Source organism: Mycobacteroides sp. H003 (genome assembly GCF_001440135.1).
GTDB classification, from domain to species: domain Bacteria; phylum Actinomycetota; class Actinomycetes; order Mycobacteriales; family Mycobacteriaceae; genus Mycobacterium; species Mycobacterium gwanakae.
The window spans coordinates 1-113,255 of the sequence record NZ_LJYL01000019.1 but is presented as its reverse complement, the minus strand read 5'-3'; the positions used below and the strand labels follow the sequence as shown (position 1 = coordinate 113,255).

Annotated in this window: 118 protein-coding genes and 4 pseudogenes (1 of these 122 running past the window's edge); 35 read left to right on the top strand and 87 right to left on the bottom strand. The window is 64.3% G+C overall.

What is annotated here, in order from left to right:
* Both AOT87_RS13180 and AOT87_RS13175 read left to right on the top strand, forming a co-directional pair.
* Positions 1-494, top strand: the 3' portion of a protein-coding gene (locus tag AOT87_RS13180; protein WP_109398763.1) for an acyl-CoA dehydrogenase family protein. The gene continues 619 nt to the left of window position 1, outside the view; the window shows 494 of its 1,113 coding nt (coding positions 620-1,113); the start codon falls outside the window, past its left edge; its stop codon occupies positions 492-494.
* Positions 491-1,249 (top strand): enoyl-CoA hydratase, encoded by a 759-nt coding sequence (locus tag AOT87_RS13175; RefSeq protein WP_057968894.1) that lies wholly within the window; start codon positions 491-493, stop codon positions 1,247-1,249. Before AOT87_RS13180 ends, AOT87_RS13175 begins: the two co-directional genes overlap by 4 nt.
* Here AOT87_RS13175 and AOT87_RS13170 read toward each other — a convergent pair.
* Positions 1,246-1,851: a GNAT family N-acetyltransferase gene (locus AOT87_RS13170; protein ID WP_057968895.1), complete on the bottom strand. Its 606-nt coding sequence runs from the start codon at positions 1,849-1,851 to the stop codon at positions 1,246-1,248. The two genes, AOT87_RS13175 and AOT87_RS13170, sit on opposite strands and share 4 nt — an antisense overlap.
* An 87-nt stretch (positions 1,852-1,938) precedes the next feature.
* A complete protein-coding gene (locus AOT87_RS13165; RefSeq protein ID WP_030093939.1) occupies positions 1,939-2,160 on the bottom strand; it encodes a membrane protein in 222 nt (73 codons plus the stop codon).
* A 121-nt stretch (positions 2,161-2,281) separates the two neighbouring features.
* Between AOT87_RS13165 and AOT87_RS13160 the strand changes: the two genes are divergently transcribed.
* Positions 2,282-2,635 carry a hypothetical protein gene (locus AOT87_RS13160; RefSeq protein ID WP_057966153.1) on the top strand — a complete coding sequence of 118 codons (354 nt, stop codon included), beginning with the start codon at positions 2,282-2,284 and terminating at the stop codon, positions 2,633-2,635.
* Here AOT87_RS13160 and AOT87_RS13155 read toward each other — a convergent pair whose 3' ends face one another.
* From AOT87_RS13155 to rimP, 10 genes are all read right to left on the bottom strand, one after another.
* Positions 2,636-3,961 (bottom strand): MATE family efflux transporter, encoded by a 1,326-nt coding sequence (locus tag AOT87_RS13155; protein ID WP_057968896.1) that lies wholly within the window; start codon positions 3,959-3,961, stop codon positions 2,636-2,638.
* Positions 3,954-4,949 (bottom strand): bifunctional oligoribonuclease/PAP phosphatase NrnA, encoded by a 996-nt coding sequence (locus AOT87_RS13150; RefSeq protein ID WP_030093942.1) that lies wholly within the window; start codon positions 4,947-4,949, stop codon positions 3,954-3,956. Before AOT87_RS13150 ends, AOT87_RS13155 begins: the two co-directional genes overlap by 8 nt.
* Positions 4,930-5,406, bottom strand: a complete 477-nt coding sequence (gene rbfA, locus AOT87_RS13145; RefSeq protein ID WP_030093943.1) for a 30S ribosome-binding factor RbfA — start codon at positions 5,404-5,406, stop codon at positions 4,930-4,932. The genes AOT87_RS13150 and rbfA overlap by 20 nt, the downstream gene beginning before the upstream one ends.
* 1 nt (position 5,407) lies before the next feature.
* The gene (gene infB / locus AOT87_RS13140; protein ID WP_057968897.1) at positions 5,408-8,164 is read right to left on the bottom strand and encodes a translation initiation factor IF-2; all 2,757 of its coding nucleotides are present in this window, start codon (positions 8,162-8,164) and stop codon (positions 5,408-5,410) included.
* A gap of 88 nt (positions 8,165-8,252) precedes the next feature.
* Positions 8,253-8,570 (bottom strand): YlxR family protein, encoded by a 318-nt coding sequence (locus tag AOT87_RS27860; protein WP_075908667.1) that lies wholly within the window; start codon positions 8,568-8,570, stop codon positions 8,253-8,255.
* Between the two features lie 73 nt (positions 8,571-8,643).
* A complete protein-coding gene (locus AOT87_RS13130; RefSeq protein WP_030093945.1) occupies positions 8,644-9,078 on the bottom strand; it encodes a hypothetical protein in 435 nt (144 codons plus the stop codon).
* Positions 9,075-10,265, bottom strand: coding sequence for a globin domain-containing protein (locus AOT87_RS13125; RefSeq protein ID WP_057968898.1), 1,191 nt, complete (start codon positions 10,263-10,265; stop codon positions 9,075-9,077). The genes AOT87_RS13130 and AOT87_RS13125 overlap by 4 nt, the downstream gene beginning before the upstream one ends.
* A gap of 4 nt (positions 10,266-10,269) precedes the next feature.
* Positions 10,270-10,683, bottom strand: a complete 414-nt coding sequence (locus AOT87_RS13120; RefSeq protein WP_030093947.1) for an Rrf2 family transcriptional regulator — start codon at positions 10,681-10,683, stop codon at positions 10,270-10,272.
* Between the two features lie 79 nt (positions 10,684-10,762).
* Positions 10,763-11,758, bottom strand: a complete 996-nt coding sequence (nusA, locus tag AOT87_RS13115) for a transcription termination factor NusA (protein ID WP_030093948.1) — start codon at positions 11,756-11,758, stop codon at positions 10,763-10,765.
* Entirely contained in the window at positions 11,755-12,282 is a 528-nt protein-coding gene (gene rimP / locus AOT87_RS13110) for a ribosome maturation factor RimP (RefSeq protein ID WP_030093949.1), read from the bottom strand. Before rimP ends, nusA begins: the two co-directional genes overlap by 4 nt.
* 140 nt (positions 12,283-12,422) lie before the next feature.
* On the opposite strand from rimP, the gene AOT87_RS13105 reads away from it, so the two are divergent.
* Complete coding sequence (locus tag AOT87_RS13105) at positions 12,423-12,890, top strand: hypothetical protein (RefSeq protein WP_057968899.1); 468 nt, start codon at positions 12,423-12,425, stop codon at positions 12,888-12,890.
* Positions 12,887-13,357: a ferritin-like domain-containing protein gene (locus tag AOT87_RS13100; RefSeq protein ID WP_030093951.1), complete on the top strand. Its 471-nt coding sequence runs from the start codon at positions 12,887-12,889 to the stop codon at positions 13,355-13,357. Before AOT87_RS13105 ends, AOT87_RS13100 begins: the two co-directional genes overlap by 4 nt.
* On the opposite strand, the gene AOT87_RS13095 is transcribed toward AOT87_RS13100, so the two are convergent.
* Entirely contained in the window at positions 13,354-13,842 is a 489-nt protein-coding gene (locus AOT87_RS13095; RefSeq protein WP_057968905.1) for an SRPBCC family protein, read from the bottom strand. The two genes, AOT87_RS13100 and AOT87_RS13095, sit on opposite strands and share 4 nt — an antisense overlap.
* Before the next feature lie 11 nt (positions 13,843-13,853).
* Positions 13,854-15,596, bottom strand: coding sequence for a proline--tRNA ligase (locus AOT87_RS13090; RefSeq protein WP_057968900.1), 1,743 nt, complete (start codon positions 15,594-15,596; stop codon positions 13,854-13,856).
* 117 nt (positions 15,597-15,713) lie between these two features.
* On the opposite strand from AOT87_RS13090, the gene AOT87_RS13085 reads away from it, so the two are divergent.
* Positions 15,714-16,073, top strand: coding sequence for a hypothetical protein (locus AOT87_RS13085; RefSeq protein ID WP_057968901.1), 360 nt, complete (start codon positions 15,714-15,716; stop codon positions 16,071-16,073).
* Here AOT87_RS13085 and AOT87_RS13080 read toward each other — a convergent pair.
* Both AOT87_RS13080 and cobA read right to left on the bottom strand, forming a co-directional pair.
* Positions 16,070-17,587, bottom strand: a complete 1,518-nt coding sequence (locus AOT87_RS13080) for an MFS transporter (RefSeq protein ID WP_030093955.1) — start codon at positions 17,585-17,587, stop codon at positions 16,070-16,072. The genes AOT87_RS13085 and AOT87_RS13080 overlap by 4 nt on opposite strands.
* A 37-nt stretch (positions 17,588-17,624) precedes the next feature.
* Positions 17,625-18,824, bottom strand: a complete 1,200-nt coding sequence (cobA, locus tag AOT87_RS13075; protein WP_030093956.1) for a uroporphyrinogen-III C-methyltransferase — start codon at positions 18,822-18,824, stop codon at positions 17,625-17,627.
* Between the two features lie 76 nt (positions 18,825-18,900).
* On the opposite strand from cobA, the gene AOT87_RS13070 reads away from it, so the two are divergent.
* The 3 genes from AOT87_RS13070 to AOT87_RS13060 all read left to right on the top strand — a co-directional run bounded on the left by AOT87_RS13070 (position 18,901) and on the right by AOT87_RS13060 (position 23,036).
* The gene (locus AOT87_RS13070; protein ID WP_057968902.1) at positions 18,901-20,868 is read left to right on the top strand and encodes an ATP-binding cassette domain-containing protein; all 1,968 of its coding nucleotides are present in this window, start codon (positions 18,901-18,903) and stop codon (positions 20,866-20,868) included.
* Complete coding sequence (locus AOT87_RS13065; RefSeq protein ID WP_057968903.1) at positions 20,865-21,641, top strand: energy-coupling factor transporter transmembrane protein EcfT; 777 nt, start codon at positions 20,865-20,867, stop codon at positions 21,639-21,641. Before AOT87_RS13070 ends, AOT87_RS13065 begins: the two co-directional genes overlap by 4 nt.
* Positions 21,642-21,788: 147 nt before the next feature.
* Complete coding sequence (locus AOT87_RS13060; RefSeq protein WP_234795856.1) at positions 21,789-23,036, top strand: HNH endonuclease signature motif containing protein; 1,248 nt, start codon at positions 21,789-21,791, stop codon at positions 23,034-23,036.
* Here the strand turns inward: AOT87_RS13060 and AOT87_RS13055 are convergent.
* From AOT87_RS13055 to pks2, 3 genes are read right to left on the bottom strand one after another with little or no spacing between them, the layout of a single operon-like run.
* Positions 23,002-23,688 carry a GAP family protein gene (locus tag AOT87_RS13055; RefSeq protein ID WP_030093960.1) on the bottom strand — a complete coding sequence of 229 codons (687 nt, stop codon included), beginning with the start codon at positions 23,686-23,688 and terminating at the stop codon, positions 23,002-23,004. The two genes, AOT87_RS13060 and AOT87_RS13055, sit on opposite strands and share 35 nt — an antisense overlap.
* A 2-nt stretch (positions 23,689-23,690) precedes the next feature.
* Positions 23,691-25,106, bottom strand: a complete 1,416-nt coding sequence (locus AOT87_RS13050; protein WP_057966775.1) for a condensation domain-containing protein — start codon at positions 25,104-25,106, stop codon at positions 23,691-23,693.
* A 10-nt stretch (positions 25,107-25,116) separates the two neighbouring features.
* Positions 25,117-31,389, bottom strand: coding sequence for a type I polyketide synthase (gene pks2, locus AOT87_RS13045; protein ID WP_057966776.1), 6,273 nt, complete (start codon positions 31,387-31,389; stop codon positions 25,117-25,119).
* A 779-nt stretch (positions 31,390-32,168) separates the two neighbouring features.
* Between pks2 and AOT87_RS13040 the strand changes: the two genes are divergently transcribed.
* Genes AOT87_RS13040 through AOT87_RS13030 form a run of 3 tightly spaced genes read left to right on the top strand, consistent with a single transcriptional unit; the run spans position 32,169 to position 36,054 of the window.
* Positions 32,169-32,600, top strand: a complete 432-nt coding sequence (locus AOT87_RS13040; RefSeq protein ID WP_057966777.1) for an MmpS family protein — start codon at positions 32,169-32,171, stop codon at positions 32,598-32,600.
* Positions 32,597-35,425: an RND family transporter gene (locus AOT87_RS13035; RefSeq protein WP_109398762.1), complete on the top strand. Its 2,829-nt coding sequence runs from the start codon at positions 32,597-32,599 to the stop codon at positions 35,423-35,425. Before AOT87_RS13040 ends, AOT87_RS13035 begins: the two co-directional genes overlap by 4 nt.
* Positions 35,422-36,054 (top strand): TetR/AcrR family transcriptional regulator, encoded by a 633-nt coding sequence (locus AOT87_RS13030; RefSeq protein WP_057966778.1) that lies wholly within the window; start codon positions 35,422-35,424, stop codon positions 36,052-36,054. Before AOT87_RS13035 ends, AOT87_RS13030 begins: the two co-directional genes overlap by 4 nt.
* Before the next feature lie 41 nt (positions 36,055-36,095).
* Here AOT87_RS13030 and AOT87_RS13025 read toward each other — a convergent pair whose 3' ends face one another.
* The 11 genes from AOT87_RS13025 to mqo form a co-directional block, all read right to left on the bottom strand.
* Entirely contained in the window at positions 36,096-38,294 is a 2,199-nt protein-coding gene (locus tag AOT87_RS13025; RefSeq protein WP_057966779.1) for a cation-translocating P-type ATPase, read from the bottom strand.
* A 7-nt stretch (positions 38,295-38,301) separates the two neighbouring features.
* Positions 38,302-38,586, bottom strand: coding sequence for a DUF1490 family protein (locus AOT87_RS13020; RefSeq protein ID WP_030093967.1), 285 nt, complete (start codon positions 38,584-38,586; stop codon positions 38,302-38,304).
* Positions 38,587-38,853: 267 nt separating this feature from the next.
* Entirely contained in the window at positions 38,854-39,147 is a 294-nt protein-coding gene (locus AOT87_RS29075) for a hypothetical protein (protein ID WP_081343339.1), read from the bottom strand.
* A complete protein-coding gene (locus tag AOT87_RS27850) occupies positions 39,144-39,410 on the bottom strand; it encodes a hypothetical protein (RefSeq protein ID WP_109398775.1) in 267 nt (88 codons plus the stop codon). The genes AOT87_RS29075 and AOT87_RS27850 overlap by 4 nt, the downstream gene beginning before the upstream one ends.
* 42 nt (positions 39,411-39,452) lie before the next feature.
* A complete protein-coding gene (locus AOT87_RS13015; RefSeq protein ID WP_057966793.1) occupies positions 39,453-40,091 on the bottom strand; it encodes an MspA family porin in 639 nt (212 codons plus the stop codon).
* A gap of 186 nt (positions 40,092-40,277) precedes the next feature.
* Positions 40,278-40,565 (bottom strand): hypothetical protein, encoded by a 288-nt coding sequence (locus tag AOT87_RS29605; RefSeq protein ID WP_081343342.1) that lies wholly within the window; start codon positions 40,563-40,565, stop codon positions 40,278-40,280.
* A 416-nt stretch (positions 40,566-40,981) separates the two neighbouring features.
* On the bottom strand, positions 40,982-42,313 hold the full coding sequence (locus AOT87_RS13010; protein ID WP_057966794.1) for a cobyrinate a,c-diamide synthase: 1,332 nt from the start codon (positions 42,311-42,313) through the stop codon (positions 40,982-40,984).
* A gap of 27 nt (positions 42,314-42,340) precedes the next feature.
* Positions 42,341-42,955, bottom strand: coding sequence for a cob(I)yrinic acid a,c-diamide adenosyltransferase (gene cobO, locus AOT87_RS13005; RefSeq protein WP_057966780.1), 615 nt, complete (start codon positions 42,953-42,955; stop codon positions 42,341-42,343).
* A gap of 17 nt (positions 42,956-42,972) precedes the next feature.
* A complete protein-coding gene (locus AOT87_RS13000; RefSeq protein ID WP_057966781.1) occupies positions 42,973-44,850 on the bottom strand; it encodes a VWA domain-containing protein in 1,878 nt (625 codons plus the stop codon).
* Complete coding sequence (locus tag AOT87_RS12995) at positions 44,843-45,289, bottom strand: GNAT family N-acetyltransferase (protein ID WP_081343340.1); 447 nt, start codon at positions 45,287-45,289, stop codon at positions 44,843-44,845. Before AOT87_RS12995 ends, AOT87_RS13000 begins: the two co-directional genes overlap by 8 nt.
* Positions 45,286-46,770, bottom strand: a complete 1,485-nt coding sequence (gene mqo, locus AOT87_RS12990) for a malate dehydrogenase (quinone) (RefSeq protein WP_057966795.1) — start codon at positions 46,768-46,770, stop codon at positions 45,286-45,288. The genes AOT87_RS12995 and mqo overlap by 4 nt, the downstream gene beginning before the upstream one ends.
* 107 nt (positions 46,771-46,877) lie before the next feature.
* On the opposite strand from mqo, the gene AOT87_RS12985 reads away from it, so the two are divergent.
* Positions 46,878-47,855, top strand: coding sequence for an alpha/beta hydrolase (locus AOT87_RS12985; RefSeq protein ID WP_057966783.1), 978 nt, complete (start codon positions 46,878-46,880; stop codon positions 47,853-47,855).
* Position 47,856: 1 nt separating this feature from the next.
* Here the strand turns inward: AOT87_RS12985 and AOT87_RS12980 are convergent, their stop codons facing one another.
* The 5 genes from AOT87_RS12980 to AOT87_RS12960 all read right to left on the bottom strand — a co-directional run bounded on the left by AOT87_RS12980 (position 47,857) and on the right by AOT87_RS12960 (position 52,446).
* A complete protein-coding gene (locus AOT87_RS12980) occupies positions 47,857-48,483 on the bottom strand; it encodes an alpha/beta hydrolase (protein WP_078285373.1) in 627 nt (208 codons plus the stop codon).
* A gap of 109 nt (positions 48,484-48,592) precedes the next feature.
* On the bottom strand, positions 48,593-49,213 hold the full coding sequence (locus AOT87_RS12975) for a hypothetical protein (RefSeq protein ID WP_057966784.1): 621 nt from the start codon (positions 49,211-49,213) through the stop codon (positions 48,593-48,595).
* A gap of 83 nt (positions 49,214-49,296) precedes the next feature.
* The gene (locus AOT87_RS12970; RefSeq protein ID WP_057966785.1) at positions 49,297-50,817 is read right to left on the bottom strand and encodes a cobyric acid synthase; all 1,521 of its coding nucleotides are present in this window, start codon (positions 50,815-50,817) and stop codon (positions 49,297-49,299) included.
* Positions 50,814-51,674 (bottom strand): type I methionyl aminopeptidase, encoded by an 861-nt coding sequence (gene map, locus AOT87_RS12965; protein WP_044103988.1) that lies wholly within the window; start codon positions 51,672-51,674, stop codon positions 50,814-50,816. Before map ends, AOT87_RS12970 begins: the two co-directional genes overlap by 4 nt.
* Positions 51,675-51,705: 31 nt before the next feature.
* A complete protein-coding gene (locus AOT87_RS12960) occupies positions 51,706-52,446 on the bottom strand; it encodes a L,D-transpeptidase (protein WP_057966796.1) in 741 nt (246 codons plus the stop codon).
* A gap of 116 nt (positions 52,447-52,562) precedes the next feature.
* Here AOT87_RS12960 and AOT87_RS12955 point away from each other — a divergent pair, with 116 nt between their 5' ends.
* Complete coding sequence (locus AOT87_RS12955) at positions 52,563-52,928, top strand: VOC family protein (RefSeq protein WP_057966786.1); 366 nt, start codon at positions 52,563-52,565, stop codon at positions 52,926-52,928.
* Here AOT87_RS12955 and AOT87_RS12950 read toward each other — a convergent pair.
* The 7 genes and pseudogenes from AOT87_RS12950 to AOT87_RS12920 form a co-directional block, all read right to left on the bottom strand.
* On the bottom strand, positions 52,925-54,742 hold the full coding sequence (locus tag AOT87_RS12950; protein WP_057966787.1) for a penicillin-binding transpeptidase domain-containing protein: 1,818 nt from the start codon (positions 54,740-54,742) through the stop codon (positions 52,925-52,927). The two genes, AOT87_RS12955 and AOT87_RS12950, sit on opposite strands and share 4 nt — an antisense overlap.
* Positions 54,743-54,816: 74 nt before the next feature.
* Positions 54,817-55,605, bottom strand: a pseudogene (locus AOT87_RS12945) (GNAT family N-acetyltransferase); the annotation flags it as partial.
* A gap of 124 nt (positions 55,606-55,729) precedes the next feature.
* Positions 55,730-56,893 (bottom strand): flavodoxin-dependent (E)-4-hydroxy-3-methylbut-2-enyl-diphosphate synthase, encoded by a 1,164-nt coding sequence (gene ispG / locus AOT87_RS12940; RefSeq protein ID WP_057966789.1) that lies wholly within the window; start codon positions 56,891-56,893, stop codon positions 55,730-55,732.
* A 20-nt stretch (positions 56,894-56,913) separates the two neighbouring features.
* Positions 56,914-58,149 (bottom strand): M50 family metallopeptidase, encoded by a 1,236-nt coding sequence (locus tag AOT87_RS12935; protein ID WP_057966790.1) that lies wholly within the window; start codon positions 58,147-58,149, stop codon positions 56,914-56,916.
* Positions 58,149-59,324: a 1-deoxy-D-xylulose-5-phosphate reductoisomerase gene (gene dxr, locus AOT87_RS12930; protein WP_057966791.1), complete on the bottom strand. Its 1,176-nt coding sequence runs from the start codon at positions 59,322-59,324 to the stop codon at positions 58,149-58,151. The genes AOT87_RS12935 and dxr overlap by 1 nt, the downstream gene beginning before the upstream one ends.
* Before the next feature lie 21 nt (positions 59,325-59,345).
* Positions 59,346-60,098: a DUF4097 family beta strand repeat-containing protein gene (locus AOT87_RS12925; RefSeq protein WP_057969605.1), complete on the bottom strand. Its 753-nt coding sequence runs from the start codon at positions 60,096-60,098 to the stop codon at positions 59,346-59,348.
* 18 nt (positions 60,099-60,116) lie between these two features.
* Positions 60,117-60,587, bottom strand: coding sequence for a toxin-antitoxin system HicB family antitoxin (locus AOT87_RS12920; protein WP_057969604.1), 471 nt, complete (start codon positions 60,585-60,587; stop codon positions 60,117-60,119).
* 150 nt (positions 60,588-60,737) lie between these two features.
* Between AOT87_RS12920 and AOT87_RS12915 the strand changes: the two genes are divergently transcribed.
* Positions 60,738-60,998, top strand: coding sequence for a DUF2631 domain-containing protein (locus AOT87_RS12915; RefSeq protein ID WP_030093989.1), 261 nt, complete (start codon positions 60,738-60,740; stop codon positions 60,996-60,998).
* Here the strand turns inward: AOT87_RS12915 and rlmN are convergent, their stop codons facing one another.
* The gene (gene rlmN, locus AOT87_RS12910; RefSeq protein ID WP_057969304.1) at positions 60,999-62,120 is read right to left on the bottom strand and encodes a 23S rRNA (adenine(2503)-C(2))-methyltransferase RlmN; all 1,122 of its coding nucleotides are present in this window, start codon (positions 62,118-62,120) and stop codon (positions 60,999-61,001) included.
* Positions 62,121-62,146: 26 nt separating this feature from the next.
* Positions 62,147-62,752 carry a helix-turn-helix domain-containing protein gene (locus AOT87_RS12905; RefSeq protein ID WP_030093991.1) on the bottom strand — a complete coding sequence of 202 codons (606 nt, stop codon included), beginning with the start codon at positions 62,750-62,752 and terminating at the stop codon, positions 62,147-62,149.
* 70 nt (positions 62,753-62,822) lie between these two features.
* Here AOT87_RS12905 and AOT87_RS12900 point away from each other — a divergent pair, with 70 nt between their 5' ends.
* Both AOT87_RS12900 and AOT87_RS12895 read left to right on the top strand, forming a co-directional pair.
* Complete coding sequence (locus tag AOT87_RS12900) at positions 62,823-63,773, top strand: NAD(P)/FAD-dependent oxidoreductase (RefSeq protein WP_057969310.1); 951 nt, start codon at positions 62,823-62,825, stop codon at positions 63,771-63,773.
* A complete protein-coding gene (locus AOT87_RS12895; protein WP_030093993.1) occupies positions 63,766-64,419 on the top strand; it encodes a class I SAM-dependent methyltransferase in 654 nt (217 codons plus the stop codon). The genes AOT87_RS12900 and AOT87_RS12895 overlap by 8 nt, the downstream gene beginning before the upstream one ends.
* On the opposite strand, the gene AOT87_RS12890 is transcribed toward AOT87_RS12895, so the two are convergent.
* A complete protein-coding gene (locus AOT87_RS12890; protein WP_030093994.1) occupies positions 64,416-65,282 on the bottom strand; it encodes a LysR family transcriptional regulator in 867 nt (288 codons plus the stop codon). The genes AOT87_RS12895 and AOT87_RS12890 overlap by 4 nt on opposite strands.
* Positions 65,283-65,438: 156 nt before the next feature.
* Between AOT87_RS12890 and AOT87_RS12885 the strand changes: the two genes are divergently transcribed.
* Entirely contained in the window at positions 65,439-66,383 is a 945-nt protein-coding gene (locus tag AOT87_RS12885) for a DMT family transporter (RefSeq protein ID WP_109398759.1), read from the top strand.
* Between the two features lie 9 nt (positions 66,384-66,392).
* A complete protein-coding gene (locus tag AOT87_RS12880) occupies positions 66,393-67,097 on the top strand; it encodes a hypothetical protein (RefSeq protein WP_057969306.1) in 705 nt (234 codons plus the stop codon).
* On the opposite strand, the gene AOT87_RS12875 is transcribed toward AOT87_RS12880, so the two are convergent.
* Entirely contained in the window at positions 67,094-67,708 is a 615-nt protein-coding gene (locus AOT87_RS12875) for a hypothetical protein (protein ID WP_057969307.1), read from the bottom strand. The genes AOT87_RS12880 and AOT87_RS12875 overlap by 4 nt on opposite strands.
* On the bottom strand, positions 67,708-68,445 hold the full coding sequence (locus tag AOT87_RS12870; protein ID WP_057969308.1) for a dienelactone hydrolase family protein: 738 nt from the start codon (positions 68,443-68,445) through the stop codon (positions 67,708-67,710). The genes AOT87_RS12875 and AOT87_RS12870 overlap by 1 nt, the downstream gene beginning before the upstream one ends.
* Before the next feature lie 88 nt (positions 68,446-68,533).
* Here AOT87_RS12870 and AOT87_RS12865 point away from each other — a divergent pair, with 88 nt between their 5' ends.
* Positions 68,534-69,352, top strand: a complete 819-nt coding sequence (locus AOT87_RS12865; RefSeq protein ID WP_057969309.1) for a DUF6159 family protein — start codon at positions 68,534-68,536, stop codon at positions 69,350-69,352.
* A 2-nt stretch (positions 69,353-69,354) separates the two neighbouring features.
* A complete protein-coding gene (locus tag AOT87_RS12860) occupies positions 69,355-69,876 on the top strand; it encodes a hypothetical protein (RefSeq protein ID WP_078322192.1) in 522 nt (173 codons plus the stop codon).
* On the opposite strand, the gene AOT87_RS12855 is transcribed toward AOT87_RS12860, so the two are convergent.
* The 5 genes from AOT87_RS12855 to pnuC all read right to left on the bottom strand — a co-directional run bounded on the left by AOT87_RS12855 (position 69,873) and on the right by pnuC (position 75,168).
* Complete coding sequence (locus tag AOT87_RS12855) at positions 69,873-70,751, bottom strand: phosphatidate cytidylyltransferase (protein WP_078322223.1); 879 nt, start codon at positions 70,749-70,751, stop codon at positions 69,873-69,875. The two genes, AOT87_RS12860 and AOT87_RS12855, sit on opposite strands and share 4 nt — an antisense overlap.
* Positions 70,752-70,771: 20 nt before the next feature.
* Positions 70,772-71,329, bottom strand: coding sequence for a ribosome recycling factor (frr, locus tag AOT87_RS12850; RefSeq protein WP_030094002.1), 558 nt, complete (start codon positions 71,327-71,329; stop codon positions 70,772-70,774).
* Positions 71,330-71,374: 45 nt separating this feature from the next.
* Complete coding sequence (pyrH, locus tag AOT87_RS12845; protein ID WP_030094003.1) at positions 71,375-72,100, bottom strand: UMP kinase; 726 nt, start codon at positions 72,098-72,100, stop codon at positions 71,375-71,377.
* Between the two features lie 121 nt (positions 72,101-72,221).
* Positions 72,222-74,498, bottom strand: coding sequence for an RNA polymerase recycling motor ATPase HelR (helR, locus tag AOT87_RS12840; RefSeq protein ID WP_057969249.1), 2,277 nt, complete (start codon positions 74,496-74,498; stop codon positions 72,222-72,224).
* A gap of 91 nt (positions 74,499-74,589) precedes the next feature.
* Positions 74,590-75,168, bottom strand: a complete 579-nt coding sequence (pnuC, locus tag AOT87_RS12835) for a nicotinamide riboside transporter PnuC (RefSeq protein ID WP_057969248.1) — start codon at positions 75,166-75,168, stop codon at positions 74,590-74,592.
* 36 nt (positions 75,169-75,204) lie between these two features.
* On the opposite strand from pnuC, the gene AOT87_RS28835 reads away from it, so the two are divergent.
* Positions 75,205-75,822, top strand: coding sequence for a hypothetical protein (locus AOT87_RS28835; RefSeq protein ID WP_057969247.1), 618 nt, complete (start codon positions 75,205-75,207; stop codon positions 75,820-75,822).
* Here AOT87_RS28835 and AOT87_RS12825 read toward each other — a convergent pair.
* From AOT87_RS12825 to rpsB, 4 genes are all read right to left on the bottom strand, one after another.
* Entirely contained in the window at positions 75,819-77,201 is a 1,383-nt protein-coding gene (locus AOT87_RS12825) for a family 1 glycosylhydrolase (protein WP_057969246.1), read from the bottom strand. The two genes, AOT87_RS28835 and AOT87_RS12825, sit on opposite strands and share 4 nt — an antisense overlap.
* 26 nt (positions 77,202-77,227) lie before the next feature.
* Positions 77,228-77,821: a TetR/AcrR family transcriptional regulator gene (locus tag AOT87_RS12820; RefSeq protein ID WP_057969245.1), complete on the bottom strand. Its 594-nt coding sequence runs from the start codon at positions 77,819-77,821 to the stop codon at positions 77,228-77,230.
* 76 nt (positions 77,822-77,897) lie between these two features.
* A complete protein-coding gene (gene tsf, locus AOT87_RS12815) occupies positions 77,898-78,716 on the bottom strand; it encodes a translation elongation factor Ts (protein ID WP_046254186.1) in 819 nt (272 codons plus the stop codon).
* Positions 78,717-79,550: a 30S ribosomal protein S2 gene (gene rpsB, locus AOT87_RS12810; RefSeq protein ID WP_030094010.1), complete on the bottom strand. Its 834-nt coding sequence runs from the start codon at positions 79,548-79,550 to the stop codon at positions 78,717-78,719.
* Positions 79,551-79,922: 372 nt separating this feature from the next.
* Here rpsB and AOT87_RS12805 point away from each other — a divergent pair, with 372 nt between their 5' ends.
* Positions 79,923-80,381, top strand: coding sequence for a M23 family metallopeptidase (locus tag AOT87_RS12805; RefSeq protein WP_057969618.1), 459 nt, complete (start codon positions 79,923-79,925; stop codon positions 80,379-80,381).
* Here AOT87_RS12805 and AOT87_RS12800 read toward each other — a convergent pair.
* A complete protein-coding gene (locus AOT87_RS12800) occupies positions 80,369-80,614 on the bottom strand; it encodes a hypothetical protein (protein ID WP_057969244.1) in 246 nt (81 codons plus the stop codon). The two genes, AOT87_RS12805 and AOT87_RS12800, sit on opposite strands and share 13 nt — an antisense overlap.
* Before the next feature lie 14 nt (positions 80,615-80,628).
* On the bottom strand, positions 80,629-81,594 hold the full coding sequence (locus AOT87_RS12795; RefSeq protein WP_057969243.1) for a TetR family transcriptional regulator: 966 nt from the start codon (positions 81,592-81,594) through the stop codon (positions 80,629-80,631).
* A 157-nt stretch (positions 81,595-81,751) separates the two neighbouring features.
* On the opposite strand from AOT87_RS12795, the gene AOT87_RS12790 reads away from it, so the two are divergent.
* From AOT87_RS12790 to AOT87_RS12775, 4 genes and pseudogenes are all read left to right on the top strand, one after another.
* Positions 81,752-82,159: an MmpS family transport accessory protein gene (locus tag AOT87_RS12790; RefSeq protein ID WP_030094014.1), complete on the top strand. Its 408-nt coding sequence runs from the start codon at positions 81,752-81,754 to the stop codon at positions 82,157-82,159.
* A pseudogene (locus AOT87_RS12785) lies at positions 82,156-85,096 on the top strand (RND family transporter). Before AOT87_RS12790 ends, AOT87_RS12785 begins: the two are co-directional and overlap by 4 nt.
* Before the next feature lie 105 nt (positions 85,097-85,201).
* A complete protein-coding gene (locus AOT87_RS12780; protein ID WP_131727642.1) occupies positions 85,202-85,642 on the top strand; it encodes a hypothetical protein in 441 nt (146 codons plus the stop codon).
* A gap of 348 nt (positions 85,643-85,990) precedes the next feature.
* Complete coding sequence (locus AOT87_RS12775) at positions 85,991-86,209, top strand: hypothetical protein (protein WP_057969601.1); 219 nt, start codon at positions 85,991-85,993, stop codon at positions 86,207-86,209.
* A 5-nt stretch (positions 86,210-86,214) separates the two neighbouring features.
* On the opposite strand, the gene AOT87_RS12770 is transcribed toward AOT87_RS12775, so the two are convergent.
* The 3 genes and pseudogenes from AOT87_RS12770 to AOT87_RS12760 all read right to left on the bottom strand — a co-directional run bounded on the left by AOT87_RS12770 (position 86,215) and on the right by AOT87_RS12760 (position 88,618).
* Complete coding sequence (locus AOT87_RS12770; RefSeq protein ID WP_109398757.1) at positions 86,215-87,129, bottom strand: tyrosine recombinase XerC; 915 nt, start codon at positions 87,127-87,129, stop codon at positions 86,215-86,217.
* Positions 87,126-87,955 (bottom strand): annotated as a pseudogene (locus AOT87_RS12765) (siderophore-interacting protein). Before AOT87_RS12765 ends, AOT87_RS12770 begins: the two are co-directional and overlap by 4 nt.
* A gap of 75 nt (positions 87,956-88,030) precedes the next feature.
* Positions 88,031-88,618 (bottom strand): TetR/AcrR family transcriptional regulator, encoded by a 588-nt coding sequence (locus tag AOT87_RS12760; RefSeq protein WP_057966672.1) that lies wholly within the window; start codon positions 88,616-88,618, stop codon positions 88,031-88,033.
* Between the two features lie 197 nt (positions 88,619-88,815).
* Here AOT87_RS12760 and AOT87_RS12755 point away from each other — a divergent pair, with 197 nt between their 5' ends.
* A complete protein-coding gene (locus AOT87_RS12755) occupies positions 88,816-89,199 on the top strand; it encodes a DoxX family protein (RefSeq protein WP_057966671.1) in 384 nt (127 codons plus the stop codon).
* On the opposite strand, the gene AOT87_RS12750 is transcribed toward AOT87_RS12755, so the two are convergent.
* The 9 genes from AOT87_RS12750 to AOT87_RS12715 form a co-directional block, all read right to left on the bottom strand.
* Positions 89,200-90,099 carry a LysR family transcriptional regulator gene (locus AOT87_RS12750; protein WP_057966670.1) on the bottom strand — a complete coding sequence of 300 codons (900 nt, stop codon included), beginning with the start codon at positions 90,097-90,099 and terminating at the stop codon, positions 89,200-89,202.
* Positions 90,100-90,150: 51 nt separating this feature from the next.
* Positions 90,151-90,306 carry a hypothetical protein gene (locus AOT87_RS28375; RefSeq protein ID WP_044103995.1) on the bottom strand — a complete coding sequence of 52 codons (156 nt, stop codon included), beginning with the start codon at positions 90,304-90,306 and terminating at the stop codon, positions 90,151-90,153.
* 83 nt (positions 90,307-90,389) lie between these two features.
* A complete protein-coding gene (locus AOT87_RS12745) occupies positions 90,390-91,211 on the bottom strand; it encodes a YoaK family protein (RefSeq protein ID WP_057966669.1) in 822 nt (273 codons plus the stop codon).
* 10 nt (positions 91,212-91,221) lie between these two features.
* Positions 91,222-91,839 (bottom strand): carbonic anhydrase, encoded by a 618-nt coding sequence (locus AOT87_RS12740; RefSeq protein WP_057969131.1) that lies wholly within the window; start codon positions 91,837-91,839, stop codon positions 91,222-91,224.
* Positions 91,840-92,531: 692 nt separating this feature from the next.
* Positions 92,532-93,668 (bottom strand): DNA-processing protein DprA, encoded by a 1,137-nt coding sequence (gene dprA / locus AOT87_RS12735; protein ID WP_057969132.1) that lies wholly within the window; start codon positions 93,666-93,668, stop codon positions 92,532-92,534.
* Positions 93,665-95,164 carry a YifB family Mg chelatase-like AAA ATPase gene (locus AOT87_RS12730; protein ID WP_057969133.1) on the bottom strand — a complete coding sequence of 500 codons (1,500 nt, stop codon included), beginning with the start codon at positions 95,162-95,164 and terminating at the stop codon, positions 93,665-93,667. The genes dprA and AOT87_RS12730 overlap by 4 nt, the downstream gene beginning before the upstream one ends.
* A gap of 1 nt (position 95,165) precedes the next feature.
* Positions 95,166-95,525, bottom strand: a complete 360-nt coding sequence (locus AOT87_RS12725; RefSeq protein WP_057969134.1) for a YraN family protein — start codon at positions 95,523-95,525, stop codon at positions 95,166-95,168.
* 204 nt (positions 95,526-95,729) lie between these two features.
* A complete protein-coding gene (locus AOT87_RS12720; RefSeq protein ID WP_234795854.1) occupies positions 95,730-95,984 on the bottom strand; it encodes a hypothetical protein in 255 nt (84 codons plus the stop codon).
* 130 nt (positions 95,985-96,114) lie between these two features.
* Positions 96,115-96,825, bottom strand: a complete 711-nt coding sequence (locus AOT87_RS12715) for a TetR/AcrR family transcriptional regulator C-terminal domain-containing protein (RefSeq protein WP_044104081.1) — start codon at positions 96,823-96,825, stop codon at positions 96,115-96,117.
* Between the two features lie 231 nt (positions 96,826-97,056).
* Here AOT87_RS12715 and AOT87_RS12710 point away from each other — a divergent pair, with 231 nt between their 5' ends.
* The 4 genes from AOT87_RS12710 to AOT87_RS12695 are packed head-to-tail and all read left to right on the top strand — an operon-like array spanning position 97,057 to position 98,414.
* Complete coding sequence (locus tag AOT87_RS12710) at positions 97,057-97,299, top strand: CsbD family protein (RefSeq protein WP_046255897.1); 243 nt, start codon at positions 97,057-97,059, stop codon at positions 97,297-97,299.
* Positions 97,300-97,352: 53 nt separating this feature from the next.
* Complete coding sequence (locus AOT87_RS12705) at positions 97,353-97,658, top strand: GlsB/YeaQ/YmgE family stress response membrane protein (protein ID WP_030094029.1); 306 nt, start codon at positions 97,353-97,355, stop codon at positions 97,656-97,658.
* Positions 97,659-97,699: 41 nt separating this feature from the next.
* Positions 97,700-97,987, top strand: a complete 288-nt coding sequence (locus tag AOT87_RS12700; RefSeq protein WP_057969144.1) for a hypothetical protein — start codon at positions 97,700-97,702, stop codon at positions 97,985-97,987.
* A gap of 13 nt (positions 97,988-98,000) precedes the next feature.
* Positions 98,001-98,414: a hypothetical protein gene (locus AOT87_RS12695; RefSeq protein WP_057969135.1), complete on the top strand. Its 414-nt coding sequence runs from the start codon at positions 98,001-98,003 to the stop codon at positions 98,412-98,414.
* A gap of 38 nt (positions 98,415-98,452) precedes the next feature.
* Here AOT87_RS12695 and AOT87_RS12690 read toward each other — a convergent pair whose 3' ends face one another.
* The 4 genes from AOT87_RS12690 to rplS are packed head-to-tail and all read right to left on the bottom strand — an operon-like array spanning position 98,453 to position 100,687.
* Entirely contained in the window at positions 98,453-98,758 is a 306-nt protein-coding gene (locus AOT87_RS12690; RefSeq protein WP_005056986.1) for a DUF2469 domain-containing protein, read from the bottom strand.
* Positions 98,759-98,768: 10 nt separating this feature from the next.
* Entirely contained in the window at positions 98,769-99,440 is a 672-nt protein-coding gene (locus AOT87_RS12685; protein WP_057966451.1) for a ribonuclease HII, read from the bottom strand.
* Positions 99,441-99,450: 10 nt separating this feature from the next.
* The gene (lepB, locus tag AOT87_RS12680; RefSeq protein WP_057969136.1) at positions 99,451-100,329 is read right to left on the bottom strand and encodes a signal peptidase I; all 879 of its coding nucleotides are present in this window, start codon (positions 100,327-100,329) and stop codon (positions 99,451-99,453) included.
* A gap of 16 nt (positions 100,330-100,345) precedes the next feature.
* Positions 100,346-100,687, bottom strand: a complete 342-nt coding sequence (gene rplS / locus AOT87_RS12675) for a 50S ribosomal protein L19 (protein WP_030094034.1) — start codon at positions 100,685-100,687, stop codon at positions 100,346-100,348.
* A gap of 281 nt (positions 100,688-100,968) precedes the next feature.
* Between rplS and AOT87_RS12670 the strand changes: the two genes are divergently transcribed.
* The gene (locus AOT87_RS12670) at positions 100,969-101,874 is read left to right on the top strand and encodes a hypothetical protein (protein WP_030094035.1); all 906 of its coding nucleotides are present in this window, start codon (positions 100,969-100,971) and stop codon (positions 101,872-101,874) included.
* Here the strand turns inward: AOT87_RS12670 and trmD are convergent.
* The 5 genes from trmD to AOT87_RS12645 form a co-directional block, all read right to left on the bottom strand.
* Positions 101,821-102,540: a tRNA (guanosine(37)-N1)-methyltransferase TrmD gene (trmD, locus tag AOT87_RS12665; RefSeq protein WP_057969137.1), complete on the bottom strand. Its 720-nt coding sequence runs from the start codon at positions 102,538-102,540 to the stop codon at positions 101,821-101,823. The two genes, AOT87_RS12670 and trmD, sit on opposite strands and share 54 nt — an antisense overlap.
* A 10-nt stretch (positions 102,541-102,550) precedes the next feature.
* Positions 102,551-103,081, bottom strand: a complete 531-nt coding sequence (gene rimM / locus AOT87_RS12660; RefSeq protein WP_057969138.1) for a ribosome maturation factor RimM — start codon at positions 103,079-103,081, stop codon at positions 102,551-102,553.
* 5 nt (positions 103,082-103,086) lie between these two features.
* A complete protein-coding gene (locus AOT87_RS12655) occupies positions 103,087-103,329 on the bottom strand; it encodes an RNA-binding protein (RefSeq protein ID WP_005081564.1) in 243 nt (80 codons plus the stop codon).
* 8 nt (positions 103,330-103,337) lie between these two features.
* Positions 103,338-103,817 (bottom strand): 30S ribosomal protein S16, encoded by a 480-nt coding sequence (rpsP, locus tag AOT87_RS12650; RefSeq protein WP_030094038.1) that lies wholly within the window; start codon positions 103,815-103,817, stop codon positions 103,338-103,340.
* Between the two features lie 170 nt (positions 103,818-103,987).
* Positions 103,988-104,425: a nuclear transport factor 2 family protein gene (locus AOT87_RS12645; RefSeq protein ID WP_030094039.1), complete on the bottom strand. Its 438-nt coding sequence runs from the start codon at positions 104,423-104,425 to the stop codon at positions 103,988-103,990.
* An 11-nt stretch (positions 104,426-104,436) separates the two neighbouring features.
* Here AOT87_RS12645 and AOT87_RS12640 point away from each other — a divergent pair, with 11 nt between their 5' ends.
* Complete coding sequence (locus AOT87_RS12640; protein ID WP_030094040.1) at positions 104,437-104,844, top strand: PaaI family thioesterase; 408 nt, start codon at positions 104,437-104,439, stop codon at positions 104,842-104,844.
* On the opposite strand, the gene AOT87_RS12635 is transcribed toward AOT87_RS12640, so the two are convergent.
* Entirely contained in the window at positions 104,841-105,860 is a 1,020-nt protein-coding gene (locus tag AOT87_RS12635; RefSeq protein WP_030094041.1) for an LLM class flavin-dependent oxidoreductase, read from the bottom strand. The genes AOT87_RS12640 and AOT87_RS12635 overlap by 4 nt on opposite strands.
* A 64-nt stretch (positions 105,861-105,924) precedes the next feature.
* Here AOT87_RS12635 and AOT87_RS12630 point away from each other — a divergent pair, with 64 nt between their 5' ends.
* Positions 105,925-106,800 carry a D-alanyl-D-alanine carboxypeptidase family protein gene (locus AOT87_RS12630; RefSeq protein ID WP_109398772.1) on the top strand — a complete coding sequence of 292 codons (876 nt, stop codon included), beginning with the start codon at positions 105,925-105,927 and terminating at the stop codon, positions 106,798-106,800.
* Here AOT87_RS12630 and AOT87_RS12625 read toward each other — a convergent pair.
* The 7 genes and pseudogenes from AOT87_RS12625 to AOT87_RS28370 form a co-directional block, all read right to left on the bottom strand.
* Complete coding sequence (locus tag AOT87_RS12625) at positions 106,797-107,066, bottom strand: hypothetical protein (RefSeq protein WP_057969139.1); 270 nt, start codon at positions 107,064-107,066, stop codon at positions 106,797-106,799. The two genes, AOT87_RS12630 and AOT87_RS12625, sit on opposite strands and share 4 nt — an antisense overlap.
* Before the next feature lie 9 nt (positions 107,067-107,075).
* Positions 107,076-108,143, bottom strand: coding sequence for an amidohydrolase family protein (locus AOT87_RS12620; protein WP_057969140.1), 1,068 nt, complete (start codon positions 108,141-108,143; stop codon positions 107,076-107,078).
* A gap of 5 nt (positions 108,144-108,148) precedes the next feature.
* Complete coding sequence (ffh, locus tag AOT87_RS12615; protein ID WP_057969141.1) at positions 108,149-109,720, bottom strand: signal recognition particle protein; 1,572 nt, start codon at positions 109,718-109,720, stop codon at positions 108,149-108,151.
* An 86-nt stretch (positions 109,721-109,806) separates the two neighbouring features.
* Positions 109,807-110,280 carry a limonene-1,2-epoxide hydrolase family protein gene (locus tag AOT87_RS12610; protein ID WP_057969142.1) on the bottom strand — a complete coding sequence of 158 codons (474 nt, stop codon included), beginning with the start codon at positions 110,278-110,280 and terminating at the stop codon, positions 109,807-109,809.
* A gap of 76 nt (positions 110,281-110,356) precedes the next feature.
* On the bottom strand, positions 110,357-112,735 hold the full coding sequence (locus AOT87_RS12605; protein WP_057969143.1) for a [protein-PII] uridylyltransferase: 2,379 nt from the start codon (positions 112,733-112,735) through the stop codon (positions 110,357-110,359).
* Between the two features lie 19 nt (positions 112,736-112,754).
* Entirely contained in the window at positions 112,755-113,093 is a 339-nt protein-coding gene (locus tag AOT87_RS12600) for a P-II family nitrogen regulator (RefSeq protein ID WP_005056967.1), read from the bottom strand.
* 5 nt (positions 113,094-113,098) lie between these two features.
* A pseudogene (locus tag AOT87_RS28370) lies at positions 113,099-113,255 on the bottom strand (ammonium transporter); the annotation flags it as partial.

Sequence of the window (113,255 nt, the reverse complement as noted above, 5' to 3'; positions counted from 1 at the left end):
CGACTCCCGCACGGGTGATCGGCGAAGCCGGAAACGGCGCCTCGGCCGTATCGCATGCGCTGGACGTTGCCGCCACCGCGCTGGCGGCCGAACAGGCCGGTATCGCTGCCCACATGCTGGACGTGACAACCGAATACGCCAAGTCCCGAATTCAGTTCGGACGGATCATCGGGTCGTTCCAGGCCGTCAAGCACCGCCTTGCCGACATGGCCGCGGCCGCCGGGAATGTGCGTGGCGCCGCCTATCATGCGGCATGGTCACATGACGACCCAAGCCTTGACGACCCTGCGCTGGCCACGAGCATCGCCCAGCAGGTAGCGTCCGCGGGAGCGGTAGAGGTAACCGCCAAGGCCATTCAGAGCCATGGCGGCATCGGATTTACCTGGGAACACCCGGCCCACCTGTATTACAAACGGGCAGTCAGCAATTCGGCACTCTTCGGAGGCCGCGCCGTCCACGCCGAACGTATCGCCAAGGAGGTTATCGACGCATGACCGAACGAATTCTCTTGACGCAGACCGAAGACCGGATCTGCACCATCACGCTCAACCGTCCGCAGGCCCGCAATGCGCTGAGCAAGGCGCTCGGCGACGAGATCGTCAAGGCCGTCACCGCTGCCGACGCTGACGATAACGTCGACGTGATGATCCTGACCGCCGCCGACCCGGTGTTCTGTGCAGGCGTCGACCTCAAGGAGTTGGGCAGCGGCGATCGGGCCGACACCCTGGACCCGTGGTGGCCGGAGCTGTCCAAGCCGGTCATCGGTGCCATCAACGGCGCCGCCGTCACCGGCGGCCTGGAGCTGGCGTTGGCCTGCGACATCCTGATCGCCTCCGAAAAGGCTCGTTTCGCCGATACCCATGCGCGCGTTGGCATCCTGCCCACCTGGGGACTGACCACGCTGCTGCCGCTGTCGGTCGGACGTGGCCTGGCGCGGCGCATGAGCCTCACCGGCGACTACCTCTCGGCCGAGGACGCGTTACGAGCCGGCCTGGTCACCGAGGTGGTTGCCCACGAGGACCTGCTGCCGGCGGCCAAGCGGCTCGCCGCGACCATCGCCGGGAACAACCAGCCCGCGGTACGTGAGCTCCTGGCCTCCTACCGGCGCATCGAGTCCGAGCTTGTCGGCAACGGCCTGCAGGTGGCCCTGGACGACGCGCATCGGTGGATCGAGCAGAATTCCATCGCCGAGGGTGTCGAGGAACGCCGCGCCGCGATCATGGCGCGCGGGCGTAGCCAGAACTCCTAGCGGTCGAACCGGTACAGGGCAATCCGGCGGTCCGGCCGAACATCGAACTCACCCATCGCGGTCCAACCGAGGCGGGCGAGCACCTTCAGGATCGACGGATTGTCGACCGCTGGATCACCCATCATCCGGCGACATGCAGGGTCGGCCTCGAACACGGCGAACGGGAGTAACCGGATCCACTCGGAAATGACCCCCCGGCCCAGATGCTCGGTGGCAGCAGTCGCTATGTGAAACCCCGTGTCGTGCGGATGAACGTCGTAGATCCGGGCGATCTCATCCCGGGCAGATCGATACATCTCCACATAGCCTGCCTCGACGCCATCTACCGAGAGGATGCAAGGCAGCGAGTAATGCCCGGCCAGTCGATACGAGGAATCTTCGCGCCATCGCACGGCCGACCAGGGCTGCTCCCACGTCTCGAGCAGATGTGGACGAGCAAACCACTCACTGAGCATGTCCGGGTCCGCACTTTCCGGATCCACCGGCCGCAGTCCGTAGCGGGTGCCCTCAAATAAGGGCAATGGCGGAGGACCCGCATCGACGACCTCAGCAGCCACGTCGGTGATCTCTCGCCCGATTCGATAACCGGTGGAACTGTTCATCGGCGCGAGTGGCTCCGTTCGATCGATGGACCTAACTTAGGTAAGGCTACATTCTAGGAGCATCTATCGAGCCGATCTTTCAAACCCCTACATCAGGTGCGGCGTTTCCTTGTGGACTTTGTGGTCGTGGTGCACCGTGCCGCCGACTACCGCGAATCCGAGCCCTGCGGTGACCAGTAACGCAATGGCCGCGACCATTCCCCAGCCGTGATGCCCGGAGGCCAACGCCGCCAGCCCCAGCGCGGTGATCGTGACTGACACCAGCCCGAGGAAGTAGCCGGTCCACACGGCAAATCGATCAAGGTTCATTTCGAAACACCTCCTCATCCAGCGTTTCCCAGGATACTCCGCAAGTGACCTGGATCACATAGGTGCAGCCTGGCAAACCCCCGATATCATCAAGTGAGCTACACGATCAGGGGGAGAGTTCATGTCGTACCCGCAGCACTATCCGACAGCAGCACCCAGGTACTTCCAGGTGCGGCTCACCAAACACACCGGGATGCTGATCATGTTCAGCACCCGGTCCTACACGATCACCGGCACACTTGAGCAGTGCGAGGCCGCCTACCGCGACGCACAGACCCACAATCTGGCAGCCGGGTGGTGGAGCTTTCTGTCCATCCTGGTCATGAACTGGATCGCGATCTTCGGAAACATGGGGCAGATCAGGCAGATTCGGCATTTGGCCGCACAGCCACCGGTCTACCAGAGCTACCCGCCGTCGGGATACCCACCGCCACCGGCCGGATATCCGTATCCGCAGTACCCACCTGCGCAGTGATCACGAGCCGGACCCCGGCACCGCCCAGCGTCCGGACAACGCGCGCCAACCAACCAACATCAGCCGCAGCACCAGGAAAAGGGTAAGGCCGGACCAGATTCCGGCCAGTCCCCATCCGTACGCCAGCGATAACCACACCAGCGGCAGGAATCCACACAATGCGCTGATCATGGTGGCGTTGCGCATGAACCGGGCGTCGGCGGCACCCAGCAGCACTCCGTCCAGCGCGAACACCACACCCGAAATCGGCAACTGGCACACCAGGAACCACCACGGCACCCGCATCTGATGCAGCACCGCGACATCGGAGGTGAACAGCCCAGGCAACACCGGCGCACCGAGCGCCAGAAGCGCCGCCAACACCACCGCGAAGCCCAGTGAGAACACCGTCACCCTTCGCGCCACAGACTTGGCCTGCGGCACCCGGCCGGCTCCCAGCGCGGCGCCGACAAGGGTTTGCGCCGCGATGGCAAGCGAATCAAGAACCAGCGCAAGAAAACTCCACATCTGCAGGACCACCTGGTGCGCCGCCAGTGCTGCCGCCCCGAACCGCGCGGCCACCGCCGCGGCACTGATGAAGCAGGCCTGAAACGCCAGACTGCGCACCAGCAGATCACGCGCCAGCACCAGCTGCGCACGCAACACCGGCGGATCCATCCGAAGTCGAACCTGCTCGGCGTGCAGGGCCCGTAAGAAGAGGATCGCGGCCAGCCACTGCCCCACCAGATTGGCGATGGCGGACCCCGCCAAACCCATCCGGGGCGCACTCAGCAACCCGTAGATCAGTACCGGACACAGCACTGCCGAAACCGCAAAGCCGACAATCACATACCGCAACGGCCTGACTGTGTTCTGCACTCCCCGCATCCACCCATTGCCTGCGAGTGAGATCAGGATCGCGGGCGCCGCGAAGATCGCGATACGCACCCACGTGAGGCCTTGAGCGGCTACATCGGGCGATGCAGCGATAACCCGCACCACCGGCGAGGCCACCACATTAACCACGAGCACCACGGCGGCCCCGATGATGAGCGCCAGCCAGGTCGCCTGCACTCCCTCATGAACCGCCCCAGGACGATCACCGGAGCCGAAACGCCGTGCGGCACGGGCCGTGGTGCCGTACGACAGGAAAGTCAGTTGCGTCCCGACAAGCGAAAGCACCAGTCCCCCGACGGCCAAGCCCGCCAGCGGCACCGCGCCCAGCCGACCCACCATGGCGATATCGAACAGCAGATACAGCGGTTCGGCCGCCAGCACTCCCAGCGCGGGCACCGCCAAAGCGATGATCCGGCGGGCCAGCCCGGACAGGCCGGTGGCGTCAGTCAAGGGCGCGGACCAGCGCCGCCACCACCTCGTCGACCGGGCCGGTCGCCGAGAACCCGGCGGCCAGCCGATGTCCACCGCCGCCGAAGGTGCCCGCTACCGCGGAAAGGTCCACCGCAGAGCGGGCCCGCATCGATATCGACCAATGGTCGGGCTCGATCTCCTTGAACACCACCGCAACCTCGGCCTCGGTGGTGGTGCGGACGATATCGACGATCGACTCGACTTCCTCGGTGCGCGCGCAAGACCAGACATCGTGGGTGACAACGGCATACACCAATCCGGCACCCCCGACCGCATCGGGAATCAGCTCCGCGGTGCCCAGCACACGCGACAAGATCGGCAGCCACACAAACGGATGTGAATCCATGAACGTACGGGTGATGTTCACACCGTCGGCACCCAAGTCCAACAACCGCGCGGCCAACCGGTGCCCCTGCGCGGTGGCCCAACGGAACGATCCACTGTCGGTGACCAAACCGGCGTACAGACAATGGGCCATCTCGGGGGTGATGTCCACCCGCCACGCGTCGAGCAGCCGCGCCACCATCATCGTGGTCGAATCAGCTTCGATGTCAACGTAATTCGCCGTACCGAAGAGCTCATTGGACACGTGGTGATCGATCACCAACACCGGTGCGGAACCCTCGACCAGCTCGCCGAGTTGACCAAGCCGCCGCACGCTCGGGCTGTCGACCGTGACCACCAGATCGGGGTCGCGACGCAGCTCATGCGGTGGGACCAGTAGCTCCGCGCCCGGCAGCGTTCCCACCGACTCCGGAGGCGTTGCCGGTGCCCCAAAACTCACCTGAACATCGACGCCCTTGGCCACCAGCACCTGGCCAAGGGCCAACCCGCTGCCCACGGTGTCGGCGTCGGGATGCACATGGCAGATGATCACCACTCTCCTGGCCTTGGCCAGGAGCTCCACCGCACCCTCTACGTCTACGCGTGCCCCCACGGCACCCGTCTCAATCGGGACGGCGCTCATCGTCCTCGTCAGGTGCAGATTCCTCGTCGGGAGACGCCTTGTAGGGATCGGCGTCACCGGCATGGACGGCTCCCTGGCGGACCTCGGCGAGCGCGGCATCGGCCGCGCGCGTCCGGTCCAGCAGTTCCTCCATGTGCCGGGCGGAATCGGCCATCGTGTCGAGCACGAAGGTCAGGGTGGGCGTGAACCTCACTCCGGTCCCGGCACCCACCTTGGTTCGAAGCACACCCTTTGCCTTTTCTAGCGCAGCCGCCGCGCCGGCGAGATCCGGCTCGTCGGACAGAGTCTGCCCCATCACGGTGTAGTACACGGTCGCATCGTGAAGATCGTTGGTCACCCGGGTATCGGTGACCGTGACCATCGTCAGCCTCGGGTCCTTGATTTCGTACTCGATCGCCGAGGCGACGATGGCTCCGATCCTCTTGGCCAGTCGCCGCGCGCGAGCCGGATCGGCCACGTTAGACCCGTTCCTTCTCGCGGAGTTCGTACGCCTCGATGACGTCGCCTTCCTTGATGTCGTTATAGGTCAGCGTCAGACCGCACTCGTAACCGTCGCGGACCTCGACGACGTCATCCTTCTCGCGCCGCAGCGATGAGATGGTGACCGTCTCGGCGACCACGATGTTGTCGCGCAACAGTCGTGCCTTGGCGTTGCGGCGGATGATGCCCGAGGTGACCAGGCAACCGGCGATATTGCCGACCTTGGAAGACCGGAACATCGCACGAATCTCGGCGCGACCCAGCTCGACCTCTTCGTAGACCGGCTTGAGCATGCCCTTGAGCGCGCTCTCGATCTCGTCGATGGCCTGGTAGATCACCGAGTAGTACCGAATGTCGACACCCTCGCGGTTGGCCAGCTCTGTCGCCTTGCCCTCGGCCCGCACATTGAAGCCGATGATGATGGCATCCGAGGCCGACGCCAGGTTGACGTTGGTTTCGGTGACACCACCGACACCGCGGTCGATGACCCGCAGCTGCACCTCGTCGTCGATCGCGATACCGAGCAGCGCCTCTTCCAGGGCTTCGACCGTACCTGCGTTGTCGCCCTTCAGGATCAGGTTCAGCTGGCTGGTTTCCTTCAGCGCGGCATCCAGGTCGTCCAGGCTGATCCGCTTGCGGCTACGAGCAGCCAGCGCGTTGCGCTTGCGCGCACTGCGACGGTCGGCGATCTGCCGGGCGATGCGGTCTTCGTCGACGACAAGCAGGTTGTCGCCGGCCCCGGGCACCGAGGTGAAACCGATGACCTGAACCGGACGTGATGGCAGTGCCTCTTCGACGTCTTCGCCATGCTCGTCCACCATGCGGCGCACACGGCCGTATGCGTCTCCGGCGACGATCGAGTCGCCGACCCGCAGGGTGCCGCGCTGGATGAGCACCGTGGCCACCGGACCGCGACCGCGGTCCAGGTGCGCCTCGATAGCCACACCCTGGGCCTCCATATCGGGGTTGGCCCGCAGGTCCAGCGCTGCGTCGGCGGTCAGCAGGACCGCCTCCAGCAGCGCATCGATGTTGGTGCCCTGCTTGGCGGAGATGTCGACGAACATGGTGTCGCCACCGAAGTCCTCGGCCACCAGGTTGTACTCGGTGAGCTGCGCCCGGATCTTGGCCGGGTCGGCACCTTCCTTGTCGATCTTGTTGACCGCGACCACGATCGGCACGTCGGCTGCCTGGGCGTGGTTGATGGCTTCCACCGTCTGCGGCATGACGCCGTCATCGGCGGCGACCACCAGGATCGCGATATCGGTGGCCTTGGCACCACGCGCACGCATGGCGGTGAACGCCTCGTGACCCGGGGTGTCGATGAAGGTGACCAGTCGCTCGTTGCCGTCCAGCTGAGTGAGGACCTGGTAGGCACCGATGTGCTGGGTGATGCCACCGGCCTCGCCCTCACGGACGTTGGCCTGCCGGATGGTGTCGAGCAGGCGGGTCTTGCCGTGGTCGACGTGACCCATGACGGTGACGACCGGCGGGCGGACCTCCAGATCGTCTTCGCCGCCCTCGTCCTCGCCGTAGGTGAGGTCGAAGGACTGCAGCAGTTCGCGGTCTTCGTCCTCGGGGCTGACGACCTGAACGTTGTAGTTCATCTCGCTGCCCAGCAGCTCGAGGGTCTCGTCACCCACAGACTGGGTGGCGGTCACCATCTCGCCGAGGTTGAACAGCGCCTGCACCAGCGAGGCCGGGTTGGCATCGATCTTCTCCGCGAAGTCGCTCAGCGAAGCACCGCGAGCGAGCCGGATGACCTCACCATTGCCATGCGGCAACCGCACGCCACCGACGACCGGCGCCTGCATGTTCTCGTACTCGGCGCGTTTTGCCCGCTTCGACTTGCGACCGCGCTTCGGGGCACCGCCGGGACGGCCGAAGGCACCGGCCGCGCCACCGCGCTGACCGGGACGGCCACCTCCGCCGCCGCCACCGGGGCGACCGCGGAAACCGCCGGCACCAGCGCCGGGGGGACCACCAGCGGGAGCGCCGCCACCGGCACCGCCGCCGCGGTAGTTACCGCCGCCGCCACCACCGGGACCGCCCGGACGTCCGCCACCGGGACCACCGGGACGTCCGCCACCGGGACGCGGGCCACCGCCGGGACGCGGCGGACGCGGGCCCATGGATCCGGGCGACGGTCGCGGAGGCATATTGCTCGGGGAAGCTCCCCCGGGGCGAGGAGCTCCGGGACGCGGCGCTTGCGGCCGCGGGACAGCGGGACGTTCGACCGGCTGTGCCGACGAGAACGGGTTGTTACCCACGCGCGGTACTCGGGGAGCACCGGGCTTGGGGCCGGGCGTGGCGCCCGGACGGGGTGCCGGCGCGGCAGGCGCGGGTGCGGGTGCTTCCGCAGCGGGCGCCGGCGCAGCGTTCGGCTTGGGAGCCGCGGGCGCAGCGGGTGTGGGTGCGGGCACCGGTGCGGCCGCAGGCTGCGGCGCAGGGGGGGCCTCGACAACTGGCTCAGCAACCTTCTTCGGCGCCGGCTTGGGAGCTCCCGGCTTAGGACCGGCCTTCTTGGGTGGAGCCGCCGCCTCGGCGGGCGCGCCATTGGACGCGGCGGGCTTATCGCCACCGCCGAATGCCTCACGAAGACGCCGCGCGACGGGGGCCTCCACCGTCGAGGACGCGGACTTCACAAATTCGCCCTGATCACTCAGTCGGGCGAGAACTTCTTTACTGGTCACACCGAGCTCTTTAGCTAACTCGTGTACCCGGGCCTTGCCTGCCACTGCTCTCCTGTCTGCGAGGCAGCGGCTTCAGGCGCCGTGCCTCGTGTTAGCTGTGATGGACGATCATCATCGACGCTTCACGGTGTGCTCATTGTTTGTCGTTGCCAATCTCTTGGTATTGCTCAACATGTTCGAAGACCACGGAGGTATCCGGGGTTCCGCCGATCCGGAGCGCTCGAGCGAAAGCCCGCCGCTTCACCGCCAGGTGGTAACACTGCGCCGACCTGTGCAACCACGCACCTCGGCCGGGCAGTCTGCGGCGGGTATCGACAACAACATGCCGATCATCCGCAGCAACCACACGAAGCAGATCTGCAGCCAACTCTCGCCCCCGGCATCCGATGCATGTCCGTACCGGTTCACCGGTCGGGGCATGTGCGAACGCCGAAGTCTCGCGCTGGATCACGGCTTAGTCTACCGTCCGCGACACCTTATTTATGAATCGGGCTACAGCCTCGAATGACACGGGTGTATTCCGGTCACCGAACCCCTGCCACGATGAGCATCACGACACCGATTAACGCCACCGTCTTGATGCACTCGACCGCGACGTATGCCAGGTGCAGGCGACTGCGCCCGGCATATTCGCCCCCGTCGCGAATCGCATTGGTTCGCCTCATCATGGCTGGCCGCACAACCACCAGCTGAACCGCAAGGCAGCCGCATGTCGCAAGGACCGCGGCGACCGCGGCCGAGGAGAGGTCGCCCGCCACCATCAGTAACACCAGGGCCAAGGCCACCACACCCTCCACCGCGTTCAGCGCACCGAACACCAGGCGGCCTATCCCGAGCCCTATCTGAACGGTGACGCCTGGGGCCCGGAATTTCAGTGGCGCCTCGATGAACGAGATCGCCACCACCAAGCCCAACCAGAATGCGGCCAATGCGGCCACCGCGACGTCGATGCGTGTCATGCCATGGCCGACGCCAAGGGCCCAAACAATTCGTGGTTGATCTGCTCCTGCGGAATCCCCAAAGACACCAGGTCTTCGTTGATGGCCGACATGAACGGCCGCGGGCCGCAGACGAACACCGTGGACAGTCGATTGAGTGGCAGTCGGTGCAGGCTCATGCGGCCGACACCGTGCTCGGGGTGCTCCACATGTGCCCGTTCGTACCACGTGTGCAGCTGGCCGGCGGGCAGTCGGCCGACTAGATCCGCCAACTCGTGCCGGTAGGCGTGGGCGGCCGCCGACTGATCGGCGTGCAGGACCACAACCTCTCGCGGCGATTGCGTGGCCACGAGCTCCTGCAGCATCCCCATGATGGGCGTGCAGCCGATACCGGCGGATACCAGGACCAGCGGATCGGCCGAATCGTCCAGGGTGAATTCGCCCATGGGCACCGAGACCCGCAGCTGTTGCCCCTCGAAGATGTTGTCGTAGATGAAGTTCGACACCTCACCCGCAGGGGTGCCACCGGCGCTGATTCGCTTGACGGCAATACGCCAGCCACCCTCATGAGCGCCCCGGGACAAACTGTATTGACGAATCTGCCTGGCCCCGTCCGGCAAGGTAACTTGCACCGATATGTACTGCCCTGGCAGGAAGCTCGGCAGTTCGCCGAATACCGCGCGTAACTCGAATCCAGCCACATCCGCCGATTCCAGCTGGCGGCGTACCACCACAACCTGCCGCCACACATCGCCCGGCGCGACCCCGGCAGCGCCGTACAGGGCCTTCTCCCGCGCGATCAACTCATTGGCCATGAGCCAGTAGAACTCGCTCCAGGCCGCCGCGACCTCTGCGGTCACCGCGTCCCCCAACACTTCGGCTATCGCGGCGAACAGGTGCTCGTAGACGATCGGATACTGCTCGGCGACAATTCCCAGCGAGGCATGCTTGTGCGCGATCCTGTCTAGCACCGAATCATATTGGGCACCATTGCCTTCCAACACCATGCCGGCGAACGACGCGATCGACGCGGCCAGCGCCTTCGGCTGCTCCCCCGCCGCCTGGTTGCCGCGGTTGAACAGATCACGAAGCAGTTCGGGGTGCGCCGCGAACATCTTGGAGTAGAAAAACGGTGTGATCTCGTCAATGGCCCCGGCAACCGCGGGGAGAGTTTGACGGATGACTGCCAGCGACTCTGCTGATAGCACGTGACTACTTCCTTTCCATTGTTGGACGGGCGATTTCGGCCACAGTCCACTGATCGAGCTCGGCGAAGAATGCCTCTTGCGCCGAGCGAAGCGCGTCGCGCAGGCGACAGTTGTGCCGAAGGGGGCAGGGCACCCCTCCCTCGCAGTCGATGACCTCGCCCTCGCGCTCCAACTTCCGGGCCAATGATCCGACTCGACGGTCGAGCCCGCCCTGCGTGATGCAGACTCCCCCATGGCGGCCACGCGTGGACTCGATCGCGCCCATTTCCGAAAGTCGGGCAACAACTTTCGTGGCGTGCGTATAGGACACACAGAGTTGGGCGGCAAGATCATCGGTGCGCAATTGAACGCCCGGCCCTGCATTGGCCAGCCGCATCACGATGCGCAGACCCAGGTCGGTGAACCGCGTTAGTTGCACATAACTTGTATATGAGATGCAAGTTATGTGCCGATAGGGACTTTGGTCAGTACCTACGGGCTACTGAGTACTACTGGCGCTAGTTTTCGGCGTCTGCGTCGCTTCTGATGTCGATACGCCACCCGGTCAGACGCGCAGCGAGCCTTGCGTTCTGCCCTTCTTTACCGATGGCCAGAGAAAGCTGGAAGTCGGGGACGATGACGCGCGCAGCCTTACCCGCCTCATCGATGACCGAGACCGACACCACCTTGGCGGGCGAGAGCGCATTCGCGACGAACCGCGCGGGATCCGGGTCGTAATCGATGATGTCGATCTTCTCGCCGGCAAGCTCGCTCATCACATTGCGCACGCGCTGGCCCATGGGGCCGATGCAGGCCCCCTTAGCGTTGAGCCCGGATACCTTCGAAGCCACCGCGATCTTGGACCGGTGCCCCGCCTCGCGGGCCACCGCGACGATCTCCACGGAACCGTCGCTGATCTCCGGGACCTCGAGCGAGAACAGCTTACGCACCAGATTCGGGTGGGTCCTGGACAAGGTGATCAACGGCTCACGCGCACCGCGAGACACCCCGACGACGTAGCAGCGCAACCGATCTCCGTGGCGGTACTCCTCGCCCGGCACTTGTTCGGCCGCCGGGATCACACCTTCGGAGCCCTTCGTCTCACTGCCCATGCGAACCACGACAAGACCACGCGCGTTGGCCCGGGCGTCGCGCTGGATCACACCGCCGACAATCTCGCCCTCACGCGTGGAGAACTCGCCGAACTTGTGCTCGTTCTCCGCATCGCGCACACCCTGCTGGAACACCTGCCGGGCGGTGGTGGCCGCGATGCGGCCGAATCCTTCTGGCGTGGCATCCCATTCGGTGATGAGATTGCCGTCCTCGTCGGTCTCGCGAGCCAGCACGCGGACCACACCCGTCTTGCGATCGAGTTCGATACGCGCATTGGGTTCGTGGCCGTCGGTATGCCGGTAGGCCGTCAGGAGCGCCGACTTGATGATGTCAATCGCCTCGTCAACCGTGATGCCCTTATCGGCAGCCATCAGGTTTACCGCCGCGGGATCGATATTCATGCGCCACCTCCAGTTTCGGCTGCCCCAGCCAGATTGAGTTCCTGCGGGTTGGGTGTTGTGAACTCCACCTGCACAACCGCGCTCTCGATGTCGGAGAACGCAAGATCACGCACGGTCCAGCCGGTGCCCTTGACGGGCTTACGCAGCACCACCTGTATCCCGTCATCGTTCGCGATGCCGATGCGGCCGAGTAAGTCTTCGCCATCGGTGAGGCGAATCTGCGCCAGCCGACCATGTGCACGCCGAAAATGCGTGGGAGTGGTCAGCGGCCGGTCGACGCCGGGCGTAGTGATCTCCAGGTCGTACGCCTCCCAGCCGGTGTCCGCCTCGTCCAACAATCCCGATGCGGTCCGGCTCAGTGCGGCGACCGCGTCCAAGTCCACGGGAGAATCCGAGTCGACCACCACAGTTATGCGGGCGGGAACCGTGGCTTCGTTGACGACAACGCTCTCGATCTCGACCCCTGACCGGGAGAACTCGGGACCCAGCAGCTCGATCACCTGGTCATCGGATGGCAGCCCCATGGCGATTGTGGCTCCTCATCTTGAGTTGTCGGGCGGTTCAGCTTGCACACACTAGTCGGACTCTCGTCCTGACCAGCACTCCACCTTACGCCCGGCGAGGGCTGTCATGCGCCAACCGCGCGCACTGGCAGGATGGGCGAATGCCCAGAAGCCTGTCGCGCCGCGACCTGTTGATCGGCGGGGCCGCACTCGGCGTCGCCGTCGTGGCCGCCGCGTGCCAGCAGGCACCCGACACCAAACCCGAGGTGGACGACCTGCTCACCCAGATCGACCTTGCGCAGCGTGATGCGGCATCGGCGTCTGCGGCGGCCACCGCCAATCCAGATGCGGCAGCCGCATTGATGGCTGTGGCGACAATCCGCCGCGCGCACGGCGTCGCGCTGACCAAGGAGCTCGCGCGCGTCCCAGGGGCGACCACGAACGCACCGACTTCCAGCACCACCACCGCACCGGTATCACCTCCGCAGGTCGATCAGGTCAAGACCCAACTCAAGGACTCATCGCGATCGGCGATGGACCTGGCCACCAAACACAGCGGATACCGCGCCGGCCTGCTGGCCTCGATCAGCGCGGCATGCGCCTCGGCAGCCGAGGTCGATCTGCCATGACCACGACCGAGCCCACCCCGCAGCCGGCCTCCTCCTCCGACGACACTGCGCTGGCCGACGCCCTGGCCAATGAGCACGCGGCCATCTACGCGTACGGACTGGTGTCCGCGCACTCGGTGCCCGACAACAATTGGCTGGTCACCGAGTGCCTGATCGAGCATCGACAGTGCCGTGAGGAGTGCATCGCCAAATTGCGCGCCCGTTCGGTGGCCGCACCGGTAGCTGCCGCCGGTTACAAGGTGCCGTTCCCGGTGACAAACCCCGCCGATGCCACGAAGCTGGCGCTGCAGCTCGAGGCGGACACCGCGGCGCGCTGGCGGGCCGTCGCCGAGCAGGCCGACAACAGTGACGATCGTGGATTCGCGGTGCGAATGCTCACCGAGAGCGCGATTCGCGCGGCGCGGTGGCGAGTGGCTTCCGACATCACGCCTGCCAGTGTGGCGTTCCCGGGAGGGAACGAAAACTAAGCGAAGTGCTTCTGGGTGTCGCTGATCAGTCCGGACAACCCACGACGGATCACCGGCTTGAGGTAGCGGGTGAACCCGAGCGAGGGCTCGATGAAGAAGCTCCAGGTAAACAACGATCCCGTCGCGGTGCCCACCACCTCATAAAGCTCGCCGAAACGCTTGGTGCCCGGAAAGGTCGCCGTCTCGACCGTGAACGCGTTGCGATATCGCTCGGGGCTCTCCTCCCACACAATGAACCGCTCGTGCACTGCCGCACCGGGAAGCGCGAGCTTGGCGGTGCGGGTGGAACCCACGCCACGCGGCTCCGGTGAAGTCCAGCTGATCTTGTTGATCGCCTTGCACCAATGCAGCGGGCTTTCGCCATTGAGTTCGGCCCACACCGTTGCCGCATCCTTGGGCAGGGGCGTGGAGAACGTGTACACGAAATCGCTTGTGTCGAAATCACTTTCAACCAGCGGGGCGAGCTTGAAGGACGGCATGACTATTACAATATCGCCTACTGAATCGCCGCCGTGACGGACGTCACTGCATCGGCCACCGCAATGGACTGCGCCTCTCCCGTGAATCGGTTGCGCAGCTCGATGGTGCCGTCGGCCCAGCCACGGCCGATCACCACAATCCAGGGCACACCGAGCAGCTCGGCGTCCTTGAATTTCACGCCCGGCGAGGCCGTCCGATCGTCGAGCAGCACCTCGTGACCCAGCCGGTCCAGATCGGCGGCCAGCGCTTCGGCACCGGCTCGCGCGGCCTCGTCCTTGTTCGCGATAACCACGTGCACGTCGAATGGCGATACCGCGGCCGGCCACCGCAGTCCAAGCTCGTCGTGCTGCTGCTCGGCGACGACGGCCACCAGCCGCGAGACACCGATGCCGTAGGAACCCTGGGTGAGCCGCACGGGCTTGCCGTTCTCCCCGAGCACATCCACGGTGAACGCGTCGGTGTACTTGCGGCCCAACTGGAAGATGTGGCCGATTTCGATTCCGCGTGCCGACACCAGCTGACCTGCGCCATCGGGTGACGGATCGCCATCGCGAACCTCGGCGGCCTCGATGGTGCCGTCGGGGGTGAAGTCACGCCCCGCGACGAGGTTGACCACATGTTTTCCGGGTTCGTCGGCGCCGGTGATCCAGCTGGTGCCCTCCACGACCCGTGGATCGACGAGGTAGCGAACACCGTTGGCGATCAACCCCTTCGGCCCGATGTAGCCGCGCACCAGGAACGGGTGTTTGGCGAAGTCCGCATCACCGAGCAGCTCGTATTCGGCAGGCTCCAGCGCGGCACCGAGTCGCTTGTCGTCGACCTCGCGGTCCCCGGGCACTCCGACAGCCAGCAGCTCCCACTCGCCGCCGGGCTGGCGCACCTTCAGCAGAATGTTCTTGAGGGTGTCGGCCGCCGTGACGGTCGCGCCGAGATCAGCCGAATTCGCCCAGTCCACCAGCGTCGCGATGGTCGGGGTATCGCCCGTCTCGTGCACGACGGCCGCAGGGAGTCCGTCCACAGACCGCGCAGGCGGTGCCGGAGTGATGACGGCCTCTACGTTGGCGGCATAACCGGATTCCACGCACCGCACGAAAGTGTCTTCCCCGGTGGGGCTTTCAGCCAGGAACTCCTCGGACGCGCTACCACCCATCGCTCCCGAGGTGGCCGCGACAATCACGTAGTCCAGGCCCAGCCTGCCGAAGATCCGTTGGTAGGCCTCGCGGTGTGCGTGATAGGCCGTCTTGAGGCCGTCGTCGGAGGTATCAAAGGAGTACGAGTCCTTCATGACGAATTCGCGACCGCGCAGAATGCCCGCGCGGGGACGCGCCTCGTCGCGATACTTGGTCTGAACCTGGTAGAGGATGACCGGAAAATCCTTGTAGGAGCTGTACTCCCCCTTCACGGTGAGCGCGAACAACTCCTCGTGGGTAGGGCCGAGCATCATGTCGTTATCGCGGCGGTCCTTGAGCCGGAACAGCGAGTCGCCGTACTCGGTCCACCGGTTGGTGGTCTCGTACGGTGCGCGCGGAAGCAAAGCGGGCAGCAGGATCTCCTGACCACCAATGGCATTCATCTCTTCACGGACGATGTTCTCGATCTTGCGAAGGACCCGAAGACCGAGCGGCAGCCAGCTATAGACACCCGGGGCAATAGGGCGCACATAGCCCGCGCGGATGAGCAGCTTGTGGCTGGGAACCTCGGCGTCCGCCGGGTCGTCGCGCAGGGTGCGTACGAATAGCTCGGAGAGCCGGGTGATCATTGATGAGCCTCTCGGGCGAAGACCATGTTTTTCGTTGAGCCTCTCGGGCGAAGACCGTCAGTTACGGTTGCACAGCATATCGGCGCGCCGTTGCGGCCTCCGGCTAGCATCGAGCGCATGCGTGCGTGGGCGATCATTCCGGCGGTGGCGGTGTTCGGTTTGGGAGTCGCGGCACCGGCCGATGCCGCCCCGGCCACGGTCAAGTACTCGTTGTCGGCGATCGGAATCGGCAATGCCGATTTCACCGTCTCCTATCAAGACGGCAATCAGCTCCGGGAAGAGTCGGGGCACACGTTCGCCGGGTACTACTGGGAACGCACAGTCCAGCTCAACGGGGCACCCCCGGTTCTTCGGGTGACCGCGGCCGGACCTCCGAGCGTCTTCCGCATGTCGTGTCACATCACCGTCAATGACGGCATCCCCATCACCAACGGACTGCTGTTCCGCGCCGGGGACTACACCCCGCAAGACTGCTAAGCCAGCTCTTCTTCGTCCAGACCCTGGTCGTGCGCGGTCTGCGCCTTCTGTGCGTGCGCGACGTCGGCGGCGGTGTAGCTGATGAACAGCGCCGCCACCCCGACCAGCACAGCGGTTCCGGCGATCCACAGCAGCCCGTAAGTGTAACCGTGATCGAGGGCGTGCAGCTGCGCCTGGTTCATGTTCTGCACCGGCCCCTTGGCGCCGCCCAGGTACAGCGTGCGCGAGGTGATGATGGCCTGAATGATCACCAGAACGATTGGGCCGCCGAGGTTTTGCAGCATGAGGGAGATCGCCGATAGCGGCCCGATGCGGTCGGCATCCACCCCGGTGATGGCCGAAAGGATCACCGGCACCACGATGGTGCCGATGCCGAGTCCGCCAACGAAGATGGCCATGGAGAAGTTCGGGAAGTAGGCGATGGTCCGGTCGATCGTTGAGCCGTAGAGCATCGCGGCGAACACCACGACTCCACCGCACAGGATCAGCACCCGGGGCGCCATTCGCGTGACAAGTTGGGACGACAGAGCCAAGCCGATTCCCATGCCGACAACGAATGGAATGGCAGAGATTCCGGTTCGCAGCGGGCTGTATTTCATCAGATCCTGCATGTACAGGCCGATGGTGATGGTCAGCGTGAACAGCACGCCGCCGGCCAGGAAGATCGCCGCGAAGGTGGCGACCCTGTTGCGATCCTTGAACAGGCTGAGCGGCAGCACCGGGTTTTCCGCGGTGCGTTCCACGAGCAGGAAGGCGATCAGGAGCACGGCGGCGACGACCAGCGACACGATCGTGTAGGGCGAGTCCCATCCGCGGTCGGGCCCCTGGGTGAAGCCGAACACCGCAGCGGTACAGCCGACGGTCGCCAACACCGATCCCGTGACGTCCAGCTTCATCGGTTCGCGTTCGGTCTCGGTCAATGACCGCACGGCCAGGTAGATCATCAGCGCACCGGCGGGCACATTGATAAGGAAGGCCAGACGCCAGGACACCTCGGCCAGGGCACCGCCGACAATCAGTCCGGCGATGGAGCCCACCCCGGTCATGGCACCGAATACCGCGACGGCTGCGGTACGCAGCGGCCCCTTGGGGAAGGTGGTGGCCACCAACGCCAGCGCTGTCGGCGAGGCGACAGCCGCGCCGACTCCCTGGATGAGACGGAAAACAGCCAGACCGATGTCCTCTTGCGCAAGGCCCACCCCGATGGAGGCAAGGGTGAACAACGCGATGCCGCCGATGAAGACGCGCTTACGGCCGAAGGTGTCACCGAGGCGTCCACCGAGCAACATCAGTCCACCGAAGGACAGCATGTACGCGGTGATGACCCAGCTGCGGGTGGCATCGTTGAGGTGCAGCTCGGCCTGGATCTTGGGCAGCGTGACCACCGCTATGGTGCCGTCCATGGTGGCCAGAAACTGCATACCGGCGATCGCGATGACGGCATATAGATAGTGCCGGGACGGCAGGAGTTCTCGCGCCTTTTGAGTGAGCTGCTCGACGCTGAGGGCAGGCATGCAGGACACCTTACCGTCCTCTTAACGTGCCCTTAGGTCACGAAGAGGCGCCATAAGCAGCAACGGGGCCGATCACGATGATCGCGGGCGGCCTGATGCCCTGCGAGCGAATGCGCTCGGGCGCAGTAGCAAGGTCGGCGCGCAGCACGCGTTGCTCGTCGGTGGTGCCGTGTTGCACCACCAGCACTGGAGTATCCGCAGGTCGGCCACCCTCGATGAGGACCTTCGCAAACTGCTCGATGCGCTCGACGGCCATCAGCAAGACGATGGTCCCCTTCAAGGCGGCAAGCGCGTCCCAATTCACTAACGATTCCGGATGCCCGGGTGCGACGTGTCCGCTGACGACCACGAACTCATGGTTGACCGCACGATGCGTGACCGGCACCCCGGCCGCCGCAGGAACGGAGATCGCGCTGGTCACACCTGGTACGACGGTCACCTGCACACCTGCTTCGGCGCAGGCCAGGACTTCCTCGTAGCCACGGGCGAAGACGAAGGGGTCACCGCCCTTGAGACGGACGACGAACTTGCCTTCCTGCGCCCGTTCGATGAGCACCCGGTTGATCTCCTGCTGGGCCATCGCGCGGCCATACGGGATCTTGGCGGCATCGATGACCTCGACATGTGGGCCCAGATCGGCCAGAAGCTCGGCGGGCGCGAGCCGGTCGGCGACGACCACATCGGCCTGCGCGAGGAGCCTGCGTCCGCGAACGGTAATGAGATCAGGATCACCCGGTCCCCCGCCGACAAGCGCGACGCCTTCGGGCTTCACCTCCGCGGTCTCGGTGATGAGTCCACGCTGCAGCGCCTCGTGGATGGCCGATCGCAGCGCCGCCGAGCGCTTGTGCTGTCCACCGGTCAGGACACCGACGGCGATGCCGTCGTGATTGAAGGACGCGGGGGTGACCGCGGTGCCCTCCCGGGCGGAATCGGCCCGGACGCAGAAGATGTGACGTCGCTCGGCTTCCGACACCACCGCGGCGTTGACGGCTGGGTCATCGGTGCAGGCGATGGCGTACCAAGCATCTTCGAGGTCGCCGTCCTGGTACGGCCGCAGACTGAGGGTGATCGAGGCCATGCCTTCAACGGCCGGTGTCGCGCTGGGCGCGATCACGTGGACATCGGCACCGCTGGCGATCAGCAGCCCGAGACGCCGCTGCGCGACGGATCCGGCGCCGACGACCACGACCTTGCGTCCGGTGAGGCGGAGGCCGACGAGGTAGGCGTCATGAGTCACCGCGCGAGTTTACGTGGACGTGAATCACGCGGCTGGGTTAGCCGTGCTCTAATCGGTGCCAGTGCAACCGAATCGTATGCAACCAGCGGAGTTGGCCCAGGCCGCGATGACTGCTGCCCTCATGGGGGCGATCGCTGTGGTCTCTATCGTGCTGCCCGGCGCAGTGGTGTTCGCCTGGTTGGGAGCGGTCCCGATGGGAGTGCTGTGTTACCGGCATCGCATCCGGGTGGCGTTGGCCGCCTGTGTCGCCGCCGGCCTCATCAGCTTTCTGATCGCCGGATTCGGGGGGCTGGTCTCGGCGCTCACATGTGCGTACATGGGTGCGATCGCCGGTCAGGTGCGGCGCCGGAATCGCGGCGCGGCAACAATGTTGGCTGTCGCCGCGCTGTGGGGCGTGCTGGTCTCGTCCTTCTGCGTCGGGGTGTTCGCGGCCTTGCGGAGTCTGCGCGAGGTTGTCCTGGGCGCGGTGTCCGCCAACGTCGGCGGGTTCGCGACGCTGTTGAGTGGCGTGCCGCTACTCGGCAGCGCCGCAGCGGGATTGGATCACGCCGTGCAGGGCTGGATCGTGCACTGGCCCTGGTTCTTCGGGGTCTCGGTGTGGCTCATCGTCATCTTCGGGACCTCCTTCGGTTGGCGGGTGCTGACGCCAGTGCTGCGCAGACTGGAGGAAATCACCGACCTGTCCTCGGTGGGGACGCTGCCCGCGGGGCACGACACCACCCCGCCCGGCCCACTGCCAACCGTTCTCACCGGCGCCGGTTACCGGTACGCCGGAGCCGACCGGGATGCCCTGACCGCGGTAACCATGCGCGTCGATGTCGGCGAGCACATCGCGGTGACCGGCGCCAACGGCTCCGGCAAGTCCACCCTCATGCGTCTTCTCGCGGGTGTTCCTCCGACTGCCGGCACCATCGAGCGCCCCGGCGGCGTGGGCCTGGGCCAGGTGGGTGGGACCGCGCTGGTCTTGCAGCATCCGGAAAGCCAGGTGCTGGGTTTGCGTCTGGCCGACGACATCGTGTGGGGGCTGCCGCACGACCGCGAGATCGATATCGACGGTCTGCTCGCCGAAGTGGGTCTGGGTGAGATGAGCGACCGGGACACCGCGGGTCTGTCCGGCGGAGAACTGCAGCGGCTCGCGGTCGCGTCGGCGCTCGCGCGCGAACCCGCGCTGCTCATCGCCGATGAGGTGACCACCATGGTCGACCACGACGGCCGGCAGACGCTCATCAACGTGCTCGACGGACTCACCACCCATCACCGTCTAGGGCTGGTGCACATCACCCACTACCCGCAGGAGGCCGACGCCGCCGATCGTGTGGTGGCGTTGGGCGGTATTGAGGTACGAGAAGATCGGGAAGGCGCCGAACGCCCATCCCCTACCGAATCTCTTGGTGGGGAAACGATTCTCGACGTGCAAGGAGTCTCGTTCGACTATGCGGTCGGCACGCCGTGGTCACAGCCGGTGCTGCGCGATGTGTCACTGCAGGTTCGTTCCGGCGACGGAATACTGCTCTGCGGTGGCAACGGTTCCGGCAAGTCCACCCTGGCGTGGATCATGGCGGGCCTCCTGGAACCGTCAGCGGGCCAATGCCTTCTCGATGGCCGCCCCACCGCCGAACAGGTTGGCGCGGTTGCGTTGTGCTTCCAGGCCGCGCGACTACAGCTGCTGCGGGGGCACGCCGGTGCCGCGGTGGCCGCACTCGCCGGGTACTCGGTCGCCGATACCGAGAGTATTGATCGCGCGCTAACCTCGGTCAGCCTGGACCCGAGTATCGCTGGGGTGCTTATCGATCGGCTCAGTGGCGGGCAGCTGCGGCGAGTCGCCCTGGCCGGACTGCTCGCCCGCTCGCCGCGCCTGCTGATCCTCGATGAGCCGCTGGCGGGTCTGGACGTTGACGCCCAAGCCGACCTCATCGATCTGCTGGTACGCATCCGTGGCGGTGGTCAAGCCGTCGTCGTGATCTCCCACGACACCGACAGCCTCGCTCCGTTGTGTCCCCGCACCATCCGTCTGGAACAGGGTGAGTTGGTGAACGCCGGATGAGTCAACGACGTCCATTGATGCTGATGCGGCCCGTTCCGGGGCCGTCACCCCTCCATGCACTGTGGGCCGGCACCAAACTCCTGGCCGCGCTGGCAATATCGGTGTTGCTGACCGTCATGCCGTCGTGGACTGCGATCGGGCTCGTCGCCCTGCTGATCCTCGTGACCGCGGGTGTTGCCGGCATCTCCCCAAGATGCATCCCGTCCGTCCCGCGGTGGGTGGGGCTGCTTGTGGTGGCGGGCAGCTTGTTCACCATCGTGAACGGTGGCACGCCCGAGTTGACATTCGGACCGGTCACCATCGGCGTCGGCGGCTTCCTGGATTTCCTGCGCGTGACGTCGCTGGGGCTGGTTCTGATCGGGCTCGGCGCGGTGATCTCATGGACGACACAGGTCGCCGATATCGCTCCCGCAGTAGCACTTTTGTGTCGCCCCCTGCGCATCCTGCGGGCGCCCGTCGACGATTGGGCAATCACCATTTCCCTAGCGTTCCGGATGTTTCCCATGCTCTCCGAGGAATTCCGGTTGTTGGCGGCCGCGCGCAGGCTTCAACCGCCGCAACCGGAGAAGCCCTCGCGGCGTGCGGAAGTCGTCGATCTGTGTACAGCCGCGATGGTCGTCTCGCTGCGCCGCGCCACCGAGATGGGTGACGCGATCACCGCACGCGGAGGCGCGGGCCGCATCTCCGCGCATCCCATCTATCCGGGATGGCGTGATGCTCTTGCCGCGGCCGTGCTTGTCGGCGTTGTGGCGCTCGCGCTACTGCTGAGCTGAACCCGGGGCCGAAAACCCTTTTGTCACTTTGGTTTCTAGTGTCACATCATGCGGCTGTTTGTCGGCGAGCGAGGCTAGACTTCGAACATGAGTTCGATCGAGGTGTTGGAGGCGTCCGTCGATGCCTTCTGCGCTGAATCGGTCGAGATGACGGCGTCGGAGGCCGTGACGGTGATGGCGCGGTTGGAGGTGGTGCAGCGCCGGCTGTCATCGCGCGGAACGGGATTGATCCCAATGGTGACATCCCAGGCCTCCCCCGTCGAGTTGGGCGGCACCTCGTATGCGGATGTGTTGTCGCGGCGGCTGCATATCAGCAAGGGTGCGGCCCGGCGGCGCATCGCCGACGCCGAACAACTAGCCCCGCGCCGCGTGCTCACCGGCGAGGAGATGGCGCCGCAGCTACCCAATGTGGCTGCCGCCCTGAGCCGAGGCGATATCGGCGAGGAACATGTGCGGATCATCCGGCAGTTCTTCGACCGGCTCCCGGTGGTCGTGGATGCGCCGACCCGGGAAGCCGCCGAACAGCAGTTGGCCGTGATGGCTTTGCAGCTTCGGCCCGAGCAGCTACGTGTCGGCGCTGAACGCATGATGGCCTTGCTGAACCCCGACGGCCAGTTCTCCGACGCCGATCGGGCCCGGCGCCGCGGTGTGACGATCGGACAACAGGGCTTCGACGGCATGTCACCCGTCTCGGGATTGTTAGATCCGGAGACTCGTGCCTATTTGGATGCAGTGTTCTGCAAACTGGCCGCACCCGGCATGTGCAACCCGAACGACCAAACGCCCATGGTCGACGGGGAACCCACATCTGAAGTCGCCGAACGCGATAACCGCAGCAGCGCCCAACGTAACCACGACGCCCTGCGCGCCGCCCTACGATCAACATTGGCCTCAGGGAAACTGGGCTCCCATCACGGACTGCCGGTGACCGTGGTAGTCACCACCACGCTGCCCGAACTCGAATCCGCTGCCGGTATCGCGATCACCGGCGCCGGTACCCGACTTCCCCTGCGCGATCTGATCCGCATGGCATCCCACGCCCACCACTACCTGACGATTTTCAACGACGATGGCCGACCACTGTACCTGGGACGCGCCAAAAGGATTGCGAGCCCCGATCAGCGGATCGTGTTGCACGCCACAGACCGCGGATGCACCCACCCCGACTGCGAAGTCCCCGGATACCTCTGCGAAGTCCACCACATCAACGAATGGACCCACGACGGCCCCACCAACATCGACAACCTCACCTTCGCCTGCGGACCCCACCACCGCCTCCTAGGCCACGGCTGGACCACCCGAAAACACCAAGACGGCACCACCGAATGGATACCCCCACCACAACGGGAACCCAGCGACATCACGCCCGCAGAATGCCGATCGTTCCCAGACTGAGAATGATCAGGCCGAGGATTGCGACGATCAGCGCGACATCGATCCGCCGGCGGGACCGAACCCAGGTGTGCAAGGCCGACACCATCTCGTACGTCCGCGCCGGCATGGCCGCATAACTCAACAATGGCAGCGCCACCATCGAGAAGGCCACCGCGTTGAAGAAGAGCAGTGCCATGGACTGAATGGGCTGTGTGGCACCCGAGGCGTGGATGAGGGCGATAACCGCAAGGAAGTCCGCCGACGGCAAGGCAATTCCCAGTCCACTGACCCCCGCCACCCACAACGAGTTGTTCTGCATGAACCCTCGCACTCGCCTCGCGACCTTGTCGGCCAAGCCCGCCCGCGGTGCGCGCGGAGCGGCGGCAGGTCGACGGATCGAGGCCGTGATGGCCAGCACCGCCGCTACCAACAGGGCCAGAACGCCAAGCGCGACTTGGATGTAGGGCCCCGAAACATCGGCCTGTCCCATCGGAGACACCCGAAGGACAAACAACAGCGTCAGTCCGAGGCTCAACCCCATGACGAATGCACCGCACAGGAACACGAACAGCTGCAGCAGCGGTCGCGGCCTGTTCAACATCAGGACTGTCAGTCCCAGTCGGGTGGGCTCAACGCTCACACCAAGTGCCATCAATAACACGATGGTCCACATGACTACCGCGCGTGCACAGCGTCATTCTGCTCGCAAACCCCTGCGAACGTGGACTTCACGAGGTCTACGTAGCGGGTGATCGACTCCCGCGCGATGGGGTTGTCCGGGTACGCGATCATCAGCGTCGTCTCCGTCGGGAATCGCGAGATGAAGATCGTCAGCTGGTACACCGACTTGCTTTCGGCATACAGACCGATGGGATTGCTTACCAGCAGCGGGTTGGTGAACAACTGCGAAAGTGGCGGAGCACCACCGTCGAAGAAATTGATCATGGGGTGGTACGGCCGTGGCCAGTTCAGCTCCGGCACCAATTCCAGGACCCGGTAGAAGGGGACATTCACCAGCTGCCTGCCACGGTCAAACGATTCCTGCGCCGCGACGGCTGCCGCACCAAAGGTCCCGTCAACGGGGGCCGTTATCGGCACCAGCCCGGTGAACCATCCCGTCGTGAACATGTCCGCCTCGTCGCGGGCGTCGCTCGGGGTGATGCCGTAATAGGTGTCTGTACCGGTCAATTCACGTTCGGCGAATCCGAGAGCGGCCATCACGCCACCGATGAATCGCGCCCCCGCGTCGATGCAGCGCGACTCGAACTTCAGGGCCTGCTGCTCATCGAGCAGCTGCTCGGTGACGATCGCGGTACCGCAGGGCACACCGTGATCACCCAGCGGCAGCGGGAAATCCGGGAGGCTGCCGCGGTTGTTCTCGGCGAACTGAGTCCACTCGCGCACCGGTTCGGAATCAGGGGTCAGCCCGGAAAGAAACTCATGCTGCCTGATGCAGTAGTCGCCGTAGCTGCCCGCGGGCGGAAGCTCGATCGGGGCGCCGCCCTGAACCAGCGCCTTGTATCCCATGAGGATCTCCATGATCAGCAAGCGCGCAAAAGTCGCATCCAGGTGCAGATGGTCCACACTGAAGTAGAAGGTGAAATGCCCCGAGCTCTGGATGATTCCGAATCGGAAGCAGTCCCATCGGAAGGGGTCCGGGGTCTCCGAGACCACCATCTCCCGCACCTCGTCGGAGGTCATCTCGCCCAACTTGACCTGGACGAACTCCACGTCGGCGGGGTCGGCGATGGTGCGCCGAACGATGTTCTGATCATCGTCGAGCGAGAACCAGCTCCGATACGTGTCGTGTCTCCGCAGGTGGGCATTGATCACATGACCCATGGCCCGCTTGTCGCACCGCCCCGGCATATCCAAGGTGAAGACGAGCACGCGCGAGAAGTCCAGACCCTTGGCGGCCTGTCGCAGATATGTGCGGAGATGCTGCACCTGCATGAAGCTCGGGGGAATCTCACTCACCGGCGCTTCAAGGGCCTTCGCGTACGAGGCCGGTGAAGGCTGCCAGGTGATCACCGATCCCGCAGACGGCTCCCACTTGTCGGTCAACGACACCGTTACTGGTCCACCACGCATTTCAATCCCCTTAAGACGAAGCGACTTCGGATTCCTGATCGGCCAGCTTGTCGTACAGATGCGACGCCAAAGACCGCACTGTCGATACATCAGCCGGACCGATACGGACGCCGGTGTCCGCTTGGATACGGGTACGAATTTCGAGGTTGCCCAATGAGTCCAGGCCATAATCCGGGAGGGATCGGTCGGGATCGATCGATCGCCGGAGCACCAGGCCCACCTGCTCGGCGACCAGTTTCCGGAGTCGGGTCGGCCACTCCTCACGCGGCAGCGCGTTGAGCTCATCGAGGAACTTGTTTGTCTCCGTTTGAGATTGACCCGCATCACGGAATGCCTGGGCAAACGGACTGCGCTCGACGAAGTCGGCCAGCCACGATATGCCTGCCATCGGCGCATAGGCGGTGTACGCCCGGTTGTGCCGAAGCACGGTGTCGAAGGCGTAGGCACCCTCGTCCGGGAGGATTGCAGCGTCCGCGTTCGCCAGATGCGTGCCCTGCCCGATCTCCGACCAGGCACCCCAGGCGATGACAGTTGCCGGTAAGCCCTGGGCACGTCGCCAGTGCGTGAATCCGTCCAGCCAGCTGTTGGCCGCCGCGTAGGCACCCTGTCCCGGAGAGCCCACCAGCGCCGCAATCGAGGAGAACGAGCAGAACCAGTCCAGCGGTTGCTCCGCGGTGGCCTCGTGCAGATTCCAGGCGCCATGTACCTTGGGCCGCCAGTCTCCACGGTCGATCAGTTCGTCGGTGATGTTGGCGAGCGTGGCATCGTGCACCAGGGCGGCGGCATGCAGCACGCCGCGCACAGGCTTCCCGGTCTCCGTGGCTGCCGCCACCAGACGTTGTGACGTCTCCGGTTCGGCGATATCGCCAAGCACCACATCGACTTCGATGCCGGCGTGCCGGATCTGCTCAATAGCCTCTACGGCCTCGGGCTTCGGAGCGCTGCGACCGTTGAGGATGATCCGGCCGACCCCGGCAGCCGCCAGCTTCTTCGCCAGGAACAAGCCCAGCCCGCCGAGGCCACCGGTGATCACGTACGCACCCTCTCGGCGGAACGCTGGCGCATGCGACGCCGGGATCACCGCGTCGACCTCGCCCGCCTTAGGCAGGTCCAGAACGAGCTTTCCGGTATGCCCCGCAGCACCCATCACACGGATCGACTCCGCCGCCTCTTGCAATGGAGAGGACGAGATCTCCGGCAACGGCAGCACGCCCTCTGCCATCTGCCCGTACAGCGCTGTCAGGGTGCGGTAGATCGCTTGTGGCCGTGTCTTCGATACCAGGACAAGGTCGACGGCGTGGAACGACAGGTTCCGCCGGAAGGGAAACAGCCCCAGCCGGGTGTCGCCGTAGATGTCACGCTTGCCGATTTCGATGAAGCGGCCACCGAAGGTCAGCAGTTCCACCCCGGCCCGTTGCGCGGCACCGGTGAGCGAGTTGAGCACGATGTCCACGCCGTAGCCGTCGGTGTCACGACGGATCAGGTCTGCGAATTCTGTGCTGCGCGAGTCGTATACGTGCTTGATACCCCAGCTGCGCAACAATTCTCGCCGCTCTTCGCTGCCCGCGGTGGCGTAAATCTCGGCCCCCGCGGCACGGGCGATGGCAATCGCTGCCTGTCCCACACCACCGGTACCGGAATGGATCAACACCTTGTCCTCCGCGGAGATCCTGGCGAGTTCATGGAGCCCGTACCAGGCGGTGACATGAGCGCCCGGGACGGCTGCTGCCTCTCTATCGGGCACCTCGGCCGGGAGCGTCGCGGCAAGGTTGGCATCGACCACGACGAAGCTTCTCCAGGCGCCGGTCGGCGTCATGCCGCCCACGCGGTCACCCACCTGATGCTGGGTGACGCCCTCACCGACGGCCGTCACCACGCCCGCGAAGTCGACGCCGAGCTCCTGCCGGCCTTCGAAACTCGAGTACCGGCCGTACACGTTCAGCACGTCGGCGAAGTTGATGCTGGTGGCCGTGACCGAGACTTCGATCTGTCCCGGCCCGGGGGCCACCCGATCAAACGCGACGAACCCGAGTGACTGCAGGTCGCCCGGCGTGCGGACCTCGAACCGAACTCCCTCATTGTCCGGTGTCGCAACGGTACTGCGCCAGTCGTCGGGGCCGAGCGGACCCAGGTTCAGGCGTGCCCGGTACCAGTGGTCGTCACGCCATGCGGTCTCGTCCTCTTCCGACCCGGAAGCCAACTCGCCCGCCACGTTCTGGGCGGCGGTGTGGCCGTCGACATCGATGTGCGTGACACGCAGGTGCGGATATTCGGCGCCGATAACGCGCACCAGCCCCCGCAATCCGGCCTGTTCCAGATTGGTGATGTCGCCGTCGACAACCGTCTGAGCGTTGCGAGTCACCACGTACAGCCGCGGCGGCTCGCCCGGCAGGTCCACCAATTCGCGGGTGATCCGCACCAGATGCCGAACCTGATCGGCCCCCTGCAGGGCCACCCTGTCCGCACCTGCGGCGGCCCCGGGGGCGGTGACGACGAGCACACCGTCAAATCCGCCGGCCTCCAGCTGGTCGTACAGAAGCTTCAGTGCCGCAACACGATCGGTGTCTGGCCGCCACTGAATCAGCGCCACCTCACTGTTGCGCAGTTTCAGCGCATCGATCAGCTCCGATGCCCACGGGTCCACGGTCTCACCCGTGCTGACCAGCAGCCACCGGCGCGGCCCGCCCGATACCTCCTCGGGCAACCGCTGCTGCTGCCATTCGATGGCAAGCAGGCGGTTGTTGAGCAGCTGATCGCGCTGCTCGTCGTCCGAGGCGCCGGTACCGAATCGGAAGCCCCGCACCGCAACCAACACGGCGCCTTTCTCGTCCAGCAGATCGATATCGGCTTCCACCTCGTTACCAATCACCTTGGTCACCCGGGTGTAGCAGTACTGCGTGGAACGTGCGGATTCGTAGGCGTGCAGGCTGCGCACACCCTTGGGAAGCGGTAGCGCGTTCTTGCTGGCCGCCTGAACATCCGGCAGCGCGATGACGGACTGGAAGCAAGCGTCCAGGAGCGCGGGGTGGACGATGTAACTGCCCTGCTGCGCCCGAACATCCCGAGGCAGTGCCACTTCCGCAAGCACCGACCTGACAGACTCGTCGCCGTGGTACGCGGAGACCAAGCCCTGGAAGGCCGGGCCGTACTGCACTCCCCGCTCGTCGAACGACTCTCGTAGCTCGTCGCCCGTCGCGCTGTGCGGGTGCTCCGCCCGTAGCGCGGCTAGGTCGTAGGCCACGGGAACATCGGCCTCGTCACCACTACCCAAGACCGCTGTGGCGCGCTTGACTGTCTCACCTTCGTCGTGGGTATCCACCACGAACTCGAGTACATCCGCAGACTTCGCCGTGGCCGTAGCCGATATCGGCGTCGCCTCACCCAAGGTCAGCAGCTGTTCGAACGAAATGTCCTGTACCACTGAGCCTTCACCGAATACGGCGGCAGAGGCCGACAGCGCCATCTCACAGTATGCGGCACCCGGGTACACCGCCACATGACGAACCTGATGGTCCGCGATCCAGGGCTGTGCCTCGGTGCCGACATCGGCCTGCCAGATGTGGCGCACAGGCTCCTCGGTCAGTCGCACATATGCGCCGAGCAGCGGGTGGACGGCAACGGTATGGCTGCTCTGGCCCTGCGCCTGCGCGGACAGATCCAACAGGTACGACTGGCGGGTCCAGCTCGGCAACGGCACATCCACAAGGGCGCCCGCTGGGTAGAGCACCGAGAAGTCCACCGCACCACCGGCTGTATAGACGTCTCCCACAAAATCGCGAAGCCCATGCGGCAGCTCCTGCTCGCGGCGCATACCGGCGAGGGCCACCATGGGAATGTCGAGGCTGCGTGCGGTCTGTTCGGCGGGGTACACCAGCAACGGGTGTGGTGCCAGCTCACCGAAAACGCGGTACCCGTCGTCCAGCGCCGCTTGCACTGCCGCCGCGAACCGTACCGTGTGACGCAGGTTGTCCACCCAGTAATCGGCATCCATCACGGGCTTCTCGCGCGGATCGAACGAGACCGAAGAGTACAGCGGCACAACCGGTGTCCGCGGTGACAGATCTTCGAGGGCATCGGCAAGATCGTCCAGAATCGGGTCCACCTGCGGTGAATGCGACGCAACGTCGACGGCCACCTCACGGGCCATCAATCCGCGGTCCGACCACTCCGCGATGAGCTGCCGCACTGTCTCGGTGGCACCACCGACAACCGTCGACTGCGGCGACGCGACCACCGCCAGGACCACATCGTCGATCTCCCGATCGGCCAGTTCCGCGACCACCTGCTGAGCCGGCAGGTCGACGGAAGCCATGGCGCCAGCTCCCGAGATGCGCAGCATCAACTTCGAACGGCGGCAGATCACCTTGACGCCGTCTTCCAACGACAGGGCCTCGGAGACAACCGCGGCTGCCGCCTCGCCCATCGAATGCCCGATGACCGCTCCGGGCTTCACTCCGTACGAAGCCATGGCGGCAGCCAATGACACCTGCATGGCGAACAACGTCGGCTGAACCCGGTCGATACCCGTGACCGTCTCCGGCGCCGAGATCGCCTCGCTCACCGAGAATCCGGACTCCGCCTGGATCAGTGGCTCGAGGCGGGCGATGGTCGCGGCGAATACCGGTTCCTTAGCAAGCAATTCGGCACCCATGGCCGCCCATTGCGAACCTTGACCGGAGAAGAGCCAGACCGGGCCGCGGTCATCCTCGGCAACCGCCGCCTGATATGGGGCCTCGTCACCGGCAACCTCGCGGAGCCCGGCCACTAGTTCGTTGACATCGTTGGCCACCACGGTGGTGCGCACCGGCCGGTGCGCCCTGCGACGTGCCAGGGTGTATCCCACGTCCCCGACCGGGACATCGGCACCTTCAGAGAGCCAGTCGGCCAATCTGCCCGCAGTCCGGCGCAACTCGTCGGCAGACGTCGAAGACACCGGGAAAATCAGCTGCGATCCCAGGGGCGATTCCACGCTGGTTTCCGCAGACACGGCGGGCGGAGCCTGTTCCACCACAGCGTGGACGTTGGAACCTGACATTCCATATGCCGATACCCCGGCGCGCCGCGGGCCCTCGATGTTCTCGGGCCATGGGATAACCGATTGCGGCACAAAAAGGTTCGTTGTGACGCCGGCAAGCTTGTCGGGAATCCCGGTGAAATGCAGGTTTGGCGGAATCACGCCATGCTCCACCGCGAGAATGATCTTCATCAGTCCCAGCGCACCGGCCGCTGACATGGTGTGCCCAAAGTTGGTCTTCACCGACCCCACGGCGCAGGGTCCCTCGACTCCATAGACCTGCGCCAGACCCGTGTACTCGATGGGATCACCCACGGGTGTGCCCGTACCGTGCGCCTCGATGAGTCCGACGGTGCTGGCGTCCACACCGGCAGCCGCCAGTGCAGTACGGCATGCGGCCGCCTGCGCGTCCGAGGACGGAGTTGACTGATTCACTGTGCGCCCATCCTGATTCGACGCCGTGCCCCGCACGATCGCCAGAATCCGGTCCCCGTCTCGCACCGCATCGTCCAGCCGCTTCAGCAGAATCATGACGCAGCCCTCAGACATCACGAAACCGTCTGCCTCGCCGGTGAATGTGTGGCAGCGCCCGGTCGGAGAGAGCATGCGCTGCTGCGAGGCACCGACATACCTGCGGGGTTCCAAGACCAGGTTGACACCGCCTGCGAGCACGAGATCACTTTCGCCTGCCGCCAGGCTCTGACATCCCATATGCACAGTCGCCAACCCCGCTGCACACCCGGCGTCGACCGTCAATGACGGCCCATGCACACCCAGGGCGTAAGAGATGCGCCCCGACGCCATGCAGAAGTTTGTACCCGCGAATCCGTAGGGACCCCCGAGATCCGCCGCATCCGCGGCCACCAACTGATAGTCGTTGTGGGTCACTCCCACGAACACTCCGGTCTGCGAGCCAGCAAGGGTCCGCGGATTGAGGCCCGCATGTTCCACTGCCTGCCAAGATGTTTCGAGCAAAACACGATGCTGAGGATCGATCGAGACGGCCTCACGCTCGTTGATGCTGAAAAAGTCCGCATCGAAGCCGCCAACGTCATCCAGGAAGGCCCCCCACTTGGAAGGCGACTTGCCGGGCACGCCGGACTCGGGGTCGTAGTACTCACTCAAGTCCCAGCGCGCAGGGGGCACCTCAGTAACGAAGTCCTCACCGCGCAGCAGCGCCTCCCAGAACTGTTCGGGCGACTCGATCCCACCTGGAAGCCGGCACCCCAACCCGATAACTGCAACTGGGGTCACAGACGCGTTTTTCATCTTGCTACGTCCTCCTCGCGCACGACAATCTGCCTGTTGGTAGAACCGGAGACAACTAGCAGTAGAACCCGACAAGGCTAAAGATAGGGTGCGTGAAAGGAATTCGCGACTCGGGAGATCAGGATCACAACGCCTCGGCTGAAACTGTGAGAAGGCATCGCACATTGACTACTTTTAGACCCCTACCCCGTTCCCCATTAACAGCGCATTGATAGCCGGGAAACAAGAAATTCACAAATATTTTCATGCTCATAATTGTTTGCCATTGAAGGCGGTGAACACTCCATCACGCTGCTTAAATGTCACAACATAGAGGCTATCAAGTGTTGCCATACGCCAGCATTTCGAGAACATTTAACCCGACCTTCTCTATGAAATATTTATGCAATTTACTCACCGTGAGCCTAAATTCATCGCTTCCCCTATCAATCAAGATCCAGGCGGGCTTTGGGCGGAAATCGGTGCATACTTGCCATTAGTTTTGTGACTGGTGAGGTGGCCGGGCATCCACCGGCATCGGGCAGAAACGCTCGTGACAAGGCGCGACCCGGTCGCGACGCGAGGTCCGGGCGGGCAACGGCAAATCACGGCACCCCAAAGGTCCTCATAGTTAGCTCACTCGTGTCGCGCGCCGAACGGAACTGCGGTACCGTCCCGACCATCATGCGGAACTCCAGTTCCGTGTAGGGCAAAGATGCCCGTCCCGACCAACTGCGGCAGTTCCATAACATAAGCCCGCCAGTCATCTGCTAATTCCATTGAACACAAAGGGGTTTGGGATGCTTCGCGTCATAAGACGGGTGTGGATGCCACTGCTCATCGCCGCGGTACTCGCGATCGGCGGATTCGCAGTGTTACGGGTACGCGGGATTTTCGGTGCGGATTCCTTCGCCTCCTCTGCCGACAACAACGCCAAAGATGCCGTCCCCTACAACCCAAAGACACTCGTATACGAAGTATTTGGAGAACCCGGGGCCATGGCAGATGTGAACTACTTCAACGAGGATGCGCAGCCGACGCGCGTCGACGCCGTGCAGCTGCCATGGTCGTTCAAGATCGTCTCGATCTTGCCGTCGTTGAGTGGGAACATCGTGGCCCAAGGCAACGGCGACACAATCGGTTGCCGGATCATCGTCAATGGCGAAGTCAAGGTGGAGCGAGTTTCCAACGAACACAACGCCTACATCTACTGCCTGGTGAAGTCCGCATGAGGCACGGTAGCGGCGACCACGCGGCGCGGCCCCCACGGATCGCACGGATCATCCGGGTTCTGTCGATCCCGATCATCCTCTTCTGGCTGGGTATCGCCATCATCCTCAATGTCGTCACGCCCTCCCTTGATGAAGTGGGCAAGGCACATTCGGTGTCGATGTCCCCCAAAGACGCTCCCTCGATGATCGCGATGATGCACACCGGAAAAGTCTTCGGGGAGTTCGACTCCGACAGCTCCGTCATGATCGTGTTGGAGGGGAAGCAAGAACTGGCCGACCAGGCGCACCACTTCTACGACGAGATCATCAAGAAACTCGAGGCCGATCCGACCCACGTCCAACACATCTCCGACTACTGGGGAGATCCGCTTACCGCATCGGGCGCTCAGAGCGCCGATGGGAAAGCCGCCTATGTCCAGGTGAACCTGGCCGGGGACCAGGGAACCACCTTGGCGAATGAATCCGTAGATGCCGTTCGCAAGATCATCGCCGAGACACCCGGCCCCGACGGTGTGCAGGCCTACGTCACCGGAGGAACCGCCGCCAGCGCGGACACCGGAACGGCCGGCAACAAGAGCATGCAGAAGACGACTCTGATAGCGGTGGGCGTCGTCGTCGTGATGCTGCTCTTCGTGTACCGATCCGTGATCACCATGTTCGTGGCGCTGGTGATCGTCGGCGTCGAGCTGATGGCGGGCCAGGGCGTTGTCGCAACATTGGGCAATCTCAATGTCATTGGCCTCTCAACCTATGCCGTAAGCATGGTCACGATGCTGGGCATCGCCGCGGGTACCGACTATGTAATCTTCCTGCTGGGTCGTTATCACGAAGCGCGGCAATCCGGCCAGGATCGAGAGGCCGCCTTCTATACCGCGTATTCCGGTGTGTCACATGTCATCTTGGGATCTGGGCTGACCATTGTCGGCGCTACCTTGTGCCTCAGCCTGACACGTCTGCCGCTGTTTCGTTCCATGGGTGTGCCCTGCGCACTGGTCATTCTCGTCATCGTCGCCGCAGCCCTCTCCCTGGCTCCCGCGGTACTGGCGTTGGGCAGCCGCTTCGGGCTGTTCGAGCCCAAACGCAAACACGATGAACGCGGCTGGCGGCGCATCGGAGCAGCGGTGGTGCGCTGGCCGGGACCGATTCTCATTGTGACACTGGGGATTGCACTCATCGGTCTACTTACCCTGCCCGGATACACCCCCGGATATGACGACCGTCAGTACATGCCCGATAACGTGCCTTCGAAAGTTGGTTACGCAGCAGCGGAACGACATTTCTCGCCAGCCCGGATGAACCCCGAAATGCTCATGATCGAGGCCGACCATGACATGCGAAATCCCTCGGACATGCTGGTCATCGATCGAATTGCCAAGACGGCGTTTCATGCCCGTGGCGTCGGACGAGTGCAGGCGATCACCCGGCCGCTGGGCACACCCATCGAGCACAGTTCGATACCGTTCCAGATCGGCCTCCAGGGCGCCGGCCAGATCCAGAACATGAAGTACATGAAGGACCGCATGGCGGACATGCTGACCATGGCCGATCAAATGGGGACCTTGATCGGCACCATGGAACGCGTCTACGACATGATGCGCGAGCTCACCGGCATCATGCACGACATGACCGGCCAGATGAAGGTCATGCAAGGCCGGATGCACGACATGCGGGACCTGATGGCAACTTTCGACGACTTTTTCAGGCCGATTCGCAACTACTTCTACTGGGAGAAGCACTGCGCCGACATTCCGATCTGCTGGGCCAGCCGGACGGTGTTCGATGCTCTCGACGGCGTCGATGCGATGGTCGAGGACATGGACGGCATGCTGGTGAACATGGACAAAGTCGATGTCCTGATGCCCCGCATGCTCGCCGAGTTCCCACCCATGATCGCCATCATGAAGTCCATGCACGGCACATTGCTGACCATGCACAGCACCATGTCCGGGATCATGAACCAGATGGATGAGAGCACCAAAAACTCCACCCTGATGGGCAAGTACTTCGACGAAGCCAAGAACGACGACTCGTTCTACCTGCCGCCCGAGGTGTTCGACAATCCAGATTTCAAGCGCGGCCTGAAGATGTTCCTCTCCCCCGACGGGAAGGCCGTCCGGATGACCGTCTCCCATCAAGGCAATCCCGCCTCGGTGGAAGGGATCGCGACCGTCGGCAATATCAAAGAGGCGGTGGCTGATTCGATCAAGGGCACCCCGCTCGAGAACGCCAAGGTCTACCTGGGCGGGACCGCCGCGGCGAACAAGGACCTGCAGGAAGGAGCCAAGTATGACCTCATTCTCGCGGGCATCGCATCACTGTGCTTGATCTTCATCATCATGCTGTTGGTGACCGGCAGTGTGGTCGCGGCCCTGGTCATCGTCGGCACGGTAGCGATCTCACTCGGCGCATCGATCGGGGTCTCGGTCCTGATTTGGCAGGACCTGCTGGGTATGGATCTGCACTGGTTCGTGGTCCCGTTGTCGGTCATCATTCTGTTGGCCGTGGGATCGGACTACAACCTGCTGCTCATCGCACGATTCAAGGAAGAGCTCCACGGCGGACTCAAGACAGGTTTCATCCGGGCCATGGGCGGCAGTGGCAAGGTGGTGACGAATGCGGGCCTGGTGTTCGCATTCACCATGTGCGCCATGGTTGTTAGCGACCTGCGTATCGTCGGGCAGCTCGGAACGACAATCGGCCTCGGGTTGTTGTTCGACACCCTGATCGTGCGGTCCTTCATGACCCCGGCCATCGCCGCACTCCTGGGCCGTTGGTTTTGGTGGCCGCTCAACCTCCGCGAATACACTCCAGCGCGGACCCGATGACGAAAAACACTGCCATCCAGCGGCAAAGAACATCCGGACGCCTGAACAGGTCCTTGGACCTCGCGATCCTGGAGGCAGCATTCATCGTGCTCGCCGAACACGGTTACGACGCGATGAGCATGGACGAGATCGCCGCGCGCGCCGGGGTCGGCAAGGCTGCCATCTACCGGCGATGGTCTTCCAAGGCGGCCCTCACCGCCGATGCAATCCTGCACGGACGGCCTTCACTGGGGAAACTCGATGACGTACCGGACACCGGGAGCTTGCACGGGGATTTGCATGCTCTATACGAGGCACGGGATTACAGCGACCTGGAAGAAAGCAGTATCCTCACCGGCAACTTGCTGGCGGGGATCATCGCCGAAGCCGTCAACGACTCCACGTTGGCGGAGGCATTGGATAATCTGCTGGCATCGCAGACTCAGAAGCGAATGGAGATCGTGTTCGCCCGAGCCGTGGAGCGCGGTGAGATTGCGCGGGATCGTGATCTATCACTCGTCTACGACATCCCGCTGGGGCTCAGCCTGACGGCGGCTCTCAAGCGAACCGTCATCGATGAGACGTACATGCGCCGCATGGTTGACGACGTGATTCTTCCCCTTGTGCAAGCTCCCGCAGATCGGTCCTGATTCCCGGAATTTCTTCTGACACAGCCTCTTCTGCTGGAAGGTCACGTCTCCACTGCGGACAGGGCTGACGGCGCGGGCCGATGTTGCACCGACGCGAGTGCGGGGCGATTGTCGAGTTCATAGCCGATAAGACGCGAACTATTGGTGACCACCGCGACCGAGGACGCGTTGTGCAGAATTGCGGCCAGAACCGGCGAGAGCGCGCCCCCGGCACCGATCGCCAGCCCGATCGCGTTGACGGCAATAGACATGGCGTAGTTCTGCCGGATGACGGTCACGGCCCGGCTGCCCAGACCCCGTACATCGAGCAGCTTGCGCAGATCGTCATTGGACAGGGCAACATCAGCGGTTTCCACCGCCACATCGGTTCCGTTGAGTCCCATCGCGATTCCGATATCAGCCGCCGCCAGCGCCGGTGCGTCGTTGACCCCGTCACCGACCATCGCGACAAAATGCCCGTCGCTGCGGAGCCGACTCACAGCCTGGAGTTTGTCCTCGGGCAGCACCTCGGCCTGCCACTCCGCGATACCCAGCTCCTCGGCCACCGCACGCGCCGTTTCAGCGTGATCACCGGTCAGCATGACCACCCGTTTGACACCCAAGGACCGTAGCGCCTGCAGCACCTCGGCGGCCTCGGGACGGATCTCGTCGCGCAGGCTGATCAGACCGACGAGTACACCGTCGACCGCCAACAGAAGCGGAGTCTCGGCGCGGCGGCGGAGCTTGGCCACCCACTCGTCGGCTTCCGGAGTCACCCGGACGCTCTCCTTGGTCAGCAGTGCGGGGCTGCCCAGCAGCAGGGTCCGCCCATCGGCTCTGGTGCGCATCCCCAGGCCAACGAGCACTTCGCACTCTTCGTGTGGCGGGATTGCGATGTGGCGTTCCTCGGTCGAGCGAATAACCGCCTCTCCCAAAGGGTGCCGCGCGTGAATCTCCGAGCTTGCCGCGTACGCGAGCACCTGCTCGGGTTCCCAGCCGTCTTCGAAGGCAACGATGTTCGTCACCACCGGACGTCCGATGGTGAGCGTTCCGGTCTTGTCGAACACGAACGCGTCTACTCTGCCGGCCAGTTCCAGATGTGACCCGCCCTTGACCAGGATTCCCCTGCGCGCCCCGTTGCCGATGGCGGCACTAATCGCGGTTGGGGTAGACAGGCCCACCGCACACGGGCAGGCCACCAAGAGCATCGTCATGGCCCGCCGCACATCCCTGGTCACCACCAGGGTGCCCAGGGACAGCAGGAACGAGGCCGGCACGAATCGCCGCGAAAAGTTTTCGCCGACAGTCTGAATCGGGGCCCGATCGCGTTGCGCCTGCTCCACCCGGGTGATGATCCGGCCGATGATCGTCTGCCCTCCCACCGCCGCGGCACGCACAACGATGCGACCGCGCATGACAACCGATCCGGCATGCACGCGTCCCCCTGCGGCGACGCTGACTGGCAGGGTTTCGCCGGTGATGGCCGACTGGTCGACGATCGCGTCACCCTCCACGACCTCCCCGTCCACCGGAATGGCCACCTGCTCGTGCACCACCACCTCGTCGCCGACCGCCAGTGAATCGGTAGAGACCTGGACCTCGGTGCCATCCCTGAGACGGACCCACGAGGTGTCCTGACTGCCCGACAGCAGATCCGCGATGGCGCGACGGGTGCGCCGGAGCGTCAGATCCTGCAGATACTCGCCAATGTTGAGCAGCCACAACACCGTCAGTGCGACCACGTTCTCGCGCAGCACCAGGCTGGCCACGGTGGCCGCGGATACCAGCAGATCCGTACCTGCCGATCTGCCGCTGCGCAATGCGGCAAGCGCCCCCCGCAGGAACGGATATCCGCTGAAAATCGTGACCGCCGTTGCCAACAGGCGACTGGTCGGTCCCAGCAGCGGCGGCCGCCGCAGCGGATATCGACGAAGTCCGAGCACTACCAGGGCCGCCCCGCCCACGCCCATGCGCACCACGTCGGCATTGCGCACATCGGACGAATGTGGTTCTCTGGTCAGCGTTTCCGGCACCGGAGCTTCGAGGGCGCGTGCCAGCGCGTCGAGGACGTCCTCGGCCGAACCACTTGCCTTTGAGTACCACACCACCACCGCGGCCGTGCGCGGATACGCGTGTACGGCACGAACTCCCTGTACATGCAGCAGCGTGTCCTCGATCAGCACCGCGCGCCGCACATCACCGCTCAACTCAGTCGCGATGGCACGCAGACGTCCGGCCGCGTCAGATACGACAGTGACCATGTGCGGCTCAGTGCTCGTGGTCGTGACCGGATTCTCCTACCACGGGCGGCGGGGCCTCTTCCCCGATGCGCTCGCGAGCCTCCGCGACAACATCACCGATCGCCAGTCGTGCACGTTCGGCGCCTTCCTCGGCCTTACGCACACCGCGCAGCCCCCAGGAGGCAACGGTGACACTGGCGTCACGGACGGGAACCTTGGCGGCGGCCTTGCGCGCAACCTCGTAAGCGGCGACTCCCACCGCACCGGTTACCACCGTCGATGCGGCCTTCGCTAGTACTGCGTGCCATACCATCAGCCAATCGCCCTTTCGCTCAAAGTATTTGAGTCACGCTTCATCACGCACCGTGGCTTCTTAACGAAACCTACTCTCGATCAGCCCTTGAGGTGGCCCGTTGCGTCATGATGATAACGGTTTTCATTATCGCCAAGTATTGCAGACACGCGGCCGACTGGCACGCCGGGATGAGCACCGAAGCCAGCGGACTGTTATCGACGAGACCTACAGGTCCCGCATCGTCGACGAGGAGGTTCTGCCTCTGGACCAGGCCCCATCACCGTGTCATGGGACTGCGGCGGAGCTCCCCAGGCTCCCGCCCCCGAATCCAGCACTCGCCTTGACACCACCGGATACTCCGGTCCCATCCATCCCACCGGATATCCGCGGCCGATGCGCCCCGGACATCGAAGACGGCAACCGAGTCCCACGCGTCACGTTCAACGCAGGCAACTGACCTGGCGCGATCACCGGACCATGAGGAGCCGGATTAGGCGGTAACAGTTCCGCCGCCGCAGGTGCGGCAAGGCCGACGGTAAAGAACATGACAATCACTGCGACACAAAGTAATCGAATCACCGAGTAGTTCCCTCGCTAATCCCCCACGGGTCTTCCAACCGCCCGCCCGTCATCCCACCACTGATGCGAGCCGAGTGCCCCGCTTCGAACCCGGCCGAAACCTGAGTGCCTGGCCCGGGGAGGGGTAATAATCCAAACGCCGGCTGCGACGGGGTCGCCGCATGATTGTTCGGAGCACTGCCCGGTACCGTCACCGGAACAGCGGGCATCGGGTTAATCGGCGGAGGTTCGGCCACCGCCTCGGTCGCCGGAGCTTGCCACATCAGGAGGCCCAAGAGCATTGCCGCGCAAAATAATCGCATTGTTCAGATCTTGATCGGGTCGCCGTAGATGGCGAACTCGGTGTGACCGAATCCGGTGGACACACGCAGTGAGGCAAAGGACCGAATAGTGACATCCCCTCCGCAGGCATCGGCCTTCACGTGCACGTTGTCCAGATCCAACGCCCCTGTATTGCCCGACGACAACACCATGTTGCCCAGCGGCAGATTGACAATGACGCCTGGTTGCAACACGGTTTGCACAAAGCCGCTGACTCCGGCACTGCCACCAACGCCCACTGTTTGCAGCGGAAGCACGCCAACGTTCACTGACGGCGCGACGCCAGCAGATCCGCCGATCTGCAATCCGGATGACACGTCGGACTGGCAACCGAGCTGATAGCCAATGAGGAAGAGGCTATCGGTAATCGGGTTGGCACCACCGGTCGCGGTCGCGGTGCCCGAGAGCGTAATGAAGGCCTCGCGTGAGTTGGCGGCCCCGGCCAGGTTGGGCACCGAATTGACACGTTCGTTGTCCAGCCGGATCTCAAGATGCCATCCATCGCGCGTGGTCTTCGAATATAGCTGCGGTGCCATATCTTTTGGCTCCGCGACGGCCGTGGCCGCCTCGGTTAGCCCCGCCGCGGCCAGGAAGAAGCCTGTGCATATAAGGCGCGCAATCATGAGATCCACCATTCAACGCGCAAGCTCACAATCAACGAAATTCCATACAAAGAGGCAGAAGTCGCCACGAGAAAACAGTCCAATCATCGGAAATGGAGCCGCCCAGGCGTACGGAAAAGACGCGTTGCACGGCTGGTGAAGGTTCGGTTCGCACAAGACGGGTAGTCATCACCGCCTCGGCAGCACTCAGCGCCGACTGATCCCTAGATACAGAAGTCGTTGCCACCCAGCATTATCCGGGGTATGTGAAAGTACCGCACTGCGACGTGACGTCAACAGAACCAACAGTGCCGCGGCACCAAGCGAAAAGACCCACACGGCGAGCGGCAGACCGACCGGCTGCACAATCAACCCATGCCGGATACGGGTGACGGCCATGCCGTGCTGCACGGGTTCCCAATGATGAACCTCGGCAGTGTCATACAACGAGGCCGAGGTCGCCGCATTTGCTAAAAGCGAACTCTCACTGGGCAACAGGCAAGCGCTTCCGAAGAATAAGCACAAAATTGCCAGTACGACCGCAGAGCGCAGCTGGTACTTAGATACCCCGCGGCCCGGCATGTCAACGATGGTACCAGGCAAATTTCGCTGCTCTAGTACTAAGCCTTGTAGCCCCTAAATATTCTCTGTCACAGCTGTTTTCGTTCTACAGCGTCAGCGATTTCGTGATTGGGCGTATTACTTCGCATACATGAGTTCGATCGGCACGCATGTGGGCTTTCAAAAGCCTGAGACTGATGCCAGTGGCTGGGCCTACATATCAGCTGACGTCTTCGGGGGGGCGGGCGGTGTCGTAGATCGAGAATTTTTAGGTGGTTCATGTCACGAATCACGCATACTATGCGGATTTGCCACTATCGCCCTCTGCTCAGAGCCTGCGGTCTATGCCGCTAGGTGGCGGCGCGTGACACGAACCGGACCACCGCCCTGGGGTTCGCCGCCGGATGCGTGTGTAGATACGAGGCGTGAATGCGCCCCTCTCCCGCCACCACGCCCTCGCGGCGGATGCCGCCGACAGCGCCCCAGGCCCAGGCGGGCTGTCGGGTGTCGTCGCGGTAGTCGACCGTGGTGCGATGAAACTCATGCCCGCTCAACCGTTCTCCCTCATCAAAGAGGGTGGAGCCGGTGATCGAGACCGCCTCGCGGTATCCGAGGGTAAGTGAGTCGGTGAAGCGGGCTTGCGCGTCGATCACGCCACACATCGGAGCCCCGTCGAGGTCGTTGCACAGGTAGGTGAGGCCGGCGCATTCGGCGTGTATCGGCCCGGACATGTCACGGACCTGTTGACGCAGTGGCTCATTGGACGACAGATCGGTGGCGAACTGTTCCGGGAATCCCCCCGGCAGCACCAGAGCTGAGGTCTCGTCGGGCAGGGCATCACGGCGCGGGTCGAACTCGGCTACCACCGCACCCGCCGCGGCCAACAGCTCACGATGCTCGGCATATCCGAACGTGAACGCATGACCCGCCGCCAACGCGACCACCGGCTCGCCGGCCACCGGGGCGCCGACAACGTCCACCGGATCCCACGCAACCGTCGCCACGTCGCTACGCGCGGCAGCGACGATCGCGGGCAGGTCCACATGTTCGGCGACCAAGTGGGTCATCGCGTCCACCGCGTCGAGGGCAGCCTGGCCATGTTCGATAGCCGTCACCAGCCCCAGGTGGCGCGAAGGAACCGACAACTTCTCGGTACGCGGCAGCGCACCCAGTACCGATAGTCCGGCACGATCGGCCGCCGCCGTGAGGATCGCCCGATGCCGTGCCGACCCAACCCGGTTGAGGATCACGCCAGCGATCCTGATGCCCGCCTCCGCGGCGTACACCACGAATCCGTGCAACAGTGCCGCCAGGCTCTGGCTGTGCCCCTTCACATCCACGACCAACACCACCGGCGCGTTCAGGAGGCCCGCGATCTCGGCCGTAGAGCCCTTTTCATCGGTGATACGCCCATCGAAGAGACCCATGACCCCTTCCACCACAGCGATATCCGCGCCGTGCGCGCCGTGGCGGAACAACGGGCCGATCAACTCCGAACCCACCAGCACGCTGTCGAGGTTGCGGCCCGGCTTACCGGTCGCCAGGCTGTGATATCCGGGATCGATGTAATCCGGCCCCACCTTGAACGGGGCCACCGCGTGCCCGGCCCGTCGCAACGCGCCCATCAAACCCGTGGCCACCGTGGTCTTCCCGCTTCCCGAGGCGGGAGCGGCAATCACGATCGCGGGAACGCTAGCGGACCCCACGCTCTACCATTCGATACCGCGTTGGCCCTTACGGCCCTGGTCCATCGGATGCTTGATCTTCGTCATCTCGGTCACCAGGTCGGCCGCATCCAGAAGCTGTTGTGGCGCGTCGCGTCCGGTGATGACCACATGCTGTGTGCCGGGGCGGGAACGAAGTACTTCGACAACTTCATCCACATCCACCCACCCCCACTTGAGCGGGTAGGTGAACTCGTCGAGCACGTAAAAGCCGTGTTCCTCCGCGGCCAGCCGCCGCGCGATCTCGGCCCATCCGGCGGCCGCATCGGCGGCGTGGTCGGTCTCGGTACCCGACTTACGCGACCAGGACCACCCTGAACCCATCTTGTGCCATTGCACCGAGCCGCCGATCCCGTGCTCGTCGTGCAGCTTGCCGAGCTCGCCGAAGACCGACTCCTCACCGACGCGCCACTTCGCACTCTTGACGAACTGGAACACAGCGACGTCGGCACCGTGATGCCAAGCCCGCAACGCCATACCAAAAGCGGCTGTGGACTTACCTTTTCCGACACCCGTGTGCACAGCCAGTATCGGTGCGTTCCTCCGCGCCTTGGTGGTGAGCCCGTCCTCTGGCACCACCAACGGTTGTCCCTGTGGCATTGAACCCCTCCGCTATCTCACGCGGCGGCAGTGGCGCCGCGCACCACGCCGGCAAGCCGGTCGGCGTTCAGATGATCCAACTGCATCACCGGCGCATCAAGCTGCTGGGCCAGTGTGACTGCCAGATCCATTCTCACGAAAGAGGTCTCGCAATCGATCACCACACACGCAACCTGCTCGGCGCGCAACATCCCTGCGGCTCGACGTGTACGGCCCAACGGATCCGGCCCGCCGGTAGCCCGGCCATCGGTGAGCACCACCACGAGCGCGCGGCGATGCGGATCGCGGCCTCGCTCACGGGCCACCAAATCCCGAGCCGCCAAAAGTCCTTGTGCCAGCGGTGTTTTGCCGCCAGTATCGAACTGCTGCAGCTTGCGCCCCGCGATATGCGTCGAGCTCGTCGGCGCCAGCAGTGTGGCCGCCTGCTGACCGCGGAAGGTGATGACCGCAACCTTGTCGCGTCGCTGATACGCATCACGCAGCAGCGACAAGGTGGCACCACTGACCGCCGACATCTTCTGACGTGCCGCCATCGACCCGGACGCATCGACTACGAAAATCACCAGATTGCCTTCGCGGCCTTCCCTGATCGCCCACTGCAGATCAGACAGCACCGGTTTGGGCAGCCTGCCGGGTTCGGTCACCCGGCCAGCCGCGGACATCAGCGTGCCGATTACGTGTACCCCGAATCCCTCATCGGAGCTCGGGGCGATGACCTTGCCGGTGCGGTTGCGTGCGGCCGAGCGTCGTCCCGGGGCCCCCATACCGACGCCGGGCACCCGAAATGTCTTCGCACGAAAGGTCGCAGAAGGCGCCGGGCTCTGCCGCGGCGGCGGCGCCGATGACGAATCCTGCTGTGAATCATCGTTTTTGGGCGGGTTCGCGGAAGGTTCCGGCGTGCCGCCACCGGGGCCGTCCGGATCGGGATCCGGATCGTCGTTGCCGGGGCCGTGATCCTGCGGCGGCGCGCTATCGCGCATCGCCTGGTCGAGCTGTTCGGGATCCAGGCCGGGTTCGTCGAACGGGTCCCGGCGCCTCCTGTGAGGCAGTGCCAACTCGGCGGCCACCCGGATATCGGGCTCGCCGACCACCTCGGCACCACGCCATGCCGCATGCGCGACGGCGGCACGCGCCACCACCAGATCGGCACGCATCCCATCCACATCGAAGGCCGCGCACAACGCCGCGACACGCTGTAGCTCAGCGTCAGGCAGGACGACTCGCGGCAGCAGGCGCCGGGCGTCGGCAATCCGCGCCGCCAGCTCGGCCTCCTCGGATGCGTAGCGCGTCACGAACCCCGCCGGGTCAGCCTCGTACGCAAGGCGCCTGCGGATGACCTCGGCGCGCACCGCCACATCGCGTGAGGCATGTACATCGACCGCGAATCCGAAACGGTCGAGCAGCTGCGGGCGCAGCTCCCCCTCTTCGGGATTCATGGTGCCGATCAGTACGAATCGCGCATCGTAGGAATGAGATACGCCATCACGCTCGACATGCACCCGGCCCATCGCCGCCGCATCGAGGATCACGTCAACGAGATGGTCATGCAGCAGGTTGACCTCGTCCACGTAGAGCACGCCGCCGTCGGCACGCGCCAGAAGCCCTGGGGAGAAAGCGTGTTCGCCATCGCGCAAGACCTTTTGCAGGTCGAGGGATCCGACCACCCGATCCTCGGTCGCACCGATCGGTAGCTCGACCAGACGCGCACCATCGACCGTTCGCAGCACTGACGTCAACGCACGAACCGCCGTCGACTTGGCAGTGCCCTTCTCTCCACGAATGAGCACTCCACCGATATCGGGGCGCACCGCAGAAAGCACGAGTGCCAGCCGCAACTGGTCGTGCCCGACTATCGCACTGAGTGGATAGCCCGGAACGTCTGTGGTGCTAGCCATTTCCGGCCTTCCAGGTCATGGGCACGTGCGGAATCTCGTCCTCGAGGAATTCATCACCGGAGACCACGAATCCCAGCTTGCCATACATGTCCTTCAGGTGTGCCTGCGCATTCAAACGACAGCGTGCGCCGTCGATCTCTGTCAGTACCGCACGTACCAGGTGCGCCGCATGCCCGCGGCCACGCTCGTGCTCCGCCGTACACACCCGCCCGATCCAGAAACCCGATCCGCCAGGATCCGCGAGCACGCGTAGGCCGCTGACGACATCGCCGTTCTCGTTCTTGATCCAGAAGTGCCGGGTCTCTGGTTCGAGATCACGACCATCGAGATCCTGATAGGCGCAGTTCTGGCCGACAATGAATGCTTCGGCACGCAACCGCAGCAGTCCGTAGAGTGTCGCGGCGTCCAGGTCAGCGGACCAGGACCACCCCGTACTCACTGCTCCAGGCCGAGAACCTGTGTCCCCCAGTCCCATACCTCACCGAACAGTGACGGCTCGTCCGACAGGCTGATGCCGAGCGACGGAATCATTTCCTTGAGCTTGGGCATCCAGTTCGCGAACCGGTCGGGGAAGCAACGCTGCATGACGTCGAGCATGGCGGGCACCGCGGTGGAGGCACCCGGCGACGCCCCGAGCAGGCCGGCGATGCTGCCGTCGGCCGAATTGAGCACCATGGTCCCGAATTCGAGCGCACCACCCTTGCCCTTGGCCGGCCGAATAACCTGTACGCGCTGCCCGGCGGTGATCAGCTCCCAATCGGAACGCTGTGCCTTGGGCGCGAATTCACGCAGCATGTCGATTCGATCGTCCGGTGTCAGACGCAACTGGCTCAGCAGGAAGTTCACCAGACCGAACTCCGTCAGACCCACACCGATCATCGACGCCAGGTTATTGGGCTTCACCGTCGAGGGCAGATCGGTGATCTTGCCCATCTTCAGGAACTTGGGCGACCACCCGGCGAACGGTCCGAAAAGCAGCCATTCCTTGCCGTTGATCACGCGAGTGTCCAGATGCGGCGCGGACATAGGCGGGGCACCGAGCGGCGGGAAGCCGTACACCTTGGCCTTGTGCCCCTCGGTGAGATCTGTGTTGTTGGTGCGCAAGAAGGCACCACTCACCGGGAACCCGCCGAAGCCCTTGGCTTCGGGGATTCCGGCCTTCTGCAGCAGACCCAGAGCCCCACCGCCGGCGCCGACGAATACGAACTTGGCCTTGAGCTTGCGCTTCTCGCCCGTACGACCGTTGACCAGCTTGAGAAGCCATCCACCGTCGCTCTCACGGCTGATGTTGCGGACCTCGACACCGAAAATCGCGTTGGTACCGGTACGGACTCCGAAGCCCACCAGCTGCTTTGACAGCTCACCGAAGTCGACATCGGTCCCGTCCTGGCTCCAGTTCAATCCCACCGGTTCGGAGAAATCACGTCCGGCGGCCATGAGCGGCAGTCGGCGCGCGAACTCGTCGTCGTCGTTGATGAACTCCATCTTCGCGAACAGCGGGTTGCCGACCAACGCATCGTGGCGCTTACGAAGGAACTCGACCTTGTCGGCTCCGTGCACGTAGCTCACATGCGGGATGGGGTTGAGGAATCCGCGGACGTCGGGCAGTACACCGTTCTCAACGGCGTAGGCCCAGAACTGGCGCGACACCTGGAACTGCTCGTTGACGGTGATGGCCTTGGTGATGTCGATCGAGCCATCTGCCTTCTGCGGCGTGTAGTTGAGCTCGCAGAGCGCCGAGTGCCCGGTACCCGCGTTGTTCCACGGGTCGCTGCTTTCGCTGGCGGCCGCATCAAGGCGCTCGATCAAGGTGATCGACAGGTCCGGTTCGACCAATCGCAGCAAGGCGCTGAGCGTCGCGCTCATGATCCCTGACCCAATCAGGGCAACGTCTGTCTGCTCCACCTGCGCTTTTGACACCGGTTCACTGTCCTTTTCGAATCTGATGGAGTGGCAACGCTTCGCCACTACCGGGGAGTACACACAGGTTATCGCGCGGGTAATTCAGTCATTCCTTCAACTAGGCTATGCCCGTGACATGGGAATCCGATGTCCTCGATGGCTACCTTCGAAAAACCATTGAACTGGGCATTGACCCTGACGGCGAAGGTGTAATTACCGCCACACTGGTGCGGCCGGAAATTCAGCCGGATACCGGGCGCGCGGTGCTGATGGTGCACGGATATACCGACTACTTCTTCCACACCGAGCTTGCCGAGCATTTCTCGGCCCGCGGCTATCGCTTCTTCGCGCTCGACTTGCGTAAATGCGGGCGTTCCCGGCGCGCTCACCAAACCCCGCACTACATCAGCGACCTATCGCTCTACGACGCCGAGCTCAACGCCGCGGTGAACATCATCACCGGACACAGCGCAGGTGCACCGCTGCTCGTGTACGGGCACTCCGCCGGCGGTCTGATCGTCTCGCTGTGGCTCAACCGTCTACGGGTGTCCACCGGCCTGGGCGATGTTTCGGGTCTCATCCTCAACAGCCCCTGGCTGGATCTTCAGGGCCGTCCTCTCCTCCGCAGCGGCGGCACCACTGCGGCCGTCAAGGCGATTTCGAGGTTCCGCGCCAAACAAGCGATTCCGCTTCCGCACGAAGGCGCATACGGAGCGAGCCTGCACAAGGATTTCCACGGAGAGTTCGACTACAACCTGGAATGGAAGCCGGTCGGCGGATTTCCGGTGCGGTTCGGGTGGATCAGTGCGATCCGGCGTGGGCACGCCGAACTACATCGCGGCCTGGACGTCGGGGTGCCCAACCTGATCCTGCGCTCGGACCGCAGCCTCCCGGGCGACGTCAGCGCGGCGGCGGCACTGCACGGTGATGCGGTGCTGGATGTTCAGCAAATCGCGCGCTGGGCGGGATGCATCGGCAACCATCAACGGGTCATCCCGATCCCCGATGCCAAACACGATGTGTTCTTGTCGGTCGCGGAACCACGCACACGGGCCTACGGGGAGTTGAACTCCTGGCTGGACTGGTACGAGGCGGGCAGCTAGCTCACCAGGAGCTGCTGCGCAGGACCACCTCGGCCGCCAGTTCCGGCGTGAGGTCACGAGTCGCCGATCGGCGGCCCATCAGTTCGACAATCCGATAGTCGCCGTAGACGAAGCGCTGGCTGGCGCGGGCGATGGCACGGGTCGCGTCCGAGGTGACCAAGACGGTGGTATTGATCTCCACCGGCGGGCAGTGCTTGTCCCGGATCAGCCCGGCGCGGTCGGCGACCCGCGGGTGTCCACGGTCGATCGCCACGAGACCAATAAACCTGTCGAGTTTGCTGGCAGCCAGATCCCAGGCCAGTTCACCGCCCGCACGATCTCCCACCAGGAGCGCAACCTTGACGCCGATGTCGTCGAGCACTCCGGTGATGGCTTTGGCGTGAAGATGTGGGTCGTGGCCGATCACCGCGGTGCGCAGCCCCGCGGTGTGCAGCCGCTCGCATACCGAGCGATAACTGAGCGCGAAATGCCCGGCAGCGGCCAGCATGACGACGGTGGTTCCCTTATCCGGCCCCGAAACGTTGACCTGCACCGTACGGCCGTCAATCGTGACGACCTGGTGCAATTCACCGTCACGCGCAGGTGGAGGCCCTGGGCGCGGGGGGCGAAGCTCGGGCGGCGGACTCATAGATGAGCCGCTTGCGCGAAGACCTTGGGCATGGGCGCACGCTACCTGAGTGCGACCGTTCCGGTTGGGCTTTTAACCAGCCCTTTCAGGAAACTTTCACCCAGAGCCGTCAGGTGCGTTCGATCTTGTCGACCTGTTTCGCCACGATGTCCAGGAAGGTATGGGGCATGGTCGCGACTGCCTTGACCGACGGATCGCGCAGGTCGAAGGATGTCGCCACCATCGCCACGCCCCGGATATTCGCGAAAGCCATGTACCGGGAAGTCGTGCCCTTGGGCATGATCATTGTTTGCTTGTAGACGAGGACGCCGACAGGTCCGCCTTGCACCGGATCGGTGATCATCGGCGTCCCGGGCGAGTTCTTGTCGAAGAACACCTCGTACTTGGCGCACCGGGTCGCCACCGCTTGCACGTTGGCCAGGTCGATGGTGTCGCGCAACAGGCTGACGATGATGTTCGCGCCGTTGAACCGCGCGATGTATCGCGCGGTGTTCTCGGGGCCCGCTCTACCCGCATTGGCCAAACGGGGCGACAAGCCGTCCGCGCATCCTTGCGGATTCGAGGGCATCGCACCGATTACCTGCTGGTTGTTGACCGTCACCGGCCCCAGATCGGCGACAACCCTGTCGTACTTGGCGCCCTGCGGCAGCTCATCGGCCGTCAGGAGCGACTGCGCGATGCGCGCCCCCGGCCAGGTGGCGGTACCCGACACCGTCTGGGTGCAGCCCACTAGCGCCAGTGTGAATGTTGCGATAGCTGTGATGTTCCTGAAGCCCCGGTGCACCCGCACAGGCTATTCGACCCGCGCCCCAATCACCGACTGTGCTCGATTACCGGATATGACGGCTCCGATCCCGGACGACCGGCTTCTTGCCACACGGCTGCCAGCGCATCGACGTCGATGTGGGTGTCGATGAGATCGGCCAATCTGTCCAGCTGAGCCGCACGGCGGTCCGCGACGTTGGTGTCCGCCGCGACGGTGAATCCCGAGCGTCCGGCCGCGGACGCCGCCTCGGTGAGCCATCTGCGCCGGAAATCGTCGTTGTCCAGCAGGCCATGCCAATGGGTGCCCCGGACCGCACCGTGGGCAGCGCCCTCGTGATGATCGGTCAGCCACGGCAGCACCGCCGAGCGGGTGACCGTTCCGTGGTGGATCTCATAGCCGCTCAGCCCCGGAGACTGCCAGTGCCGCAGCGTCTTAACCGGTTGAAAGGCGATGTCGATATCGAGCAGACCCAAGCCACTGACCGTGCCGGCACCCGACTCGACGCGATCATCGATCGTGGTGGCAAGCATCTGGAACCCGCCACAAATGCCCAGCACCGGGCCGCCCGAACGGGCATGTGCGACAACCGCGTCGGCGATCCCGTTGCCCCGCATCCAGGCCAGATCGGCGACGGTGGCCTTGGTGCCGGGAAGGACCACCACATCGGCATCGGCGATGTCGGCGGGATGAGCAACCCACCGCACGATCACCCCGGGCTCACACGCGATGGCCTCGATATCGGTCGAGTTGGAGATTCGGGGCAGGCGCACCGCGGCCACCCGGAGCCATTCCCTCCCGATGGGTGTGGCGGGGCGGCCCACCTGAGCCGATGCCACCACAGAGACCGAATCCTCTGCATCAAGCCATAATTGGTCGTCGTAGGGCAGCACACCGTAGGTGGTTCGGCCGGTCAGCGCGGCAAGCTGCTCGAGTCCCGGATCCAGCAGTGTGCGGTCACCACGAAACTTGTTGACGATGAATCCGGCGACGAGTCGTTGATCCGCGGGCTCGAGCACGCCCACCGATCCGAACAGGTGGGCCAGCACACCGCCCCGGTCGATATCACCGACCAGCACCACCGGCAGGCCCGCGGCCTGTGCCAGCCCCATGTTGGCGATATCGGTCGCTCGCAGGTTGATTTCGGCGACCGAGCCGGCACCCTCGCAGATAACCACATCGAATTCCGCACGCAGCGAACATAATTCCGTGGCCACCACCTGCCGCAGTTCCTCGCGATGCTCGATATAGGAACGCGCGCTAACGTTCCCTGTCGCCTGCCCGCGTACCACCAGCTGCGAGGTCCGGTCACTACCGGGCTTGAGCAGTACCGGATTGAATCGGACCGAAGGTTCCAGGCCGCAGGCGCGTGCCTGCAATGCCTGCGCGCGTCCGATCTCTCCCCCGTCCATCGTCACCACGGAGTTGTTGGACATGTTTTGTGCCTTGAACGGCGCGACACGAATCCCCTTGCGGGCCAGTAGCCGACACAGGCCGGTCACCACCAGACTCTTACCGGCGTCGGAGCTGACGCCCCCTACCAGCAGCGCGCCGGACACGGCGCCCGTCATGGCAGTGTCAGAATCTCTACTCCGTCGTCGGTGACCACCATGGTGTGCTCGAACTGCGCGGTCCATTGTTTATCGGTGGTCGCCACTGTCCAGGTGTCGTCCCAGATCTCATAGTCCAGCGATCCGAGGTTGATCATCGGTTCGATGGTGAACGTCATGCCCGGCTCGATGACGATGTCCAGATTGGGGTCATCGTAGTGCGGCACGATGAGCCCGTTGTGGAACGTGGGGCCCACACCGTGCCCGGTGAAGGAGCGAACCACGTTGTAACCGAAACGCTTTGCATAGGCCTCGATCACCCGTCCGACGACGCTGAGTGCCCGGCCCGGCTTGACGGCATTGATGGCCCGCATGGTTGCCTCCCGGGTGCGGTCTACCAGCAGCCGGTGTTCCTCGGAGACATTCCCCGCCAGGAATGTGGCATTGGTGTCTCCGTGCACGCCGTCGATGTAGGCGGTGACGTCGATGTTGACGATGTCGCCGTCCTCGATCACGGTCGAGTCCGGTATCCCGTGGCAGATGATCTCGTTGAGCGACGTGCAGCACGACTTGGGAAATCCCTTGTACCCCAGCGTTGACGGGTAGGCACCCTGGGAAACCATGTAGTCGTGGGCGATCCGGTCCAGCTCGTCGGTGGTGACCCCGGGGGCCACGGCCTCACCGGCAAGCGCCAGCGCCTGCGCCGCGATCCTGCCGGCGACGCGCATCTTCTCGACGACCTCGGGTGTCTGAACGTACGGCTCCCCGATGGCCTCCGCGACCTCGGACTTGCCCACGTATTCGGGGCGGTCGATCGACACGGGAACCTGGCGCTCGGGAGACAGCGTTCCCGGACGCAATGCGGCACGAACAGTCATGAAGGCAGCGTAGCGGGGCCTGCCGAGATCGCTACGCGTTGATGACGATGGGGTCGCCGATACCGACGGTGTTGTAGTACCAGGCCGCGTTGTCGGGACTCAGGTTGATGCAGCCGTGGCTGACGTTCGAATTGCCCTGCGCTCCCGTCGACCACGGGGCACTGTGCACGTAGACGCCACCCCAGGTGACCCGCACCGCGTAGTACACGGTCAGCTTGTAGCCCTCCGGATCATTCAGCGGAATACCGATGGTCCGCGAATCCATGACCACCGGACTCTGCTTTTCCAGGGCGGTGAACGAGCCGACCGGTGTGGGGTGCTTGGGCTTTCCCATCGACGCGGGCATCTCACGCATGACCGTGCCGTCGATCTTGACCGTGAAGGTGTGCGCGCTGATGCTGGCGATGCCCAGCACCTCCGAGCCGGTCTGGAACTTGTACTTCATACCGCTCACGCCGTTCACGGACACCGTGATCGACGAATGCGCGGGCCAATACTCACGAGGAGTGAAACGAACCGTCGCATCGTCCACCCAGCTGAATGTCCCGGACGGAACCTTCGACGCGGAGAAATTGATGGAACGCTCCGCGGCGGGCCGATCGGCGACAGGGGCCACGAAATGAACCGTCACCGGCATGGCCACCCCGACCGTCTGACCCGGCGTGGGTGAGACGGATGCCACCCCGCGAGGGGATGCGGCCGTTGCCTGGCCGAGGGTCGCTGGTGTGGTGATGGCCACGTTCATCAGGAGGCTGGCGAGCCCGGTCACCACAAGCACACTCCGAAATGCTCTGCGCAAGCTCTCGATCCTCCCTGGATGCTGTTTTACTACATGGTAGTTCGTAATCGCCCGGCGGAACGTTAGCGACAGCGAGCACAATCGGCTTCATGGGGCTGTCCGCCGGACTCACATTAGAAGCGATTGTGATCGACTGCCATGATGCGGCCACACTCGGCCGTTGGTGGGCCGACGCGCTGGAGTGGCCGTACGCGATCGACGATGACGGGGCCGTCGAGGTGTTCCAGCCCGACCGACATCCACCGTCCTTGTTCTTCCTGGGGACCCCCGACCCGAAGGTGGCCAAGAACAAGTTGCACCTGGACTTTCGCGGTGCCGACCAGCAGGCTGCGGTGGATCGATTTCTAGAACATGGCGCTACCAGAATTGACGTCGGCCAGGGCGAATCGAGCTGGATCGTGCTCGGCGATCCCGAGGGCAACGAATTCTGCGTACTGGCGCCAAGCGCCGACTAGGCCAGGTAGTCCGGCGGCAGCGACTGGAACATGACGCGGGTGGCCCGCACAGCGGCTTCCGAGCCGCCGCCCCCGACGATCAGCGTGGCGAAGGCCATGTCGCCGCGATACCCCGCGAACCAGGCGTGTGAACCGCCCGGGAACTCGGCCTCACCGGTCTTCCCGTAGACAGAACCCTCGCCCTTGAGGTCCATCGCGGTGCCGCTGAGCACGGTCTCGCGCATCATTCCGCGCAGGCCGTCGATCATTGTGGACGTCACCGGCGGACGCTCACCGGTGATTCCGGTGGTCTGGCCCGAGATCAGCTGCGGTACAGGCGTTTTTCCGTTGGCGACGGTTGCCGCGGCCAGCGCCATGCCGAACGGCGTGACCAGCACCTTGCCCTGCCCGAAACCATCCTCGGTGCGTTCAGTCAGGTTGACCGTGGGCGGCACGTTTCCGGAGATGGTGGGGATCCCCGCGACGTCGTAATCCGGACCGATGCCGAATTGCGAAGCGGCGACGGTCAAACCGTCCAACGGCATCTCACTGGCCAGTTTGGCGAAGGTCGTGTTGCACGAATTCGCGAAGGCCCGCCACATGGGCACCGTGCCGAGATCGAACTCGTTGTAGTTGGGGATGCTGCGGTCTCCGATGGTGACTCGCTTCGGGCAGCCCACCATGGTGTCCGGAGTGGCCATGCCGCGCTCGAGCGCCGCACCCGCGGTGATGATCTTGAATGTCGATCCGGGCGGGAACAGACCCGTGGTGGCCAGTGGACCGTCGGCGTTGGCAGCGGCGTTCTGCGCGACCGCCAGGATGTCCCCCGTCGACGGCTTGATCACCACCATCATGGCCTTTTGACCGCGAGTGTTGACAGCGTTCTGCGCCGCGTTCTGCACGGCACGATCCAGGCTGATCGTCTTCGACGGAGCCGGATTGGGTTTCACCTCGTTGAGCACCGCGGTGTCAACACCGTTCTGGTTGACACTGACCACCCGCCAGCCGGCCTCGCCATCCAGCTCATCGAGCACTGCCTTCTTGACCTGCGCGACGATATCGGGTGCGAAGCGATCATCGGTGGGCAGCAGATCGGCGATCTGCGTCATCACCACGCCGGGTCGCAATGCCCCTGGCCGCGTCTCCAGCGCGATGGAGACCTTGTCCCAATCGTCCTTGCGCAGCGTGATGAGATTCATCGGCGAGGTCTGGGCGCTCGCCTGCTCAGCCAGCGAGGCAGCGTTGATCTGGTCGTCGTAGGGCCGGATGGCATCGGCCAGCGCGGTGGCGGTGCTCATCAGCGATTTACCGGCCTGCGACGCGTCGAAGGAGATCTTGTACAGGTTGGCCGGCGCCAGCACGGTGGTACCGCCCGACTCGTTGACCGTTGCCCGCTTGGCGGGATCGGTTCGCAGCGAGAGCGATTGGCGCTCACCGAGTTTGGGATGCAGGTCGCTCGGTGCCCAGCGGACCTGCCAACTGCCCGCGGTACGCAGCATCTCCAAGCGTCCGCTATAGGTCCAGGTGCGCTTTCTGGGCAATTGCCAGACGTACGTCGCGTCGGCGCTACCGGTGTCCTGAGTGTATTGCGATCCGTTCACGGCGGCCTTGAATGAAGTTGCCTGTAAGCCCGAGAAAGCTTGATCCAAACCCACTTTCGCGCCATCGGGGTCATCGGTCATCTTCGCCGCCGAGGCGGTGTCACCGTTGGCCAGCGCCTCGAAGAACTTCTCTGCGACCGGACCGGGCCCGTCGGGGCGCGGGGTGCACGCGACCGCGCCGGCCACCAACAGGGCGGTGCCGAACAACGGCAGGAACCACACACGTCTGAACATCGGGTCGATGTTATGGCCGTGAGCCTCCAAAACCCCGCAGGCGCACGGGCGTAGCGAGCACTAGCTCGCCAGAATCAGCTAACGAGAACCGTCGCGAATGTGCCGATGCGCGTAAATCCTGCCCGGGCATAAGACGCACGGGCCACTTCATTGAAGCTGTTCACGTACAGGCTGGGGATGCGGCTGCTGCGATGGACCGCTGCCGCCACGGCGGCCACCCCAGCAGTGCCGAGCCCGCGGCCACGGAACTCCGGGTCAACCCATACGCCCTGGATCTGGCTCACGCACCGCGATTGCGATCCGACCTCCGCTTTGAAAATGACCCGCCCATCCTCGAAACGTGCCCACGCCCTGCCCGCCTCGATGAGGCCGGCCACCCGCCGCCGGTACCCACGGCCGCCATCACCGTTGCGCGGATCGACACCCATCTCGCCGATGAACATCTGGATCGAAGCGTTCAAATACGGGTCGAGTTCCTCGGCGCGCACCTGCCGTACCGCGGAGTCGACGGCACATGTCGGCGCGTCGAGCATCGCCAGCAGGGGCTGGCAGGCGCGGACTTCGCGCGCGGGGCCCCAGACCGGATCGAGATGGCCCCACATGTCGAGCACCACATCGGCCGGGCCGACCAGGGAGGGGCAGATACGGTGCTGCTCAATGGCGCGTTCGGCAAACAACCGGGTGGCCTCGGGACCGCCGGCCAGAGGAATGATCGTGGTCCCGACGAAGCACAGGGAATCGGTCAACACTCCCGTGGACCAGATCTCGCCACCGATGGCCGTGGGATCGGCACCGCGAGCCTCGACGCGTGCGGCGAGCATGCAGGAGGCCACCGGGTCGGCGTCCAGGACCGCACGCACCGCCTCAGTATCCGATAGTCCGAGGACGCGAACGGCATCGGACGACGACGCTCCGGGCGCACCGTGCGCCGGCAGTGTTGTCGTCATCGGCAATCGCTCCCGTGTGTCCCGTTACGCCGAGCTTTGTTCAGCTTACGGTCACGACCGGCTGGCCAGGAGGAGTTCCGTCGGTTCCGATCTCGGTGCCCATCTCCTCGGCCAAACGCATGGCCTCATCGATGAGTGTCTCGACAATCAGCGCCTCCGGCACGGTCTTGATGACCTCGCCCTTCACGAAAATCTGCCCCTTGCCGTTTCCGGACGCCACGCCCAGATCGGCCTCGCGAGCCTCACCCGGTCCGTTCACGACGCATCCCATGACCGCGACGCGCAGTGGCACCTCCATACCCTCAAGCCCGGCGGAAACTGCGTTGGCCAGGGTGTAGACGTCCACCTGCGCGCGGCCACAGGACGGGCAGGACACGATCTCCAGCTTCCGCGGACGCAGATTGAGCGATTCCAGGATCTGGTTGCCCACCTTGATTTCCTCGGCGGGTGGCGCCGAGAGGGACACCCGGATGGTGTCGCCGATGCCCTTGGACAACAGCGCACCGAAGGCGACGGCCGACTTGATGGTGCCCTGGAATGCCGGGCCGGCCTCGGTGACACCGAGGTGGAGCGGGTAATCGCATTGCGAGGCGAGCAGTTCGTAGGCAGCGACCATGATCACCGGGTCGTTGTGCTTCACGCTGATCTTGATGTCTCCGAAGCCGTGCTCTTCGAACAGGCCGGCCTCCCATAGCGCCGACTCGACGAGTGCCTCCGGTGTCGCCTTGCCGTACTTGCCCAGAATGCGCGGATCGAGCGAGCCGGCGTTCACGCCGATGCGGATCGGGATCCCGGCGTCACCGGCGGCCTTGGCGACCTCCTTGACGCGGCCGTCGAACTCTTTGATGTTCCCCGGATTCACGCGCACCGCGGCGCAGCCCGCGTCGATCGCCGCGAAGATGTACTTGGGCTGGAAGTGGATATCGGCGATGACCGGGATCTTGCTCTTACGGGCGATCTCGGCGAGCGCATCGGCGTCCTCCTGCCGCGGGCAGGCGACGCGCACGATGTCGCAGCCGGAGGCGGTCAGCTCGGCGATCTGCTGCAGGGTCGAGTTCACGTCGTGGGTCTTGGTGGTGCACATCGACTGGACCGACACCGGCGAGTCGCTTCCCACTCCCACGCTTCCGACCATCAGCTGACGTGTCTTGCGCCGTGGCGACAGTGTCGGCGGCGGTGCACTCGGAATGCCCAGGCTGGTCATGTGATCCTCCGTTTGGATCGCTACTGAAAAAGTCTAATCGGGTTGACGATGTCGGCGGTGATCGTCAGCAGCATGTAGCCGACCACCACCACCAAAACGAGATATGTCGCCGGCATCAACTTCATGTAGTTGACGGGAGCTCCTGCCGCGAGCCCGCGCGCCGACCGGACCATATTGCGGAGCTTCTCGTAGGTGGCCACCGCGATGTGTCCTCCGTCGAACGGCAGCAACGGCAGCAGGTTGATGGCACCGAGCGCAAAGTTGAGCTGCGCCAACAGGATCCAGAACATGATCCACATGTCGTGCTCGACCGTCTCGCCGCCCATGCGGCTCGCACCAACGATGCTCATCGGAGTGTCCATCGCCCGCTCACTACCGGTGATGGAGTCCCAGAGGGCACCGACCTTGGTGGGGATCTTTCCGATGGCCTTTACGGTTTCGACGGCAACGGTCCCGATGAGGTTTCCGGTGGCGGGAACCGCCGTCAATGGGTTGTAGTGCTTCTGCGGCACGTAGGTGCCCAGCGAGGCACCCACGGCACCCACCGAGATGAGCTTGCCTGCCTTCTCATCCCAGCGCTGTGTCTCGGCGACGTTGACGAGGAGCGATTGCTGCTTGCCGTCGCGGATGATCTCGAAGACCTGCGGACCGCGCAGCTCCCGGATCGCGGTGACCATGTCGCTGGATGTGCTGAGCTGCTTGCCTGCGACGGCGAGCACCTGATCACCCTCGCGCAGGCCCCCGAGCGCCGCCGGCCCTTCCCCGGTGCACGTCGCCATGTCCGTGGTGTCGGCACTCTTTTGCGCCGCCACGCAGCTCGTCTGCTTGATCTCCGGGTGTGTGGGGGCATTGTTGTCCGGCAGGCCCCAGAACAGGACCACACCGTAGAAGACCACGATGCCGATGAGGAAGTTCATGGCCGGTCCGGCGAACAGCACCGCCACCCGCTTCCAGACCTTCTGCTTGTACATCGCACGGTCGGCTTCCTCGGGAGTGAGCTGTTCCACCGAGGTCATACCCGCGATATCACAGAAGCCACCGAGCGGGACGGCCTTGAAGCCGTACTCAATGACGTCGTTGGCACCGCGGTTGCTCTTGCGCTTGGTGGACCACAATGTCGGCCCGAACCCGACGAAGTAGCGACGCACCTTCATGCCGGTGGCCTGCGCCACCCACATGTGCCCACACTCGTGCAGCGCCACCGATACCAAGATCGCCAGCGCGAACAACGCAATTCCGATCGCGTACGCAGCCATCAGGTTCGATTTTCCTCCGCCAGGATCAATTGCGCAGCCCGCTGGTCAGCCCAGTGCTGCGCGTCGAGTACATCGTCAACGGTAGCGGGTTCTCCCGAGGTTCCCTCCCATTGGCCTGCGGCATCAAGCACATCGGCAATTGTTCGCACGATCGACCTGAATCCGATACGTCCGGCCAGGAAGGCAGCGGCCGCGGTTTCGTTGGCGGCGTTGTAGACGGCGGTCATGCATCCACCCGCCTCTCCGGCGCTCCGGGCCAGGTCGACGGCGGGAAACACCTTCGCATCCAGTGGCTCGAACTCCCAGGTGGACGCGGTGCTGAAATCGCAGGCCATGGCCGCGGCGGGTACCCGGTCCGGCCACCCCAGCGCCAGGGCGATGGGCAGTTTCATGTCGGGCGGACTGGCCTGCGCCAGGGTCGACCCGTCGGTGAACGTCACCATTGAGTGCACGATCGACTGCGGGTGAACGACGACACCGATCTGCTGGTACGGCACGTCGAACAGTAGATGGGTCTCGATGAGTTCCAGTCCCTTGTTGACCAGCGAGGCCGAGTTGAGGGTGTTCATCGGCCCCATTGACCAGGTGGGGTGCGCTCCGGCCTGCTCCGGCGTGACGTCTTCAAGCTGCTGAGTGCTCCAGCCCCGGAACGGGCCGCCGGATGCGGTCAAGATCAGCTGTGCCACCTCGCCACGGCTACCACCGCGCAGGCATTGCGCCAGCGCGGAGTGCTCGGAGTCGACGGGAACGATCTGGCCGGGAGCCGCTGCCTTGGTGACCAGCGGCCCACCGGCCACCAGAGACTCCTTGTTGGCCAGCGCCAGCCGTGCCCCTGTCTTTAGCGCGGCCAGCGTCGGACGTAGACCCAGCGCTCCGACCAGCGCATTGAGCACCACGTCGGCCTCGGTGTTCTCCACCAGCTCGGTGACGGCACCAGGCCCACTCAGCACGGGTAGGTCAAGGCGTTCGGCGGCATGCTTATCGGCTACCGCGACGTTGGTGACGCCGGTGTCGTCGATCTGCTGTCGCAGCAGATCGACGTTGCCGCCGCCCGCAGCCAGGCCGACGACCTCGAAGCGCTCGGGGTTGGCGGCGATGACCTCGAGTGCCTGGGTGCCGATGGATCCGGTGCTGCCGAGCAGCAACACCCGGCAGACCTCTGAACTACGTGTCACCTACATATTGTGCGGCCTGGGCTAGCCCGCGACTCCCACCGGACGGTGCAGTTCGACATCACCGGAGGCCGAACGCACCGTCACGAGGAATTCCTCGTCCCCCGCCAACGGTCCGTCCACCGAGTCCAGCGAATTGGTGACGACGCCGCTGGCGGTGCCGATCTGCAGCCGGGCGGCGGTGCCCATCGCGATACCGATGGAGGTATCGCCGCTGGCGGTGTCGAAGATCAGTCCGCCGACGACCGCCGATCCAATGGTCACCGATCCCGAGGACGAGGCGGCCTTGATATTGCCGCGCAGCTCCTTCACGGCGAGCTCTCCCCGAGCGGTGTTGAAGCCGGCATCGCCGGTGAGCTCTCGGATCGATACCCCGCCCGAGGCGGTGTTCATGCGGGCGTCCCCGGTGATGGTGTCGATCAACAAATCACCACTGGCCGACTGAAATTGCACGTCACCGAACGCGCCGTCGGCGCGCACTTCGGCCGACGCCACCGCGATGTCCAGGATTGACTGGCTGGGCAGCTCAATGATGATGTCGATGGTGCCCGTGCGGAAGGTCAGCCCTTGTGAAGAAAGCACCGAGAGTAATCCCTTGGAGAAGGTGACCTTGGTGCGCTCAGCGGTCTTGACGTCCAGCGCCTTGCCTGCATCACGTGGCCGGACGTCCACCACGGTATTGGTGCGCTGGCTCGCGACGATCTGCAGTGTGCCGCGGGCGAGTTCAACCTTGGCGGCGATGGGGTCAAGCGTTTCAAATTCCGGCAGAGCAGTCATGGTTTTCCCTTTCCTTTGTTAGCGGACCCAGCCGCTGATGGTGCGACCCGTACTGAATACTGTTGAACTGGAGGGCTTTTTGGCCGCAGCGGCTGTGGCGCGGACCAGCCAGCTGTTGAGCGAGATCCCCTCGTTTCCGGCGGCGGCCTCGACGACGGCGCGCAAGCTTTCCGGGAGTCGCAGCGTCACTCGCCAGGTGCCGGCGCTCTCGTCGATCGCGGCGGCGGGTTCAGCCTCCTGTTGATCCACCGGCCGGCTCACTACGAATTCCGGCTCGCGGCCACGCAACCGCAGATCGACGGAAGCAGGTGCGAGCTCTCGGGTGATGTGCTCGGCCGCCGCCGACAGCGCGTCAAGCAGGGCGAGCCGGATCGCCGATTCCAACGGAGCAGTCAATCGATCCGCGAGCTCTTCGGCCTCGGCGCCGCCCGCTTTCGCGGCTATGGCGAGGTCCCGACGCACCGAGTCGACATACGGTTGCAAATCCATGGTGTCATGGTGACATCATTTCGGTGTCACCACAAGTGTCACTGTCGCATCAGGTCAAGTTTCCACGCCGTGCGGGGTGTGCGTACCCGGGAGCGGATGGGCGTGGCACACTATGGGCTGTAGTAGACGTCTGAGATTGGAGGGCTGGCGGTGGCCACGACTGAGGTTGTCAAGCACGACGGAGTCGATGTCGAGGACGTGCCGTCCGCAGCGTTCGGGCGTGGGCTCTCGGGCCAGAACCCCCGCATCTTCCACATCCTGGGCCTCGCCATCGCGGCCTTCTTGCTGCTGCTCCTCAAGGGCAATCACGTCGGCAAGGTCGAAGACATCTTCTGTGTCGGTTTCGCCGTCATCGTGCTGGCCTTCACCGCGAACGACTACTTCGGTCGCCGCTCGGGCCGTATCCGCTAGCTAGCGCTCGGACGCGGCCAATTGGCCGCATGCGGCGGCAATCTCGCGACCTCGGGTATCACGCACCGTGCAGGAAACCCCCTGCTCGCGCACGCGTCGCACGAACTCACGCTCGACCGGCTTCGGGCTGGCATCCCATTGACTGCCCGGCGTCGGATTAAGCGGAATCAGATTCACATGAACGAACTGCCCCAAGGCTTTTCGCAGCTTCTTACCGAGCATGTCAGCGCGCCAGGGCTGATCGTTCACATCGCGGATGAGCGCGTACTCAATGGACACCCGACGTCCCGTGACATCGGCGTAGTACCGCGCGGCATCGAGCACCTCGCTGATGGCCCACCGGGTGTTGACCGGCACCAGGGTGTCGCGCAGCTCATCGTCCGGGCAGTGCAACGACACCGCCAGAGTGACCCCTAGTCCCTCATCGGCAAGTTTGCGAATGGCCGGCGCCAGCCCCACTGTCGAGACCGTGACACCGCGCTGCGAGATACCGAATCCGTCGGGGGGCGGCGCCGTGATCTTGCGCAGCACTGTGAGCACCCGGTTGTAGTTGGCCAGGGGCTCACCCATGCCCATGAAGACGATGTTCGACAACCGGCCGGGGCCGCCCGGCAGCTCACCGTCACGCAGTGAGGCCGCGGCATCGCGGACCTGCTCCAGGATCTCCGCGGCCGAGAGGTTGCGCGTCAGTCCACCCTGCCCGGTGGCACAGAACGGGCAGGCCATGCCACACCCCGCCTGCGAAGAGATACACAGCGTGTTGCGGTCGGTGTAGCGCATCAGTACGGACTCGACGGTGCTGCCGTCATGTAAGCGCCACAACGTCTTTCGAGTGTCCCCGGAATCACAGGCCACCTGGCGCAGCGGATGAAGCAGCCGGGGAAACAGTGCTTCGCCCACACCATCGCGCGCCCCCGCTGGAAGGTCTGTCATTGCCGCGGGGTCGCCCACCAGCCGTCCGTAGTACTGGTTGGCGATCTGCTTGGCACGAAACGCCGGAAGCCCCAATGCGGTCACAGCCTCACGCGTCTGCTCGGCCGTCATATCCGCCAGGTGACGCGGCGGCATGGCCCGGCGCGGCGCGTCGAAAACCAGCGGCAGGGACCCTTTATCGGCAGACATAACCCACCTAGTATCCCAGGCTCGCGCTAGTTCCCCGAACCGGAACGTGCCCGCACATGCATCCGCTCCCCCTGCGGGCCGAAAATGTGCAATACCTCGACGGGTTTATCGGTCGGATTGCCGAACCAATGCGGGATATGCGTATCGAACTCGGCGGCTTCACCGGCGGGCAGAATCAGGTCCAGCTCGCCGAGCAGTAGGCGGACCTTTCCGGAGAGCACGTACATCCACTCATAGCCCTCATGGACCTTCAGGTTCGGTTCCCCCTTCGGCGAATGCGGCGGGATGATCTGCTTGTAGCACTGCACCCCACCGGGCCGGCGTGACAGCGGCAGATAGACCGACCCGTGTCGTTTGAACGGTTTGGGGTGGATGCGCGGGTCACCCGTGGCGGGTGCGTTCACCAGCTCGTCGAGCGGCACCTGGTGTGCCTCGGCCAGCAGCAGCAGAAGTTCCAGAGTGGGCCGCCGCTGACCGGATTCCAGGCGCGACAGCGTGCTCTCGGAAATACCCGTCGTGTCGGACAACTGCGCCAGGGTGACCTGACGATGCAGGCGCAGCGCCCGCAGCCGGGGCCCCAGCGCGTCAAGCACGGCCTCTAACCGCTGATTCTGGTCGTCCATACCAACCATGATGGCGGCCAAATTGCTGCTTTGGCAAGAAAGCTTGCGCATTTCGCAGGTCCGCCCGAATAGTGGTGTCATGAACAAACTCTGGGATGTAGCCATCATCGGTGGCGGTGCCGCGGGCCTGTCGGCCGCCATCACCCTCGCTCGGTCGCGGCGGTCGGTGGTCGTGATCGACGATCACCACCCGCGCAACGCGCCGGCGGATCGGGTTCACAACTACCTCGGACGCGAGTCGACTCCGCCGTCCGAGCTGTTTGATATCGGGCGCGGCGAGGCGGCAGAGTACGGCGCGGCCTTCCGCGACGCGCGCGCCACCTCGGTATCCCACGCGGACAACCATTTCGACGTGACGGTGGATTGGCCAGACGGCACGACCTCAACGGTGCAAGCCCGCCGCGTTCTGGTGGCCACCGGAGTGGTGGATGAACTACCCGATATCGAGGGCCTAGCCGAGCGTTGGGGCCGTGACGTCCTGCACTGCGCCTACTGCCACGGCTGGGAAGTGCGCGATCGCGCCATCGCCGTGCTCGGCACCGGCCCACTAGCGGTTCACCACGCGCTGCTCTTCCGCCAGCTCAGCGATAACGTCAGCCTGGTGCGGCACAACGATTTTCCGCTATCACCCGAGGATGCGGCGCAGCTGGCTCGCCGGGACATCGGCGTGGTGGACGGCCCCGTTGCACGCCTGCGGATCAGCGATGACTCGCTCACCGCGGTAGAGCTGGGAACCGGCGCCGTGCTTCCGTGTGATGCGCTGGTCGTCGCGACCGTGGTGTCGGCGCGCGTCGACATGTTGGCGCCGGTACGCCTGACGGCGCAGGAAATGCGACTCGAAGACCATCTGTTGGGGACATATCTGCCGGTCACCAGAGGAGCCACCGCGGCGCCGGGGATCTACGCCGCCGGAAACGTCACCGATATCAAGGCACAGGTCATCACTTCTGCGGCGGCCGGAACCGAGGTCGCCGCGATCATCAACGCCGACCTCGCGGTCGCCGACGCCCAGGAGCTACAACATGCGTGATCACCAGAACCCGCCGTCCGACGAGAAGTCCTGGGATGAGTTTTACCGGTCGCACGACGCACTATGGAGCGGGAACGCCAATCCACAACTGGTCAATGAGATTTCGTCACTGCCGCCACGAACCGCGCTCGACGCCGGCTGCGGCGAGGGCGGTGACGCGATCTGGCTGGCCCAGAAGGGCTGGCAGGTCACCGGAATGGATTTCGCGGAGACCGCCCTGCTTCGTGCCGCCGATAATGCCACCAGAGCCGACCCCGAGCTCGCCAACAGGATCACCTGGATGCAGGCCGACCTGACAACATGGCAGCCGAATCGGCAATTCGATTTGGTGACCTCGCATTTCATGCACCTGCCGACAAAGCTGCGCGAGCCCGTGTTCGCCGCGCTGGCCGCAGCAGTGGCACCGGGGGGCACCTTGCTGATCGTCGGGCACCATCCGTCGGACATGCACGCGGCGATTGGCCGGCCGGACCTGCCCGACTGGTACTTCACCGCCGAGGACATCGCCGACACGCTCGATCCTGACCTGTGGCGCATCCTCGTCGCCGAGTCACGCAACCGCACATTTACGCGAGACGATGAGGAGTTCGATATCGCCGATACGGTGCTGAGAGCCCACCGCACCGCTGCCGCAGAATTGGTCTAGGCGATCGCCGCGGCGGCGCCCGAAAGCGCCTCGCGTGCAGCCCCTTCCACAGCGGCATACACGCCGGCTTCAAGCCCGCGGCGGCCGACGACCGATAGGGTCGCCAGGTTCGCCGCGGGCATGGCCTCGACCGGGGCGATGCCGTCGGGCAGCCACCCGATGATGGGCAGCAGCGCCATTCCCAACCCGGATCGCAGGCCCGCGTACAACCCCGATAAGTCCGGTGATTCCCCCACAATCTGGTACTGGCGCCCCAGCGTGTGCAGCGCGCTGAACATGGGCGCACGCAGGGTGCACGGTTCGGTGAAGGTCACGACCTGCAGGGGCTCAATGGAACTCGCCTTGTAGCCACGCGCCGCAACCCACCGCAGCCGAACGGTGCCCACCGCGTTGGCCCGATCCAGGCCCGATCCGTCGAGGATGACCGCCAGATCCATGCTCCCCCGGTCCACGGATTCGGCGAGATAAAGGTTGCGATCGAACCGCACCCGCACCGACCAATCCGGGAGATGACTGCGCAGCGCAGTGGTGATGCTGGGCAGTATCAAATCCGCGCCGTGCTCGGTGACACCCAGAATCAGCGTGCGTTCTTGGCCGGCGATCAGATCGTCGACCGCACTGTCGTGCGCGGCAAGGATACGACGAGCGTGCGCCAGCAGCTGCGCACCCTTATCGGTGAACACCACACCGCGCCCCGAACGCCGGACCACCGGCTCTCCGACCGCGGCCTCCAGCTTGCGCACATGCTGACTGACCGCGGATTGGGTCAGATGCAGCACGGCCGCGGCCCGGTGGAATCCCCCGCAATCCGCCACTGCGACCAGCGACCGCAGCGGTGCTATATCGAGTGTCGAACTCGCCATATCGCCACCGTAGTCCGATCACAATTCTTGATCAATGTTTCTCCACGTCGGGTGATCATGAGCTCCACACTGGGCGGGATGTATCAATTGATAACAATTGCTGATTGATTTTGATCAGTAATTATCGTTGGACATCGGTCGTCGAGACCGGCGACCATGGCAGGCATGCAGAAGATGCCGATGTGGTTCGCGTCGATGCTGACATTCCTCTACGCACTGGGCTACCCCGTTGGCGCGCTCGCGGTGTCCGCCATGACACCCATGCTGGTGCTGGTCGCCCGCTTCACCTTCGCCGGTCTGATCGTCGCCGCCTGGGCCCTACTGGCCAAGGCGGCCTGGCCGACGGGTCGCAAGCTCGGGCACGTCGTCATTACCGGCCTGTTGATGCAGGCGGTGCAGTTCTGCGCGTTGTACGAAGCCCTCGAACACGGCGCGCCCGCCGTCCTTGGCGCGGTCGTCATTTCCATGAATCCTGTTGTCACCGCAGTGCTCGCGGCCCTGTTTCTGGGTGAGCGGCTCAACGGGTGGCGAGTCCTTGCCCTGGTGCTCGGCATCGTTGCCGTGCTGGCCGCCTGCGCCAGCCGGCTGCTCGCGACGGGCGGCGTCGACACGGTGCTGGTGCTGCTCTTGATCGCGCTGCTCGGCCTGGCCGCGGGGGGCGTGTACCAGCAGCGTTTCTGCGCAGGTGTGGATTTTCGGGTCAACTGCACCATCCAGAACATCGCCGGGCTGGTGCCCGCCGGCATATTGGCCCTGCTGACGCCCACTGCCGTACATGATCCATGGAAGGCCACCTGGGCGGTGTGCGCCATGGTGGTGTTCAGCGCGGTACTCGGCATCTCCACGTACGTCCACGCTGTGAGCCGGTTCGGCGCTTCCGCGGTGGCCATGCTGTTTTGCGTCATCCCTGCCGTCGCAGGACTGTTGTCGTGGGCGATTCTCGGCCAGCGTGTGGATGTCGGCATCGGTATCGGGCTGGCGCTCGGCGCACTGGCCTGCTGGCTGAACGCCCGTGCCAGCAGGCCCGCCGCAGCTGAGAAGAATCCTGCAATCGAGGTGGCAGCCGCCGCGCCTACCCGTCAGTCGGTGGCAGCCAGCTAGCCTGGCTGCATGCGTGCCCTGTTACACGGTGGTCTGATCATGCTGGGAGCGACGCTCCTGGTCGCAGGATGCTCGAAAGGAGCCTCGGTCTCCCCGACCACTCCCTCATCGAGCACACCAACGCCAAGTAGCACCACAAGCAAGGCCCCCACCACGACCACCACGACGACTCCCATCGAATTGCCGGAACCCGTCGCAGGTACGCCATATGACGCTGTGGCGCAGTGGATTTCCAAGGGAGCGCCGGTGAATGCCACCAACTTTCACTCGGCGACCAGCCAGGATGGCCAGAAGACTGATCTCGGGGAGAATGTCGCGTTCAAGACTCCCTCGGGCAAGACGCGATGCATGACGAGCAACATCGAGCCCGGCACACTGTCTTGCCTGGTCAACCTCACGAATCCGCCAAAGCGGCCCGCCGGCGCCGAGGGCAACTGGGTCGGCGGATGGACAGATTTCAATGGCCAGCAGGTCACCGTGGGTGGGCTCCATGGCGACCCAGGTCCCTTCCAAAGCGGCGACGGAAACCCACTCGACTACGGCGGCCGCCTGACGTTCGGGGATTTCGCTTGCCGTAGTGAGACTTCCGGATTGTTCTGCGCCAACACCAAAACCAAGTCCGCGATTCGGGTCAGTGATGCCGGGATCGAGCCCTTTGGTTGCCTGAAGGAGACCACCCCATCCGACGGCAGCGGCCGGGAATTCAGCTGCTAGCTCAGCGCCCGGGCCAGATACTCCTCACCACGCGGTGAGAGCCGATAACCCACCGGCAGACTCAGGGTCAGACCAAGGTTCTTGAGCTTGCGCACGTGCACCTTGAACGTCGCCAAATCGGGCCAGCGGGAGCAAGATTCGAGGTCTTTGGCACGCACCTGCGGGCGCTGGGCGATCTCTCGCAGCACCTCGCGAGTCCACGGCCCCGGCGTGGCGCTGCGGTCCATCCGATCCAATCGCGCGTCGATGTCGGCGATGTCGGCATCCGTGAGCGCTACCGCAGAGGCCAGCTCCGCGCGCGGATCGACCATCGCTATCTTTCGAAACGCCAAGCGGTACAAAGGATCGTCACCGCTCGCGCCGACATCGCTTCGCGCTGCCGCGGCTGAGGGATAACCGGCTAGTAGCGCGTCGGCATCGCCGATGTCGCGCGCCGTGATCTCATCGACAGCATCGACCTCGATGAAATCGAACTCGGTCATGGAACGAATGCGATCCGAGCCGACGCGGTAACGACCACCGATCTTCACCTGGGGGCGCTTCCAGCGGCGGTAAGCCACCGAGATGGTGCCATCGTGAATTCCGGCCCGCAGCCTGGGCTCGAACAGCATTAAACCCCCAGGTGTGAGCCGTAGAGCTCGGCGAGGGCTTGCCAATGCCGCGCGGCCGTCGCCTCGTCGTAGGTGGCGTTGTCCGTGACCGCGAACCCGTGCCGGGCGGGGTATGTCTCGATGGTGTGTCGCACCCCGGCATCGGTCAGCACCTGCGCCAGGAGCTGCTCCTGCTCGGGCGGAAAGGAGGCGTCCTGCTCTGCGGCGGCAACCAGCACGGCACCGGTGATCCGGTCGGCGAGGTGGTGCGGACTATTCGGGTCGTCGGCCTTGGCCAGGTTGCCACCGTGGAATGACGCGGCGGCGCCCACCCGGGGAGCGTGAGTCGCCGCTACCCGCAACGAGATCCGCCCTCCCATGCAGTATCCGGTCAGACCTACCGTGTCGCCCGTGACCTCGACCTGCTGGTCGAGGAAATCCAGAAAGGCCCCCGCGTCGGCATCGATGCGCTCGGGGGTGAGGGTGGCCATGGTCGCGAAGAGACGACCACGCTCCTGCGGGTCACCGAACGCGGTCGCCAGATCGAAAGGTTCCCAATCGCCTTCGCGGTAGTAGACGTCGGGCACCAATGCGACGTATCCCAGCGTCGCGAGGCGGTCTCCCATCTCGCGCATGACCTCGCGGGCACCGCCTGCGTCGGGGTAGAGGATGACAGCGGGGCCGGGCTGGTCCGGCAGGTGCAGAGTGCCCGGGCATTGCCCGTCGGCTGTCGGGATCTGAACGTCGCGACGAGACATATGTCCATCAAACCAGCCACCCATGCGGGTAGCTACTGCACTGGTATCTTGAGCCTCATTGATCCGTCAATGACCAGGGGGAAATCTGATGGCCGTCACCAGCACGCTGTCGACATCGTGGCAAATCTTCAAGACATCCGCGAAGGTGCTGAGCTCACGTAAGGAGCTCGTCGTCTTCCCGATTTTGTCCGGGCTCACCGCGTTGCTTGTGCTCATCGGAATGGTGACCCTCGGCGTCCTGCTACTGCCCGCGACGACCGGAGATTCGGTGCCGCCGCTCTTTTACCCGGTCTTCGCCGTCGGGTACTTCGTGCTGATGTACGTCGCGACGTTCTGGCAGGCGGCGCTCATCTCACAGGCGAACATCGCACTAGAGGGCGGAGACCCGAGCGTCGCCGGGGGAATCTCGGCAGCAGCCCAGCGCGGCGGACGTCTGCTCCCCTGGGTTCTTATCACCGGTGTCGTCTCCTGGATCATCAGCGCCATCGAGGAGCGGGTGCCGTTCGTCGGGCGATTGCTGGACGTCGCCTGGCGCGTGGTGTCCTTCCAGGTGCTGCCCACGATCGTGCTGCAGAATCTCGGCGCGATCGACGCCGTCAAGAAGACCAAGGAAACACTCAAGAACGCCTGGGGCCAGAACGTCGTCGGCGTCGTGGGCCTGAACTTTTTCACCGCGATGTTGACGCTGCCCGGGGCCGGGTTGATCTACCTGGGGGTCGCCGCGAACGTCACCGCCGTGACGGGCGTGCTCGTGGCACTCGGCGCGCTGTGGATCCTGGCGGGCTCCATCATCGGAGCCGCGCTCACCGGAATCTTTCAGACCGCCCTGTACCGGTTCACGGTTGATGGCCATGTGCCGGGACCGTTCGCCGGAGTAGACCTGCGCCAGGCGCTCAAAACGCGATAGGTGTGAGGGGTCTTACCGAGTCCTGGCACACACTGCGGGCTTCTGCCCGTGCGTTGCGCGCGTGGCCTGTGCTGCTTGGATTCGCATCCAGGTCGGTCCTGTGGAGCACTGGCATCGTCGTGCTGGCCTACGCCATCGCCACGTACGCATTGAACTCGATCGACAGCTGGGTGGCCGGCACCCTGGCAGGGGGCCTTTGGCTTTCCGTCACCCTATTGGTGCTGCCTACGATCATGCTGGAAAATGTTGGCGGCCTCGTAGGAATCGCCATCGCACTAGACCACTTTCGGCATAACTGGGCACGCTGTCTACTCGGGTCAGCACTCCTGACGGTGACCTCGGTGGCACTCATGTCCGCGGGCCTCGGCCTACTCCTACTGAAGCCGGAATCCTCCGGCCTGATGCTGCTCCTCAGCATTCTGGCTCTGATATTCCTGCTGCCCGCGGTCGTCTACGCGTTGGCACTCATCCTCGTCTACCAAACGGTGCTGTACCGAGAACTCGTCGCCACACACCCGACTTAGATAAAGAGCGTCAACACGATCCAGGTGGCCACCGCGGAAGGCAGCAACGAGTCCAGACGGTCCATGATGCCGCCGTGTCCGGGCAGCAGCGTGCCCATGTCCTTGATGCCCAAGTCGCGCTTGACCTGCGACTCGACCAAGTCGCCGAGGGTTCCCGTGATGACGAGCATGATGCCCAGTGCCACACCGACAAAGGGATGGTGACCCAGCAGGAAGGTCACCGCCAGGGTCGATGCGGTCGTGCCCACCAGGAGCGAGCCGGCCAAGCCCTCCCAGGATTTCTTGGGACTGATTGCGGGTGCCATCGGATGCTTACCGAACAGCACACCGGCCGCATACCCTCCGATGTCGGAGAAGGTGACCCCGAGCATGAGGCAGAAGACCTGCTCAGCGCCATTTTCCGGATAGACCAGAAGCGCGCCGAAGGATGCGAACAGCGGGATCCACGCGGCGACGAACACCGTGATGGCGACATCGCGCAGATAGTTCACCGGCTGCTGGTTCAACCCGTGCCCGACCAGGCGCCAGATCATGCAGACCACGACGGTGGCGCCAAACGCACCCAACGCTCCGGCGGTCCCCCACGGCCAGGTCAGCCAGATCATGGCCTGCCCACCAACGAAGAGCGGGATGAATGGCACCGAGATGTCGGCCTGGCGCAGCCGCTTGGTCACCTCCCACATCGCGATGCCGAGGAAGACCGAGATGATGCCGACCCAGATCTCCTTCTGGTACAGCAGCGAGAAAATGATCATGGCGGCGAGAACAGCGCCGACGCCGATGGCCGCCGGCAAATTGCGTCCGGCCCGGGACTTCGTCCCCGAAGGGGGCGCAGGGCTGTTGCCGGGGGCCGGAGCCGCGTCGGTATCTCCCATGGTCGTCATTACCGGGGGCCCTAGACCTCCAGTAACTCGCCTTCTTTGTGCTTCACCAACTCATCGATCTGAGTCACGTACTGGGAGGTGGTCTTGTCCAGATCCTTTTCCGCGCGGCCCACTTCGTCCTCGCCGGCCTCGCCGTCCTTCTTGATCCGGTTCAGTTCGTCATTGGCCTTACGCCGGATGTTGCGCAGGGTCACCTTGGCGTCCTCGCCCTTGCCCTTGGCCTGCTTGACGAGCTCGCGACGACGTTCCTCGGTGAGCTGCGGAATGGCAACGCGAATGATGCTGCCGTCGTTGCTCGGGTTCAGGCCCAGGTCCGAGTTGCGGATCGCCTCCTCGATGGCCTTGAGCTGATTGGCCTCGTACGGCTTGATGACCACCAGGCGAGCCTCGGGCACGTTGATGCCGGCGATCTGCGTGATGGGGGTGATGGTGCCGTAGTAGTCGATGACAACCCGCTGAAACATTCCAGGGTTGGCACGGCCCGTGCGAATCGTCGCGAAGTCATCGCGGGCGACCGACACGGCCTTTTCCATCTTCTCCTCGGCGTCGAGAAGAACCTCGTCAATCACGATTGATCTCCCATCGGGTCTGATGATCTTCGCGCAAGCGGCTCATCATGGTGTTACCAGCGTTCCGATCTTCTCACCTGCGACCGCCCTGGCGATATTGCCTTCGGTAAGCAGGTTGAACACCAGGATTGGCATCCGGTTGTCCATACACAGGCTGAACGCGGTGGCATCGGCGACCTGCAATCCGCGATCAATGACCTCGCGGTGCGTGATCTCCGGCAGGAACTCGGCGTCAGGATTGGCGCGCGGGTCATCGGTGAAGATGCCGTCGACCGCCTTGGCCATCAGCACCACCTCGGCGCCGATCTCCAGCGCACGCTGTGCCGCGGTGGTGTCGGTGGAGAAGTACGGCAATCCCATGCCGGCACCGAAGATGACAACGCGGCCCTTCTCCAGATGCCTCCTGGCCCGCAGCGGGATGTACGGTTCGGCAACCTGGCCCATGGTGATAGCCGTCTGCACGCGCGTGACAATGCCTTCTTTTTCCAGAAAGTCTTGCAGCGCAAGGCTATTCATGACGGTGCCGAGCATGCCCATGTAGTCCGAGCGCGTCCGTTCCATCCCGCGCTGCTGCAGCTGCGCGCCGCGGAAGAAGTTGCCACCGCCGATGACGACCGCCACCTCGGCACCGCTGCGAACCACCTCGGCAATTTGGCTGGCCACCCTATGGACCACATCCGGGTCAAGACCGACAGCTCCCCCGCCGAACATCTCGCCGCCGAGCTTGAGCAGCACCCGCTTATATCCGGTGCGGCTCACATCGCGAGTCATCACGCCTCCTCGGTACGGGTTCAACAACGCCGGTGCACAAAACTCAGCCATCGGGCCCGCTGCTTCCGCTCATCGCGCAAGCGGCTCATCGGAAGGCCGCGACGGCGGTGTCTATCCTGCCTTATTGGGCGACGCTCGTTGGCACGACCCGGCGAACCGAGCCGGGGCCGACTGTGGTTTCGGTGAGGCCGACGAGAGCTTGCGGCAACGGCGCCACGTGCAGCACGCCCAGGCGCTGTGTGGCGCGGGTGAGCGCCACATAGAGCTCGGCCGCACCGCGCGGCCCATCCGCCAGGATCCGTTCCGGCTCCACGACCAGCACCGCGTCGAACTCCAGGCCCTTGGTCTCGGCGGCGGGCACCGTGCCGGGTACACCCGGTGGCCCGATCACCACACTCGTGCCCTCCCGAGCGTCTTCATCGCTCGTGAATTCCTCGATGGCTTTTGATAATTCGCCCTCGGTGAGATGTCTCGACCAGGGGCGCACGCCACAGGAACGGACGGATTCGGGTGGCTGGACGCCCGGTGCGAACTCGGCAAGCAGCGCCGCGGCGACGGCCATGATCTCGGCCGGGGTGCGGTAGTTCACCGACAACGACCGGTATAGCCAGCGTCCCGGCACATACGGGGCCAGAATCGCGTCCCAGGAGGTGGCACCGGCCACCGCTCGGCGCTGAGCCAGGTCCCCGACCACCGTGAACGAGCGGCTTGGACACCGGCGCATCAAAACTCGCCAGTCCATTTCGGACAGCTCCTGCGCCTCGTCGATCACGATGTGCCCGTACGTCCAGTCCCGGTCGGCCGACGCGCGTTCGACCAGGTCGCGGGTGTCACGTTCGGTGAATCGTTCCGCGAGGTCCTCGGCGCCGAGCAGATCGGTGGCGAAGAGGTGGTCTTCGTCGTCCATCATGTCTTCACGGCCGGTCATCAGGTCCAACACCCCGGCCGCGTACTCGGCCTCGGCCCTGCGCTCCTCTTCAGCCGCCTCCTCTGCGGCCTTATCGCGGCCCACCAGGTCGACAAGCTCATCGAGCAGGGGTACGTCTGAGACCGTCCATGCGTCACCGACAGGGCGTGCCAGTGCCGGATCCGCACCGGCAGCGCGCAGCCGCTCCGGTGAGGTGTACAGCTCCGACAAGAGCATCTCCGGCGTCAGCATCGGCCATAGCTCGTCGAGTGCGGCGGCGAATCCCTCGTGATCCCCGAGTTCATCCAGCAGCTCCGCGCGCAGGTGCTCCCAGGCCTTGCGGTCCTCGCGTGTGAGCCACCCCTTGCCGATACGTGGGATCGCCCGCTCCGTGATCGCCCACGTCAGTACGTCGGTGAAGACCGTTCGCGCATCGTTGTGCGGGAGCCTGCTCGCACGCGCCTCTTCGATGGCCCACTGCGCTATATCGGCATCGATGCGCACCGAAACGTCGGTGAGCTGGATGCGCAGTGGTTCCACGGGGGTCCGCTGCCGATCCGCGACCGCAGCCGCGAGCACGTCAAGAATCTGCAGCGAGCCCTTGAGACGCGCGGCCTCCGCTCCATCCTCCGCCGTCACCTTCAGACCGGGCAGCAGATCTCCCGCCGTCGTGAACACCACGTTCGTCTCGCCCAACGACGGCAGGACCCGCGAAATATGGCTGAGGAAGGCCGCATTCGGGCCCACAACCAGCACACCGTGGCGTTCCATCCGCTTGCGCTGGGTGTACAGCAGGTAGGCGACGCGGTGCAGCGCCACGACGGTTTTGCCTGTGCCGGGACCGCCCTCGATGACCAGCACGCCAGGATGATCGAGCCGGATGATCCGGTCCTGCTCGGCCTGGATGGTCGCCACGATGTCGCGCATGCCGTTGCCGCGCGGTGCGTTCACGGCCGCGAGCAGCGCCGCATCACTCATGCTTCCGCGTTCGCCGTCGCGATCTTCACTGTCGGGACGGCCCAGGATTTCGTCGGAGAACGCGTCGACGTGACGTCCCCGAGTCCGAAATTGGCGCCGGCGCCGAGTGTTTTCCGGGTTGGCCCCGGTGGCGATGTAGAAGGCCTGCGCTGCCGGAGCCCGCCAATCGATCAGCAGTGGTTCGTAGTCATTCGTCTCGTCCAGAAGACCGATGCGTCCGACGTAGGACCGCTCTCCCGAGACGGCATCCAGCCGGCCGAAGCACAGTCCGTCGTCGGCGACATCCAAGCGTTGCGCCTGACTGGCCAGTGCGCGCACCTCGTCGTCGCGCTCGACCATGGCCGCACCGTTCTGCTGATCGACAGGCGCACGCAGGGTACTGCGGTATCGCCCCTTAACGCGCGCACGCTCGGCGTCGAGCCGCACATAGAGCCCAGCGATGTACTCCCGCTCGGATTCCAGTTCTTCCTCGTATGTCGTCAACTGGACTTCCCCGTTTCCGTTCTCATTCATGGCATCTGACGTTCGGCCAGCGATTGTGCGGTATGACCGGGGCCTTGCCGCAAGGCCCCCTGTCCGATATATGTTGGAAGGGGCAGGTTGTTCATACCGAGTCGACGGTCGTCTCCGTCCGCAATTCTTTGCGCCAGCTCCATAGCCCGACGGCGGCCATCACGGTGAGAAACGCGTATAGACCTGCCGTCAGGTTCAACCCCTTGAACAGATAAACACCTACGGAGAACGTGTCGGTGATGATCCAAAGTGCCCAATTCTCGATCCATTTTCGGTTCATCATGAATTGGGAGACGATACTGAGCCCGGTGATCGCCGAATCAAGCTGAGGGGCATTGGAATCGGTGAACGTGATCAGGAACGCATACAGTCCCGCCACCAGGACCGCCAGGGACAACGCCAACGGCAGCCACGCCCGCCGTGGCGTCCGCCGCACCACGACACCATGCCGATCCGGGCTTCCCCGCCGCCACAGGTACCAGCCCTGAGCGGCCAGCGCGATAAACATGACCTGCAGGGCAGCGTCGGCGTACAGGGTCTGCCGGCTAAAGACCACGATGTAGAACAGCGAGCTGACGATCGCGACCGGGAAGGTCCAAATATTCTGGCGGACAGCGAGGATCACGAACAGCACACCGGCCAGGCTGCCGATTAGCTCTGTCCAGTCCACCGCAACAGGCTAGCCGAGCACCAGTAAGCTCGCGCCATGGCGACACCGGCACCACTGCGAAGCTTCGCGTGGCTGGCCACGATCATCAGCGAGAGCGAGCCACACTGCGGCGATGTGCGTGTTGTGGCCATCGACGGCAGGGGCGCCGCCGGCAAGAGCACCTTTGCTGCACGACTACACACAGCGGTATCGGCGACAACCCCGTCCACGGCACTGCTGCACACCGACGACTTCGCGTCCTGGGAGACGTTCTTCGGGTGGTGGCCGCGGTTCGAGGAGCAGATTCTCGCGCCCTGGGCGCACGGCAACTTGGCGCGGTACCGGCGCTACGACTGGACGACCCGAGAATTCGGCCCACCGGAGCAGTGCGCACCGCCGTCGGTGCTGATTCTCGAGGGCGTCGGCTCGGGCCGCGCAGCCGCCGACCGCTGGTTGAGTTCGCTGATCTGGGTGCAGACCTGCCAACTGACCCGTAGGCGCCGCGCGGAGGTTCGCGATGGCGAGGAGCTCCGCGAGTTCTGGCGATTGTGGCTCAACGAGGAGGAAGCGCACTTCCGCCGGGATCCCACCGCGGCCCGCGCCGACCTCATCGTCGACGGCGATCCCGCGGTGCCACCGGACGACCCCGACCGCGACTTCCTGCTCGGCCGTTAACGCAACGGCACCGTCGGCCCGTTCGGGTCAAGTGGCGCACAGCTGTCCCGCCCTACCGTCGTGGAGCATTTCGCCGCCGGGATCGCCGGGCGGTAGCCGGCTGCGGTGCCTGCATCCCGGGTGATCTGGGTGTAGGTCTGGACGGCATCGGTGGGCACGCGCTTCAGTGCCGGATCACCCAGCGCGTCTACGGTGTAGAGGCCGAAACGTGGCCGGTAACTTCCCCATTCGTAGTTGTCGACCAGCGACCAGTAGTTGTACCCGATGATCGGGATACCGTCGGCCTTGGCCCGCTGTAGCCAGAAGACGGTGTCGTTGAGGTACTGCGATCGGGTCACGCCGTCAGAGCGCGGCTTTCCATTGTCGGTGACCATGCCGTTCTCGACGATGTAGATCGGCAGCCCGGGGTATCGCTGCGCGTAATGCCGCGACACGTAGTAGATGTCCTCGGGCTGCAACTTGATGTTCCAGCGTGCGGCCATGCTCTGCGTCGAGGCCGGATTGTCCCGGGCGGTGCCGGTGTAGTAGTCAAAGCCCAGGTAATCCAGGCTGCCGGTGACCCGGTCGAAGAACGAACCATCCAGACCCTTCACCCCGAAGCCTGCGAACTGCGCCAACACATCCGGGGGGATGTAGGCCTCGTTGGTGGTCACCTTGGCCTTGGGGTCGGCGTCGTGCGCGGCCCGGTACACCGCACGATGAGCCTGCGCAAGACGATCCAGGAAGCCTTCGAACTGATCGGGTTTGATCGCGCCGGTGCGCACCTCCATCGCCCCGAAAGCCAGTGGCTCGTTGATGCTGACCCACAGCACCCCTTGTCCGGCATAGCGTTTGGTGATTGCCTTGGCAAAGTCTTCGAACGCCGCGATGTTGTTCATGAAGCCGCCGCGGTCGGCGACCCAGCCCGGGTATACCCAGTGCATGAGCGTGATCATCGGCGTCATGCCGTTCTCGCGTAGCGTCGCGACGATGGAGTCGTAGTACGCCAGTTCCTTCTCGTCCCATTTGCCCGGCTCGGGCATCACCCGCGACCACTCCAGCCCGAATCGAAATGTATTGACGCCCATGGCATGAGCATTGGCGATGTCTTCGGCGTATCGATGGCGGAAATCATCGGCCTGCCGGTACGGGTCGACCGGGCCAGCCCCCAGTGGATCAGCCCCGGGCTCTACCGGCCTACCGGCGGTGCGATCGACATAGCGTCGCCAATTGCTGTCGGGAGCACTGCCCTCCACCTGGTAGCCCGCAGTTGCAGTACCCCAGTAGAACCCGCGATCCCAGGCGGAGTCGTCCTTCGAACTCTCCTGCTGCGGGCTGCAAGCGGCCAATCCCAATGCCACGACGACGGCCGATGCCACGACGGAGACGATCCATTTCATACGAAAACCATACACTGTATGGTTTTCTAGGCCAGTAGCCGCTCCCACACCCGCCGCATGTGGCTGCCCATGTCGATGGATGGATCCGACATCCATTGGATCTGAATGCCGTCTGCGGCCGCGATCAGCGCCGCCGCAGCGAATTCGGCATCGACATGCTCGGGAACCTCGCCCGCGGCTTGGCGCCCTCGCACGTACTCGGCGATGAGCGTGCGCATCCTCTCGTACCTCTCCCGCAGGTAAGCGCCGGCAGGATGGCCCGGGTCAACGGCCGCGGCGGCCGCCAGTGAGAGATACACCGTCCCGGAGCCGGGCTTACTCGCCTTGTCGAGCATCGCTTGTGCGAGCACCTCGCCGGGGTCGATCTCGGAGTCCGAATTGCCATACCAATGTTCAAATCTGGCGTCGGCATCGCGCTGGATCTCGGTGAGGATCACATCGCGCGTCGGGAAGTAGTGCATGAGCCCGGCCAGGCTGATGTTGGCTTCCTTGGCTATGACACGCATCGAGGCGCCGGCCTCCCCGTCGCGCTCCAACACCGTCAACGCCGCGGCGAGGATCTCCCGGCGCTTGGCCTCCCCTTTGGGATACCGCTTTGCATCAGGCCCAACAGCTGGCATTGCCCGAGGCTAGCGCACAAACAGTTCGGCCCCGCACAGGAACGAATCCTGGCGGGGCCGAATTGTTTTGAGAAACCTAGGCTTGGCCGACCTCGAACCGCGCAAAGCGGGTCACGGTGACACCGGCCTCGTCAAGCAGCGCCTTGACGGACTTCTTGTTGTCGGACACCGACGGCTGATCCAGCAGCACGACATCCTTGTAGTAGCCAGTCACGCGTCCCTCGACGATCTTGGGCAGCGCGGCCTCGGGCTTGCCCTCGGCCTTGGCGGTCTCCTCGGCGATGCGACGCTCATTCTCGACCACGTCGGCCGGAACGTCTTCGCGCGTCAGGTACTTGGCCTTGAGCGCAGCGATCTGCAGCGCCACGGAGTGCGCGGCACCCTCGTCCGAACCGGTGTACTCGACCAGCACGCCCACGGCCGGCGGCAGGTCCGCGGCGCGCTTGTGCAGGTATGCCTCGACAGTGCCATCGAAGTACGCCACCCGGCGCAGCTCCAACTTCTCACCGATCTTGGCGGCCAGGTCGGCGATCGCCTGCTCAACGGTCCGGCCGTCCTCGACCTTGGCGGCCAGGAGGGCGTCGACCTCGCCGATCTTGCCGGCAGCGGCCGCACCGACGATGGCGTCGGCCAGGCCCTGGAACTCGGCGTTCTTGGCGACAAAGTCGGTCTCGGAGTTCAGCTCGACAAGTGCGCCGTCACGCGCGACAACCAGGCCCTCAGCGGTGGCGCGCTCGGCACGCTTGCCGACGTCCTTGGCACCCTTGATGCGCAGCACCTCGACGGCCTTGTCGAAATCACCGTCGGACTCGGCCAGGGCGTTCTTGCAGTCGAGCATTCCGGCACCGGTCAGTTCCCGGAGCCGCTTCACATCGGCGGCTGTGAAATTCGCCATTTAGCCTTCCTCGGTTGTGGTTTCGGTGGTCTCGGCCGCGGGCGCAGCACCGTCGTCGGTGGTTGCGACAGCGGAGGCAAGCAGTTCCTGCTCCCACTCGGCAAGTGGCTCGGCGGCCTCTGGCTTCTCGTCGCCACCGGCCAGGCCGGAGCGGGCCTGCAGGCCCTCGGCGATCGCGGAAGCGACGACCTTGGTGAGCAGCGCGGCGCTGCGGATCGCGTCATCGTTGCCCGGGATCGGGTAGTCAACGACATCGGGATCGCAGTTGGTGTCCAGGATCGCGATGATCGGGATGTTCAGCTTGCGGGCCTCGGCTACGGCGAGGTGCTCCTTGTTGGTATCCACCACGAAGATCGCCGACGGCACCTTCTGCATGTCCCGGATACCGCCGAGGCTGCGCTCAAGCTTGTTCTTCTCACGCGTGAGCATGAGGATTTCCTTCTTGGTGCGTCCCTCGAAGCCACCGGTCTGCTCCATCGACTCCAGCTCCTTGAGGCGCTGCAGACGCTTGTGAACAGTGGAGAAGTTGGTGAGCATGCCGCCCAGCCAGCGCTGGTTGACGTAAGGCATGCCAACGCGAGTCGCCTCTTCGGCGATGGGCTCCTGAGCCTGCTTCTTGGTGCCGACGAACATGACCGACCCACCGTGAGCGACGGTCTCCTTGACGAACTCGTACGCCTTGTCGATGTAGGTCAGCGTCTGCTGCAAGTCGATGATGTAGATGCCGTTGCGGTCGGTGAAGATGAACCGCTTCATCTTGGGGTTCCAACGACGGGTCTGGTGCCCGAAGTGCGCGCCGCTGTCAAGCAGCTGCTTCATAGTTACTACAGCCATGAGTCCATGGTTCCTTTTGTCGGTTGTCGCCCGGGATCGGGTGATCCTGGGCCCTAGCGTCTGCTGATGCCGGAACCCATTCCTCGATTCCCGAAGGAAACCCTGGATGGGACCGCCCGGCATGCTGGTCACGAGTTCGTGTACAGACGCGCGAAGTCAACCCGCTAGGCGAGTTGCGGTCATGAGTTTACATGCTGCGACGAGTGCTTTTCGCCACGCACCGAAGCATCGGGTGCAGACCCCGGAGGTTGTCCACAGGGGCCGAAATGGCTCTTTCCTCCACCACAATCGTCCGGTCACGATGATGTCGTGAGGTTCAGAAGGGTCGGCTGTCCCGGACTGATCCTGGCCGTGGCGCTGACTGCCTCCCCCGTGGCTGCCACCGCACCGGGTGACACGGGTGATCGTTTCGGCTGGCCGCTACGTCCTCGACCTGCGGTAACCCGGCACTTCGACAAGCCGCGCGAGCGTTGGAATCGGGGCCATCGCGGGGTCGATTTGGCCGGCTTCCCCGATCAGCGGGTGGCTGCGGCCGGGCCGGGCATCGTGGTGTACGCAGGATCTCTCGCCGGTAGGACGCTGGTCTCGATCGAACACGTCGGCGGCCTGCGCACCACCTACGAGCCGGTTACCCCGCTGGTCAAGCCTGGTCAGCGCGTGAGCGAAGGAGCGGTCATCGGGACATTGCGGCCCGGACATCCCGGCTGCGATGGTGCGGCTTGTTTGCACTGGGGCGCGTTGCGCGGGCCTGCTTCGGCGGCGAACTACCTGGACCCGCTGGGACTGTTGGCCACTACGCCACTGCGACTCAAACCGCTTCAGGCGGGCTGACAGATGTCGACGTGCGCGGGCTTTCCGGTGGCCTGCGACAGCCTGGTAAGCGCATCGTGGAATCTGTCGAGTGCGTCCTGCTCGGTGACCACTTGGTAAAACGCACGCATCTCACCGCCGTTGGCCATGCACACCCACCATGGCGGGTAGACATCAGCGGTCGCCGTTCCCGCGGCCACGAGTCCGAGGCCCACAACGGCGGCGGTGGCCGCCACCAGAATTCCGGCGCGCATGCTTGGCACTCTAATCATCGGACCGATTTCGACCAGGCCCTTGCCCACAATTCCAGCGGGGCCAGCGCGACGAGCAACGCCTTGCCCACCGCCGTCAGCGAGTACTGCCCGCCCTGGCTGCGCACGATGTGGGCGGCGGTCAGCTCGCTAAGGCGTGTGGTGAGGACGCCGCTCGATACCTCCCCGACGTCACTCATATGCTGCCTGAGCTCAGAGAAAGTCTTCGACCCGGACCGTAGCTCCCAGAGCGCCAGAATGGCCCAACGGCGGCCGAAAAGGTCGAATGCCGCGTTAAGCGGCTGCCCGGAACCGGACCCTCGCACGGGCTTGCCCGGGCGCGGCGCGGCAGCCCCGTCGGGCGACTCCGCCTCGGAGATGCCGGCGCTGGCAATGATCGTGATCAGCCGGCTGGCACGTTCGGCCATCTGCTCCGCGCTCTGCTCGGGGTGCCGGATCCACCAGGTGATCATGGCGCCGACCATCCCCATCCAGCCCTGCGTGAGCACACCGATGTCCTGCGGATCGCGCAGCTCGGTGGCCGCACTTCCCACCGCTGCCACGCCCTGGCCGGCCAGGGCAGCGAGACGCATTCTGGCGATCCGGGCAGCCGCGAGTGCATCACTGTCCTCAGGCAGCGTCTGATCCCAGATCACCAGCCAATCGGATGGGCGGGGTGCCAACGCCTGAAAGATCGCCTGCAGCACTGCCCGTGGCAACGCGAGTGTGGGCGGGGCCGCCTCCATTGCCGCAGCGATGTGGTCACCGACGATCGCTCCAGCGCGCTGCACGCACGCGATGTAGAGCTGCTCCTTGGACCCGAAATACGCCAGCACCATGGGCTTGGATACACCGACCGCCGATGCCACCGCCGCCAGGGACATGCCCGCGTATCCGCTGCGGCCGAACTCCTGGCACGCGGCATCGAGGATCTGCTGCTCCCGCTCGGCGCGGGGCATGCCCTTGGTACCTGCCCGTGTCATCAGTCCCTTGTACCAGCCTCGAGCCTTCCCGTGCCGAGTATTCATGTGCGCGACATCACAGTAGACCGATCGGTGTGATGTTCATATGACCAACTGTTAAATTAACAATCAGCCAGTTAACGTCAACGCTCACCAACCGGATCAATGAGGAGCTGGAATGCGTGGCGCGTGGGTGTATCTGGTATCGACGGCGGTTCTCTGCATCGCCGGGGCCTACATAGCCCATCTGCGGCTCAGCGACATTCCTGACCCCGCCATCGGCCATTCGGCCAAGCCACCAGTCATCGGCAAGCCACGGGACAAGGTCGTCGAGTACCGGCTCGACGGGCCCGCAGGCAGCGCGATCACCGCGTCCTACCTGGATGTCGACGGCGCCGTACGCGAAGTGTCGGGCACGCTTCCCTGGCAGACCACCCTGCATGCCAAACAACTTGTCGTCCCAGCGGGACTCGTCGCGCAATCCAGTTCGGGGCAGATGTCTTGTCGCATCACGATCGACGGGCTCACACGTGACCAAAGCGCGGCCGACGCATCGGCCGTCTCCTGTCAGGTGGCGGTGGCGTGAATCTCTTGGACAAGTTTCGCGTACAGGTATGGGACAAGTTGTGGGCCGGCCCCGCCGACGTGGCACCCACACCGGGACGACCGCTGCTGGCGCGGCTGCTCTACCGGTTCTCGATACCTATCCTCGTAGTGTGGCTTGGCGCGGCCGGCATTCTCAATCTCGCTGTGCCCCAGCTAGAAACGGTGATCAAACAGCACGCCCGCTCGTTTCTGCCCGATGACGCCGCCTCCGTGCAGGCGATCTCGAAGATGGGCGATTACTTCGGCGGTGCCGGTACCAACAACTTTGTCTATCTCCTCCTCGAGGGCGAAGCTCCGCTGGGCGCCGAAGCGCACCAGTACTACTCGTCGATCCTCGATCGGATCAACCAGGACAAGAAGCACGTCAACTCCTCCATGGATCTGTGGTCCGATCCGCAGTTCGCGCCGGCCAACGAAAGTGCCGACGGGAAGGCCGCATACGTCCTGATCAACCTCAAGGGCAACATGGGGACTGCCCTGGCCATGGAATCGACCGCGAAGATCCGCGAACTCATCGCCCAGTACCCGCCGCCCAAAGGAATCACCGCGCACCTGACGGGCCCCTCCGCGGTGGTGAACGACGAGCTGGTGTCGATCAACGACTCGATCCTGATCCTGCTGATCGCATGTGCGGGGCTGGTGGGCCTCATCTTGTTGGTGGTGTACCGCTCGCCGATCACCATCGCACTGCCACTGCTCGTCGCGGGAGCGGGGCTTGCCGTCGGCCGACCCATCGTCGCGTTCCTCGGCGAACACCAAGTCATCGGCGTGTCGATCTTCGCCTCGGCGCTACTGGCGGTGATCGTGCTGGGTGCCGGAATCGACTACGGCATTTTCCTTTTGGGCAGATACCAGGAGGCACGGCGAGCCGGCGAAGACCCGGTCGAGGCCTACTACACGGCCCTGGCGGGGGTGCAACACATCATTATCGCCTCGGGGCTCACCGTTGCCGGGGCGACAGCCTGCATGGTCTTCACCCGCCTGGCTATCTTCAGTACATCGGGGCTGCCCTGCACGGTTGCGGTGGTGGTCACCCTCGCCGCAGCGCTGACTCTCGCGCCCGCCGCACTGGCTGCGGGTAGCAGATTCGGATTCTTCGAGCCGCGCGAGGAGAAGTCGCAGCGCCGGTGGCGGCGCATCGCCACGTACGTGGTGCGGTGGCCGGGGCCGGTGTTGGCAGGCAGCTTGGCCGTGCTCGCGATCGCATTTCTAGCGGTGCCCGGGTTCCAGCCCAGTTACAACGAGCGGCAAGCTCAGCCCAGCGACTCCCCCGCGAACGTCGGCTTCGCCGCCTCGGACCGTCATTTGCCGCCAAATATCATGTCCCCCAGCGTCTTCATCGTGGAAGCAGACCACGACATGCGCAACTCCGCGGATCTGATCGCCCTGGCGAAAATGAGCAATGCCGTACTGAATATCCCCGGTATCAGCAACGTGCAGGGCATCACCCGGCCACTGGCGGCCCCCTTGGAACTGGGGACACTGCCCGCGCAAGCCGGTTATGTCGGTGGGCGGCTGACCCAAATGACCAAACTGCTTACGCAGCGCATCGAGGACCTGACCGCTCTCAGCGGCCGGGTGGGGCCAACTTTCGCTGACAGTGCGGGGCCTGGAGCAGGCGCTGCGCACCGGCACGGTAGGTGCGACCCAGATACATTCAGGTGCAACGGAATTACGCACCAGCCTGGCCGCCGTGGTGCAGAAGGTCGACTCGTTGCGCGGGACGGCCAAACCCGCCGAGGACTTCATCGGCGGGATCCCGAACTGCCGCGATAACGACTATTGCCAGGCCGCACTCACCGGGTTCTCCCTCTTCGACGATCTGCACCGTTTCGACGGGCTTGTCGGCAATCTGGTGAACGGAACCGGCACGCTGGCACAGACCTTGCCGGCGCTCGGTGCGCAGCTGCCGGGACTCAAGGACTTCATCACCCAGGTCAACGCGGTTATCGCACCACTGCAGAGCACCCTGCAGGTCCTGCTGCCCCAGGTCACCGAGATCACTCAGTTCACCGATGACCTCAGCAAGAGCTTCACGGCAGGCGACCCGAGCAACTCCTTCTTCATACCCACGCAGGCCTTCGAGAATCCACTCTTCAAAAGCGCTATGCCGTACTTCTTCTCCCCCGACGGCAAAGTGACCCGGATGGTCGTCACTCCGGAAAAGGAGGGGTTCAGCCAGGAGGCCATGGACCTGAGCTCCGAGATCATTCCGACGGCACTGCAGTCCATCAAGAGCACATCGTTGGCAGGCAGCACGGTGAGTATCGGAGGGCCGGGCGGCACCCTGCTGAACATCGAGGCCTTCACACGCGAGGACTTCATCACCAGCGCCGTGGCCGCGTTCGCCTTCGTGTTCTGCGTGATACTGATCCTGCTGCGCAGCCTCGTCGCCGCGATGGTGGTCATCGGGACTGTCGCGCTGTCCTACGTCTCGGCGCTGGGCCTCACCGTGTTTGTCTGGCAGGACCTCGTCGGTATCCCGCTGCATTGGTCGGTGGCGCCACTGTCATTCGTGTTCCTTGTCGCCGTCGGCGCCGATTACAACATGCTGTTGGTGGCCCGGTTCCGGGAAGAGATACACGCGGGCATCAAGACGGGTGTCATCCGCTCTATGGCCAACACCGGCGGGGTGGTGACAACCGCAGGCCTGGTCTTCGGTTTCACCATGTTCGCGATGATCGTTGCGCCGGCGCGCAATATCGCCCAGCTCGGTACGGCGGTCGGCCTCGGCCTGCTGATGGACACCCTGATCGTGCGATCGTTCCTCGTGCCCGCCATCGCGACCCTGCTGGGCCGCTGGTTCTGGTGGCCAGTGGTGGTACACGACAGAGCCGCCAGCCGCGACGCGGTCCCGAACAGCGTTGCGCCCGTGGGTGCGCCAGAGCACGGACATCTGGTTGGGGCGCCGCGCTGAGGATCGCCTGTACGCGATGAATTGAGATGAACTGAGCGCCACAGACCCGAAGGAGCCAATATGCATGAGTTCGGTATCGCGCTACGGGACCGTGACTCTCACGCTATGGTTGCCGCATTGGCAAGTGACGTGACCTATCACTCCCCCGTCATGAGTACCCCGATCGTAGGCCGAGGCGTCTCCGAGCTGATGGAGATCTTGTGCGAAATCCTCACGGCTGTAGATGAACTGGAAGAATTCGGCGATGACAGGACTCGGGTTCTCATCGGCGCGGTGACTGTAGGTACGCGCTCCGGCAATGCCACCTGGGTACTACGACTCGACGAGAACGGAAAGGTCCGCGAAATATCTTGGCAAGTAAGGCCCTTCAATCTGACAGTCCAAACTCTGAATGGTTTCGCGGGCGGCATGGGATCCAGACGCGGTCGAGGTAAGCGCATTCTTGGCAGGTCCGGAAAGCCGGCCACATTGCTACTGGCCGCCGCCATCGATCAAGTAGCCCCGCTGTTGGCTCCGCCCAGCACCGCGCCGCAAGGCAAGAAATGACGTACCGGCCGTCCGCCTGCGGACTTCGACACTGACATGCTGGCAAAAAATCAGTCAAAACTCTTGCGAAACAAGAAGATACACCCGCCGTCCAGGCCCCGTCGCCGGGACAAAGTGATCTGAATCATAGAGAAAAAAGGTGTGATTCCCGATATAACCGACTATTCAATTTACGATTAATGGCTTATCGTAAACGTACTTGGTGTAGTCGGCGCCGCAAGAGACCGAAGCAGGTGAGCTACCAATGTGTAGGTTCGGTGTACCGAAAGCCTTCCGCGCCCGTACCCCGATTGAGATACGTTTAGGCGCAGGACATCTCGAAGCCGTTTCGAATCGCGGGTGCACGCCATGCCTACCGTAGCCGGATTGACCGCGTTGCTTATCCTGTTGGTGGTGGTAGCCCTATGGGCGGCCGGTGGTCATGGCGGATCGATGAGCTACTACCAGCGTGAAGTGGACCGCATGATGCGCAAGCAATCGCGGCAGGAGAAGGCGGACTTGGCAGCCCATGTCCGTCCCCGGCGAATTCGGCGCTGGGCCAACCGGCTATGGCGAGGGCGGCCGTGACACCGTCACGCCCGCGGGTGCGCCTGATCGTGGACGGCTCGCAGACGCGCCACGGTGACGTGGGTATATAGCTGCGTGGTGGCCAGCGTGGAGTGCCCGAGCAGCTCCTGAACGACACGCAAGTCCGCGCCACCTTCCAGCAGATGCGTTGCGGCGCTGTGCCGCAGACCATGCGGGCCAATATCCGGCGCCCCGGGCACGGCGGACATGGTTTGATGCACCACGGTGCGAACCTGACGCGGATCGATACGCCGGCCACGCGCACCCAGGAGCAGCGCAGCCCCCGAGCCCGAGTTGGCGAGATCCGCCCGACCGCGCTCCAGCCACGCCGTCAGCGCATCGGCGGCGGGACCTCCAAACGGCACGGTGCGCTCCTTGTCGCCCTTACCCAAGACGCGCAACACCTTTCGCGACCTATCGATATCGTCCACATCCAAACCGCAAAGCTCACTGACCCGAATCCCGGTGGCATAGAGCATCTCCACGATCAGCCGATCCCGCAGTGCCATCGGATCATCTTGCTCGGCACCCGAATGCGCGGCTTCCATCACCGCCACGGCCTGGTCTTGTCGTAGCACCGCGGGGAGGGTACGGCGAGATTTGGGCTGTTGTAGGCGAATCGCGGGATCCGTCTTCATCAATCCGCGACGGGTCGCCCACGCGGTGAAAATCTTCACCGCCGAAGTACGCCGCGCGACCGTAGACCGCGCCGCACCCTGCCGGGCCTGAGCGCCGAGCCATGACCGCAACACCGGCAATGACAGATCAGCCAGGGATGCCTGCGGATTGGTCGCCGACAGGTGATCAAACAACGAGGTGAGATCGCCACGATAGGCCCGTTGGGTGTGTACCGACCGTCCGCGCTCCAGCGCCAGATGCTCGGCGAACTCGTCGAGAATCGCGGTCAGCTGCGGAGTCACTCCCCCACGGTAGCTTCGGCGGCCGCTAGCTCCTGCTTCCACACGCGGAAAGTCTCCTCGGTTCGCCCACGGCGCCAATAGCCCGAAATCGAGGCGGCCCACTTCGGTGCGACCCCACGTTCCTTGCGTATGTACGGCCGCAGGTTGTGCATGACGGTCTGGGCCTCGCCGTGGATGAATACCTGCACCTGTCCGGGCAGCCACTCCGCCGAGCGAACCGCCGCCACCAACGGGCGTTATCCCCCGCCAGGCTCTCATCGACCTCGTCGGCACCAGCGCCCCGGTGAACCCAGACAATCTCGACATCGCCGCGGGTGTCGAAGGCGATCTCATCCTGCGGGCCTGCCACCTCGATGAACACCTTGGCGCGGGCGCCCTCTGGAAGTGCTTGCAGCGCGACGGTGATCGCCGGGACGGCCGATTCATCGCCGGCGAGCAGATGCCAGTCAGCGGCGGGATCTGGCGAGTAGGCGCCGTGCGAGTCGGTGAGATACAGCTTGTCACCTGGCGTGGCCCGTGCAGCCCACGGGCCCGCCACCCCAGTGTCGCCGTGCACCACAAAGTCGATCGCGATCTCGCGACGGTCGGCATCTACGGAACGGATGGTGTACGTGCGCACCGTGGCCTGCATGTCGCGCGCCTGATCGATGTCGCGCGGACCCGGCCCTTCGTGGCCCTCGGGAAGGAATATCAGCTTGGCGTAGCTGTCGGTATCCGCGTTGGCCTCGAAACCGTCGAATCCGTTACCGCCAAGCACCACCCGGGTGATGTGCGGCGTCACTTGTTCGGTGCGAACGACCTGTAACTCGTGGAGCGGGCGTGCCATATCGCCTCCTGCGTCGAATCCTCCATGTCAATTGCCTTGACTATACGGAGGAATGCCCGTGAATGGGCGCCCCCGTCAGGGCAGCATGCCCCTGACGATCAGCTCTGCGGCGGCCTCGGCGTGCGCGTGCACCTGATCCGGATCGAACACGGCATCGCCGAAGACGGTACGAGCCAGCGCTCCGCTACTGAACAAGGCGGCGGTGCCGGACGTGATGAGAAAGAAGCTGGTCTGCAGCGGCACATCGCGCAGTTCGCCTGCCTTGACCGCCTCCTCGTACACCGGCCCGAGCCGTTCCTGCATGGGGATGACGTAGGCCTGACAGATGTGTTGCAGCCGCTCGCTGTCCTGGCCCGCCTCGATGTCCATGATCCGGATCAATTCGGGGTGTTCGGCCGCGAAGATCACAAACATCTTGATGAATCGTTTGATCCGCTCCGCAGAATTCAGGCTCTCGTCGTCATCTGCCAGCACCTTGTCGATGATCGCCTGAAATCCCCAGTCGACGGCCGCATACCACAGCTGTTCCTTGGACGAAAAACGTTGATGTAGCAGGTTATGGCTTACGCCCAGCTCGCGATTGAGGGTGCGCATCGACATGCCCTGATAGCCATGCGTGGCGAACGCTTGCAGCGCCGCGGTGAAGATCGCGTCGGCCGACACTCCCTCGCCGCCTTTGCGCGGCCGGCCACGAGGGCGCCGCGTCAACTCACCCGTTTCAGTCACGAAATCCGCCACATCCTTCCTTCCCAACCATCATCCCCCACTAGCTGGCAATCGCGTTCAGGCCTTCCGCACAACGGTCATGATCTTTATCGGGATTGCCGAATACCACCGTTACGGCCGGGCATACTGGCGCGATGGATACCTGGTTGTGGATCTGCGCCGGTGTGCTCGCCGTGGTGCATCTCGGCGCGGGCGTGTTCAAACTGATCACCCCGTATGAAAAGATCGCCGCCAATCCCAACCTCGCCTGGGCCACCGATTTCAGACCTCACGTGGTCAAGGCGATCGGCGGGCTGGAAGTGCTCGGCGGAATCGGCGTGGTGCTCCCGCACGCCACCGGGATCGCCCCGGTGCTGAGTCCGCTTGCCGCTGCCGGACTCGCAGTGTTGCAGGCGGGGGCCTTTGGTGTTCATGTCCGCCGCAATGAATGGAAATTGACCATGGTCAACGTGATCCTCATCGTGCTTGCGGTATTCGTCGCGTTCGAGTGGTACGCGTTGTCGACCTCCGGACAGTGACTACGGCGCACCCACGAGATTGGTCTGCGCGCTGCACAATTCGCTCATATATGCGGCGAAGGCCTCAGCTTCCGGCGTGGCGCCCTTCTCTCTCCACACCAGCGTGAGGCGCCCACGCATCACCTCATCTGACAGGTCGATCTGGCGAACTCGGTCCAGACGATCAGCAGGAAACTCGGGCGTTACGGCAACGCCCAGATCCCGGGTAGCGAGGTGATTCATCATGTCGATTGAGCTCGTCTCGAAGGCGATGTCAGGAACGAATCCTTGTGCCAGGCAAGCCTGATCAAGGATTGCCCGAATCCCGGACCCCTGCGGATGACTGATGAGCGCACGGTTGCGCAGATCCTCAAGACTGATCGACGCATGCGATGCCAAGGGGTCGTCGCGATGGACGACGGCCACGATGTTCTGTTGGGCGAGAGGCTGCTCGCGTAACAGCGGGGGCGTTGACGAGCCCTGCCTGACCACGGCGACGTCGAGTTTGCGTTCTAACAACCCCGCCGTGAGTTGATCCGATCGCGCTTCGGTCAGTGTGATCGACACTGCCGGATGCGCTTGGTGGAACGCGGCCAAGGCATCGGCGAGTAACGGCAGCGGATGATCGAGCGTTCCAATAGCCAGATGCCCACACAGGACGCCCGCCATGGCGCTTGCGGTCGACCGTATCTTGCCCACGGTCTGAAGTGCCGTTTCGGCGAGCGGGAACAACATCTTGCCAAACTCGGTCAGCTTGAGTGCTCTGCTCGAACGGTCGAAAAGCTCGTGACCGAGCTCCCGCTCCAGTCTCCGGACCTGAGCACTTACCCAAGGCTGAGCGACATGCAAAGCCTCCGCGGCGCGGGTGAAATTCGAGTGTTCGGCGACCGCGAGAAAGTACTCAAGCTGCCTCAGTTCCATAGCGAATCACCCACAGGCCAGACAGGAGTTCCCGCGGTTGACAAGGCAGGGTCAGTAGTTGATAAGCCAAAGCGGCCCGAACTTGGCCACTCCCAGCGCGATGAAAAGGACCGCAATGATCATCGCCGTGGCGAGGTCGTTCATGTGCTCGATGGGGCTGCTCGATTCAGCCTTGTGGGACTCGTAAATCTGAAATCCGGGCTCCATGCCGCGCTTCCTTCCTACTTTGGTTGAACAACTGTTCTGGAAAATCGATCTGGCAATGCAACCGGAAGGGATCGCCGTATCACTCAACCGAGAATGGTCTTGCGATCCGAGTGGAAAAATGTGACGAGTGTCGTTGCACCACATATTAATCCGACGGTGAGTATCACCTTGGATCCGCTGTAGACCGAGGCAATGACCCCGCCCGTGGCAGCACCGAGGATGAACGACAGGTAGAGCATCGCGTACCCAAGCCATTCAAAGACCGAACCCTTGCCAAAGAGATGGCGTTCGATTCCTTGCCCCAACTTGACCACGGTTCCCGTGACGTAGCTCAAGGGAATGGCGGTTTCACCCTTCTTCACAAACGACGTGTTGAGCGCTCCAATCGAGAAGGCCAACAACAAAATCGGCGTGAAATGCACGTCAATGTTCGCCGTGAAACTCCGGTCCTGATAGAAGTCAACCGCGGCAGCCGCGAGGAGACCCACCGTGGTCAGCACCGTCGCACCGTGCGGATGATTCTTCCAAAATTTTCTCCGGCAGAAGGAGGCGACGATCACCCCGAACAGGAAGGCGCCGATCATCGAGATAGCGGCAATCGGACCCGCACCCGCCACCTGCTGTTTGTCGGTGACCTTGAACCACGTCAGCACCGCACGTTCGGTGTTTCCGGTCATGAATGTCACGAAGTAGCCTGCGCTGTGCAGGAAGGCGACCGCGCCGACCATGCCCGCAAGTCCCGAAAGCAGCCACGAAAGCCTAGCCTCGCTGCCGATTGCGGCCTCACGAGTTATGACGGCATCGGCGGTCTTAGACACCACGGCATCGCCCTTGCGATCGTCCATTTCCACGTCATCCTGAGATCTGTTATCTAAAGTCATGGACCCGCTGCTCTTCCGGTTCATGGTGGCCAACTCAGGACTTGTCGATGTCGCCGACGTGGCCGTGCAGGACGATGCGTCCGTCGGCGAGTTTGTAGGTCAGGTACACGATGGCGAGCTTGTTGGCCTCAACGGCATCGGCGACCACCTGGGAGCGCTGCAGCAGTTTGATGCCGGTCTCCTCCACGTGGCGGGCCTCGAACTCATCAATCCGGGACAGCCCATCCTTGCGGCCACCCAGGATCGAGGGCATCACCCGCACCACCAAGTCCCGGATATGCCCGCCGGGCACCTCGCCGCTATCCAGGGCGGCCACCGTGGCCCCCACCGCGCCACACGAGTCATGACCCAGGATCGCGATCAACGGCACACCCAGCACCGCCACCGCGTACTCGATCGAGCCCAACACCGCCGAGTCGATCACCTGACCGGCGGTACGCACGATGAACATATCGCCAAGGCCCTGATCGAAAATGATCTCCGCGGCCACCCGGCTATCCGAACAGCCGAACAACAGCACATCAGGGCTCTGACCATTTGCCAGCTCAGTACGACGCGCGATGCTCTGACTCGGATGCTGCGGAAAACCACCCACAAAACGCTCATTGCCCTCTTTGAGCGCCGTCCACGCGGACTTCGGATCAGATCTCATATTTCCTTCATACCCTACCGGGGTATCGCATGCCTGTGATCTTCAACACATAGTTGACTTCTATCAACCAACCGTTGATCATCGAGACATCAAAAGATACCCCGTGGATCATCGAAATATGGACTGCTGAAAGCGAATTCGTCGGATCGCAGATTCGATAACCGACAGTGACAGCCCTGGCAGACCTCTCCGGTGGGCGTCGCAGTCATTGAAAGCACCCAATTCCAATATGCCTGGATTCGGCGGAGGCCGCAACGCCGATCCTCAATCGGTTGGCAATCGTCCACTGCCACAACACACTCGAACGCCTTGTATTTCCTTGCGCTTTGGGTACCCCCCTCAATCGAAAGCCGCAGCTGCGCAGACTCTTTCAGTACCTGGACAATACGAAGCCACGCCCGGATAAGCAGGCCCAAATATTCACAGGAAAAACTCAGACTGCGGCACTTCATAAGAAATCGTTCTAGCTGTCAGACAAAGCCGATGATGGCATTGGCGAACTACTTCGCTGCACCATGGAAAGGGGCCACCGGACATCCCGCTCGACGAAGACGAGAGATGCGTGAAAATGTCACGCACACAGGACGACACGTGGGATGTATCCGCGAGTGTCGCGATGAAGCATCGCACACCGGACGTACGCCGCGTTCCTTCCGCCAGACCATCGCCGATATGTCCGCTTAGTGTCAGGGTCATCGGGCTCGGCCGCGGCGTCTAATCTTCCAGCCACCGTCCGCGTCCACCACCAATTCCTCAAGTTCGAGGATCGCCAGTGCGCCCTGCACCTGGCCGCTGGTCAGTCCCGACTCGGCAATCAGCTGTTGAATCGAGGCGCTGCCCCGTCCGGGCAATGCGTCGTAGACCCGCTTCTCGTCCTCGCCGAGCCCGTCGACAATGCTGGCGGGGCGTTCTGGATCGGCCGCGAATTCGCCCAATCTGCCGGCCAACTCGATCACATCTTGTGCGCAGACAACGAGCCGCGCACCGCGCTCTGCAATCTCGACATGGGTACCCGCCGACGCCGCCGATGTGATCGGCCCGGGCACCGCGCCGACGGGCTTTCCAAGCCCGCGCGCCCATGCCGCGGTATTGGCGGCACCGCTGCGCACCCCCGCCTCGACCACCACGGTGGCGCCGGAAAGTGCTGCCACCAATCGATTTCGGGTGAGAAATCGATATCGCGCAGGCCGCACTCCCGGCGGGTACTCGCTGACCACCAATCCGTGTCGAGCGATTCGGTAGAGCAGCCCGGAGTGAGCGGACGGGTACGGCACGTCTACACCGCCTGCCAGCACCGCGACTGTGATGCCCTCGCAGGCCAGTGCCGCCCGATGCGCAGCACCATCAATGCCGAACGCACCGCCCGATACCACCGCCATCTCATGGGCCGCCAAACCCGATGCGAGTTCGGCCGCTACATGCTCGCCATATCCGGTGCAGGCGCGCGTACCGACGAGTGCTGCAGCCCGTGACGTGACCTCTGATAGGGAGTGCTCACCAAGTACCCAGAGTGCCAGCGGCGCTCGTCCATTGGGCATGCGTTTCGTATCGAGCGTTGCGAAATCCTGGAACTGCCACCCTGGCCATTCCGGATCATCGGGTGTCACCAAGCGCCCACCAAGGCGGGCCAGGGTCTCCAGATCCTGGCGACTGCTGTCGATGTCGTGGCGGGACTGCACGATGGTGCGCACCCTGTCCGGTACCGCCAAGCGCCGGACGCGCTCTGCCGTCTCCTGCACGCCGAACACCGACACCATGGCCGCGAGTTCCGCGCAGGGCGCCTCAGCCACCCTGGATAGGTAGGCCCAATCGGGCGACACATCGCTCATCGTTTATCGCGAAACGTCAATGCGAGCTTGACATCCTCGGTGCCCGGGAAGTCACGCCCGCCGAGGTCGGCGAGAGTCCACGCGACACGTAGGCATCGGTCCAAAGCGCGAACACTGATGAGCCCGCGTTCCATGGCGTTACGCAGCGGCTCCATAACCGTCCTCGACGGTCGAAACTCCTTACGCAACAGCGGACCGGGGGCATCAGCATTGACACGGAATCCATAAGCCGACCATCGCTGCGCCGCCCGCTCACGCGCCAAGAGGACACGCTCGCGCACAAGCACCGTGCCCTCGGCAGCCTCGCTGAGCGCGCTTTGGCTGACCGGGTGCATCTTTACCCGAAGATCCACCCGATCGAGAAGCGGACCGGACAACTTGCCCAGGTAGCGACGACGTACCGGAGCCGGACACGTGCAGTCTCGCGGGTTCGCCGGCGCGCACGGGCACGGATTGGCCGCCAGTACCAACTGGAATCTGGCCGGGTACACGACGACGCCGTCACGGCGCGCCAACCGAATCTCCCCATCCTCCAACGGCGTACGCAGTGCCTCCAGTGCGGGCGTCGAGAGTTCGGCGCATTCATCGAGAAACAACACGCCACGGTGAGCTCGACTTACCGCGCCAGGCTTGGCGATACCGGAGCCGCCGCCGACGAGAGCCGCGACGCTCGACGTGTGATGTGGCGCCACGAACGGTGGCTGGGTGATCAACGGCTGCTGCGTCGTCAACAGACCCGCCACCGAATGGATAGCCGTGACCTCAAGTGCCTCGCTATCGGTCAGCGGTGGCAGCAGCCCCGGTAATCGTTGCGCCAGCATTGTTTTGCCGATGCCTGGCGGACCGGTCAGCATGAGGTGGTGAGCGCCCGCCGCCGCCACCTCGACCGCGAATCGCGCATCGGCATGTCCAACAACGTCCGCCATGTCCGGCATATCGCTCTTGCATGGCACGTCCACCGGCCGCACCGGCTCCAGCTCGCCATCAGCACACAGCCAGCCCGTCAGTTGCCGCAAGGTCCGAGCACCCAGCACCTCGATACCGTCGACCAAACCCGCCTCCCCTAGATTCGCCTCGGGTACCACCACGGTTGGCCACCCGTCGCGTTTGGCCGCCAGCACTGCGGGGAGCACTCCGCGGATCGGGCGCACGCGCCCGTCGAGCGCCAACTCCCCTAGTAACAGGCTCTTTTCCAGCCTCGTCGGCGGGATCGCGTTACCGGCCGACAGCACGGCGGTTGCCAGCGCCAGGTCATACACCGATCCCATCTTCGGCAATGTCGCAGGTGACAGCGCCAAGGTCAGACGCGACGACGGCCAGGTGAACCCGCAGTTGGTGATCGCCGCGCGCACACGGTCACGAGATTCCTGCAGTGCGGCATCGGGCAGCCCGACCAGGTGCACACCGGGGAGCCCAGCACTGATATCGGCCTCGATTTCGACCGTTTGGCCGGTTACCGCCTTGACCGCAACGGAATAAGCTCTCCCTAGGGCCATCTCAGCTCACCCCGCGGATGTGGGTGATCGCCGGTCCCGAGCCGCTCAACCGCACTTCGATGACATCGATACGCACGGCCACCCACGAACCGTCCTGCGCCGCCAGCCAGATGCCCGCAAGCCGCCGCAGCCTACGTAACTTGGTGTGCGTCACGGCCTCCGCAGGTGTTCCGAACGCGCGGCCGGTACGTGTCTTCACCTCAACAAAAACCAACGCTTCGCCGTCGGCTGCGATGATGTCCAATTCTCCGTACCGGCACCGCCAATTGCGATCGAGGACCGTGAAACCGTCCTTGCTCAGGTAATCAGCGGCGAGATCCTCTCCACGGCTGCCGATCTGTGCACGTGTGCTGGTTGTCATGGCCACACCATCTGCGCCGGTGCCGACACAGGCTCAGCTGAGATGCCTCACGGTGGAGAGTTATCCACATTCCGGCGTTCCTCCACAGGACGGCGGCCGCAGGCGGCTCCTACCGCGGGTCTGGACGGTGCTCACACAGAGAACCAGGACTTCGATACATCCGGCGCGTGGTCGAGCGCCTACTGCGTTAGGGCAGTCCGCCCACTAGTTCCACATCTTGACCGGATGAACCACCGGCGCAACCTTGCCGATCGCACCCGTTGCGGGTCCCGGCAGGTCCTTGGAGTTGGGGGCCGACTTGATCTCGACGTCGTCCGTCGCGGTGCACACGTCCTTGCTGGCCTTCGATGGCGCACAGTGCACACCAGGCGCAGCCACCGCGACGGCTGGCGAGCCCAACGGCAGGGCGACCACAATTGCCGGCGCAATCATCGCCATCGCCCTCAGCAAAATACCCATCGGCCGAGAATGGGACACGCCCACGAGATCCGCAACTCGAACGATGTCCTGCTGGCGAGTAATTCCCATCACAGCCGGCCAGAATCTGTCAGGCCTGGAGGGGCAGCGCCCAGCAAACCATGGCCGCGACCTAGCGCGGCGCGTTGCCCTCGAGCCGATCAAGTAGCGATTCGAGCGCCTCTTCGAACTCTGTCGCGCTGTGGTCTTCACTGAGCTGTTGCTGCATCCGCTGCAGATTCGGGTAGTTCGAAAGGCTCCGCAGCGTCTTCTCGGGCAGCTCGTCTTCTACCGGACTCAGCGAGACGCCGCGTGCTGAAACCTCCAGGAGCAGCTGGCCCAGCAGGAAGGTGGTGTACGCGCGATAGGCGGTCACTGCTCCCCGGTCGTCGAAGCCATAGGAGATCAGTGTGTCCAGGAAGGTCTCCATCCACTTCATGCTCCGCAGCGGCGGCCGAACCCATGGGGCCTCCGGTGGCCGGGTCGCCAACGTCGGAAACAGGTGCGGGTGATCGATGGCAATCGCCCGCACCCCATGCGCGAGCCGAACGAGATAGTCCTGCCAACCGTCTTCCTGCCGTCGGGCAGCGAGTTGATCGTCGTACAGCTTTTCGACCAAATGGTCCACAATGCCGCCGAGTAGGTCCTGGCGGCCATGGACGTGGCGGTAGAGGGCCATCGCTTCGACGCCGCAGGCGGAACCGAGCCGCCGCATCGTCAGCTGATCCAACCCATCGCGGTCCACCAGCGCGATCGCGGTATCAAGGATTTCCGCACGGGTCAGCGATCGTGGGCGGCGCCCCTCCGGGGTGCCTGCACCTGTTCGGTTGTCCGTCTCGTCCACTGCGTCGGTCACTCCCACCGTGCATTTCGGGGTTCGGGTTATGACGGCGTTCCCGTGGCGGCTTTGCCGTCCTCCACGACGGTACCTCTGCCAGCTAAACAGCTGGCCAGCGGCTATTTGTTTACAAAGTAGTTTACGTGGTACACAACCCTTGCTACGGTGGATTTGGTCGCCTCACGACGAGGCGACATCGAGCGGTTGCACCGCGCACGCACTGAAAAGGAGCGACAGATGAGCGATGACAACAAGGACAGCGGTCTCGAGGCCGGGATCAAGGGCGTCGTCGAAGACGTCAAGGGCAAGGCCAAGGAAGCCTTCGGCAAGCTGACCGATGACGAGTCGCTGGAGCGCGAAGGTCAGGCGCAGCAGGACAAGGCCGAAGCCCAGCGTGAGGTAGCCACCAAGGAAGCCGAGGCCGAGAAGGCCCGCGCCGAGGCTGCGGTGCATCAGGCACGCGAAGACGCCGAGAAGTAGCAACACACCGCACAGCAGCCCGCTCCACTCCCACGAGAACCAGGAAACCACAAATGATTTCACCTCTGGCCGCTGATGTTGCGGCAGCTCACCTCGGCTTTGGCATCGGCTGGATCGCATGGATCGTGATCGGCGGCCTCGCCGGATGGGTGGCCAGCAAGATCATGGGCACCGACGCCCAGCAAGGGCTCCTGCTCAACATCGTGGTGGGGATCGTGGGCGGGCTGCTGGGCGGATTCTTGCTGAGTCTGCTCAACGTCGGCACCTACGGCTTCGGCTGGATTCTGACATTCGTCACTGCACTCGCGGGCGCCTGCATTCTCTTGTTCCTCGTGCGCCTCGTCAGCGGCAGGCGATGAGTAGCAACAGATCTCAGCAGTCCACAACAGAAGGAGCCCTGGTGATTCCGTCCATTTCGAAGAAGCTCGCGGTGGCCGCCGGCATGGCCGCGGCCATCTCGCTGGCGGGCTGTTCCAGTGTGATCAATCAAGGTGGTGACACCACCTGCAAGGAATACCTCACCCAGGATGAGGCCACGCAAAATGAGGCCGTCATCAAGATGCTCAAGGACGAGAACCAACAAGAACCCAGTGGTCTGCAGTCGACGGCAGCACGAAACTCTGCGTTGGCCTACTGCAAGACGCTGGGCAACGAGAACAGCAAGATCAAAGAAGCCCCACACCTCTAACCGGGAGCATCACATGAGAATGCCAACAGCCAAGCCCACCAAGGTTTTTGCCGGATTCGCCATCATTATTGGCGCGGCTCTGACCGGGTGTGGCACGAGCACCGACAGTGGCCCGACGAGCACCAGCACGACGACCACAACAACCACGACGACCGTTCCCGCGCCCAGCAGTGCACCGGAAGGCACCCCGGCACCCGGCGGCCCGACCGGTAGCGGTGGTCCCGAGGGCGGATCCGGCGCCATCCCCGGCGGTCCGACCGGAGGCGGCGGACCCGGCGGCGGGAGCGGCAGCATCCCGGGCGGTCCGACCGGAGGCGGCGGGCCCGAGGGCGGCGGAGGCCACATCCCCGGCGTCGGCGGCGGCCACGGCGGCCCGGGTGGCGGCGGCGGATGCGTCGACAACGTGGGTTGCGTCAGCATCCCGTAAAGCACGTACGGCCAAACAGAGCTGCGCCTATCGGAGATCTACTCCGGTAGGCGCAGTTCTGGCTTGTCGACCTCTTCGATGTTGACGTCCTTGAAGGTGATCACGCGCACGTGTTTGACGAAGCGCGCCGGCCGGAACAGGTCCCACACCCACGCGTCAGAAAGGCGCAGCTCGAAGTACACCTCGGAGTCGGTGTTCCGTGGAATCACCTCGACGCTATTGGCCAGGTAAAACCGTCGCTCGGTCTCCACCACGTAGCTGAACTGCCCGACGATGTCCTTGTACTCGCGATACAGCGAGAGTTCCATCTCGGTTTCATACTTTTCGAGGTCTTCAGCGCTCATAGACTTTCCATTATCCCCCCTGTGAACTTCCTTGCGCCGCATTGCGCACGTTCACGAACGACTGTCGATGCTGAACTGACGGCCCCAGACGCTGCAGCGCCTCGGTATGGACGGCCGTGCTGTAGCCCTTGTGCACCGCGAATCCGTACCCCGGATGATCGGAATCCATGGCCACCATCACTCGATCCCGGCTGACCTTCGCCAGCACGCTGGCCGCGGCGATACATGCCGCCGAGGCGTCGCCACCGATGACCGGCAGGGAGGGCACCGGCAGTCCCGGCACCCGGAATCCGTCCGTCAACACATATCCCGGCTTGACGCCCAGACCGGCCACCGCGCGCCGCATTCCCTCGATGTTGGCCACGTGCACGCCGATGCGGTCCACTTCTTCGGCTGGCACCGACACCACGTGATACGCCTCGGCGTACCGGCAGATAAGGGGAAACAGCGTCTCGCGCATCTTCTCGCTGAGCTTCTTGGAGTCATTGAGCGCGGCAAGGCTTTTCCGTTGGTTTGGGCCAAGCACACACGCGGCGATTACCAACGGTCCCGCACAGGCTCCACGTCCGGCCTCGTCCACACCGGCGACAGGACCCAAACCCACTCTGTCCAGGGTCAATTCGAGGGTCCGCAATCCGGATGCTTTGCGAATCACCGTCCGCGGTGGCCAGCTGGTACTCATACCGCGAGAACTAGGTCTGAGGGTTCACCGATGCGACGCCGCCCCACCGTCCGGGCGGCCATGCGATGAAACGCGCCTTGCCGATGACGTTGTCCACCGGCACAGTGCCGATGTTCGGGTCGCCCGTGCAATAGACGCGCTGACGCTCATCCATCGCCGGCCCGGCATCACGTTCGAGGCTCTGGCAGTGTGCGCGCGAGTCGCCGCTGTGCGTCCGGTTGTCCCCCATCATCCACAGCTTGCCTTCCGGCACCTTGACGGGCCCGAACTGGAAACTCCAGCAGGCGTTGGTGGGGTCGATGTCGCTACCGGGACCGATGGTTTCCGGATCCAGATACGGCTCGTTGAGCTTCTTGCCGTCGACCGTCAGGCCCGTATCCCAGCGGCATTGCACTGTCTGCCCGCCAGTGGCGATGACACGTTTCACCAGATCGTTCTCGTCCGGTGGTACCACACCGATGAACGACAGAGCGTTCTGCAGGTATCGGACGGCGGTGTTGTCCGACCGGATCGATCGGTAGTTGCCGTTCCACTCCGGGGGGCCTTTGAACACCACAACGTCGCCGGGCTCCGGATTGGTGAACCGGAACACCACCTTGTCGACCATGATCCGGTCACCGGTGCAACCACGGCAGCCGTGCAAGGTCGGCTCCATCGACTCCGACGGAATGAGATACGGCCGGGCGATGAAATTCTGTGTGATGCAGTACAGGACCAGAGCGATCAGCAGGAGGACGCCGACCTCTTTGAGCATGCCGGAGCCGCTGTCTTCGTCTTTCGACGATGCTGCGGATGATGCCTCAGCGGCTGGTTCGGTTTCGGGAGCGTCGGCAGTAGTCTGCGCGGACGTTTCAGACGGCCCTGATTCCCCGGACACCGGTGCTGTCACGAAAGCGCCGACTCGGTCAGCGCTTCTCCTTGATCTTGGCCTTCTTGCCGCGCAGCTCACGCAGGTAGTACAGCTTCGCGCGACGGACCGCACCACGGGTGACGATCTCGATGTGGTCGATGTTCGGCGAGTGCACCGGGAAGGTGCGCTCGACGCCGACGCCGTAGCTTTCCTTGCGGACCGTGAAGGTGGCACTCACGCCACCACCGGAGCGACGCAGCACGGCACCCTTGAAGACCTGGATGCGCTCCTTGGAGCCCTCGATCACCTTGACGTGCACGTTGACGGTGTCACCGGGGCGGAAGTCGGGCACATCCTGGCGCAGCGACGCCTGGTCGACAAAGTCCAGCGTGTTCATCGGTGTACTTCCCTCTTGGTCTCTCGACTCAATCGCGCGGCCGGATCGCATACCGGGTATGCACCTGCGCCGATCAGTAGTTGCGTAGTTCTGTCTGACTTGCGGCCAAGCGGCAGCAGACAGCTACCCGATTGTGCCAGACAGGGGCCCTTTCAGTGAAATCGCCCACCCGAGCACCCCTTGGGCAGCGGCTATCCAGACAGTACCGGTAAGCTACCGTGACCGGAACACCTGTCACATAGGTAACAATTCAGAGTCTGACCGCAGAGGGGGTCTAGGTTATGCGCGGCCATCACCTGTTTGCGGGCTTAACGCTCACTGCAGTGACCGCCCTGACCTCTGGATGTGTGGCATCGGTGCGCAGCGACCCGGCTACCCCGGTGCTGGCAGTTGTCAGTGCCCCCGCCGAGCCTGCGCCGGTCTTCGAAGTGGAAAGCCCCCCATCCTTCGAGACCCTGCCCGAGCGCACCATCGCAGCAACCACCCAGGCCAAGAGTGCCGGCGCCGTACTCACCGCGGTCATCAAGGACCGCGCCTCCGGTGCCGTGGTCACCAACGGCAACAACAGCACCATTGCCATCGCCTCTGTGGCGAAGCTGTTTATCGCCGACGACCTGCTGATGCGGGAATCGACCGGCGACGTCACTCTGACTCCCGCAGATCGTGCCTCCTTCGACCGGATGCTGCAGTCCTCCGATGACAGCGCAGCCGAGATCTTCTGGCAGCGCGGGGGCGGAAACTCGATCATCACCCGGGTCGCCGCGCGATACGGGCTGCCCTCCACCACCGTGCCCTCCGACGGGATGTGGTGGAACACCATCAGCACTGCCAACGACCTAGTGCAGTACTACGACATGCTGCTTTCCGGCACCGGTGGCCTACCACCCGAGCGCGCGAACATCATCGTCGACGACTTGGCCCGTTCGACACCCAACGGCATCGACGGCTACCCCCAGCGTTTCGGAATCCCGGACGGAATCCCCGGCGAGCCCGTCGCGGTGAAGCAGGGCTGGATGTGCTGTGTCGGATCCGCGTGGATGCATCTGTCGACCGGCGTGGTCGGTCCCGACCGTCGATTCATCGTGGTGGTGTCGTCCCTGCAGACCGCCAACGACGTGACGGCGCGCAACACGCTAACTCAGGCCGTCTCCACCATGTTCCCCGGTGGACGTATCGAAGCCGAGTAGATCCGGGCGACGCTGCGCCGTCCGCTGACGCGACTGCTCGGCCCGCCAGGCCGCAATCTTGGCGTGATCACCTGAGAGCAACACCGGGGGTACATCGATCCCCCGCCAACTCGGCGGTCTGGTGTAGGACGGCCCCTCCAAAAGCCCGTCGGAGTGTGAGTCTTCTTGCGCGGAAAGCGCATTGCCCAGCACCCCGGGAATCAGCCGCAGTACCGCCTCGATGATCACCAGCGCGGCGACCTCGCCGCCATTGAGCACATAATCGCCGATCGACACCTCGCGCACCCGCATCCGGGTCGCAGCGTCATCGGCGACTCGCTGATCGATTCCCTCGTAGCGTCCACACGCGATCACCAGATGGTCTTCAGTGGACCATTGATGGGCACTCTCCTGCGTGAAGGGGTAACCGGCGGGCGTTGGTACCACCAAAAGCGTTTCCGGCGTGCAGATCTCGTCCAGGGCTTCACCCCAGACCGTCGGCTTCATCACCATGCCGGGACCACCGCCGTAGGGTGAATCGTCGACGGACTTGTGGACGTCGTGCGTCCAGCGCCGCAGATCGTGCACCGCGACATCGACAAGCCCGGCCTCGATTGCCTTGCCCGGCAGAGACTGCCGCACCGGCTGCAGATAGTCCGGGAAGATCGTGACGACGTCTATTTTCATGCCGGGATGCTCACGACAGGTCCAACAGACCTTCGGGGGGATCTATCTCGATCACCTTGTCTGCCAAGGAGATCGACGTGACGATCGCGGAGACAAACGGCACTAGGATCTCGCCGCGCTGGTCCCTGTTGTGAGGTTTCACCGCAAGCAGCTCGCCACCCGGGGTGTGCAGCACCTCGGAAACGGTTCCGACGATCGCACCCTCCCGGGTCCGCACCGTAAGCCCTTCGAGCTGATGGTCGTAGAACTCGTCGGGATCTTGAAGCGCAGGAAGCTCGCCGGCCTCAACCGTGAAAAGGGTGCCGCGCAAAGCGTCTGCCGCGTCACGGTCGGCCACGCCGGAAAGTCTGATCAGCAGCCTTCCGGTGTGCTCACGTACCGATTCGACGGTGAATTCACGATTACCGCCGCCCCGGGGCAGCCGCCCGGTCAGCACCGAACCGACGGCGAAACGCTCGTCTGGATCGTCAGTACGGATTTCGACCGACAACTCGCCGGTGACGCCGTGCGCCTTGGCGATACGCCCGACCACAAGCTCCATCGGAGCTACCGGTCGGTGTCCACCACGTCGACCCGGATGCCGCGGCCACCCACACCCGCGACCAGGGTGCGCAGCGCGGTGGCGGTACGCCCGCCCCGACCGATCACCTTTCCGAGATCGTCGGGGTGGACGTGAACCTCTACGGTGCGGCCGCGACGATTCGTCACTAGGTCAACGCGGACATCGTCGGGGTTATCGACGATTCCTCGTACCAGATGCTCGACGGCGTCGACCACCACAGAACTCATCTGAGGTCCTATTCGCTTGCGGCGTCAGCAGATTCGGCCGGAGCCTCGGCGGCTTCGGCGGCCGGGGCCTCGGCGGCCTCGTCCTGCTCGGCCTTCTTCGGGGCCTTCTTCTTTTTCTGCTGGATGGCCTCACCGGTGGGGGCACCGTCGGCCTCGGCCAGAGCGGCGTTGAACAGCTCCAGCTTGCTGGGCTTGGGCTCCTTGACCTTCAGGGTGCCCTCGGCGCCGGGCAGGCCCTTGAACTTCTGCCAGTCACCGGTGATCTTCAGCAGGGCCAGCACCGGGTCGGTCGGCTGCGCGCCGACGGACAGCCAGTACTGCGCACGCTCGGAATCGATCTCGATGAGGCTGGGCTCTTCCTTCGGGTGGTACCGGCCGATCACCTCGATGGCGCGGCCTTCGCGGCGCGTGCGCGCATCGGCGATCTGGATGCGGTACTGCGGGTTGCGGATCTTCCCGAGGCGGGTGAGCTTGATCTTGACAGCCATGACTACAACTTCTCCTTGAGGTATCACGCGGCAATTCGGCGATCCGTGCGGACATGCACGATCCGGTTTTGCCTCGCGTGGGTCTGACCGCAGCTGGCCATGGCCAGCACAACGGACGGTTTGCCATTGTGCCAGAGCGGGGCCTACCAGCCCAAATCCTCCCGGCCGGACTACACCAGCCGATTGAAGCACTTCGTCTCGACGCGCCGTGTCAGGCGCCAGCCGTGCCGTGTCCGCACTACCGCGTCGTCGTACCAAAGTCCCAGAAAAAGCACCTGTTCGGTGTCGCCGCCCGGAACCATCGGGTTGAAACACAGGCTGCGCACGGTGGCCGAGCTGCGCTCTTCGTCGTCGAAACTGATCGACACGTTTCCCAGCATGTGCGCATACATCGGGAATGCCGGCAGCACCTGCGCCAGCCACGCCTTGACGTCGGGATACTCGCCGTCCACCCCACCCATCGCGCGATAGTCGATATATGCGTCGTTGGTGAACACCTCGTCCAGGTCGTCGAACTGGCGGGTGTCGATGGCGGTCGCGTAATCGACCAGGAGCTGCTGGATCTGCAGGCGGTCGGAAACTTCGTCGATGGTCCAGGCGGATGTCATAACTTGTGAGCATGCCCACTCGGACCGAAATCATCACGCAATTCGTCCCGAACTCCCCGCTGTGTCAGCACCTGGGAATCGTGTTGGCCGAGATCGGCACCGATCGCGCCGTGCTGAGCATGCCTTTCCGGCCCGAGCTGGCCACCATGGGCCACACCGTGCACGGCGGCGCGATCGCGACCCTCGCCGATACCGCGGCCATGGCGGCGGCGTGGGCCGACGACGTCGTGCCCGAAAAGTTCGGCGGCTCAACGGCTTCATTGACGGTCAACTACGTCTCGGCGGCCGAGGCGGCCGACCTTACCGCGGTGGGCCAGGTGGTCCGCCGCGGTAAGCGTCTGTCGAATATCGAGGTCACCGTGTCCGACGGCACCGGACAGGTGGTGGCCAAGGCGTTGGCCACCTACAACTTCGCTTAGGCCGCGCCGGCCTCGTCCGCAGCCAGCAGGTCCCGCACCCGGGGAATGACCTCGGTGCCATACAGCTCGACGTTTTGCATGCCCAGCCCCGGCTGCGCGGCCTGGTACACCAGGCTGAACCGGTCGGCACCGAGACCACGAATGGTTTTGGCCATCTTGGCCGCCACCGTGTCGGGTGAACCGACATACAGCGATCCCGACTTCACCTCGGCCAGGTACTCCTCGTACCGCGGCGCCGGCCAGCCACGCTCACGCCCGATCGTGGTGCGCAATTCCCGGAAGCCCGGCCAATACTGTGCGATCGCCTCCTCATCGGATTCCGCGATATGCCCCGGACTGTGAATGCCCAGCGGCATCGGCTCGGTGACACCGAGCTGATCTTGAGCCCGCCGGTAGAGGTCGACGTACGGCTCGAATCGCATGGGGTCACCACCGATGATCGCCAGGATCATGGGTATGCGGTACCGCACGCTGCGGACCACCGATTCCGGCGATCCGCCCACGCCCACCCACGCCCGCAAACCGTTCTCTGTCTTGGGATACACCTCGACGTTGTCCAACCCGGCGCGCAGCTTCCCCGACCAGGTCACCGGGTCTCCCGGCAGCAGCTTGGCCATGAGATCGAACTTCTCCTCGAAGAGTTCGTCGTACTCCGCCAGGTCGTATCCGAACAACGGGAAGGAATCCGTGAACGACCCCCGGCCAAGCACGACCTCGGCACGGCCATGGGAGATTCCGTCGAGGGTCGCGAACCGCTGATACACCCGCACCGGATCGTCGGTACTGAGCACCGTCACGGCAGTCGCGAGGGTGACCCGCTCGGTACGCGCCGCGATCGCGGACAGCATCATCTCCGGCGACTCCCCTACGAACTCGGTGCGGTGATGCTCCCCGATCGCGAAGATGTCGACGCCGACCTGGTCCGCGCGCACCCCCTCCTCGACCACGGCGCGGATCGCTTCGGGGTTGGTCATACCCGCGGGAACGTCGGCGAACGTGTCCAATCCAAACTGCACGTGATTAGTCATGACCACATAAACGGACCGCAGTCCGGTTATGTTCCCGATACCCGCCGCGCTAGTGTCGGAGCCGATGTCTTCCCTGCCGCGGCCTCGCCGCTTCCGCGTATTCGCGGTGCTCAGCGCCCTGCTCCTCATGCTCGCGATCCCCGGTGTCGCGCATGCCGATACGGCGGCACCGCCGCCGGAGGGTCCGGCGCAAGCATGGTTGGTGGCGGATCTGGACTCCGGTCAGATCCTTGCCGCACGCGACCCCTACGCCGTACATCCCCCCGCGAGCACCATCAAGGTGCTGCTGGCCCTGGTGGCTCTCGACGAGGTGCCGCTGGATGCCACCGTGGTCGCCGATGCCGCGGACGCGAAAGCCGAATGCAACTGCGTGGGCATCAAGGCGGGCCAGACCTACACCGCGCGCGAGCTGCTCGACGCGGCACTGCTGGAGTCTGGCAATGATGCGGCCAACACACTGGCGCACCTACTCGGCGGACGACAGGCCACCGTCGACAAGATGAACGCCAAGGCCGCGGCCCTGGGTGCGACGTCCACCCACACCGACTCACCGTCGGGTCTGGATGCACCTGGCATGGACATGCGCTCCACCCCGCACGATCTAGCCGTCATATTCCGTGCGGCACTGGCCAATCCGGTGTTCGCCGGGATCACCGCCCAGCCGGGCGCGCCCTTCCCGGGGCGCGGGCTGCGCAATCAGAACGAGCTGATGTACCGCTATCCGGGAGTGATCGGCGGCAAGACCGGCTTCACGGACATGGCCCGCAAGACCTATGTCGTGGCCGCTGAGCGCGACGGCAAGCGCCTTGTGGTGTCCATGATGTACGGCCTGGTGCACGAGGGCGGGCCGACGTATTGGGACCAGGCCACGAGCCTGTTCGACTGGGGCTTCGCCAACGACGGTCAGGTCACCGTCGGTTCGCTCTAGCGGTATCCACCCTTACCGTCGGAGTTCAATACCTGAACAACAGTCTCCGAGACACGTACCCGGCACATGGCAACAGCCAACGACACGGCGTCCGGCGGCGAGATCTGAGCGATGGCATTGCCCGCAGCCGCCGCCTCCTGAACCGCTGCGAGTTTTCCGGCATCGTCGGCGCCATTGAATTCCGCACAGGTGGTATCGGCCTGGGCGGTCCCCGGCACGGCGACAAGCAGTCCGACAGTCATCAGCAGCACCACCCCATAACGCATGGCCGAACTCTAACGAATCTGCCCGCGCAGCAGAACGAGATCCGGTCGCGAGAGCACCTGCGGCCCGGTCCGCGGGTCCTCGCGGTATCCGACCACATCGGCGGGTGCGCCGTGCTCCAGACCCGGCCTCCCCAGCCACTCGCGGGCCCGCCACGAGGCCGCACCCAGCGCATCGGTGGCATCCATGCCGATGCGGGTGAGTGCGGCGACCTCATCGGCGATACGCCCATGCGCGATCCCGCCGCCGGCGTCGGTGCCCGCGTAGATCGGAATTCCGGCGTCGTACGCGTTCCCGAATGTCGTATGCAGACCGGCGTACAGGTCGCGCATGTGCTGGGCGTACACCGGGTATTTGCTTGCGGAATCGGCGATTCCGGGGAAATTCTCGATGTTGATGACAGTCGGGACGAGCGCGGTGCCGTGCTCGACCATCAGGGCGATGGTGTCATCGGTGAGTCCGGTGCCGTGTTCGATGCAGTCGATCCCCGCGCGTATCAGGCCCGGCAGCGCGTCCTCGCCAAAAACGTGTGCGGTGACGCGGGCACCGTGGGCATGCGCGGTATCGATGGCCTCTTTGAGGATGTCGTCCGACCACAGCGGGGCCAGGTCACCCACGGAACGATCGATCCAGTCCCCTACCAACTTCACCCAGCCATCACCCCAACGCGCTTGGAGCGCAACGGCTTCCGGAAGTTGCGATTCATCCTCGATATCGATGGGCAGGCCAGGTATGTACCGCTTGGGTTTGGCCAGATGTCTACCCGCGCGGATGATCTTCGGCAGGTCCGCCCGGTCGTCGAAGCCACGGGTGTCTACCGGAGATCCGGCGTCGCGCAACAGCAGCGCGCCCACCTCGCGCTCGGCCTCGGCCTGAGCGACCGCCTCCTCAAGCGATGTCGGTCCGTGCGGCCCGACGCCGACGTGGCAGTGCGCGTCGACAAGCCCCGGCAGCAGCCATCCGCCGTCAAAGATGGTGTCGGCGCCGGCGATTGGTTCCAGGCTGAGGACGCCCTCACATACCCACAGATCGACAGACTCTTCCGACGGAAAAGTTCGTCCCCGCAGGTGCAAGCGCATCGGGCTCAGTTCTTGGGGAACTTCAACTTCGAGATGTCGATATCGGCCAGACCCGGAGGCAGCTCACCCAGTCCCTCGGGCATCCCCGAGAGATCGGGGAATCCGGCGGGCATTCCCCCGGGAAGCCCAGCCATGCCGGGGAATCCACCCCGCATCTTCGGCTGCGTCGGGCCCTTCGAACCCTTCTTGCCCTTCTTGGTGTTCTTGCCGCCCTTGCGGTTGCTCTTGCGGTTGATGGCGCCCATACCCATACGGCCCGCCATCGACGACATCATTTTGCGTGCCTCGAAGAAACGGTCCACCAGCTGGTTGACCTCCGAGACCGTCACGCCCGAACCGTTGGCGATCCGCAGCCGCCGGGACGCGTTGATGATCTTCGGGTCGCTTCGTTCGGCGGGCGTCATGCCGCGAATGATGGCCTGCACCCGGTCGAGTTGCTTGTCATCGACGGCGGCCAACGCGTCCTTCATCTGGCCGGCGCCCGGCAGCATGCCCAACAGGTTGCCGATGGGCCCCATCTTGCGGATCGCGAGCATCTGCTCCAGGAAGTCCTCGAGCGTGAGTTCTCCGGAGGTGATCTTCTCGGCCGCGGCCAGGGACTGTTCGGCGTCGAAATGCTGTTCGGCTTGTTCGATGAGGGACAGCAGGTCACCCATGCCCAGGATGCGGCTCGCCATCCGGTCCGGGTGGAAGACGTCGAAGTCCTCAAGCTTCTCGCCGGTGGACGCGAACAGGATCGGGGTGCCGGTGATCTCGCGTACCGAGAGTGCGGCACCACCACGGGCGTCACCGTCGAGCTTGGTCAGGACGACACCGGTGAATCCGACACCCGCACGGAAGGCTTCAGCGGTGCTCACCGCGTCCTGACCGATCATGGCGTCGAGGACGAACAGCACCTCGTCGGGATCGACGGCTTCGCGGATCCGGGCGGCCTGGTCCATCAATTCGGCGTCGATACCGAGACGGCCGGCGGTGTCGACGAGCACCACATCGAAGTGTTGAGCCTTGGCATGGGCCAGGCCGTCTCGTGCCACCGCAACCGGGTCGCCGACCAGCGAGCCGACCTCCAGACCGCCGGTCGAGGTGCCCGGATGCGGGGCGAAGACGGAAACCCCGGCGCGTTCACCCACCACCTGAAGCTGGTTCACCGCACCGGGGCGCTGTAGGTCGCAGGCCACCAGAAGCGGGGTATGGCCTTGTCCTTTAAGCCATTTGGCCAGCTTGCCGGCGAGGGTCGTCTTACCGGCACCTTGCAGACCGGCAAGCATGATCACGGTCGGCGGAGTCTTGGCGAACGCCAGCTGACGGGTTTCCCCACCCAGAATGCCGATGAGCTCTTCGTTAACGATCTTGACGACCTGCTGCGCCGGGTTCAGCGCACCGGAAACCTCGGCACCCTTGGCACGTTCCTTGATGCGTCCGATGAAGGTACGCACCACGGGCAGCGCGACATCGGCTTCCAGCAGCGCCAGCCGGATGGTCCGGCAGGTCGCGTCGATATCGGCGTCGGACAGACGTCCCTTACCCCGTAGGCCAGCAAGGGCGTCGGTCAACCGGTCAGACAGCGATTCAAACACGTCGACCAGCCTAGCTGGCGGCCCCTTTTGTGCCTCCGTCGTGGCAGGCAATCTGGAGACGCCGGCCTTCCCCGCCTGTCCCGCACCTACCCGGTGACGGGAGGTTGCGGGCGCAGCGACGGAATGAGGATGCCGACAACGCCACGCAGGCTCCACCCGATGAGGCTGAGGTAGTCGATGCTGTCGCGCCAGAAGACGACTTTGTCATCGACAAACTTCATGGTGGCTTTGATCCGGAACCGCACCCACAAGGGGCCTAGCTTGGCGATGTCGACGCGGTCACTGATCACCGAGTCGCCCTGCTGCACGACGCTCAGCGGCGACACGGTGAGTCCGGAAACGCACGCCCGGAAGCCCCGCGCCAAGGCAGGCCTGAGACTCTTCTTGCCCGTGATCTTCGGAAGGGGCGCGAGCACGTGCTCGACGTCATCTGAGAAGAACTTCAGATAGCCGTCAAGATCCAGGGCCGCCATCGTGGCGAAGGCGTCTTTCACAAGCTCCGCACGGGGGTGCATGTTCGACGGGTGCCCGCCGCTCATCCGATCCTCAAGAAATGCCATGCCCCGACAATCGCCTGTGACCTGCTGCCATCACTACCCGCGGCGCTGCCAACCGCTGCCAGATCGCTTGCCTGAGCTAGCTGGCGGCCTTCTTCGGCTCGGGTGCGGCCACAGGCAGCACCGAGGCGATGGCCGCCTCCAGCACTGCCTGCTCGGGACCGGTGCTGAGACAGAAGGTGTCGACCACCGAAGAACCGAGGGTGTTGACCCTGGCCCATGCGATGTCCACGCCGTGTCGTTCCAGGGTCGCGGTGATGCGCGCCAGCAGCCCAGGCGCATCGGAGGTGCGGATCTCCACGATCTGCTGGTCGAGGTTCCCGGCGGGCTCGAACCAGCGGATGCGCGGCGGCGCCGGCACGTAATTGGTGGGAACCGCGGGTGTCGCATCCCCGACAAGGCCGGTGGAGAACTGCGCTGACTCGCGTTCGCGCTCATCGAGCGTCGCGATGATGTCGGTATCGCCGTCGATAGCGGAGATCAGCTGCTGGCGCAGCAGCCCCGCCGCCGGAGGCGATCCGAACCGCGGCGACACCTCGAAGGTGTTAATGGCCGAGCCGGCGTGGCTGGCCACCGAGGCCGAGAACACCCGCAACGAATTCAGCGACAGCACCCCGGCGGCCTTGTAGAGCAGTCCGCGTTGATCGGGCGCGATCATGCTCACGGTGTACATGTGCGGCGACCCCGCAGGCACTAGGCGTACCTGAACCCCACCATCGGCCGCCAGCGAAAGCAGTTCCGGATCGATGGGATCGGGTTCGGGCAGCGATTCACCACGCATCACCATCCGGCATTTGCGCACCAACTCCCCGATCAGCGACGCCTTCCAGTCACCCCACACCCCCGGACCGGTGGCCAGCGAGTCCGCCTCGGCAAGCTGCTGCAACAACTCCAGCAGCAGCAGATCGCCGCCGAGTGTATTGACCACGGTGTCAATGGTTTCCGGGTCACCGAGATCACGCCGGGTGGCAGTGTTGGGCAGCAGCAGGTGGTACCGCACGATCTTGGACAGCAAGTCCACATCGGACGGCCACAGCCCCAGCCGGGTACCGATCTGCACGGCCAGATCCGCGCCGACAACGCTGTGATCACCGCCGCGGCCCTTGCCGATGTCGTGCACCAGTGCACCGAGAACCAGCAGATCGGGGCGAGACACCCTGGTGGTGAAGGCGCTCGCCCGCGCGACTGTTTCGACAAGGTGCCTGTCGACGGTCCAGATGTGCACGATGTCGCGTGGCGGCAGATCCCGCACCGGCCCCCATTCAGGGAAGAGCCTGCCCCACAACCCGGTTCGGTCCAGCGCCTCGATGGTGGCGACCGCAGGCGGACCGGCCTCCAGCAGCACCAGCAGATCCTTGAGCGCCTCCCGTGGCCACGGCGCACGAAGCTCCGGTGCCGATTCGGCAAGCCGACTCAACGTGGACGAGGAGATCGGCAGTCCGGTGGTCGCCGATGCCGCCGCCACCCGCAGGATCAGCGACGGGTCGCGCTCGGGACGAGCATCACGGGCAAGCACCACCTCCCCGGCATGCTCCACCACACCCTCGTCGATCGGACGGCGGACCGTGCGCCGCAGTACCGAAATGCCCCGCCGGGGAATCGAATTACCGGCCGTCCGCAGCCCTACATCCACCGAATAGCTGATGGTGCGGGCGGCGTCGGACAGCATTCTGGCCAGATCAAACCGATCGCCGATACGCAGCGCCGCACCGATCTCGTCAGCGAACTGAGCCAGCAGTTGATCACGCTCCCGTCCGGCGACTCGGTGCAGTTCAGTGCGCACATCCAGGATTACTGCGTGCGCGCCATCGAACGACTTCGCCAGCCCGCTATCGGTGAGCTGGGCGATGGCCAGCGCCCGAAGTAGCTGAACATCGCGCAGACCGCCGCGGCCGGACTTCAGATCGGGTTCGGCCCGGTGTGCGATCTCGCCGCTGCGCCGCCATCGTGCCTGCGTGTACTCGATCAACTCGTCGAGTCGGGTCCGGATCTGCGAACGCCATTGTTGGCGTACGCCCCCGATCATCAGGCTGGACAACTGCGCGTCCCCGGCGATATGCCTGGCATCGAGCAGCGCCAATGCCGCCGACATCTCCTGCCCGGCGACATGCAGGGTGTCGGCCACCGTGCGGACACTGTGGTCGAGCCGAATATTGGCGTCCCACAACGGGTACCACAGGCCGTCTGCGACCTCACTGAGAGTCTCCGTCGAGATGTTCTCGTCGTGCAGCAGCACCAGATCCAAATCCGAGTGCGGCAGCATCTCGCGGCGACCAAGTCCACCGAGTGCCACGATGGCAAATCCACTGGAGTCGGTGATGCCAACCTCAGCGGCCTTGGATGTCAGCCAAAGCTCATTGAGGTCGGTCATCGCCTCGCGAATCGCGCCGGCATTCAGCCGGCCGCTATCACCGAGCAGCTGCGCCCTGGCGGCCACGAGGTCCGTTGCGGCGCCCATGTGATTACCGTCCTAAGTGTTAGAGGGCATCGGCGCCCCGCTCGCCGGTGCGTACCCGCACCACCGAGTCAACGGGGCTCACCCAGACCTTGCCGTCGCCGATCTTGCCGGTGCGTGCGGCGGTCACGATGACCTCCACCACCTTGTCGACAGCGCTGTCGTCTACCACTACCTCGACACGAACCTTCGGCACGAAGTCCACCGAGTACTCAGCGCCGCGGTACACCTCGGTGTGGCCCTTCTGCCGGCCGTAGCCCTGCACCTCGCTGACCGTCATGCCGAGGATGCCCGCCTGCTCCAGGCCAGTCTTGACATCTTCCAGCGTGAACGGTTTGACGATCGCGGTGACCAGCTTCATGTCCCTCATTCCTCCCTGCCGCTGCTGTGGCGGCCGATGACCGAACCACTTCCCAGTGCGACAAAGTCGTATGCGCCTTCAGCGTGTTGGGATTCGTCGGCTCCGGCCGCTTCTCCCTCGTCGCTGATGCGCAGGCCAATGGTGTACTTCACGATGAATGCA

Coding starts and splice junctions, on each gene's coding strand:
- AOT87_RS13175 (WP_057968894.1), top strand. CDS start 491: ATGACCGAACGAATTCTCTTGACGCAGACCGAAGACCGGATCTGCACC.
- AOT87_RS13170 (WP_057968895.1), bottom strand. CDS start 1,851: ATGAACAGTTCCACCGGTTATCGAATCGGGCGAGAGATCACCGACGTG.
- AOT87_RS13165 (WP_030093939.1), bottom strand. CDS start 2,160: ATGAACCTTGATCGATTTGCCGTGTGGACCGGCTACTTCCTCGGGCTG.
- AOT87_RS13160 (WP_057966153.1), top strand. CDS start 2,282: ATGTCGTACCCGCAGCACTATCCGACAGCAGCACCCAGGTACTTCCAG.
- AOT87_RS13150 (WP_030093942.1), bottom strand. CDS start 4,949: ATGAGCGCCGTCCCGATTGAGACGGGTGCCGTGGGGGCACGCGTAGAC.
- AOT87_RS13130 (WP_030093945.1), bottom strand. CDS start 9,078: ATGACACGCATCGACGTCGCGGTGGCCGCATTGGCCGCATTCTGGTTG.
- nusA (WP_030093948.1), bottom strand. CDS start 11,758: ATGAATATCGATCCCGCGGCGGTAAACCTGATGGCTGCCGATAAGGGC.
- rimP (WP_030093949.1), bottom strand. CDS start 12,282: ATGGGGCTGCCATCCGATGACCAGGTGATCGAGCTGCTGGGTCCCGAG.
- AOT87_RS13105 (WP_057968899.1), top strand. CDS start 12,423: ATGCCCAGAAGCCTGTCGCGCCGCGACCTGTTGATCGGCGGGGCCGCA.
- AOT87_RS13100 (WP_030093951.1), top strand. CDS start 12,887: ATGACCACGACCGAGCCCACCCCGCAGCCGGCCTCCTCCTCCGACGAC.
- AOT87_RS13090 (WP_057968900.1), bottom strand. CDS start 15,596: ATGATCACCCGGCTCTCCGAGCTATTCGTACGCACCCTGCGCGACGAC.
- AOT87_RS13085 (WP_057968901.1), top strand. CDS start 15,714: ATGCGTGCGTGGGCGATCATTCCGGCGGTGGCGGTGTTCGGTTTGGGA.
- AOT87_RS13080 (WP_030093955.1), bottom strand. CDS start 17,587: ATGCCTGCCCTCAGCGTCGAGCAGCTCACTCAAAAGGCGCGAGAACTC.
- AOT87_RS13070 (WP_057968902.1), top strand. CDS start 18,901: ATGCAACCAGCGGAGTTGGCCCAGGCCGCGATGACTGCTGCCCTCATG.
- AOT87_RS13065 (WP_057968903.1), top strand. CDS start 20,865: ATGAGTCAACGACGTCCATTGATGCTGATGCGGCCCGTTCCGGGGCCG.
- AOT87_RS13060 (WP_234795856.1), top strand. CDS start 21,789: ATGACGGCGTCGGAGGCCGTGACGGTGATGGCGCGGTTGGAGGTGGTG.
- AOT87_RS13055 (WP_030093960.1), bottom strand. CDS start 23,688: ATGTGGACCATCGTGTTATTGATGGCACTTGGTGTGAGCGTTGAGCCC.
- AOT87_RS13050 (WP_057966775.1), bottom strand. CDS start 25,106: ATGCGTGGTGGACCAGTAACGGTGTCGTTGACCGACAAGTGGGAGCCG.
- pks2 (WP_057966776.1), bottom strand. CDS start 31,389: ATGAAAAACGCGTCTGTGACCCCAGTTGCAGTTATCGGGTTGGGGTGC.
- AOT87_RS13040 (WP_057966777.1), top strand. CDS start 32,169: ATGCTTCGCGTCATAAGACGGGTGTGGATGCCACTGCTCATCGCCGCG.
- AOT87_RS13035 (WP_109398762.1), top strand. CDS start 32,597: ATGAGGCACGGTAGCGGCGACCACGCGGCGCGGCCCCCACGGATCGCA.
- AOT87_RS13030 (WP_057966778.1), top strand. CDS start 35,422: ATGACGAAAAACACTGCCATCCAGCGGCAAAGAACATCCGGACGCCTG.
- AOT87_RS13025 (WP_057966779.1), bottom strand. CDS start 38,294: ATGGTCACTGTCGTATCTGACGCGGCCGGACGTCTGCGTGCCATCGCG.
- AOT87_RS13020 (WP_030093967.1), bottom strand. CDS start 38,586: ATGGTATGGCACGCAGTACTAGCGAAGGCCGCATCGACGGTGGTAACC.
- AOT87_RS27850 (WP_109398775.1), bottom strand. CDS start 39,410: ATGTGGCAAGCTCCGGCGACCGAGGCGGTGGCCGAACCTCCGCCGATT.
- AOT87_RS13015 (WP_057966793.1), bottom strand. CDS start 40,091: ATGATTGCGCGCCTTATATGCACAGGCTTCTTCCTGGCCGCGGCGGGG.
- cobO (WP_057966780.1), bottom strand. CDS start 42,955: ATGCCACAGGGACAACCGTTGGTGGTGCCAGAGGACGGGCTCACCACC.
- AOT87_RS13000 (WP_057966781.1), bottom strand. CDS start 44,850: ATGGCTAGCACCACAGACGTTCCGGGCTATCCACTCAGTGCGATAGTC.
- AOT87_RS12985 (WP_057966783.1), top strand. CDS start 46,878: ATGCCCGTGACATGGGAATCCGATGTCCTCGATGGCTACCTTCGAAAA.
- AOT87_RS12980 (WP_078285373.1), bottom strand. CDS start 48,483: ATGAGTCCGCCGCCCGAGCTTCGCCCCCCGCGCCCAGGGCCTCCACCT.
- AOT87_RS12970 (WP_057966785.1), bottom strand. CDS start 50,817: ATGACGGGCGCCGTGTCCGGCGCGCTGCTGGTAGGGGGCGTCAGCTCC.
- map (WP_044103988.1), bottom strand. CDS start 51,674: ATGACTGTTCGTGCCGCATTGCGTCCGGGAACGCTGTCTCCCGAGCGC.
- AOT87_RS12955 (WP_057966786.1), top strand. CDS start 52,563: ATGGGGCTGTCCGCCGGACTCACATTAGAAGCGATTGTGATCGACTGC.
- AOT87_RS12950 (WP_057966787.1), bottom strand. CDS start 54,742: ATGTTCAGACGTGTGTGGTTCCTGCCGTTGTTCGGCACCGCCCTGTTG.
- ispG (WP_057966789.1), bottom strand. CDS start 56,893: ATGACCAGCCTGGGCATTCCGAGTGCACCGCCGCCGACACTGTCGCCA.
- AOT87_RS12935 (WP_057966790.1), bottom strand. CDS start 58,149: ATGGCTGCGTACGCGATCGGAATTGCGTTGTTCGCGCTGGCGATCTTG.
- AOT87_RS12925 (WP_057969605.1), bottom strand. CDS start 60,098: ATGACTGCTCTGCCGGAATTTGAAACGCTTGACCCCATCGCCGCCAAG.
- AOT87_RS12920 (WP_057969604.1), bottom strand. CDS start 60,587: ATGGATTTGCAACCGTATGTCGACTCGGTGCGTCGGGACCTCGCCATA.
- rlmN (WP_057969304.1), bottom strand. CDS start 62,120: ATGTCTGCCGATAAAGGGTCCCTGCCGCTGGTTTTCGACGCGCCGCGC.
- AOT87_RS12905 (WP_030093991.1), bottom strand. CDS start 62,752: ATGGTTGGTATGGACGACCAGAATCAGCGGTTAGAGGCCGTGCTTGAC.
- AOT87_RS12900 (WP_057969310.1), top strand. CDS start 62,823: ATGAACAAACTCTGGGATGTAGCCATCATCGGTGGCGGTGCCGCGGGC.
- AOT87_RS12895 (WP_030093993.1), top strand. CDS start 63,766: ATGCGTGATCACCAGAACCCGCCGTCCGACGAGAAGTCCTGGGATGAG.
- AOT87_RS12890 (WP_030093994.1), bottom strand. CDS start 65,282: ATGGCGAGTTCGACACTCGATATAGCACCGCTGCGGTCGCTGGTCGCA.
- AOT87_RS12885 (WP_109398759.1), top strand. CDS start 65,439: ATGGCAGGCATGCAGAAGATGCCGATGTGGTTCGCGTCGATGCTGACA.
- AOT87_RS12880 (WP_057969306.1), top strand. CDS start 66,393: ATGCGTGCCCTGTTACACGGTGGTCTGATCATGCTGGGAGCGACGCTC.
- AOT87_RS12875 (WP_057969307.1), bottom strand. CDS start 67,708: ATGCTGTTCGAGCCCAGGCTGCGGGCCGGAATTCACGATGGCACCATC.
- AOT87_RS12870 (WP_057969308.1), bottom strand. CDS start 68,445: ATGTCTCGTCGCGACGTTCAGATCCCGACAGCCGACGGGCAATGCCCG.
- AOT87_RS12865 (WP_057969309.1), top strand. CDS start 68,534: ATGGCCGTCACCAGCACGCTGTCGACATCGTGGCAAATCTTCAAGACA.
- AOT87_RS12855 (WP_078322223.1), bottom strand. CDS start 70,751: ATGGGAGATACCGACGCGGCTCCGGCCCCCGGCAACAGCCCTGCGCCC.
- pyrH (WP_030094003.1), bottom strand. CDS start 72,100: ATGACTCGCGATGTGAGCCGCACCGGATATAAGCGGGTGCTGCTCAAG.
- helR (WP_057969249.1), bottom strand. CDS start 74,498: ATGAATGAGAACGGAAACGGGGAAGTCCAGTTGACGACATACGAGGAA.
- AOT87_RS28835 (WP_057969247.1), top strand. CDS start 75,205: ATGGCGACACCGGCACCACTGCGAAGCTTCGCGTGGCTGGCCACGATC.
- AOT87_RS12825 (WP_057969246.1), bottom strand. CDS start 77,201: ATGAAATGGATCGTCTCCGTCGTGGCATCGGCCGTCGTCGTGGCATTG.
- AOT87_RS12820 (WP_057969245.1), bottom strand. CDS start 77,821: ATGCCAGCTGTTGGGCCTGATGCAAAGCGGTATCCCAAAGGGGAGGCC.
- tsf (WP_046254186.1), bottom strand. CDS start 78,716: ATGGCGAATTTCACAGCCGCCGATGTGAAGCGGCTCCGGGAACTGACC.
- rpsB (WP_030094010.1), bottom strand. CDS start 79,550: ATGGCTGTAGTAACTATGAAGCAGCTGCTTGACAGCGGCGCGCACTTC.
- AOT87_RS12800 (WP_057969244.1), bottom strand. CDS start 80,614: ATGCGCGCCGGAATTCTGGTGGCGGCCACCGCCGCCGTTGTGGGCCTC.
- AOT87_RS12795 (WP_057969243.1), bottom strand. CDS start 81,594: ATGACACGGGCAGGTACCAAGGGCATGCCCCGCGCCGAGCGGGAGCAG.
- AOT87_RS12790 (WP_030094014.1), top strand. CDS start 81,752: ATGCGTGGCGCGTGGGTGTATCTGGTATCGACGGCGGTTCTCTGCATC.
- AOT87_RS12780 (WP_131727642.1), top strand. CDS start 85,202: ATGGTTGCCGCATTGGCAAGTGACGTGACCTATCACTCCCCCGTCATG.
- AOT87_RS12775 (WP_057969601.1), top strand. CDS start 85,991: ATGCCTACCGTAGCCGGATTGACCGCGTTGCTTATCCTGTTGGTGGTG.
- AOT87_RS12755 (WP_057966671.1), top strand. CDS start 88,816: ATGGATACCTGGTTGTGGATCTGCGCCGGTGTGCTCGCCGTGGTGCAT.
- AOT87_RS12750 (WP_057966670.1), bottom strand. CDS start 90,099: ATGGAACTGAGGCAGCTTGAGTACTTTCTCGCGGTCGCCGAACACTCG.
- AOT87_RS28375 (WP_044103995.1), bottom strand. CDS start 90,306: ATGGAGCCCGGATTTCAGATTTACGAGTCCCACAAGGCTGAATCGAGC.
- AOT87_RS12745 (WP_057966669.1), bottom strand. CDS start 91,211: ATGAACCGGAAGAGCAGCGGGTCCATGACTTTAGATAACAGATCTCAG.
- AOT87_RS12740 (WP_057969131.1), bottom strand. CDS start 91,839: ATGAGATCTGATCCGAAGTCCGCGTGGACGGCGCTCAAAGAGGGCAAT.
- dprA (WP_057969132.1), bottom strand. CDS start 93,668: ATGAGCGATGTGTCGCCCGATTGGGCCTACCTATCCAGGGTGGCTGAG.
- AOT87_RS12730 (WP_057969133.1), bottom strand. CDS start 95,164: ATGGCCCTAGGGAGAGCTTATTCCGTTGCGGTCAAGGCGGTAACCGGC.
- AOT87_RS12725 (WP_057969134.1), bottom strand. CDS start 95,525: ATGACAACCAGCACACGTGCACAGATCGGCAGCCGTGGAGAGGATCTC.
- AOT87_RS12720 (WP_234795854.1), bottom strand. CDS start 95,984: ATGGGTATTTTGCTGAGGGCGATGGCGATGATTGCGCCGGCAATTGTG.
- AOT87_RS12710 (WP_046255897.1), top strand. CDS start 97,057: ATGAGCGATGACAACAAGGACAGCGGTCTCGAGGCCGGGATCAAGGGC.
- AOT87_RS12705 (WP_030094029.1), top strand. CDS start 97,353: ATGATTTCACCTCTGGCCGCTGATGTTGCGGCAGCTCACCTCGGCTTT.
- AOT87_RS12695 (WP_057969135.1), top strand. CDS start 98,001: ATGAGAATGCCAACAGCCAAGCCCACCAAGGTTTTTGCCGGATTCGCC.
- AOT87_RS12690 (WP_005056986.1), bottom strand. CDS start 98,758: ATGAGCGCTGAAGACCTCGAAAAGTATGAAACCGAGATGGAACTCTCG.
- AOT87_RS12685 (WP_057966451.1), bottom strand. CDS start 99,440: ATGAGTACCAGCTGGCCACCGCGGACGGTGATTCGCAAAGCATCCGGA.
- rplS (WP_030094034.1), bottom strand. CDS start 100,687: ATGAACACGCTGGACTTTGTCGACCAGGCGTCGCTGCGCCAGGATGTG.
- AOT87_RS12670 (WP_030094035.1), top strand. CDS start 100,969: ATGCGCGGCCATCACCTGTTTGCGGGCTTAACGCTCACTGCAGTGACC.
- trmD (WP_057969137.1), bottom strand. CDS start 102,540: ATGAAAATAGACGTCGTCACGATCTTCCCGGACTATCTGCAGCCGGTG.
- rimM (WP_057969138.1), bottom strand. CDS start 103,081: ATGGAGCTTGTGGTCGGGCGTATCGCCAAGGCGCACGGCGTCACCGGC.
- AOT87_RS12655 (WP_005081564.1), bottom strand. CDS start 103,329: ATGAGTTCTGTGGTGGTCGACGCCGTCGAGCATCTGGTACGAGGAATC.
- rpsP (WP_030094038.1), bottom strand. CDS start 103,817: ATGGCTGTCAAGATCAAGCTCACCCGCCTCGGGAAGATCCGCAACCCG.
- AOT87_RS12645 (WP_030094039.1), bottom strand. CDS start 104,425: ATGACATCCGCCTGGACCATCGACGAAGTTTCCGACCGCCTGCAGATC.
- AOT87_RS12640 (WP_030094040.1), top strand. CDS start 104,437: ATGCCCACTCGGACCGAAATCATCACGCAATTCGTCCCGAACTCCCCG.
- AOT87_RS12625 (WP_057969139.1), bottom strand. CDS start 107,066: ATGCGTTATGGGGTGGTGCTGCTGATGACTGTCGGACTGCTTGTCGCC.
- AOT87_RS12620 (WP_057969140.1), bottom strand. CDS start 108,143: ATGCGCTTGCACCTGCGGGGACGAACTTTTCCGTCGGAAGAGTCTGTC.
- AOT87_RS12610 (WP_057969142.1), bottom strand. CDS start 110,280: ATGGCATTTCTTGAGGATCGGATGAGCGGCGGGCACCCGTCGAACATG.
- AOT87_RS12605 (WP_057969143.1), bottom strand. CDS start 112,735: ATGGGCGCCGCAACGGACCTCGTGGCCGCCAGGGCGCAGCTGCTCGGT.
- AOT87_RS12600 (WP_005056967.1), bottom strand. CDS start 113,093: ATGAAGCTGGTCACCGCGATCGTCAAACCGTTCACGCTGGAAGATGTC.